We start from the raw sequence: 93,899 nt of genomic DNA on the forward strand, positions 1-93,899 counted from the left end.
ACCAGCGCCGATGGTACTGCGAAAGCGGGAGAGTAGGCCGCCGCCAGTTTTTATTTAAAAGTCTCATACAGTTTTGTATGAGACTTTTTTTTTGTGATATACTTCCAAGGAGATGGCAGATAGCAGATTGCAGATAGCAGATAGCAGATAGCAGATAGCAGATTAAGAGACAAGAGACAAGAGGGACGTGCACACAGCCACAAATCATTCTTCATTTATCAATCATCAATTATCATTTATCTTTTATCTTTGATAAGCAATAAGCAATAAGCAATAAGCAATAAGCAATAAGCAATAAGCAATAAGCAATAAGCATTAGTTACCTGTCCATCATCTATCTATCTATCTATCTATCTATCTACGATCTCATACAGACATGTGTGGGAATTTTTTGTTTCATGTCTATTAACTGATTCATGAGTGAAAAAGGTGACTGATCATTTTTATATAGTATAAAATATTCACCAAAACATAACATTTCGTTCACTATTTTTTGGCTGAAGCTTCCTGTTTTTTTACCTTTATACACGGGTTTTATGCCCTGTTGAATTATGGAAAATATTATTGAAATACTCAAATCCGGCGGAACCATTCTTTATCCTACAGATACCATCTGGGGAATAGGATGTGATGCTACCAACATAGAAGCGGTCAATAAGATCTTTGACATCAAAAAAAGGGAAAAGAATAAATCTATGATCATTCTTGTGGAATCTGAAAAGAGACTTCAGGATCTGGTGGACGTTCCGGAAATGGCATGGGAAATTATGGATCTTAGCGAAAAACCTGTAACAATTGTTTATGAAAATCCGCGTGGACTTCCCAAGGAGCTGCTTGCTGAAGATGGAAGCATTGGTATCAGAATGATAAAAACAGATTTCTGCAGAAAACTGATTACAAAATTGAACAGACCCCTAGTTTCTACCTCTGCTAATTTCAGTGGTGATAAAAGTCCTCTGAAGTTTTCGGATATTTCTCCGGAAATCGTTAAACTGGTAGATTTTGCGGTAGAAGAAGACAGGGAGAAAGTTTCAAAATATTCCGGTTCTTCAGTGATAAAAATATGGAATGATAATAGGATTAAGGTTCTTCGTGAATAAAATCCTAGATAATTCTTTCATTTTAAAATCTTGTCAACATATATTGGCAGGATTTCTTTTTTTAAATTTCTATCTTTGCATCATTCAATTCATAAAAGACATATTATGAACCACGAAAAGTTTGCTGAAGAGTGGATTAATGCCTGGAATTCTCATGACCTTGATGAAATAATGTCTCATTACGCTAGTGATATCGAGGTGACTACACCCATGATTACTTTGGCTACAGGTGGGAAAGAAAATACTTTGAAGGGAAAAGAAGTTGTACGGCAATATTGGAAAAAAGCATTGGAAAAATTCCCTGATTTGAATTTTGAACTTATCCAATCAACAGCAGGAGTACATTCAGTGGCTTTGTATTATAAATCTATTATGAATAAATATGCTGTAGAAGTCATGTTTTTTGATGATGAAGGAAAAATTAATAAAATGTATGCCCATTATGATTAATGGAAAAAGACATTGCTAGAAAAAGACGATCTATTTATTAACGATGAAAATTAATCTTACCCAAAATAAAAATTTAAAACTATTCAAGATCATTGCGGATGCTGCGGAAAAAAATAATCAGTCCGTCTATATTGTCGGTGGATACGTCCGTGACCTTCTGATGAAGAGAACAGCATCTACCGATATTGATTTTGTGACTGAGCAAAGTGGCATTGAGCTTGCTGAAACGGTAGCGAAAGATCTGGACCCTAAATTGAAAGTTTCGGTCTTTAAAACGTACGGAACGGCGATGATCAAATATAAGGATCTTGAGCTGGAGTTTGTTGGCGCCAGAAAAGAAAGCTATACCGAGAACAGCAGAAAACCGGAGGTAGAAGGTGGAACGTTGGAAGACGACCAGAAAAGAAGAGATTTCACCATCAACGCGATGGCAATTTCTTTAAATAAGGCTAATTTCGGAGAATTGATCGATCCCTTTAATGGAGTTGAAGATCTTGAAAAAGGAATTTTAAGAACACCTTTAGAACCTGCACAGACGTATTCTGATGATCCGTTGAGGATGATGAGAGCGGTTCGTTTTGCTTCTACATTGAATTTTGTGATTGAAGAGAAATCTTTAAACGCCATAAAGCAGGAAGCGGAAAGAATCAAGATTGTTTCTATGGAAAGGATTATGGTAGAATTCAACAAGATTATGATGTCCCAAAAACCTTCCGTAGGGCTTGGATTGATGGAAGAAACAGGTCTTTTAAAACTGATTATTCCTGAGCTTATAGAACTCAAAGGAGTAGAAGAAGTAGAAGGGCAGACTCACAAAGATAATTTTTACCACACTTTGGAGGTAGTAGACAATATTTCTTTAAATACCGATAATCTTTGGTTGCGCTGGTCAGCATTATTGCATGATGTAGGTAAAGCTCCAACCAAAAAATTTGTGGAAGGTACGGGATGGACTTTCCATGGACATGAGTTTTTAGGTTCAAAAATGGTAAAGACTCTTTTCCACAGACTGAAGCAGCCGTTGGGAAGTGATATGAAATATGTTCAGAAAATGGTGAAACTTTCATCACGACCGATTGCTCTTATCACCGATGATGCCTCAGATTCTGCATTGAGACGGCTTTTATTTGATGCCGGAGAAAACCTGGAGGATCTTTTTACTCTTTGTAAAGCAGATATTACGACCAAAAACTCTAAAAAACAGGATCGATTCAAAAAGAATTTCGAATATGTAGCGGTGAAGATCAGAGAGGTGGAGGAGAAAGATCAGGTAAGAAACTTCCAGCCGCCCATTACAGGAGAAGAAATTATGAAGATGTTTAACCTTAAGCCGGGAAAAGAAATTGGAATTCTTAAGGAGAAAGTGAAAGAAGCTATTCTGGAAGGTGAGATCCTGAATGATAAGGAAGAAGCTGAAAAGTTTGTGATCGCTGAAGCTGAAAAATTAGGATTAAAGTATAATTAAATTAAAACTTAATAAAAAAAGCTTCGGCGGGATAAATCCCGCCGAAGCTTTTTTTATCCGTGAAAACAAAATCAGGCCGCTTCGAAGAAGCGGCCTGAAAAAAAACACAAATGATGAAAAAAAATAAAATTTATAAATACTACCAAAGTAGTAAGGTCTTAGTTTGGATACACTGAATTAGAGCCTATCCCTGTAGTAAATGCTCTGATGATAGCTCCTGAAGTATTGTACACTACAATTTTGCTAGCCTGGGTAAATCCATTAGAATCAGAAGTGAAAATTTTGTCGTTGATCACACTGAATCCATATAGAGCAGAATACGCATCAACACTGTTCGCTACTGTAAATAAAGGCGAAGTAGGAGCTGTGGTAGCACTCATATCCATGGTGTATACATTTTTCCCTGAGGTGAAGTAGAATTTACCATTCGAAATTTCAAGATTGGTAGCATTGGCAATACCTGTTAAAGTCGTTGTTTTTGTAACGCTTCCTGTGCTTGAGATCTGATAGATATAAGAATCGGCAGTTCCTGTAGCAATAGCATACACATTTTGGTTGTTTGAAATAATCTTGTTGATATTGACGTTGGGTAAAGTAATGGTGGACTGAACCTCATTTGTAGAAGTATTGATATAAGAAATCTTATTTCCAAAACCGAATGATGCATTCTGTACAAAGATATTGTTTCCAGCTTCCACAATTCTCTCAGCAGCATCTGTAAAAGAGATTTTTTTGATGAAAGAACCGTCAGAGACCTTATAAATACTCACAAACTTATCACCTCCATATTTATCATTCGTTACATAAATATTGTTGTTGGCAAAAGCCATATAACGTGGATTGTTAAGTTCAGCTGTGATTTGGCCACCGGCTTTAAAATTATAACGATTGGCCACCTGGATCTTATTCGAGTTATTCAACAGCAGATACGCGTTGTCACCATTGAAAGCAATCATTTGCAAAACATCCCCTAATTTCGCTCCTCCGTTATTAAGGGAGAAAACATTGTCCTGTTTAAGGTTCAGGTCTGCACTTACAAACGTTACGTCACCTTCAGGTTTTCCATAGGTACCTTCATTAGCAATTAGAAAACCATTGCCGTAGAATATTTCCGGCTCATCATTGCTATCATTGTTACACGATACAATGCCTAAAAGAAGGGTAAAAGCAAAAAGAAAATGTAGAAATTTGTTCAGTTTCATAATATTTTTAAGTTTAAAAATTAATCGTTGCGTATACACTGTAGTTCCTCTTCGGCATCGGATACAGAGATACGGTCTGATACACCGTATTGGTAATATTGTTCACTTTGAACCCTAACGTGTATTTCTTGAAAATAGTCCCGGAAATTCCGGTATTTAAGATAAAATAAGGATCAATGGACGTAGATCTTTGCTGATCGGTAGTGGTATAGGTAAGACCGTTGAAAAGCCCTTGAGCATATATTCTCAGGAAAGAATATCCGTACTCTATATTTCCCACCGCTTTGTGGAGGGGAACATACATCCGCTGCAGTTGAGTATCTTTATTCACTGATTTTGAATAAGTATACCCTGCATCAAGTTTCAAGTGATGCTTTCCCATTTTTTTATTCCAGATAGCCTGAGATTCTAAACCGTAAGATTCCACTCTGCTGGTATTAAAAGGCGCCCAGTATCCTAAAGGAGTAGGAAGCCAGTTGATAAGATTTTTGATGTCCATATAATAAGGACTTAAGGTAATTTTAAAATCTCCAAAGCTGAATTCATGGTCCATGTCAATATTGGTGGAAGTTTCTGGAAGCAAATCCAGATTTCCTCCCGGCTGCCAGTAGAGGTCATTAAACGAAGGGAACCTGAAATTTCGTGAAAAGCTGGCCCCAACATGATACCAGCGAAGCGCATTCCACTTTCCTGAAAAAGAATAAAGTAGGGGAGAAGAAATGTTTTCCACAAAATCTTTCTTGATTCCTGCTTCAAAACGAAGGTCTTTTGTAGCAAAATACCGGATTAAACCAGCCAGGGAACCTACATTTCTGCTGATACTTCCAATCCCGGATTCATAACCTTCTCCTTTATTCACCTGAAATTCTCCAATCGCATTAATATTGATTTTTGGAGTGATGAAATAGTTGAAGTCATTTTTGAATATGTAATTTTTTCCCTCTGCACCACTGGCTTTAGGAAGATTAAGATTCGAAAAATATTGAAAGTTATCTTCGGTATACGCTGCTTTTAAGCTGTTCGAAAGATTATTTTTTTGAATATCCCATGCGATCAGACTCCTTAAAGTCTGCGCTTTATATTTTGTTCTATTGCCGTTGTCCTCAAAAATAGGATAGTGCTGTGAGGCATCAAAGATTTGATTCTGCCACGAAATCGTCTGGTGATCAGCAATTTTATAAGAAACGCCCATGTTCACAGAAGTATTGTAATACCTTCCGTTAATGTTGTTGAATCCTGTACTTCCTACAACAAACTCAGGAACTTTATAGTCATTCTGACTTGTGACATAGCTTCCTGAAACCTTAACACTTAGCTTATCATTACTGAAAGAAGCCTGTGCAAAATTATTATACGTATCAAAAGAAGCAGCTTCCGAAAAAACAGAAGCTTTAAATCCTCTGTTGAAATCTAAAATATTGTTTAAATGAATGCTTCCTCCAACAGCACCACTGCCGTAAACCACACTTCCGCCACCCGCTTTTACCTCAATCTGATCATATCCGAACAATGGAATATTATTAACATCGCCCTGTCCTAGAAAACTCGAGTTAATGTTGATTCCATTCCATACAAAAGCCGTCTGCTGGGCAGTTGTTCCACGGAATGAAGGTGAAGAAACAGCACCACGGCCATTTTCTTTGATGTAAATAGAAGATTGATATCGTAAAAGTTCAGAAAGGTTCGTTGAGTTTTTCTCAACATCTTTTGGAGTAATGGTACGGACCGGATGGAAAAGCTTTACTTTATTCATCTGGTTGTCAAAAATATAAATGGTGTCTACCGCCTTCTCCTGTCCCAAAAGAAAGCTGCCATAAGACGAACAAAGCAGTACTAAAGATCTTTTTATATCCATACTATGTTACTTTTCCTCCGAAAGCAATGTGTTTTTTAGTTACAATTTTGGCAGGTCTCCTGACTTTCGCTTTCTGCACCTTCCCGTATGAACAGTGGTTTTTGCAGAAACTTTTATAGCGATTTACAGTTGCGGGGACAGTTTGGGCATTTCACCCAATTCCCTATTATTTCCAATACGCTGGAAACCAAAATTTTTGCAAAGATAACTTTTTAAATCTATTGCACAAAAAGACAAAAAGATCAATCCCGAATCGTCAATTTTGCTCCGCACAACAAGGTAGAAAAGTATTGATGTTTTTATCTAAACCTAACCATTTACCTGCAAAGCAAATTCACCATTGACACAAATCTTGAAAGTAAATACCTCAACGTAAAAGTCAATGCTGATTGGTAAGAAAAATTCACTCTTCACCTGCAAAGCAGAATTCACCATTGACCACTTTCAACTCACCTTTCTCCTCTACAAAAATGTAGAATCAAAATAAAAAGGCAGCAGATCTTTAATGGATGATACCTTCACCACCTCATCATTCATGCTTGAAAAATAAAGATCTATATTCTCGTTCTGCTTCGTTTCATATTCTATTAAACTCTGTCGGCAAGCTCCGCAGGGGGGAATCGGAGGATTTTTCTCATGGAATTCCTTAGGACCTCCCACTACAAAAATCTTCTTTACTTTTACATCCGGAAAGTTGGCTGCTACCCAGAACAAAGTGGTTCTTTCTGCACACAATCCTGACGGATAGGCCGCATTTTCCTGGTTGTTTCCGGAATAAATATCGCCGTTTTCAAGCAAAACGGAACACCCTACCAGGAAATTAGAGTACGGTGCATAAGCATTTTCACGGGCTTGTATCGCTCTCTCAAATAGAGCTTTTTCTATATCGTTCAGTTCACTACTATTTTTAAAGTGCTCGTAACTGATCTGTATGTCTTTTTTCATATATTAGTCAGGCTAAAAAGGGGGGCTAAATTTACTTCTTTTTCATCAGCTGGACAATGTTTTTTTTTGCTCAGCATTAAATTGAAATTCAAAAAAATAAAATGATATATACCTCAATACAATTCAGAAATATAGAGCTAAAAAACAGATGGGTCATGTCTCCCATGTGTATGTATTCATGCGAAAACGGTATTGCAAATGATTTCCATTTTGTACACTACGGAAGCCGTGCACAGGGTGGGACAGGTCTCATTATGGTTGAAGCTACAGGCGTAGAACCCAGAGGGAGAATTACCAATCACTGCATGGGAATCTGGAATGATGAGCAGGCAGAAGCGTTAACGAAAATTGTCGGTTTTGTGCATTCCCATTCAGAAAGTAAGATAGGAATCCAGCTTGCCCATGCCGGCAGAAAAGGGTCCACCTGGAATAATTTGCAGATTCCGCTTGAAGAAGGCTGGGAAACCGTGGCTCCGAGTGCTATTCCCTATCATCCGTCTGAAAGAATTCCGCATGTTCTCACGGTGGAAGAAATCAGGGAGCAGGTGCAGAATTTTAAAGAAGCTGCAAAAAGAGCCGTTAAGGCAGGTTTTGATATCATAGAAATTCATGGAGCCCATGGCTATTTGGTTCATCAGTTTTTATCCCCACTATCCAATATCCGGACCGATGAATATGGTGGAAGTTTTGAAAACAGGATCAGATTTCTGTTGGAGATTGTAGAGGCGGTAAACGAAGTACTGGATGAAAATACAGCCCTTTTTGTAAGGATTTCAGGAACAGAATACGCTGACAACGGATGGGACATCAATGACAGTGTAGAACTGGCCAAAGTTTTAAAAGAACATTCCGTAGATCTGGTAGACGTTTCAAGTGGAGGAAATATTCACGGAGCAAAAATATCAGTATTTAATGGCTATCAGGTTCCTTTTTCATCTCAGGTACGAAATGAAGCAGGCGTAAAAACAGGAGCTGTAGGATTGATCACCACAACAGATCAGGCTGAAGAAATTCTGCAGAAAGGAGATGCAGACCTTATATTTGTAGCAAGAGCGATTTTGAGAAACCCGTATATGGCCGTTCAGGGATCATTTGAAATGAAGAAAGACTGCTTTTTCCCTCATCAGTACACAAGGGCGAAAATTTCATCATAAAAATCAAACATGAAGATTGAAGATTTTATGTTAACCTGTCCCAGCAAGAAATTTCTTGGAATTGAATGTTTGGGATGTGGAGCTCAGAGAGCCATTGTGCTTGTTTTTGAAGGGAAATTTTCAGAAGCTTTTAACCTGTATCCTGCTGTTTATACCGTGTTGATCTTTCTTTTTACCTTAGGTCTGAGTTTTGCAGATAAAAAAAGAAAATACAGCAGGATTCTATTGATCATGATTGCTGTCAATCTTGTCATGATGGTCGTATCTTATTATTATAAACACTTTTACATTCATGCTCATTAAGAATGATGTTGATTTGAATAAGTGTTTTTTTAATCTTTAATTCATATTACGAGAAAAAAAGTCGTAGAATTACTACAAAATATGAATCTGTTGCAGAAAAACTTTTTAGATTAGAGCATGAAGTCTATCTTTGTTAGACAAAATTTATGAAAAGAATAATCATTAATGATTAAAATGTAAGAATATGGCAGGAAATTCAAGAGGAATCTTAAAATTCAATGGAGGTGAAGGACAAAAGCTATTAAAACTTAATTACAGTGTATCAAGATCTACAGATGTTTCAGGACGTGTAGCATCTGATCCATCAAACGCTTTGATAAAAATAACCATCGAAGCTACCGAAAAATCTGATATTCTGGAAAGTTTACTCAATGGCAGATATAAACCTACCAATGGTGAAGTTACTTTTAATAAATCTCATGAAGAAGGAACACTGATTACCCTGAAATGGGAAAACGGATATGTGATCCAGCATGAAATGGATTTTGATGCCATCGACAGCAATAATATGCTGGTAAGCTTTGTGATAAGCGCAGAAAGCATCACGTACGGAAATTCACTATATGACGGATTCTGGCCATTGAGCTAAATCCGCAGTAGTACAAAATACAAAGAGACTGTCCCTCAAGACGGTCTTTTTTTACCTGTTGTGAATGCTATTTTCTAACAAGGAATCTTTGTTTATTTTCAAAAATTCCCGATTGGATGAATAATGTGAACAATTTTTTTTTAAACACACACAAATCACTTTATAAAATATGTCTAGTATACCTGAAAAATCAAAGGGAGCGACTTTTCGTCCTGCACAGAATGCAGACGGAGTGTCCGAAAATCATCATATCGGAATCAACCGTCTGGTAAAGCTTTCCCTAGTCATAGAAGGAAAGATTATCAAATTTTATAAGCATTTTAAACTTAAACAGAGCACCCAGCGCCATCATGAATTCACCCTTACGCTCGCTCACGACACGTTGGGAGACCGCCAGACCCATTCGCTGGAAGATGCCAATAAATTCCTAGGGAAACGCCTTACAGCGGTCATTGCCTATAAAGATATAGAGAACAGTCCTGAAAGAACCTTTGTAGGAATTATTACCGGAGTGGCCTTCAGTCAGGAAAAAATGAGTCTTGGAAATATCGTCCTTACCGGATGCAGTCCTACCATTCTGCTGGATGGTGCAGCTCATATCCAGAGTTTTGGAGGAGCCCAGCCGGTGAACATGGGAATCATTGCCGAAGAAGTGATCAAACAGGGAATTGATAAAGGCCGTTTTGATATCCGGGTTGATGCCAATAATTTTTCACAGATTATTTACAGCAGCCAGTACGACGAAACACACTACAATTATTTGGCGAGAATGGCTGAAGCTTATGGTGAACAGTTCTATTATGACGGAGAAGTTCTGCATTTTGGAAAATTACCGCCTCAGAACAAACCGATTACCCTTACCTACGGAAGCAGCGCTAACGATATTAAAGTGGAGCTGAAAGCAGTACATACCAAACCGCAGTTCTACGGTTACAACAGCAACAAGAATGAAAAACTGACCGCAGGATCTACGCCTATTCAGCATGTAAGTGACATTGCTAAAACAGCCTATGATCACAATAATAATATTTACAAAACACCGGCACTTCAGATAGCGCCTATCAAAGCATCCACCCATCTTGACGTTGAATATTCACAAAAAAGTGCTTCAGGAAGCGAGGCTGTGAATGTTTTTTCTATTTCAGGAAATACCACGGTTCCTTTCCTTCATCCCGGATGTGTAGCCGATGTTCAGATGCGGAAGCCAGATTCCAATGAAACTTCCTATTTCACAAGAATAATGATTACAGAAGCCGAACATGAGATCGATACGATAGGGCATTACAAAGGTAGTTTTGTAGGAATAGCAGCAGATACGGGATTTCTTCCAAGACCGGAATACAAAATTCCAAAAGCTGAACCTCAGACCGCAGTGGTGATATCCAATACAGATCCGGAAGGACAGGGAAGAATCCAGGTGCAGTTTGACTGGCAAACCAGCGATACCACCCATTTTATCAGAATGATGAGCCCTGATGCAGGAGGGACAGACCAGATCACGCAGAACAGAGGATATGTAGCCGTTCCGGAAGTAGGAGACCAGGTGATGGTGAATTTTGTTCACAGTCATCCGGACAGACCTTTCGTCATGGGAGGAATGTTTCACGGAGGAATCGGTTTGGGCGGTGGAATCAACAACCATATGAAGTCTATTCAGACCAGAAGCGGAATCCGGATTTTGATGAATGACGAAGAAGGAAGTGTGAAAATCATGGATCCAAGTGGAAATATATACTTTATGGATGGCGCCGGAAATATCAGTATGAAAGCTCCCAAGAATTTCACTCTGAATGCCGGAGACAATATCAACATCACGGCAGGAAAAGAAATTTCAATCAGTGCCGGAGAAGGAATCAACAGTTCTGCCAATGACAGTATTATTTCCACAGCAGGAAAAGATATTGTTCAGACGGCTTCCGGGGATATCCGGGAATCTTCGGATACCAGAACAGAAATGGTAGAAAAGGAATTCAAAAGACAATCTGAAACCTCCAATGAAATAGCCGGAGAGATCTCCATGTTCAGCGAGCTGGAAAACATGACCATGCAGAGCGGGAAGATTGTAGAATTCAACAGTGCTGAAAAATCAAAACTTTTCTGATATGGCAATCATCAAAACAGCGAAAAATATACAGATAAAAGTCACCGACTCTTATCACTTGAGTGTAGGCAAAAAGGTTGAGAAAATTGCACAGAAAATTAATGTGGAAGCCCAGAAAAATAACCTTGTTTTGGCAAGCAATAAGAAAATAATGTCCCATGGAAACAAATAAATTAAGAATTCTGATTCTTTTTATTGTTAGTAGTTTCTCATTAATCAATTGTCAAAATAAAAAAATGGAAGAAAAATACAGCTGGCTAGGAACCCTATCTGCACCTCAGGAATATCCTATGGAAATTTACGAAGGCGCCATTATTGCCGATGACTTTACCTACGGCTTCGATGCAATCTGGGGAACACAGAATACAGGCTGGGGAAATGAAGGAGGAACCATGAGTGTAGAAACCCGACAAATGGGTATTCCAAAAAAACTGGAATTTACCTGGTACTCTCTGGTTGAAAATAAATTTTATACCGGAAAATGGGATCTTGATCAGGAAAAAATAAAAGATCTTTTTGCAAAAGGATTTATAGATCAGGACAATGGAAAGAAAACGACATACACCAATTTTATTGTAGGACTTGCTCCAAAAGGACGTGTGGTTTTATGGATCAACGGACCGGGCAACCAAAAAGAAGTAGGCGTTTTTCAGGCTCATGATACCCTTATTACCAAAGAAAAAGCATACGATAATGCAAAATATATGCTGAAAGAAGGTTTTGCAGAAAGGATGCTTAAAGATCCGTCTTACGAAACATTTAAACCGGAAATCAGAGCTAAAATAGAGAAAGAAGGCTATCCTGATCCGGGAATCTATGATGTATACAGAGAAAGATATAGCTGGAAACCTTCAGTGATTCTTCCGGAAGGCAGCGAATGGATCGATTTCGGTCTTACGAACTATAACGGAGAGCAGGAAAATCTTTTCGGGGAAAGTTTAACCTCAGATACCTATAAAAAACGGGCTGTTCCGAAATTCTGCGGTTTTTACTGGAGAGATCAAAATAAGAACAGATATGGCGTATGGATAGATTCTTTTGATGAGAAAGAAATTTTTGAATTGTTTCAAAAACTGGGGAAAGAAAAGAACATCGATTTTACCATCAAAGTCAATGCAGAGAATACAAACGCCTTATTATCATTAAAGAGCGAAAACGAAGAATTGCCTGTGACAAAAGCTAAGATCAGATTATCACGTAAAATTGACTAAAAATATCCAGATATATGAATTATAAAACCCTTACCTATAACCTATTGTTTTTGTTCATTCCCGTAGCAGCAATTGTTGCGTGGTTTTTATATGATACAGCAGGAGGATCGGTAGGAGGAGGGGGATACAATTTGGGAGATCTGTACAGCCCGGTATTCTGTATCGGATACATCATTTTGTATGAAGCTGTTTTGGCCGCAATCATTTTTTATCTGTACAGGAAAAACAGAAAATGGGCTGTTGAAAATATAGTGGCATGGGCTGTGAGTTTAGCCTTATTACTCTATTTTATTGTTATTCTGTCATTAAAACTAAAATAAAAACGATGCACAATAATAAATTTGGAGATTATACACCGGAAATAACCAAAGAGGAAGTCTTAGACATTACTCTTGGGATGTTTTTCGATGGAACTTTGAATAATAAAACCAATACCATCGAAAGAAGACGTGAAACTCCCGAATACAAAAAAAACGGAGGTTCACCCACAGATAATAACAGTTATAATAACGACTGGAGCAACGTAGCGCGTTTGTGGGACAATTACGATAAAAATTTTGGTATTTACATCGAAGGGATAGGAACTGAAGATAAAGAAAAAGATTCTATGCTGGGGTATGCCTTCGGAACAGGAGCCACCGGAATTCGGGGTAAAGTGAGGAAAGGATGCGAAGAGATCGTGAAAAAAGTTAAAAATATCAAGAACGCTAAAAAAGCGGATAAAATTGCCGTGCTGACTTTTGACGTTTTCGGTTTCAGCCGTGGTGCGGCGGCAGCCCGTAATTTCGTTCATGAAATAGGAAAATCAAAATACAAAGCAACCACCACTACAGTTTCACATCAAGGGATGACTGTCACTTCAAAGTACGACAGCGACGGTACCGGAGTGGAAGGTGACGAACTGCCGAAATGGGGACATCTGGGACTGAAGCTCCAGGAAGCCGGAATTACAGTCGATGTAATCAAAGTGAGATTTCTTGGGATTTACGATACCGTGTCCTCTTATTCAAAAAACTTTTCTGCCATGCCGAACTTTCACAATGATGTGGAAGAGCTTAGTCTGAATGATATCGGCAGAGCACAGACCGTAATTCACTTTGTGGCAGAAAATGAGCATAGAGAAAATTTTGACCTTACCAATGTGCATGTAGGCATAGAAAAAACATTCCCCGGGGTCCACTGTGACGTAGGAGGAGCCTATGAAGACGGAACAGAGACCTGGGAGGAAATTGAAACATCATGGACTACCAGCGCGAAATTAAAAGCCTTGAGAAGCCAGCTTATAGCAGATGCCTGGTACAAAGAAGATCAGCTTACCATTACCCCTGGATTTTATCTGGCATTAAAAGGGAGTCGTAAACTGGTGAAAAGGTACAGCTTTGTGCCTTTACATTTTATGGCGGAGTATGGCGTTCAGAAAACAGTTCCCCTGACCATAAAAAAGCTTACCGATGAAACCTATTCCATTGCAGAAGATCCTTTACTGATAAGAGTAAAAGACAGGTTGAGATCATACGCCATGGCAGATGGGAAACAATATACCTTTAAAAGATATAAAGACGTGGAAACCGCCTATGGAGGGACATCAATACCGGAACAGAAATATGCAGACTATCAGAAAGAAATGAAAGAGCAGGATGACCTGAGAAGACTTAGAAATGAATATCTGCACTGGTCTGCCAGAAGAGAGGGAATAGGAATGGATCCTACATCAGACAGAGTGAGAGTCCTCCATTAATTCCGGATCTATCAATAGATTCTGACAGTAAACAGAATGGGCAGTCCCCATTTTTCAAGAAAAATAAAAAGAACAGAATTGCCAATTGAATAGTAATACTGTCAGCGATTGTCTAAAGAACATGAAATAAAATACCACGAAAGAGAACAGGAATGCCTGATCATTTTATGCAGAAATTTAACATACATACCGTTCAGAAAGGAGAAAGCCTGAAAAGTATCGCATCGCTGTACCACTTAGATACCGATGCTTTAAAACTATTTCATAATAACCAGTGCGACGTAAAGGACATGATCCTGATTGATCTTACCGGTCAGAAGGAGCTGTTTATTCCCAGAACCTCCGTGACGGATAAAAAAAAGCTGGTCAGATTCGGTAGGGGAAACAGTCTGGTTTTTCAGCCGCAAAACTGTTTCAGCAGATACGGAGTCAGTGTAAATATTGAAAACAATGATCATACAAATGAACTGAAATATGAAATGTCTGTACGCTGGCTGAAAACAGAAAATCAACTGCATTTTTTTGAAATAGACAGAACTTCCGGTCTTTATCTGAATGAAGAAGAAGTTAACGAAATAGCCGATCTGCTCGCCTTTAAAACGTCAAAAGTTTTGTATCCCCTGCACATCAGTGCAGATGAACAGGGAAAATTCAATGCTGTAGAAAATCTTTCAGTGTTTAAAGAAAGATGGCCCGGAGTAAAGCAGGAGGTTTATCAAGAGTTTGAAGGAGAAACGGTCGACCGCTACTGTGAAAAAATAGAAAAAGTCATCAACGAACCTGAAGCCATGAGTCTTTATCTAAAAAATGACTATTTCATCCGAACGTTGTTTTTCGGGATCTATCATCAGTTCGGACCTCATTATGAAACCAGTATAGCAGAAAGTTTCCCTATTGTCAATAATTCTGTGGAGCCCAGGTATCAAGTAAAACTGGAGATTGATCCGTTGAAAGATGAATATGACCTGGTTAATATCCAAGGAGAAGGAATCTTAAACGATGAGAGAACCGTCTATGATTTTATGAATGGAGCTCCTTTTTCCCTGATTATTGAAGAACATCCGGTAATGAACCATGAGGGAAATTTCAAATTGGCATATTATCTGAACGGAGAAACGTTACTGTCGGAATCATTGTATTTGGAATGCAGTATAGACCTTGAAAAAGAAAAGAAAATAGCAGTAGTCATTGCGACTCTGACAGAGCAATAGAAAAAACGTAACAAAATGAAAATGAAAACCAATCACAAATTATCCATACTGATCTTTCTATTAAGCTTTAGCCTGTATTTCGGGCAAAAAGTGGAGTTTAATATACCGAAAGACATCCAGACCTTACAGAATTCCATTTTTGATTTTAAAAATGATTTTACAAAAGATGAAGCTAAAGCCGCTGCGGCATCAGACACCGACTTCTCAACGACTGTCGAGCTCTATGATCTCAAATATGAAGGAACCCAAAAAAATCCTTATCTGGATTTAGCCCTGAAAACCGGAGCCAAATCTAAACAGTTTATCCAGCAGGCAGTTTGGAACGTCAATATGAAAAAGGTCTCTTCAAAAAGCACGAAAGTCACCGTTTTTCTTGAAAAAGTAGTGCCGGACAGCTGGTCTAAAAAAGAAGTGGATACAAAGCTGACCAAATCCACAGGGAAACTTGAGAAAGAGATCAAAGAATTTCTATTAAACCACAAGCCCGCAGAATATTCAAATGATCTGACAGCTGTTGACGCTTCGTCCACAGACGAGGAAACCGAAGCACAGGCAACGGCTCAGGTTGCCGCCTTTGAAGCAAAAACCTCTCAAAAAAAGACCGTATCTAAAAAATTACAAAGTCTATTTAGTAAAAAACAATTGATCCCATTACCTGCTACCTCAGGAACTTTCACAAAACTTTTGCAGACCAGTTCAAGTGAATTGGAATGCAAAGACTGTAAAGGCGGGAAATATTCCAACTGGGATTTTGATGATTTTAATATGATTTATGCCAATATGAATGGAGGAGAAGAGTATTATGCCATTCAGTATTACGGAGAGGACAGCGTTTCAGGATTGCCATTTGGTTTAGTATTCAACGACAGCTCACCCTCTGAGTGTAAGCAGAAGTTTGCACGGTACAATGCACAGCTTTATCAGACAACGGTAGACACCGATGAAAATTCAGCCAGAGCATTAACCGTTGTTACCTTTAAAATGAATTCCTCTTTTGTCCGTCTGGAATTTGGGAATCAATATTTAACCAGACTCGTTGTTTCAAATAAAGAATTGTAGCCATGGCAGAAAAACATATTGTAGTACAGGGAGCGATGTGCAAATGCCAGTTCGGACAACTTCCGGACAAGCTTAAAGTGCTCTCACACCAGAAAGAATACGCGAACGATAAAAATGCTTCCCAAAAATTAATTGTGACCACAAAGGAAATTGGAGCGGCTACCTTTGAAAAGAATACATTCGGAAACTGTACGAAAATGGGAGGACCACCACCACCCTGCAAAATCATGGTGACCGAGTGGAAAGATTTTTATGAAAAAGTTCAGCTTAATAACGGAGGATATATCATTCTTGAAACCAGCAAGGCCATCTGTGCCATTGCCGGAACACCGTGTATTGAAATCATAGACCACGGGCAAAGGGCGGAAGCCAGTGCACAGAATTTTAAAAATGCTGATCAGGATGTGCAGCAGCAGATCAATCCGCTGGTAAGTTCTGAGGACCTGTACAAAGAGCAGCCCACCCATGAAGGCTTAGAAGCCGGAGAATCCCCAAAATTGTAAGTTATGCCAAAAGGAATAAAAAAAATAAAATTTGTCTCCATAGCCAATGAAGCTAATAATTCAAATTCCAAATTTAGTCCGGATCGATGGGCATGCGTTCCAGCCAATAAAAAAGCACATTTTCATATCAAGGATTGGCATAATGAAACAACGGATGCCCAGAAGAAAGGAAAAATTTACTGGATTGTTTTAGACAAGGATAGAAAAAATATTGTTAACCGTCTTGAGTGCATGACGGATAAGCTCTTCTCTTATAAGATCCCTAAAAATCTTTGTGGTTACCCTTACTACATCGAAGCAAGTATGACAGGAAAACCCGACTCCGCTTTTACAGGGCTGTACTTAATCGGATATTGCGATCCACTTATTGTTTCCAGTGCGTGGAGCAGAACCAGGGGAGGAAAAACCATTAAAAATAAAGATAGCCAAAACTTCGGTTTAGCCTATGGAGAGGTTGTACATTTTCATGCCAGAACAGAAGGTATTAACGGAGATATTGTAGTGATAGAAGTTCACAATGAGATGTGGAACGGAGACTACAAGATGCGTACGATATACAATGTAGAAGTCAAGGACGGGCAGATCAACCTTGAAATTCCCAATACTTCCCAGTGGAAAGCCCACATAAAGCAGATTCAGGATAATGAAGAATTTTATGTGAAAATTAAAACAAAAAACGGTCCCTATCTCAAAGATAAAACAGGAAGTGACAGACACGGCCAGTATCTTAATATTAAGAACCAGCTGAAAGCGGTCAATAAAACTAAACCTTCCAACCAGACTCCTCTCATTATAGGTCAGCCGAATTCCAATATTGCAAGAGTGGGATCCTGTACATTTAGGCAGATTAAGATCAATGAAATTGATGAATTCTCCGTTTTTGTTGATGGGAAAACAAAGGTTAAACCTATTTCTACCACACCTCTGGAGGAAAAACATTTTATATTTTTTGATTTTGGTAAAACAGGCGTGAGAGGAGATGCACAAAGTGTATTGAATCCTTTGATTTCATTGCTGAGAGCCAACCAGCATTCCAGAATTATAATAGATGCACATGCGGATGAGAGAGGGCCTGGAAACTACAACCTTAAACTGTCCCAGGATAGAGCAGAAGCCATTATGAACTTTTTCAAAAGTAATGGACTGGAGAGCTCAAAATTTGAATGTCATGGGCATGGAGAAAGCCAGTTAAAACATAAAGGCGCAAATCTTACTGAAGCACAGCATCAGGAGAACAGACGTGCTTCTATTCGGTTTAACTATTATGAAAATACTTTCTCACCTATTGTTTTTGAAACCATTGCACCCTTTGCAGGGAAAACCAAGAAATTGACCGTAAGTGCGGTAGGTAAGGAAAGAAAAGGTTGCCGAGGCAAGCATAAAGATGAAATAAAAGTATTGGATGGAACGATTTCCAAAACAGAGCCGAAAAATACAATCACTTATCCTGTAAATGCTAATATTGGAGATGATTTTATCAAAAATTATATACTTTATTTTGGAAAATACATCAACTACTTTTCCTCCATACACAAAAGCTACTATTTCTACATCAACAGCTGTACCTATTATCCTCAAGATAATAAACCGACAATACATGTAAAAACATATCCCGACATTGTCTGGCTGGCTCACGGAAAATATGATTATGAAGAAGATTATTTTTTCCACAATCATAGTCTGAGTCTCCAAAAGGGGCTTGCACCGGAATTCGAATCCTTAATAGACAGTATCTATAAATGGACTTCTCTGAGTATGGTGGATTATATGGCGAAAAGAGTCCTGCTCGATTATATAAAAGCGGAAGCTCAAAAAATTGAAATAGGCCTGCATGCTATTCACAATCGTACCCAGGAGAAGAAAGGTGCCGCTTTAAGTCTTACAGGAACTACCGTAGATTTTATTGCTCAAACAAAATATACCAAGTATGCAACAAGTGCGGCAATGTACGGTTTTGTCTGCCTTCAGATTGTCATAGAAATCCTTATTCTGCTTCTTACCAGAGGACGAAGTGGAATAAGCAAGCTGAAGAAAATCAAAAAGCTGGCTAAAGGATTGAAAAAGTTAAAAAAGGTAATGGACAGCTTACCTGAGGATGTTGAAATATTAGGCCCCTCTATGGCCTACAGGAGCGGTCTCTACTATTATAAACAGGCAGATGGAAGAATTGCCCTGGTATGGGAAGCTGACCTAAAAATAGAGCCAGTGGTGGCAGTAGAGTATAAAAAGGAATTTGACCTTTTAGATTATATTACCGATAAGACTGTAAAAGATAAGATTACCGGTAAACAAAAGCAAAAAGACTTTGAAGATATAAGGGATAAAGCAAAGGGAACCTACGAGGATAAAATTAATAATATTGCGGCTTCCATATCGATTGTGGGAGGGATAAGTATAGAGCAAAACATAAAATATAATTTCCTCACGAAGTCTTATGCTTTTTCAAAACAAGCCGGAAATTTTTATGATGAAGCCAAGGGAGTGGTCGCCTATGGTCAGTATGTAAAGTTAGCAGCGGAAGTAAAACTTAAAATGGCCTATGAAGATTTCATTTTTGGTCTAATTTATCATAAATTTGAAGGGAATCTTGAGTTTAAAGGCAGTGCTTTAATTGGATTATACCAATCCTACGGAAAAGATACAGAGGGCTTTTACATAGAGAATTATATCTCTTTCTCAGGACTTAAGGTGACTTTGAGTGCTAAAGCGAAATTGATGATTATTAAATACACAATTTTTGACGTTAGTACAGATGATGAAAAAGGGAAACCCAAAGAATATGAACTGCTTCCTCCGGATAGAGTTAGATTATTTAAAATTTATTTACTGAAAATATAATGTTATGAAAAGATATATTTTATTATTAACCATCTTATTAACAACTTTAAGCTGCTCTCAAACTTCTAACAATCAATTAAATATGAAACAGAATTCAGACATTAATTCTAAAAATATAATAGAGAAAACCCTTCAGAATATAAAGCATTATCCAAAGGAACCCAAATATGTTATTTACCATACGAACGGGATGTGCAATTTTGAAATTTTTATCAATGATATTAAAGTGACGAAAAGCTTTAATAATGAATCATTTAGTACAGGAAATGAGATCAATCCATACCTTACTGGAAATACCAACACCTTAAAGGTTGTCCTTTATCCACGGGAAGATTTGGGAAAATTAGACACTCAGACAGAATTTGATGTAAAAGTGGAGTCTTATGAAAATACGGATAAGCTTTCAGCTGAAAAACAGCAGGATAACTTATTTGTTTACAATGCACCAAAGGATAAGGATAAATTATTTAAAGAGGCAGGGAAAGATCGTTTTGAAGAAACAAAAACATTTAAGCTGTCCAATGTACCTTTTACTATAGAAGGCTGGAAAGACAGCCAGGATTTGAGAAATCTTGACAAAAAAATATTGGAAGCCAAGGTACTTGAAGCCTATAAAATGATTGAGGCTGCGTTTAAAGCAAAAGATCTGGATAAAATTGCCCAGTTTTCTTACAATAAAATAAAAGACCAGGCAGTCGCTCAGTATTTTGATAAAGAAGAAGTACAGGAAGGGTGGGATGAACTGATCTCCATTGCAAAAGCCGAAAATTTAGAATTTATGCCGTTGAGTAACTACGAATTGGTATTCTACGGAGATGGAAAACTGGTAGGATTAAAAAGCATCAAAAAAGAGAAAGGCTTCAGAGGAGCTTCTGCGTTACTTTGTAAATTTAAGAAAGATGGTAGTTTAACCGGAGCTGAGCTAGATTATTTATTACATATCCCAAAAGGGAAAACAGAATTTGAAATCTATTAATGTTTAAATATTTTTTAATCTACAAAGAAAACTGTGAGACCCATCTTTCTGAAGATGAGTTTTATCAGCGTTTTACATACATGAGCTACCGATACATCAATATCAGAAGAGAAGGGGGGATCAGGTATGTATCATTTCATTTTAAAAATAATGGGTTTTCCAAGTCTCTTTTTTACCTGTCCACCCAAATATCCTTTATTCCATCAGGAAACAGGTCAAAAGTAACTATTCGTTATGAGCCTAACTACTTTTCAATAGCTTTATGCTTCGCGGTTGCACTGGGGATGAGCCTATTGCCCGCACTATTGGTTGAAACGATAAAAATTGATCATAAGCCCCATATCGTTGGTTTTACAGATCGACTTCTGATCGCTTCCATTTCAGTAATACCATTAGGTTTTTTAATAGCTGATATATTCAACTATCATAAAGCTAAGAATTGGCTGAGAAAAGAACTCTCTTTGAACTGTAATTGAAGATAATTATTGAGGTTTAAAATAATAATAAGAAATATGATGAAATCTATTTTAATTATTTTAGGATGCATTTTGGCATTCAACTGTCATTCGCAAAAAAAGAAAGATCCTCAGCTTATAGGGAAATGGGGAGGCGTTCTGGAATTCACCAAAGATGGTCAATTTCGTCAACACCTGGGAGAAGGTAAAATGCAGAATACCATAGAATCAACCTTTGACGTTCAGAATAATAAGATAATCAGTGTAGATCGGGACACCAAAGAAACCTCTGAAAGTCAATACAGTATTAAAAATGATACATTGACCATTCTCTATGAAGGAATGGAAAATAAATACATAAGACTTAAATAGAGAACGGATTTAAGCACCTTTCCCTCTAAAAAAAATACGGAAATATTTGTAAATTGACTTTTGTCTTCCTTAAAGGCAAACTCTAAATAAACTTTGCGTCAAAAAAATAAAAAGCCGGTTCAAAATTTTTTGAACCGGCTTAAATTATAATTAAAAATCATTTATTTCACAATAAACTTCAACGTAGATTGATCAAGCTTTAAAATATAAATTCCCTGCGCAAGATTTTTGATCTTAATAGAATTTCCATTTTTAAAAGGACTGTTAATCGTTTCAAGTGTTTTTCCCTGAAGATTATAAATTTCTGCTTTTTTAATATGCTGTGTGTCCCCTTTGACGAAAATTTCCTGCCCGGAGATCGGGTTAGGGTAGACCTGAAGTTCCTGAACAGTACTTTGATCTGCTGCTGCTTTTTGAGCCTGTTTGGCACTTGCGGAATAACACGTCCATTGAAGATCATCGATAGCCACTCTGTTGCTTGAAGAGCTGTTAACAAGACTTACCGTAACATTCCCTGAAATATTGATGTTATTAATCGTTGTCGTTGTAGCCGTCGTGCTGTAAGGAATAGTTCCTACTGTTGTTCCGTTGACTTTTACATCAAAAGTTCCATTACTTCCTGAAAATTTAAGCTGTGTAGTGACCGTCAGTGATCCGATTCCATTCGCTGAAGCACCGGATGTTAAAGAACCGTCTCTCACCGTAATCGCCTTATTGTTGATAGTCTGGTCTGTTCTTGCATCGGTAGCCGTCCATGAAATACCGCTTCCCGTCCATGTCCTTGTTGTATAAGAAGCATTGGCAGCAGGAATACTTTCAAAAGTTTCATTCACGCAGCCTGTACCCGGATTAGGAATCGGTGTTCCCGGATCAGTCGTTCCCGGATTGGAAGAACCCCAGATTTGATTCACATAGTTAGGGTTATCAATGAACGGATTTCTATTTCCCTGATAACTGTAAGAAGCATTATTTCTGTTGATTTCTGCCGGTGAAACAGGATCCTGATTATGCCATGCCAGAAGAACATTCAGCTCCCATGTTTGTAATCCCGGAAATGTGGAACTGCCCAGCATATTACCGGAAGAAAAAGAAGAAAGTTTACTTTGGTAGCGGGTAACAAAATAAAAAATCATCCTTGCTACATCACCCTTAAATTCATCAATCGGCTCAAAAACTGTTCCCGCATACCCTGAAGAAGAAGAATTTCCCAGCTTTGATCCGTTTTTGGAGGTAAATGTTGCTGAACCTACCTTTCCGAAAGGATAATTACTTCTCATTCCATTCACTTTTCCGTCTGTAGCTCTGATGAAATGAATATCTGAGACCATAGGTGAAGATTCATTGAATAAACTTTGAGGAACAATATGCTCTCTGTTGTAGCAGTTTCCTTCTACAGAATACGTTCCGCACTGGTTGGTACCGGGGGTATATTTATAAGGATCTGCTCCCGAAGGTTTTTCTGAATAAATATCCATGATCGACCCGTCGTTTTCATAATTCTTATCAATATCCGTTGTTTTATAGCCCGTCCAGAGTCCGTTGTATCCTTTATCCTGATGTCCGTTGGTGATAATAGAACTTAATGCTGTTTTAAGTGAAGCACCACTCAATCCGTTGGCCGAATTGTAATAGCCTGCAGGAGCCTGGGCATTGGCAAACCCCGCGATTACAGTACATAATATCAATTTTTTCATACTCATAAAATTTCTGTAAGAATACTCTATTTTAATGAATAAGAAATTACATTACTGTTAATTTTATCATGTAAAGCATGCTATTTTTATGCATACCATTACAATGGCGAAGATGCGTTGGGAAATCAATAATTCTCATCATACTGGTAAAAGCAATATTTTTATAAGATAGAAATCGACAACCAGGAATAAAGTGAGTTATGGGAAGTATTTATACAGGAATTATTTTCGTTTTTTTTATTTTAACGATATTGCTTCCTGTCGTGGTGAAGCAGAAAAAAATAAATTTTTATATTCCATTCACAATCTATGTAGTGCTGCTTACCGGATACTTTGTAAAAGTGGGGCATGATTTTAAAGAATACAATTCTTATAACCATGAAATATTTTCAAATGTGACAGGAGTCGTTATTGATAATCAGGTTGTTATTGGTGAAAAGTGTCATGAGCTTTTTGAGGAATTAAAATTTGATGAATTTACCTGGGTCAACCATCCTGTCAAAAGAAAAGAATACTTCGTTACTGTATACACAAAACAAAGACCATATAAATTTAAAATCTGGGATACTTATAATCAGGGAGTTTTAGTCTTCAGGATCAATAAAAAAGGAAAAGAATTTGTCACCAACAGGAATGATCAACTGATCTATTACTTAGACAAATCAAAATAGAAAGTAAGGTTCTGAAGGTTCTGATAAAATAGAAAACACCGATACGGTTTTCCTGTATCGGTGTCTTATATAATCGTTGATTTAAATAAAAATTATTTTCTCTGAGGAGGATAGTTTTTCATGATCTCGGCCATGATCTCAGGAATTTGTCTCTGCTTAGCTTTTGGAGAATCCACGGAAATTCCGCTTCCGATACCCTGCCAAACCAGTTTGTTGGTTTTAGAATCGATGAGGTCCACGATAAGGGCACCTTCGTTATAATTGCTGGTCCATGTTCTGCTCATTCCTACACCCCATCCAAAAGGACCGCCCCATCCCCACATTCCGTAAGGAGACGTACTGTTGATATCGGTTACCTTTTTATGATTCGCTTTTACATTGACAATCAGATCGGGATTTTCGCCGGACTGAAGTCCCTTGCTCTGAAGCTGTCTCGACAGTTCGTTTAAAACTCTGTCTTTATCAATATCATTCAGTTTCAGATCGTCTATTCTGATCTTATACGTTTTATAAGTCGTAAAATTCGCAGATTGCGCATAATCTGAACGCACCTGGAAAGGACTGCACGATGTAAGGCCTAATGCAGCCGATGCTAACAAAATAAAAATATATTTTTTCATTTTATTTATTTTTTTTATCGTTTTTAATGAATGTATCAGTCTTTTTATCGTACCCGTAAGGACAGTGTCTGCAACCACTTTTACAGCAATGTCCCCTTTTCAGATGGAATTTTTCTGTAAAAACCTTGTACCCCTGTTCATTATAGTAGAAGTCTTCACCTTCTTTGATGTCATATTGGGCCATAAGTTAAATCTCTAAGTCAAAAAACTTTATATTTGTTAGTATGATAATTATATGCCAAAAGCCATTAAAGAAATTAAAAATTAACGGCATTGCTCTCTTTCCCTTTATCTTCATTAGGAAACCCGAAGATAAGGAAAATAAAGTACTTATCAATCACGAAAAAATCCATTTGAGACAACAGCTCGAAATGCTCGTTATTTTCTTTTATATTTTTTATGTCATCGAATATTATTACTGGTTTTTTAAACTGAAAGACGGTTTTCTGGCCTATCAAAGAATCTCGTTTGAAAGAGAAGCGTATGCCAATGAACGGGATCTGAGTTATCTGAAGAAAAGGAAATTCTGGAGCTTCAGGAAGTATTTTTAGATAAAAGATAAAAGATAAAAGATAAAAGATAAAAGATGAAAGATGAAAGATGAAAGATGAAAGATGAAAGATGAAAGATGAAAGATATTTTCAGTAAACACCTATGGGGGAAGAGGTAATCCGATTTGAAAAAATAAATTTCCATTTTACATTCAAAAAATGATGACCATCCCTATGTTATCTCCTTACAAAATCAGCATTCAACCGCTGCTGAGTGCTAACGCCTTAGCGATCTTAAACCGTCACCTTATCAAAATCTTTGCCTCCTTGCGTTAAAAACAAACCCCTTTAAAATACATTAGATCAAAATTCATAGCCCATCCAATCTAAATCTTTTACTAATTTTGTAGCTAATAGTTAAATCATAAAAATGCTGTTAAAAGCCCCGGCAGAACCCATTCCGATTCAGGAAATATCGATTCAGCATAAGAATATAAAACTCTTCATCAAAAGAGAAGACCTTATCCATCCCCAGATCTCAGGAAACAAATACTGGAAACTGTTTTTCAATATCAATAATTATCTGGAGAAAAGACCGGAGAATCCTTATATCATTACATTTGGAGGCGCTTTTTCAAACCATATCGCCGCGGTTTCTGCAGCCGGTAATTTGTCGGGTATTCCAACGCTGGGAATCATAAGAGGGCAGGAACTGGAGCATAAATGGCGGGAAAATCCGACTCTTCTTTTTGCCAAAAGAAACGGAATGAATCTGAAATTTGTCACCAGAGAAGAATACAGACATAAAGAAAAACTCACCGAATTTCTTCAGAATGAATTTCCCGATGCGCTGATTGTTCCGGAAGGGGGAACCAATGAAGAGGCTGTACACGGCGTTAAAATGATGCTCAATGACCAAACAAAAGATTTTGATTATCTTTGCACCGCAGTCGGTACCGGAGGAACGGTTGCCGGAATCGCAAAATTTTGTGAAGAAGATCAGAAAGTAATAGGATTTAAGGTCGTTGACGATGATTCACTGGAGAATAAAATCTTAGAATTAACTTCCAGACAAAATTTTAATCTAATAGATTCATGTTTTGGAGGTTATGGTAAAATAAAAGATGAAAACATCCGTTTTATCAATGATTTTAAAGAGAAGTACGGTATCCCTTTGGAACCGGTGTATACAGGAAAGATGATGCAGAAAGTTTTCGAACTGATGGATGAAGGGTATTTTCCTGAGAACAGTAGAGTTTTGTGCTTTCATACCGGCGGTTTGCAAGGAATTGAAGGAGCCAATCTGCTTTTGGAAAAACAGAATAGAAATTTAATTATATAAGTAAAAATTGAAAAACATGAAAAGACTTTTCTTACTCGTAAGCCTTTTAGTTTTATCAAAATTCTCAGCTCAGACTTGGGCTACTGAAGACCAGTACATTCAAAAATTCGCTAAATATGCGGTAGAAGAAATGGAAAAATACAAAATTCCTGCTTCTATTACATTGGCCCAGGGACTCCTGGAGACTGGAGGAGGGCAGAGCAGACTGGCTCAGGAAGGCAAAAATCACTTCGGAATAAAATGTAAAGAAGACTGGACTGGAAAAACCATGAAGCATACAGATGATGCTCCCAATGAGTGTTTCCGCGTCTATGAAGACCCAAGACAGTCGTACGAAGACCATTCCATATTTTTATCAACAAGAAAATATTACACGAATCTCTTTAATCTGAATATGAAGGATTACAAAGCGTGGGCGCATGGTCTTAAAAAAGCAGGATATGCAACCAACCCTCGTTATGCTTCAATCCTGATCAGTAAAATTGAAAAATACAGACTGTATGAGTACGATGATACCAGCTCCAGGGAAGTTTTGTATGCCGTTCTTAAAATGTATCCGGATCTGAAAGATGACCGTGCATTTATGGCTCAGCTGGAACCTTCAAAGACCATCACTAAGAAAGCGAAAGATGCCGTGACTGTTGAGGTCCCTTACAAGCAGACTTCATATGCACAGCAACAGAAGAGAGTAGAAAGGATTAAAACAAAAGCTGAAATCCTTAATTCAATTCTTATTAAAACCCATCCCAACGATGGTTTACGATATATTGTCATTCCTGAGGACACAAATGTTAAATTCATTGCAGATAAATTCCGGGTAAGCGAAAGCAGACTGATGAAATGGAATGAACTCGAAAGTGATCTTCTGAAGAAAAATGATATTGTCTTCCTCGAATCTAAAAATTCTTCAGGAAATACAGCCATTTACAAAGCCGAATCCGGCGAAGATATGCACGATATCGCACAGAAATTCGGAATCAAATTAAATAAATTGTACGCAAAAAACAGAATGGATGAAGGACAAAAACCGTCTGCAGGCCAACTGATTTATTTGATTGATAAAAAACCTAGAAACTAATTTTTTGTTGTGATTTTATCGGATGCTGTTACTCTTTAACAGCCAAATAATAAGCTCGCAATACTCAACTAAAATATGAAGTATCAAAGAAGTTCGGCTTTATTCGATGAAGCCTACAAATACATTCCGGGAGGAGTTAATTCTCCGGTTAGAGCATTCAAATCAGTAGGAGGAGTTCCTGTATTCATGAAATCTGCAAAAGGCGCTTATCTTACCGATGCGGATGACAATACCTATATCGACTACATCAATTCATGGGGACCTGCTATCCTAGGACATACCCATCCGGAAGTACTGGAAGAACTGAAAATACAGGCTGAAAAAGGCTTTTCTTTTGGAGCGCCTACAGAACTGGAAACAGAAATTGCTAAATTCATTGTAGAAAATGTTCCTAATATTGACCAGATCAGAATGGTTTCTTCAGGTACAGAAGCTTGCATGAGTGCAGTAAGACTGGCTAGAGGATTTACAAAAAGAGATAAGATCATTAAATTTGAAGGCTGCTACCATGGCCACTCAGATTCATTTCTGATCAAGGCAGGGAGTGGTGCTGCCACTTTCGGAAACCCAAATTCTCCGGGTGTAACAGAAGGAACGGCCAAAGATACTCTTCTGGCCCGCTACAATGATTTTGAGCAGGTAGAAGATTTGTTCCGTCACAACCATGGACAGATTGCAGCTGTAATTATCGAGCCTGTTGCCGGAAATATGGGTTGCGTACTTCCTGAAAATAATTTTCTTCAGAATCTGAGAAAAATCTGTGATGAAAACGGAGCTTTATTAATTTTTGATGAAGTGATGACTGGTTTCAGGTTAGCTTTTGGAGGAGCTCAGGAACTATACAATGTAAAAGCTGATTTAGTGACCTACGGAAAAGTGATTGGTGGAGGTCTTCCGGTAGGGGCTTTTGCAGGAAGAAACGAAATTATGGACCATCTTGCGCCAAAAGGAGGCGTTTATCAGGCGGGAACCTTAAGCGGTAATCCATTAGCAATGAGAGCTGGACTGAAAACATTACAGCTGATTAAAAACGATCCCGAATTTTTTAACAGAATCAATAAAACAGCAGAGACCCTGGACTTCGGAATCGGAAAAATTCTGAATGAAAAAGGAATTGCCCATAAAATCAACAGAAAAGGATCCATGATGTCGGTGTTTTTCCACATCAACAGCGTTTCCAATTTTGATGAAGCAGCCGATTCTAATCATTCTTTGTTTAATAACTTTTTCCATCAGATGCTTCAAAATGGAATTTATCTTCCGCCAAGTGGCTATGAAACCTATTTCATCAGCGATGCAATCAAGGATAGAGAAATCGACATGACGCTTGAAGCCGTAAGAAAATTTGAATATTCTTAAGATTTAAACAGATCAATTATACTAGAACCGGATTTTAAAATCCGGTTCTTTTTTTGCCCTGTAAGTAGAATTTTTTAAACTCATTCGTTCCTTTAAAGTTAAATTGTTGACAAGAGAATCCTTATGAAAATCGAAATTCCCATCCTTTGGGGGGTGGCGAAAATTCAAAGAATTTTTGACGGGGTGGCCCAAGAAAATCATCTGTAAATTATGCCGTCCAATAAATCATACAGATATTGTGATAAACCATACACCTTCATCCTTTCCGTTCTTTCTATTTTTGTATGAAATAGATTGGAAATGAAGACCTCTGACAATACAATATCCCGTAAAGATTTTATTAGAAATTCAGCACTGGCGGCTGCCGGACTTAGTTTGATACCCAATATCATGGCTGCATCTCCTTTTTTTGAAAAACAAAATGTTTCGGCAAAAGGAAAATTAAGCCTTAAAAATGTGCGCCTGGAAACCGGTTTTGAGTATGAAGAAGGGGAGGTAATAGCTACTAAAACCAATCTCTTTTATGTAGAAATCGAAAACGGGAAAATCAAAAATATAGCTCCCAATCAACCCAATGCAAAAGCCATTGATGCAAAAGGAATGCTGATGCTTCCCGCATTTAAAGACATGCATATTCATTTGGATAAAACATTTTACGGCGATCAATGGCAGGCGGTCAGAAAAAGAACGGGCGGTGTAAAAGGAATGATCGCACTTGAGCAGAAAATGCTTCCGGAAATGCTCAAAAACTCAACCTTCAAAGCGGAAAAGATGATTGAGCTCTTACAATCTAAAGGAACTTCTTTTGCGAGAAGCCATGTCAATATTGAACCTACTTCAAAATTAGATTCATTGAAAAACCTTCAGAAGGCTTTAGACAATAAAAAGAAAAGTTTCGGCGCTGAGTTGGTGGCTTTTCCACAACACGGTGTGTTTTATACCGATTCAGCACCTTATTTGAAAGAAGCTGCTCAAATGGATATTGATTTTATTGGCGGCGTAGATCCGTTTACCATTGACGGTGCCATTGAGAAAACCATTGATTTTACGGTTCAACTGGCTTTAGACCACAAAAAAGGAATTGATATCCACCTTCATGAAACAGGTGAATCCGGATTGAATACAGTGGAATATCTTATTAAAAAAGTAAATGAAAATCCTTCTCTAAAGGGTAAAACCTATCTGAGTCACTGTTTTATTTTAGCAAAATTAGACAAAGTAAAGCAGGAAGACATCGCAGAAAAACTGGCTGAAGCACAGATCGGAATTGTTTCTACGATCCCTTTTGGAAATCTCGTGATGCCAATTCCTACTTTATATAAGCATAATGTAACGGTTCTTACAGGGAACGACAGTATCGTAGACCACTGGAATACTTTTGGAACAGGAAGTGTTCTCCAGAAAGCCAATCTCATGGCGCAACTGTATGGATATTCCACAGAATTTTTATTATCAAGAAGTCTCAAACTGGCAACAGCGAATAAGCTTCCTCTTGACGATAAAGGAAATCAGCAGTGGCCAAAAGCGGGTGATCAGGCTGATTTTGTTTTGATCAATGCAAGTTGTTCCGCAGAAGCGGTATCCAGAATTTCAAATGTGGAATCATTGGTTTACCAGGGAAATGCGGTGTATTAAATGACTGTACTATGAACATTTGATTAAGGATATTACGGTAAATGCTTTTTCGTAAACCACCCCGTCAAAAATTCTTTGAATTTTCGCCACCCCTCCACGGGAGGGGAATTTTGTACGGATAATTGATTGTCACCAAGAAAATCTTTGATTGTCACAAAACTTAGTGAACTTCCTATTCGCAAACTATTGAGCTTAAAAATAACTTAAGTGATCTTTTTTAGCTTACAATTACTAATGCGTCAACAAGAATACTTTTGATTATTTGTCTTTAAAAACTTCAAGGTTGTATAAAAAATGAAAATAGCTGCCTCTGTTCAAATTTCTAGAATAAATTTCACTAATTTTAGGAGAAAATCAGGATACGTGGGTTTTCAGACAGATCATTTTCCCGTTTTAGGAATTCAGCAGTTCAATGAGAATCAGCTTCAGGGCTGTCATTTGCTGTTTAATGAACTCCATGGCGAACGTTCCATTGATGAACCCCACAAACATGATTTTTTTATCATCAATCTTTTTGAACACGGAAAAGGCAGCCATACCATCGATTTTACGGAATATGAAGTGGGAAACAGCCAGATCCATCTTGTTTTCCCGGATCAGGTACATCAGTGGGTAATCGAAAAGGAAACCGTGGGATATCAGCTGATGATCAGCAGGCATTGGTTTGAAAGCTTTCTGCCTTCGCTCAGATTTTCAGCTTCCTATTATCAGAATCATCCTGTCATTCATCTTTCCAAAGAGACTTTTCAGACTTTTCTGTATGAATTTCAGGCCATCCGGAGAGAGGTGAGCGAAGAAAGTGTATTTTGGGAAGTCATCCAGAAACGGAGCGAGCTGATTGGTCTGTTGGTCAGTAAATCGGTGGAAGGAACTTTCAAAGATTTTGAAATGTACCATTCTAATCCGATCATCTCTAAATTTTTACAACATATTGATGAGCACTTCCGGACAGAAAGATCGGTCTCCTTCTATGCAGAGAAGCTTAATATTTCTGCTAATTATTTGAATATCGTCTGTAAAAAAAATCTGAATTCTTCGGCATCATCGCTCATCCAGGACCGTATTCTGCTGGAGGCAAAACGCCTTTTAAAAGTATCGGAAATGTCTGTGAAAGATATTGTCTACGATCTTGGATTTTATGATCATGCCAGTTTTTCTAAATTTTTCAAAGCACAGACGGGAATGACTCCCTCCCAATTTAAAGAATAATAATCTGTACAAAACAAAGCATAATTGATACACCAGCTCCGATATAGAGCTGGCGTACCTTTGTCCTGTTAAAAGATAAGTCATGCAGTTTCCCTATCAATTGGCCGCAAAAGGAAAATATTCACTCAAAAATGTCCGTCTCGAAACGGGATTTGAATATGATGAAGAAGAAGTGATCAGGACAAAAACTGATCTTTTCAGTATTGAAATAGAGAATGGAAAGATCAAATCGGTAAATGCCAATGATCCAGCCTCTGATGCAGTGGATGCCAAAGGTTTTCTGATGCTTCCCGCTTTCAGGGATATGCATATTCATCTGGATAAAACATTATATGGACTTCCATGGCAGGCGCTTTCACCGAAACGCAGAACGGTGAAGGATATGATTGCCTATGAACAGGAAATCATCCCTGAACTTTTAAAAACATCTGTAGAAAGGGCAGAGCAGCTGATCAGTCTGTTACAGCATTATGGGACGCATTATGCAAGGACGCATTTTAATATTGATCCTACTTCAGGTTTACAATCATTGGAGAACCTTGAAAAAGCATTGGAACATAAAAAAGATTCTTTTAAAGCAGAGCTTGTAGCTTTTCCACAGCACGGTTTATATTATACAGACACTGCACCTTTAATGAAAGAAGCAGCACAATCGAAAAGTGTAGGCTTTATAGGAAGTCTGGATCCTCTAAGTATAGATGGTAACCTTGAAAAAGTACTTGACTTTACGGTACAATTAGCGCTTGATCATCAAAAGGGAATTGATATTCACTTGCATGAAGCAGGAGAGTCTGGCATGAAAACGATCAATTATCTGATCGATAAAACGATTGAAAACCCGGAATTGCAAGGGAAAACATTTATAAGCCATGCTTTTGCTTTAGCTCATCTTTCTCCAAAAGAAACAGAAAGGATTGCAGAAAGACTGGCAGAAGGAAAAGTTGGAATTGCGTCTTCTGTACCATTCAGGGGAAAGGTAATGCCAATTCCTGTTTTGAAAAAGTATGGAGTGAATGTCCTGATCGGAAATGATAATGTGCAGGATTACTGGAGTACTTTCGGATCGGGAAATATGCTTCAGAAAGCCAATCTCATCGCTGAACTGTACGGATATGAAACTGAATGGAAGTTGTCAAGAACACTACAGTTTGCAACTCAGAGTATTCTTCCTCTGGATGATCAGGGAAAACAACAGTGGCCAAAAGCCGGAGACGATGCTTCCATTGTACTGGCTGATGCCTCATGCTCAGCAGAAGCGGTTTCCAGAATATCCCCGATAGAAGCCTTTATGAATAACGGGAATCTTTTCTGGAGATATTAATTGAAATATATATTTTTTATATACTTGTTTTTTGTGAATAAAGCCATTGGATCTTCTGATGGCTTTTTCTGTATGGCCATATGCATAATTAAAAGCCATCAGGAAATAATTCCTGATGGCTTTTAAAATTAGATATGAAGAAACTAGTTACTTATTGTAATCCTGCTAAAAGATTTACTCCGTCTACTGTAGCCCAAGCCCCAGGAGTTAGAGATACTTTTGTAACAGTCGCAGTATTGGTGAAAGTTTTAGCACCGTTAGGAGTGTAAGCATATCCCCAAACTCCAGCGTTGTCAGAGTTTAGATAAGTAAGAGGAGCAACCACTACTTTTCCTGTATTTACCTGGCTTGTCTCTGTAGCTGCATCCTGAATTAGTACGCTGTAAGCTTTTTGAGTTCCGATATTTTTATAACCGCTGATGTACACATTAGAGAAAATTCCTGTTCCCTGTTTTTTGAACTGAATAGCAGTAATTTCAGGTGAGTTAGCTGTTTCAGGAAGCGTATTGGCGTCTCTGATAAGGGTAATATTTGATATTTTGGGTGCAACATTATCAGCATTACCAGAAGCTTCAATTTCCATTCCGAAGTTACCCGTCCCTGTCTGGAAAGCGTACCAGTTTGTATTATTTTGTCCGCTCCATGCATCCTGCCAGTCGAAAGAGTCATCATAGTTACCGTAAGAAACGATGTTCTTGGCACTTACTGTACCTCCGAAGAATTCATACCCATCATCAGTTCCTTTATAGGTTACAAGATTCTCCAAAACAGTTCCTGCTCCTACAGCGTAGAAAGTCATTGAGTTGGTTTCAGAAGTACCGTCACCGATCTTTTTCCCGGCATATTCAACTCTTACGAACTTCATCGTACCTGAATTTGAGTTGGCATCACTTCCTCCGTAATATACGTTGTTTCCGTCCTCAGAAAGAGCTTGAGTATTTCCATTGACCGCTTTGATTGGAGCTGTCCCATAGATTGTAATACCACCCCAGTCTCCAGGAACTTTACTAGCTGTTGTAAATACAATAGGTTCAGCAGCTGTACCTACAGCATTGATCTTTCCGTCCTGAAGAATTACTAAACCACTTGTTTTAGAAGTCACTACATTGAAAGTAGCCCCTGCCTCAATGGTAATGGTAGCGTTATTCGTAATTTTTACGATTCCGTCTAATGTATAGTTTCCTTTTTTGATAAGGATATCTTTTGAAATAGTTCCTGATAATGTTCCGCTTCCGCTTAAAACACTTTCAGTAGTTCCCGGAGTAGTAACTGTAGTACCGTCTCCTAGGCCATCATTTACCTCGATAGTACATGAATTTAAGGCTAATGTTAACACGGCTGTTAACGATAATAATGATAAAACTCTTCTTTTCATTTTTATACTTATTTTTATTTTTTATTAAATTATTTTTAGAATGTATAGCCTACAGTAAGATTAAATGTAGTACCTCTGTAATAGTTGGTAAGGGTATTGTTACCTTGTTCAAAATTAGTTGGGAGGTAGTTTTTATCACCAATTAAGATTTTATACTTACGGTCTAAAATATTCTGTACAGCAAATTTTACATTCCAGTTTTTAGTCAATTGCCCTTGGTATACAAAATCTATCTGATTGAATGGTTTTTCATAGTAGTTATCCGTACCTGCACCTCCTGTTGCATAGATTTTACTTCCGGATACGTTATAAACAAGAGAGAATGTATGGGCTAAATTATTGCGGTTTTTAAGTTCGTATTTTAAATCAGCATTGATGGTATAAGGAGAAGCTCCCTGTAAACCTCTTTTGCGTAATGTTTCTCCTGTAAGTGCGAACCAGTCAGGTCTTTCCATATTTAACTGATCCTGGCTTCTCTCTACATCTGAATGCATAATAGTTGCGTTGGCTCCTAAAGTAAAGCTTCTTAAAGCTTCAGATATTCTCCCCAAACTGAAAATTCCCTCTAATTCTATTCCGAATAAATCTGCTTTTTTTGCATTAAAGAACGTGATCGTAGAACCTGTTGCATTTCCTGAAGCGACTAATGAGCGTTCAATGGCGTTGTCAATTCTTTTGGCAAATAAGTTAACAGCAAACATCTCTTTATTGGTAGGAAAGTATTCCCACTTCAAATCGAAGTTATAGTTTTCACTATTTTTAATGGCAGGATTACCTACAATATTGACGTTATCAGGATTGATATAAGTAATTGGCATCGTCTCGATAAGGATCGGACGTGTAACAGTCTTACTGAAAGAGAACCTTAAATTATTCTTAGTATTAAGTGCTTTTTTTACGGATAATGAGGGTAAGAAGAAATCTTTATTCTTATCCAGATTAATTTTATTTTCAGCACTCTGCTCAGAATAACGGATTAGAGTCATATCATTCTCATATCTTGCTCCCAATAAGATATCCCAGGAATCACTTGGTTTAAGGTTAACGTTAGCATAACCCCCATTAATAATTTGATAGAAACTTGAGTAAAATTGGGAAACATCTGAACCTTCCTGATAATATAAATCTCCATTTCTAAGGGAAGCGTTGAAAACATCCTGAGGAGTATCAATATTAATAACAAAAGGAGCCGATGAAGTTGATGTACGCCCGAAAATAAATCGGTAAGACGTTTTTCTGAAATCTGAGAAGCCATTATAACCTACAGCAATCTGAATAGGAAAGTCTTTTCTATCTCCCTTTTCTCCTAAAGATAATTGATATTCCGCAAAAGCTGAACCGTAGAATCTGGAGTCTACATCCAGATATTGACGGATAATGTTATTTCCCCCGTATCGCATTGCGATGTTTTCATCCGAAAGTCTTGTTCCGGTAGTAGGATCAATACGGTTACCTTCTATAATTTTTCTGTCTGGTTGCTGATAATTATTAATAACATAGCTGGCTCCTGCTTTTACTTGATGTCTTTCATTTATTTTTTGAGAAGCTGTTAACTGCAAGTCTAAAAATCTTGAAATATCCAACTGATTTGTTCTAAAGAAGGTAGTCTTATTAAGAACCTGTCCGTCTTTGTAGCCGTAGTTATCCTCTATAATATTATTGACGTTCTGTAAATAGATGGCGTTTAGATTAACATTCGTTCCTTTGTTTTTATACCCTAAACCTAATAAAACTGAAGATTCTATTTCGTAATTATATTGCTTACGGTTAAGAAAATTCATGTTTTCTATAAATGAGCCTTGTCCTTGTCCTTTGAACTGATTATTATCACCGTCTTTATATTCAAATTTGCTTCCCTGGTTTAAAGAGAATAAAATTCCTAAATTTCCAGTGTCTCCCATCTTCACTTTTTGGGCAGTCGTAAATCCGATGCTTGTATTCGGCATTGATTTTACGTTGTCTACGTTCCAGGAATCTTTAAAAGAATGTAATGATTGATCCGGTGTGAATTTATAGTTGTCCGGTCTTGAGTTTCTGATCTCATCCGGCAGTCTTCTGTCTTTCGAGTTCAAACCTAAATATCCGTTCATTCCGTCTGCCCCCTCAGCTATTTTGAAATTGTTTCTGAATGTACTCAAAGTATTCACTCCTACACTGAATTCCACTTTTGTAAAAGGCTTATCAATAGTAAGTGTTTCAATATCAAAAGTAGCTCCCGCAAAATCTCCGTAAAGGTTGGAGTTGAAGGTTTTATAGATATTCAGTTTTCCCACTACATCGGTTGGGAACTGCTTTAAGGCAATGATCTTTTGAAACGGGTTGTTGGATGGGGATCCAAGACCGTTGATTAATAAATAATTGTATCGTTCTTCAAGACCTCTTACGAAAAGACCTCTTCCTTCTACCGTAGTAATTCCTGTTACTTTCGTAAGTCCTTGCTCTACGTTGGAAATTCCTTTTCTGGAAATCTCTTCAGCACTTACAGCCTGCTTTTGAATAATCGCTTTTCTTTGTTCTCCTAATACGGCAGTTTCAGTTTTCTTGTTGCTGCTTCCCTGGATTACTACGCCATCAATTTTTTTCTCCTTAATGATCGTGTCCTGCTTCGTTTCCTGAGCGTAAAACATCGATCCGGATAAAAATAAGACCGCAATGCTAAGTTTATTAATTTTCATTATCTTACTTACTTTATTTACTAGATTCTTTCGGTGCAAAGGAATAAAAGATAAGTGGGGTAAGTGGTTTAGTGAATTTTAATTTTTCCTTAACTAAACATTAAGAAAAGACCATTATTGTTAACTTTATGTGAACGATAATAGATTTGTTCATCTGTGCTTTAAAATTTATTAACTTTGACTCAGTAAAAATTTAAAATGAACCAAAAGAAAATACTCTTAATAGACGACGAACTGGATATTTTAGAGATTCTGTCTTACAACCTGGAAAAAGAAGGCTACGACATCTATACTGCTACCAACGGTAACGAAGGGATAGAAAAAGCCAAAGAGATCATTCCAGACCTTATCCTTTTAGATGTGATGATGCCGGAAAAAGATGGGATCGAAACCTGTCAGGAACTTCGTAAAGTAAAAGAACTGCAGAAAACATTGATTGTTTTTCTTTCCGCCAGAAGCGAAGAGTTTTCACAATTAGCAGGATTTCAGGCTGGCGCCAACGATTATATCGTGAAGCTGATCAAACCGAAAATCCTTACTTCTAAAGTAAATGCTTTATTACAGCTGACTTCTCAGGTGTCAGACAACGCTAAATTAATTGAGATCGGAGATTTGGTCATTGATAAAGACAATTTCAGAGTTTCCAAAAGCGGACAGCAGTTCCTTCTTCCTAAAAAAGAATTCGACCTGCTTTATCTTCTGGCTTCAAATACAGAAAAAGTATTTAAAAGAGAAGAAATTCTGGAAAAAGTTTGGGGTAATGATGTGATCGTGGGAGAAAGAACCATTGACGTACACATCAGAAGATTAAGAGAGAAACTGGGAATCAATACCATTCAGACATTAAAGGGAATCGGCTATAAACTTATCGTTTTATAATTTAAATTTCCCACTTTATATAACCAATAAAAACTTGTAAAATTGAAATTTTACAGACTTACACTCGTCGCCTCGTGTCTTCTGACACTGGTGATGTTTCTTTTAGTCATCATTTTTGATTCACTGAAGGACATCTATTACCGGACCCCATTTTTTAAAGTAGGCCTTTTTATCTGTCTGGTCCTCATTTTTATGATCAACTATGTGGTGCTGGAACTTCTGTTCAATTACTACGGAAAAAAGCAGGTTCGCGGACTTTCGCAAATGCTTCCGCAGGAAATTGTTAATGATAATAATGAGAATATTACCATTAGAGAACTGGGAGAAAGATTTTCGGATCTTAACCAGCAGCAGGTAACGGAGATCGACATGATGAAGGAAATGGAGAGTTACCGTAAAGAATACATCGGAAATGTTTCCCATGAACTTAAAACCCCCTTGTTTTCCATTCAAGGGTATGTAGAAACACTCAGAGACGGTGGCGTTGATAATCTTACCATCCGCGACAAATACCTTGAGAGGATCGACAAATCCGTTGAAAGATTGATTGCGATTGTTACAGACCTCGATATGATCAATCGTCTTGAAGCAGGAGAAATCAGCATTAATACTTCAAAATTTGACGTTAATCTTCTGATCAAGGAAATTTTTGACCTTCTTGAATTTGAAGCAGAAAAACATAATACAACACTTCAGATCCAGACCCTTCACCCTCAGATTTTTGTAGATGCCGATAAACAGAAAATTTCGCAGGTTTTTATTAATTTAATTTCCAATGCGATCCATTATGCCAACAGACAGGAAGCAAAAGTTGTGGTAAAAACCAGTGTCCTCAAAAATAAAGTACTGATTGAAGTTATTGATAACGGAATGGGAATTAAAGCAGAAATTCTTCCCAGAATTTTTGAAAGATTCTACCGTGTGGAAACCAGCAGAAGCAGAAGGGAAGGGGGTTCAGGACTTGGACTTGCTATCGTAAAACATATCCTCGAAGCCCATAACGAAAATATCACGGTAGAAAGTGTTTATCTTGAAGGAACTAAATTTAGCTTTATGCTGGAAAAAAGTAAATAATTCCGGTAAAATGTATGAAAAAAAAATATTTTAAAAAATCGTGAAATATTTTTTTGTCACCTCTCATTTATTATATATTTGCAACAGAGATTTATCATAATAATTAAGGCAAAAAAGTAATTTAAGAAACTGATATGGTTTACAAGATCCGCGTAATATTAGATGCGAAAGAGGATATTTTCCGTGATATTGAAGTAAAAGGAAAGCAATCACTATGGAACTTACATTTGGGAATTAAAAGTGCGTTCAATCTGCAGGGAGATGAGCTATCTACTTTTAATATGTTGGAAGATGACGGGACAATACTTAAAAGTGTTCCCCTGGAAGATATGAGCGATGATGGTGATGGCGAAATTATGTCGGATGTGTACATTGATGAAGCTTTTGGAAATGAAGGCGACAAAGCTCAGTTCCAGTACGGGCTTCTTGATCTTTGGGAATTTTTCTGCGAGCTTGTAGAAATTATCGAAGAAACAAAAGGGGTTAATTATCCTATTACCGTATACAGATTCGGAAACGTTCCGTTAAAAGCGCCAAGCAAAAGCGGAAATGGAGGAGGATCAAAGAAAAGATCAGCAATGCCTCTTTTGGATGATGATTTTAGCTTTGATGATGACTTTGGCGTAAGCACCAGTTTTGAAGATGAGGATGATGACAGCTTCGATGATGATGAAGAGGACAGCTTCGATGATGATGTTTTCGAGGATGAAGAAGACAACGACGATGAAAGATAACTTCTGAATACAACATACAGCCCTGGATTTTTTGTCCGGGGCTTTTTTATGTCAATGGTGAATTTTGCTTCGCAAGTTAATAGTCAATTATGACCGTTGTTAAAATTCACTATGGACGATTTGCCATTCACAAAAAATTTGATGTGAAATGTCAATTTAGCTACGCAAGTCAAAAGTGAATTTTAAGAAAGTATATTGATTAATTGATCCTTGACGGTTCACTTGGGAAGCAATATTCACGTTTCATAACTCACAATCCATCTTCACACACTTCATTTTTCCTTACTTTTGTTAAAAAATAGAGAGATGAAGAAATTAATTCTATTAGCAATAATTGGTCTGGGAATTGTTTCCTGTACCACTCAAAATACAAAAAACACTATGGATCTGCCTAAAGAATGGAAGCACACGACGAATATCTACGAAGTCAATATAAGACAATATACCCCTGAAGGAACCTTCAAAGCATTTGAAAAAGAAATGCCCCGCCTGAAAAAAATGGGGGTCCGGACTCTTTGGTTAATGCCCATAACCCCTATTGCCCAACAGAATAAAAAAGGAAGTCTCGGAAGTCCTTACGCAGCCTCAGATTATACTTCCATTAATCCTGAATTTGGAACAATGAATGATTTCAAGCATATGATCAATGAAGCTCACAGATTAGGCTTCAAAGTCATCATAGACTGGGTGGCCAATCATACCGGATGGGATCATGTCTGGACAAAGACCCATCCCGAATTCTATCTGAAAGATCCGGATGGAAAATTTCATATCGCTTCCGGAATGGATGATATCATTGAACTGGATTACAAAAACAAGGAGATGAGATTGGCTATGATTGATGCCATGAAATTCTGGGTGAAAGAAACGGGTATTGACGGTTTCAGATGCGACCTTGCTTCCTGGGTGGAAGTTGATTTCTGGCAACAGGCACGTCCGGAAGTGGAAAAAATAAAACCACTTTTCTGGTTGGGAGAATTTGACGAGCTGGAAAGCCCTGAATACGGAAAAGTATTTGATGCCAGCTATTCGTGGAAATGGATGCATACCTCTGCAGACTATTACAAAAAAAATGAACCTCTTCAGGAACTTAAAGAGTTGCTGAAGCAATACTCTAAAATTGGAGACAACTCAATGAGAGCTTGGTTTACGGCCAATCACGATGAAAATTCATGGAACGGAACAGAATATGAAAAATACGGAGTCATTGCAAAACCAATGGCCGTATTCTCCGCAACCTGGAACGGTGTACCGCTGCTGTATTCAGGTCAGGAACTTCCCAATATGAAGAGACTTGAGTTTTTTGAAAAAGACGCGATCAAATGGACCAATACCTACCAGATGGCAGAATTTTATAAAACTTTGCTGGACCTAAAAACTTCCAATCCTGCATTAAGAGGCGGAGATGCCAATGTCTCGACTTATTTGCTGAATACAACAGCCAATGATAAAATCTTAGCTTATGTAAGAAAGAACGGAAATAATGAAGTGCTCGTAGTTCTCAATATGTCAAAAGAACCGGTCACCTTTACCATCGAAGACGAAAATCTTGCAGGAACTTTCAGAAATATTTTTGACCGCACAAAAAGAGATTTTAATAGTGGAAAAGATTTCAATTTTAAAGTTTCAGATTATGACGTTTTTGAAAAATAAAAATTCATAAAGTAAAGGTTGAAATATTATACCTATTCAATAAGGGCGGGCTTTGGCCCGCTTATTTTTTGCATATTTGCAGTCAGTATAATCTTATATTTATATTTTTAATTTACGAAAAGAGATCCTTTGGGAGAGTGAAGATGGAAAAATCGCTGAATAAGAAAAACAAGAAGGCATGAATAAACAGGAATTATTAAACATCATAAAAACAAAGATCACAGACAAAATCCGGAATTTTGAAAACCTGATCGCAGAAACCCGTGCTTCCAGTAATGATACTAAAAGTTCAATGGGGGATAAATATGAAACCGGACGCGAAATGCTTCAGCAGGAGATCAATAATCTTCAGAGGCAGCTCAACGAATCTTTGAACCAACTTTCTGTTATTCATAAAATATCTATTGAACCTACGGATAAAGTACAGAATGGCGCTCTCGTTAAAACCGATAAGGGCTTCTTTTATATTGCAGCATCTGCAGGCGAAATTGTGTATGAAAATCAAAAGCTTATGGCTATCTCTGCAGAATCTCCACTGGTAAAAGCAATGTCAGGCAAGAAAGCAGGCGAGGTATTTTCAGTCAATATGATATCTCAAACGATTCTGAGTATAGAATAACAGAATCATTTGATCTCACTACTTATAATTAGGTTTATATTTTCTATATTAAATATTTAACAAAATCAGTCAGGATATAATGTTTTATTGTTATTGAATCGTTATTTATTTTAATTTTTTAAATTGATTTTACAATAATTTAGTATTATTTTTGTAAAATTAAGAAAAATTTATTGTTAAAATTTCAAATAATATCGGTTTTTGTGGTAACTTGAAGATAGTTATTTAAGTAAAAAACATATTAAATTTTATCAATATGGGAATTTTAGAAAGCAAAGTAGCACTCGTAACAGGGGCAGGTTCAGGAATCGGATTAGCCGTAGCTCAGCTTTACGCTAGGGAAGGTGCAAAAGTTATTGTATCAGATATTAATAAAGAACATGGTAAAGAAGCGGTAGAAAAGATTAAGTCAGAAGGAGGTGAAGCTTCATTTGTAAAAGCGGATACTTCCAGCGCAGAAGACGTGGAAAGTCTTGTCAGAAAAACTGCCGAGATTTATGGAAGACTGGACATTGCTTGCAATAATGCAGGAATTGGCGGAGAAGCAGCTTTAACAGGGGATTACAGTCTTGACAGCTGGAGGAAAGTTTTAAGTGTTAATCTTGATGGCGTATTTTATGGCTGCAAGTATGAAATCCTGGAAATGGAGAAAAACGGTGGAGGAGTAATCATTAATATGGCGTCTATTCATGGTACGGTAGCGGCACCGCTTTCTTCAGCATACACAACAGCAAAACATGCAGTAGTAGGGCTCACCAAAAATATAGGAGCAGAATATGGACAAAAGGGGATCCGGTGCAATGCAGTAGGGCCCGGATATATTGATACCCCTCTTTTACAGGAAATGGAGGAAGACAAAAAGGAGGTTTTGGTAGCGAAACATCCCATAGGACGTCTTGGGACCGCTCAGGAAGTGGCAGAATTGGTTTTATTTCTAAGCTCAGATAAATCTTCATTTATTACAGGAGCTTATTATCTTATAGACGGCGGATATACAGCTGTTTAATAAAAAATCAGCATCAGCGATATACAAAGCATTCATGAAAGTGAGTGCTTTTTTATGACCTATGATAACTCAAAATCGGTTAGTTTTTTCTAAATTTGAACCATAAAAAAGCGCTTTCAAAATGCAAAACTACCTGAACCTTTTACAGCATATTTTAGATAACGGAACAGATAAGACCGATAGAACAGGAACCGGAACCAGAAGTGTTTTCGGGTATCAGCTGAGGTATGATCTGTCAAAAGGTTTTCCTATGGTGACCACCAAAAAAGTACATTTGAAATCCATTATCTATGAACTGCTTTGGTTTTTGAAAGGCGATACCAATGTCAAATATCTGAATGACAATGGAGTAAGTATCTGGGACGAATGGGCAAATGAAAACGGTGATCTAGGTCCCGTTTACGGGGCACAGTGGAGAAGCTGGCAGGGGGCCGATGGAAAAGTTGTGGATCAGATCACAGAAGTAATTGATCAGATCAAGAAAAACCCTGACTCCAGAAGACTGATCGTTTCTGCATGGAATGCTGCTGAAATTCCCAATATGGCACTGGCACCATGCCACGCACTATTCCAGTTTTATGTAGCAGACGGAAAACTTTCACTGCAATTGTATCAAAGAAGCGCTGATGTATTTTTGGGCGTGCCTTTCAATATTGCAAGTTATGCGTTATTACTCATGATGGTAGCACAGGTGTGTGATCTTGAAGTTGGAGACTATGTCCACAGCTTCGGAGATGTTCATATTTACAACAACCATTTTGAGCAGGTGAACAGACAGCTTTCCAGAGATCCGAGACCACTTCCGGTAATGAAACTGAATCCGGAGATCAAAGATATCTTCAGCTTTACTTTTGAAGATTTTACCCTTGAAAATTATGATCCGCATCCGGGAATCAAGGCTCCGGTAGCGATCTGATGAAACTGTCAGGGATTTTTGGCGCCGTTTTTATTGTTTTTCTTTTTAGTTGTCATAAAAAGGAAGAAAAAGAACCAGTCCTGTCAGATCTGTTGATTGAAGATTTTGATTGTACAAAAGATGCTGTTTTTGACACCCTGAATGTGCCTCATCATCTCCTAAAAATAGTAAAGGATATTTCCTCTTTGAACGTCTATGAGACGGACCAAGGAGGAAAAGGATCAATAGGAACGCCTGCAAATTTTAAAAACTTTCAAAAATTATATAACAATGCTTCAGAGCAGGAGCTTCTTTCACTTACCAATAACAAGAATAGCGTTGTGGCAGTCTACGCAGCTATTGGACTCTCAGAAAAGAATAATAAGTATATAGTTCCGGTTTTTCAAAAAATCCTTAACAGGAAAGAAACAATACCTATTCAAAATGGATGCCTTCTGAGTGATGATCACCCTGCAGAACCTCTTTACTGGAAGTATTATAATCAATTAAAACCTGAAGAGCTTAAATCAGATCAATATTTGAAACAACTCGACAGCATGCTTCTATTTATTCCTGATTCTTCAGAACTTATCCTTACTACGGCATTGAGAAACAGAACCTATTCCGATGGACTGAATAAACAGATCGCAAAACTGGCCTTTGAAAATCACAGAACACCTGCATTACTTTATCTTAATTCATGGCACAAAAAGGACTATGCTGATCCATTACAGAAGGAATTTATAAGGCTTATAGAAAACAATTCTATTGATAATGAGCATAGAAGGTACTATTTATCGATTCTTCTTTCCTTTAATAATAAAGAAAATAAAAAAATAATTCTGAATTACATCAGCAAAGACAGCCAGTGGAAAGAGGAAGATCTAATCATTTCCCAGTTGGAAAATAGCGGGATTACTTCCGAAGATTACAACTAATATTCTCATAATACTTTATGTAACAGAATCGCTTATTTTACTACTGATTGTAAAATAGAAAATATGATTCTGAAAAAACTGTTTTTTGTAGCAGCAGCAAGTATTTCGTGTATGGCATTATCTCAAAATGCAAACAAACAGAAATTAATGGATTATCTCGATTCACTTTCTGTTCACCACAGGGTAATGGGAAGTTTTGCTATTGCAGAGAACGATCGGCCTACTTTTCTGAAGACAACCGGATTTTCCGATGTTGCAAAACTGCAAAAAACCAATATAAATACCCAATACCGGATAGGTTCCATTTCCAAAACATTTACTGCAGTACTTGTGATGAAAGCCGTTGAAGAGAAAAAACTTTCCCTTGATGCTAAGCTTTCCACCTGGTATCCGGAAATCGAAAATGCAGATAAAATAACCCTCGAACACCTGTTGCAGCATAGAAGTGGAATTCATAACCTGACCGATGAACAGGAATACTGGACCTACAATACAAAACCGCAAACAGAGCAAGCTCTGGTGTCAATGATTAAAAAATATAAAAGCGACTTTTCTCCGGGAACCCAATATGAATACAGCAATTCAAACTACATTCTGCTGGCCTTTATACTGGAAAAGGCATATAAAAAGACTTATGCACAGCTACTGAAGACTAAAATCACCAGCCCTTTGAAGTTAACCCTGACTGAAGTGGGCGCAAAAATTGATCCTTCCAAAAACCAGGCGCTTTCCTACACGTATTCCGACGGAAGTTACCAGCCATGGCAGGAAACGGATATGAGCATTCCGGTGGGTGCGGGAGATATCATTTCTACGCCTACTGAGCTTCTGAAATTTATCATTGCTCTGGAAAACGGAAAACTGGTCAGTACAAACAGCCTTTCCAGAATGAAAAACTTTATCGACAGTTATGGCTACGGAGTGGCAAAGGTCCCTTTTGAAAAATATTCAGGCTATGGACATAATGGAGGAATTGATCAGTTCCGCTCGGTATTGTATTATTTTCCTGAGCTCAAAACGGCAGTTAGCTTTATTACCAATCAGTCCGATTATAATAATAATGAAATTTCCATTAAAATGCTGGAAACATCTATTGGTAAAGATTTTAAAATGCCTAATTTTAGAGGAGTTTCTATAGCGGCCGAAACTTTAAAAAAATATGAAGGACTTTACAAGGCCGAAGGCTTTCCGTTGGATATAAAAATTTTTCAGGAAGAGGGGAAGCTCAAGGGACAGGCTACAGGACAAGGCGAATTTCCATTGGAAGCAGTTTCTGAAACCGAATTTAAGTTTGAAATGGCAGGCATTAAAATGAAATTCAATGCGGAAAAAGCAACCATGGATTTCTCACAGGGTGCCAATAATTTTACCTTTAAGAAACAATAAAATGAAATATTTAAAAATCAATACGGAAGACAATGCAGATCTTGTGGCACTTCAAAATGCAGTTCTGCAATTGAAAGGAGTCACCTCGGTAGAGATCATTGATGACCAAAATCCGGAAAGTGAACTGAAAAAAGCTTTTGCTAAAACCAAAGAACAGCTTAAAACAGGCGACTACGAAACCTTGGTAAATGATATTTTTGATATCATAACAAAAAATAATTCTAAAAAATAATAAAGTAACAGATGAAAAAGGCGATTTTATCGATTGCTATACTGGGAATCTTCTTTTCCGCAAACGTATCAGCACAAACCGAAACTTCAGGAAGAGAAAAGGTGTACAGAGCTACCCACACCAAAGTGACAGAGCTTAAACACACCAAACTTAAAGTCAATTTTGATTATCAGAAAGAACAGATGGGTGGAGAAGAATGGCTGACAGCCTCTCCCTATTTCTATCCTACCAATGAGTTGACGCTGGATGCAAAGGGAATGCTGATTCACGAAGTAGCTCTTGATAACAATGGAAAAAGATCACCTCTGAAATATGAATATAAAGATGAAATTTTAAAGATAAGTCTGGATAAAACCTATCAGAAAAATCAGGAATATACGGTCTATATCAAATATACAGCACGTCCTAATGAGGTAAAACAGAAAGGAAGTATGGCCATTAATGACGCCAAAGGACTTTATTTCATCAATGCACAGGGTAAAAATCCGGAGATGCCAACACAGATCTGGACACAAGGCGAGACTGAATCCTCTTCCGCATGGTTTCCGACCATCGATAAACCAAATCAGAAGACGACCCAGGAAATTTATATGACGGTTCCGGACAAGTATGTCACCCTTTCCAATGGAATTTTAAAAGACTCTCAGAAAGAAGGAAACAACTTAAGAACAGACCATTGGGTAATGGATAAAAGACATGCTACCTATCTTTTCTTTATGGGGGTTGGTGAGTATGCCATCGTTAAAGACAAATGGAAAAATATTCCGGTAGATTATTATATCGAAAAAGAATACGAACCTTATGCAAAACAGATCTACGGAAATACACCGGAAATGATCGAGTTTTTCTCAAAAAAAATGGGCTATGATTACCCGTGGGCAAAATATGCACAGATCTCAGGAAGAGATTATGTAAGCGGTGCTATGGAAAACACGACGGCAACCCTTCATGGAAGTGATATCCTTCAAAAACCGGGACAGCTTATCGATGAGAACAAATGGGAAGATACCATTGCCCACGAATTATTCCACCATTGGTTTGGAGATCTTGTAACAGCAGAAAGCTGGAGCAATCTTACCGTAAACGAATCTTTTGCCAATTACTCCGAATATCTCTGGAACGAATATAAATACGGAAAAGATCAGGCAGATTACCACCAGATGTCTGATGTGAATATGTACATCCACAATCCTTCTGACTTCAAGAAAAATCTGGTAAGATTCAATTACGATTCCCGTGAAGATGTTTTTGATCTGGTAACCTATCAGAAAGGAGGAGGTATCCTTCATATGCTGAGAAACTATCTTGGAGATGATGCTTTTTTTGCAGGAATGAATGATTACCTGAAAACCAATGAGTATCAGAATGCGGAAGCTCATCAGCTCAGATTATCTTTTGAAAAAGTTTCCGGAAAAGATCTGAACTGGTTCTTCAACCAATGGTATTTCGGAAGCGGAAATCCAAAACTGAATTATTCATTTACTTTTGAGCCTGTAAAAAAGCAGGTGACATTAACCATCAATCAAACTCAGGAGCAAATGTTTGAATTTCCTCTTGCAATTGATGTATACGACAATGGAAAGCCCAAAAGATATAATGTTTGGGTCAACGCAGATGCTAAAAACACATTCAATTTTGATGTTTCTAAAAACCCGGACCTGATCAATATCAATGCAGACGGAATTTTGCTGGCAGATATTACCGATACAAAAACTCCGGAGCAAAATCTGATGCAGTTTACCAATTCTAAAGAATTTAAAAGCAGATATAACGCTTTAACAGCGATAAAAGATCAGATAGGAAAAAATCCTGCTGCAACAAAATTATTAGCCGCAGCCCTTAAAGATCCGTACTTCAGAACACGAATCAAAGCTCTTCAGCTCATGGATCTTTCAAATCCTGAACAAATGAAAGCATTAGGCGCAGAGGTAGAAAAACTGGCATCCAGCGATCCGAAAACGCTGGTTCAGGCTGCTGCCATTACTGCATTAACTAAAACTAAGGATAAGAAATACCTGCCGATATTTGAAAAAGGCGTTAATGCTGTTTCTAATGCCGTAAAAGCGACTTCATTGAGTGCTGTTTTAACTATAGATCCGTCGAAGGCCAGTGCACTGGCTGATAAAATCGATCTTGAGGGGGCCTCCGATGAATTACTGACTCAGCTTCTTCCGGTGATTGTAAAGAATAAAGTGACTTCACAGATGTCTAATATCACGCCGCTTGTCGCATTTTATCCCTTCATTAAATTCCAGAACCCGGAATTAGGAAAGTCTGCGGAAGAAGGCTATAACTGGATCATGAGCTCTGATAATCTGAAAGCTACGGAAAACATTACAAAAATAATCAGTAGTGCAAAAGGACAGATGGGAGATAATCCTCAGGTAAAAATGATGATTTCCCAGATGCTTAAAGACGGTTTAAATAAGAAAATGGAGCTCCTGAGACAAAATCCTCAGAATGCGGCCAGTATCAATAAACAGATTGATGTCATGAACAAAGCTATTGAAGATTTTAAGTAAAAATATTATTAAAATTATTGACTATATAAAACCGCTGTACAAATCAGCGGTTTTTTTATGATTTTTAGTTTAAAAAGCAAAATTAAGCTTAGCAATTGAATGTGTTTTCAAACATCATTTTATAAATTCGTATAAAAATTTAGAATAAAATGACTTTTGGAATTGAGGCTGCGGGCTATTATGTGCCGTCTTTGTACTTGGAAATCAAAGACCTGGCGGAGAAAAGGGGAATTGAATCTGCAAAACTGGAAAAAGGCTTAGGATTGCATAAAATGGGATTGCCCGATGTTCATGAAGATGCTGCTACATTGGCAGCAGAAGCTTTATTGAAGCTGATCAGAGATTATGAACTCCACCCGAAAGATATAGCTAGGATTTATTTGGGAACAGAAAGCGCTCTTGATGCGGCAAAACCTACCGCGTCCTATGCCATGCAGATGGTAGAAAAAGTGCTGGAAAAAGAGTTTGGCGAAAGATGTTTCAGAAACTGTGATGTGGTGGATATGACCTTTGCCTGCATTGGAGCAGTGGACGCTTTACATAATTCTCTTGATTTTGTAAGGGTAAATCCAGACAAAAAAGCAGTCGTTATTGCCAGTGATTACGCTAAATACGAACTCGCTTCTTCAGGGGAATATACTCAAGGCGGAGGTGCTGTGGCACTTTTGATCTCATCAAAACCGGACCTTCTTGAAATCGAAAATAACTGGGGTGTAGCTACAGAAAGTGTTTTTGACTTTTTCAAACCGAGAAGAACATATGACAAAGAAGATTTAACTACAGCACCGGAGAATTTCCCTGATACCATAGAAGTCTTTACAGATGAGCCGGTTTTTGATGGGCAATATTCAAACCAATGTTATCAGGACAGAATCAGGGAAGCTTATCAACATTATAAAGACATTACAGGACAGGATAAACCTTATGAAACCTGGCGATACCTTATTTTTCATCTTCCTTATGCCTTTCATGGTAAAAGAGTTTTTACCGAGATCTACAGTCTTGAAAACGACCTTTCTTACGAAACTTCCGATGAGCAGAAAGCGGTTGCAAAATCTGAAGGCTATCTGAATTTTATCAGTGAAAAGATTGAAAGATCACAGAGAGCATCTTCCGAAATCGGGAATATGTATACTGCTTCTATCTTTATGGCATTATTGTCTGCCATTCAGGTGTCTTTTAATGAAGGAGAAGACTTGGAAGGGGCTGAAATAGGCTTTTTAGGATATGGAAGTGGTTCTAAATCTAAAGTATTTGCCGGCAAAATATCCAAAAATTGGAAAACAGCCGCTTCAAAATGGAATTTGTTTGAAAATTTAAAAAACAGAATAGCCATTGATTTTGAAACCTATGAAAAGTTGCATCGGAAACAACTTGAGAGTTCTGTCAATACAAGCTATAAAGGCTTTGGATTGAAATCTATAGAATTAGAAAACCCTGTATTGAAAGGAGCAAGATATTATCATTATCAGGATTAAAGAAATAAACAGGATAAAGATCTCAAAAAAAGGTAGTTATCCTGTTTTTTATTTCCAAAAACCGCTATTTTTCATCCAGGTTTTAAAAAGTTCAGGCCAGGCAGCTGTAGGATTCCCTTTCTTTCCCATTCCCCATCCATGTCCGCCGGTTGGGAAAAGATGCATTTCCACAGGAACATTCACTTTTTTTAAAGCCGAATAGAGGAGTTCACTATTTTCAACAGAAGAAACAGGATCATCCATTGCCTGTGCTAAAAAAGTGGTAGGCATCTCGGAGTCTATCTGTTTTTCCACTGAAAATGCAGATTCGTCCGCAAGAGAATGATGCTCTCCAACAATACTTTTTCTCGAATGGGTATTATCATTGGGAGGAAGCATAGAAATAACGGGATAGATTAATCCGGCAAAATCCGGTCTTGCTGATAAAGAATCGATTTCATCAATCGGTTGATAGAATTTTTTATTGGGTTGTGCGGCCGTAAAACCTGCCAGATGCCCACCGGCAGAAAATCCGAGTATGCCTATTTTGTTGACATTAGTATCATATTTCTTTGCAAGGCTACGGATGATGCGCATGGCTCTCTGAGCATCTTCAAAAGGAACATGGGTCGTTTTCCAGTTTTCCGAAGGAAGTCTGTAAATAAGTTCAAAAGCAGTAACACCTTCTGATTGAAGCCAATTGGCAGCAGGTGTACTTTCTTTACCCATTTCAATGTGAGCATATCCGCCGCCGCTGATCACTAAAATGGCAGTTCCGTTTGGGTGGGATGGTTGATGAACGATCAGCCTTGGTTGTGAAACATTAGTGACTGATCCTTTAGTGGTTATTACTTCAGCTGCTTGTGGCCCGGGTCCATCAGGCATTTTATGAGTCCACAACGGAATTTGTTCTGAGGCCATTGAAATCTGAAACTTTTTTTTCTGAATTTGAGCTTGATATTGGCCGGCAGCTAAAAGTAAAACGATCACCGTAATAAGCAATCTCATAGTTGTGTTTTTAAAAAAAAGTAAGGAGATTAGAGAATTATACCAAATCATTATAGGAATTGAAGGCTAGTCTAAAAACAGCGATTTAGTCTGGTAGGTTTTAGGCGTAACACCCACTAGCTGCTTAAATACTCTCGTAAAATAATTTGTATCTGAAAATCCTGTTTGAAAGGCGGTTTCCTTAATACTGTTTTGTCCTGCCAGTAATTCTTTCGCTCTGTTGATTCTTTCCTGCAGGATAAAATCATTAGGAGAAGTTCCCAACTCGTCTTTAAACATTTTAAAAAAATTGGATTTACTTACATAAGCCAGTTTGGCAATACTATCAATCGAGAGTTTTTGGTGAAGATTTTTTCTGATGTAGTCTACCGCGAATCCTATTCTTGATTTATTTTTAGCGATATTTTTTTCCACCATACTTCTTGCCTGGGTTTGCATAAGTCTGATCAACAGTTCTTTCAGTGCAAAATCTGCCATGATATCCTTTTGGGAATTATCATCCATTGCAATTCTCATAATGTTGTTGGTTGCTGAGGCCAGAGACTTGTTATTAAAAAGAAAAAACTCATCCAGCTGGATATTCCATTGTGAGGACTCATCCACTTTAGGAAGGGTGTAGTTTAAGTAATTAAGAGAATCCTCTATAAAATCAGGATTAAGGCTTAAAGAAATACATTGGGTCGGCGCCTCGTTCGCTTCAGGAAAGTCGATCACCATTGTTTCTCCCGGGGCTACCAAAATACTTTCCCCTGGGAAATAATCAAAATAATTGGTTTTATTATCCAATTTCATATGCTTTTTTCCTCTCAGCATAGACGTAAAAGCAATATTTTCAAAGTGAAGTTTTACGCCGAAAGCAGCTTGGTGGGTTTCATAAATATTAAATTCACAGTTGTTTAGACTGAATTTTGTTTGGTTCTCAACAAGGTTCAATAACTGGCTCTCCTTCTTTAATTCAGGAGTATTTAATAAAAATTTATTACTGTTAATCATTTCTAAACATTTTGTAAAACCCAATAACTCAAATATATAAATTTTAGACCTACACTGTTGTTAATAAAATTATAAATTTGAACATCTATACTATTTTAATGTTTTTTTGTACGATTGTGCTATTGCTTTTTCATTTCTAAATGTAACTTGGCATTACGAAAAAAATAAAATTATATTAATATGAGCACGATTACAGAACCAAAATCAGACACTGCATTTCAGTGGCCTGAATTCAAAAACAAATATGATAATTACATTGACGGTAAATTTACGCCTCCTGTTAACGGACAGTATTTCAATGTAGTTTCACCAGTTAACGGTAAAAACTTCACTCAGGTGGCTCATTCGTCCAAAGAGGATTTGGAGCTCGCAGTAAATGCTGCAGAAAAAGCTTTTCAAACCTGGAAAAATACTTCATCCACCGAAAGAAGCATTATCCTGAATAAAATTGCAGACAGAATTGAGCAGAATCTTGAGTACCTTGCTATTGTCGAAACCATCGACAACGGAAAAGCCGTAAGAGAAACTTTGGCGGCCGATTTACCGCTTGCCATAGATCATTTCAGATACTTTGCTTCCGTGATCCGGGCAGACGAAGGTTCTCACAATGAACTGGATAAAGATACCGTATCTCTGATCGTTCATGAGCCACTGGGAGTCATTGCCCAGATTATTCCATGGAACTTCCCGATATTGATGGCGGTATGGAAGCTGGCTCCTGCGCTTGCAGCCGGAAACTGTGTTGTATTGAAACCTGCAGAAAGTACTCCGGTTTCTATCCTCGTTTTAATGGAAATTATCGGTGACCTGTTGCCTTCAGGAGTTATTAATATTGTGAACGGTTTCGGAGCGGAACTGGGAAGAGCCCTGGTAACCAATCCAAAAGTAGCAAAAGCAGCTTTCACAGGTTCTACCGCTACAGGACGTCTTGTGATGCAGTACGCCACAGAAAATATTATTCCGGTAACGCTTGAGCTAGGAGGGAAATCTCCAAATGTTTTCTTCAGTTCAGTCATGGACGCAGATGATGAGTTCCTTGATAAAGCTATCGAAGGAGCTGTTCTTTTTGCCCTTAATCAGGGAGAAATCTGTACATGTCCTTCAAGGCTGCTGGTTCAGGAAGATATTGCCGATGCATTCATTGCAAAAGTGATCGAAAGAGTGAAAGCCATCAAAGTAGGAAATCCACTGGATAAAACCGTTATGATGGGAGCTCAGGCTTCACAGATCCAGAAAGACAAAATCCTTTCTTACATTCAGTTAGGAAAAGAAGAAGGCGCTGAAGTTCTGGTAGGTGGAGAGGTAAACAATGTGGGAGAAAACTTAGAGGACGGATTCTATATTCAGCCGACTATTTTCAAAGGAAACAACAGAATGAGAATCTTCCAGGAAGAGATCTTCGGACCTGTATTGGCATTTACCACGTTCAAAGACGAAGAAGAAGGAATAAAAATTGCCAACGACACGATCTATGGACTTGGTGCAGGCGTTTGGACAAGAGATGCACACCAGCTTTACAATGTTCCACGTCAGATTCAGGCAGGAAGAGTTTGGGTGAACCAATATCACTCTTATCCGGCAGGAGCACCTTTCGGAGGATATAAGCAGTCTGGAATCGGTAGAGAAAATCATAAAATGATGCTTGACCACTACCGTCAGACTAAAAATATGCTGATCTCCTACAACAAAAACAAATTAGGTTTCTTTTAATTTTTAAATATTAGGGCGTGCCCGTTTGCCCCGGCAGAGCCGGGGCAAAACGGTCGGGCTTTTCCAGGGCTTCACTTCGTTTCGGTGCTTCATTTCATTCCGCACCGGCTCGTTCCTCGCCGCCCTTCCCATCCCTCACGCGAAAAATAGGCGTCCTTATCTGAAATATTTCGGGTAAGAAGGAACTCTGTTGCTGTTTTTCATATGAAAAGTCAATTTTGCTTCGCAAGTCAATAGTTGATGATCGACGAATGGTAGAATTCACTATTCACAATTGACCCTTCACTCTTAACAACCCATATCATCCAAAAACTAAACTCAAATAATATGATTCCAAAAACAATGAAAGCCGCAGTAGTTCAGGGCTACGGGCAACCCCTAAAAATAGAAGAAGTTCCGGTAAGAGAGCCCGGAAGATATGAAGTGCTGGTAAAAGTAATCGCCTGTGGAATTTGCCACACCGATTTACATGCCATCGATGGCGATTGGCCGGCAAAACCAAAAATGCCTTTAATTCCCGGACATGAAGGAGTAGGAATCGTAGTAGCCTGCGGACCTGAAGCATATGTGAAAGAAGGAGATGCGGTAGGAGTTCCGTGGTTGTACAGTGCCTGTGGGTGCTGTGATTATTGCATCACAGGATGGGAAACCCTGTGTGAGGCTCAGAAAAATGGAGGTTACAGTGTAGATGGGGCTTTCGCAGAATATGTGATTGCAGATTCAAGATATGTAGGACATTTAAAATCTGATGTCAACTTTTTAGAAATTGCCCCTATTTTGTGTGCAGGAGTGACGGTGTATAAAGGATTGAAAGAAACAGAAACAAAACCCGGAGAATGGGTCGCTATTTCAGGAATAGGAGGATTGGGACACGTAGCGGTACAATATGCAAAAGCAATGGGAATGCACGTAGCGGCCATTGATGTATCAGATGACAAACTGGAATTAGCGAAAAAATTAGGGGCTGATCTGGTTGTGAATGCAAAAACTACAGATCCCGGACAATATCTCCATAAAGAAGTTGGTGGTATGCATGGAGCGCTTATTACAGCAGTTTCCCCGATTGCCTTTAAGCAGGGAATTGATGTATTGAGAAGAAAAGGAACGATCGCATTGAACGGACTTCCACCAGGCTCTTTTGAACTCCCGATTTTCGAAACTGTATTAAAGAGAATAACTGTGAGAGGGTCTATTGTCGGAACAAGGAAAGATCTTCAGGAAGCGCTGGATTTCGCCAATGAAGGTCTTGTGAAAGCAACCGTAACCTCTGCAAAACTGGAAGATATCAATGATGTTTTTGATAAAATGAAGAAAGGAGAGATCGACGGCAGAATCGTACTCGATATTGCCGGCTCTATGTAAGTATGATGAATTAAAAATCCCGGCAGAATTATTTTGCCGGGATTTTTATTCAAAGAAGCCAATCAAATATTTCTGCTGATGTACTTGAGTATCCCGGTCATATTGATCCAATATTTTATACGTAGAGGCAAAAGAAAAGCAGAGATTTTCAGCAATGAAAAGGTATTTTAGCGTTATTTTGTTGTGAATAATCTTTGAATGGGATGGCTTCATTACTTGTAATGACGACGGTATACAATTTTATCAGAGATAAGATCTTTGCGCCTTCGCGTTTGAAAAATCTTAGAATAATAACAATTTAAGATGGTATTCAATTAGTCATCAATTAAATCTTCGTACCTTAATAGAAACAAACTTGGCATGTCTGAGTTTTAAATACAAAAGAAAAAATGGAAACCACGATATCAAGATTATCCGCTACAGAAAAAGCACTGGACGTTATTTATCAACTGGAAGATCAATATGGTGCCCTGATGTTCTACCAGGCAGGAGGATGCTGTGAAGGTACCCAGCCGCAATGTTTTGAAAAAGGAGGATTCTTTCCCAGAATGAATGACGCCATGATAGGAACGATTAATGGGCATGAATTCTGGATAGACCGCGATTTATTCGAATACTGGAAATATTCCCATTTTACTTTGGATGTTACGGATGGTTTCGGTCCGGGAGGTTTTTCTTTGGAAACTCCCTTAGGTAAAACATTCAAGGTTCATTACAGACTTTTCACCAAAGAAGAATATGAAAACCTGGAACCCGTAAAACGAAGCGAGTAAATAACAATTATCAACTGATCTTTGAAAAAATAGTCAGAGAAAATGGGTCTAATCGATTTAATCAGTGAGAAAAATAGTTTTACCTTAAGCTCTCACAGATTGGGCAGGCCAGGCATATGGATCAATAAGATTTAAATCTTATTGTAAAAATTGACGTACGGTATCCTGTTCTTTGTTCTCCCTGTCTTTCAGACCTTCACGAAGCGGTTGACAAACATCGCCGCCACAATATCTCCCACAGCATTCAGAACTGTTGCCAAAGGATCCACCAATGTTCCAATAATCATCACTGCCGGAATAGCTTCCTGAGGCAATTTATAGACCGAAATCATCAGCATTTCACCAATATATCCACCATTTGGAATTCCGCCAGCAACAATACTTACAAAAACTGTGATTCCTAAAGCCAGTAGTAAATTGGCAGGATCAAAGAAATCTTTTCCAATGATCAGAAAAGCTACATATATTTTGATGATGGAAGACATGGAAGATCCATTCTTATGCAATGTCGTTCCAATAGGAATAACCAGGTTGGCAATGGAATTGGGAATACCGATCTTTGAGGCTGCCTGAAGATTGGCTGGCATCGTAGCAAAACTGCTGCATGTACTGAGAGCTGTTAGGGTAGGATACACTGCATTTTTCCAGAAACTTTTGATCCCATTTTGTCCGTCTGCCATAAAAGCATACAGCGAAAAGAAGACAAAGAAATAGACAATTCCGGCAACATAATATAGTCCTAATGGTTTGGCATAGAAACCAAAAAGCTGAGGTCCCAGAGTAGCAACCTGATAGGCAAAATAAGCCCCAAGTCCAATAGGTGCCAGTTTCATGATTAATAAAAGAAGTTCCTTCATCACCTCATATCCTGAAGCAATGAAAACCCTGAATGGCTGTCCTTTTTCCCCAGCTTTACGAGCTGCAAATCCAGTCATAAAAGCGAAAATAAGAAGCGCAAGCATATTCTGTCTTGAAAAAAGTTGAGTAAATTCTCCTACCGTAAAAAAACTCACAATTCTGTTGCCCCAACTATCTTCACTGGCCGCTTCAGCTATCATTTCAGAACTGCCGGATACCCCAGAAACAGGAAATACATACACCGCACAGATCGTAAAAACGGCTGCCGTTAAAATGAAAAACAGAAAAGTAAAGGACATTACTAAAATGATTTTTCCAAACTTAGACCCTTGTTCCAGGGAAGCAATAGAATTGGATACGGCAAAGAATACCAATGGTACTACACTCACAAAAAGAAGATTCAGGAAGATGTCTCCTAACGGTTTAATATAGTCTACAATACCGGGAGCAGTTACTCCTATAATGCTTCCTACAGCAATTCCTAAGAGTAAAAGTATAATTCCTGAGTAGTTTTTCAGTACCTCTTTCATTCAACGCTTTTTATCAAAGATAGGCTTATTTTTAACATTCTCTTATATAAATTTCAGGCGCAAATTTCATAAATTTGAGTAAATATCGATTCTATGGCTTATATAGATTACTATAAAATTTTAGGCGTAGATAAAAGCGCAAAACAGGATGACATTAAAAAAGCCTACCGAAAACAGGCCAGAAAACTGCATCCTGATCTTAATCCCGACGACAAAGAAGCAGAGAAAAAATTCAAAGAGCTGAATGAAGCCAATGAAGTGCTCAGCAATCCAGAAAACCGCGCGAAGTATGACAAGTACGGGGAAAACTGGAAACATGGTGAAGAATATGAAAAAGCCCAGCAGCAGCAAAGGCAATACCAGCAGCAAAACCAGGGCGGCGGATTTTCCGGTGCTGACTTTGGAGAAGGAGAAGATTTTTCCGATTTTTTCCAGAGTATGTTTGGAGGTGGAGGCGCAGCCGGAGGTTTCAGCAAAAATTCAAGAGGAAGTTCTTCAGGAAAGTTCAAAGGTCAGGACGTCCATGCAGAGTTGAATTTAAATTTAAAAGATGCTGCGCAAACTCATCCTCAAACCTTTGAAATCAATGGAAAGAAAGTAAGAATCACAATTCCTGCCGGGGTATATGACGGGCAGCAGATCAAACTGAAAGGGCATGGAAGTCCCGGATTTAATGGCGGACCGAATGGTGACCTGTACATCACATTCAATATTCCGGTGGATCCCGATTTTGAGAGAATTGGAGATGATCTTAAAACCAAAGTTTCAATTGACCTCTATACGGCTCTTTTGGGCGGAGATGTAAAAGTAAATACACTCGATGGAAGTGTCAACCTTAAAGTAAAACCCGAAACCCAGAACGGAACAACAGTAAGGTTGAAAGGCAAAGGCTTTCCAGTGTATAAAAAAGAAGGACAGTCCGGAGATCTTTTTGTGACGTATGAGGTAAAATTGCCTACAGATCTTACAGACAAGCAGAAAGAACTTTTTGAACAACTTAAAAATTCCTAAGCCATGAGTGAAAGAATATCGCGAGAAGAACTCGTAAAAATTTACAATATAGAGATTACTTTTTTTGATGAATTGGTAGATGGCGGTTTGCTGAATGTAGAAACTGAGAATGAAATTCATTATTTATTGTATGAAGATTTGCCTGTTTTTGAAAGATTCACCAATTGGCATTACGATCTGGAAATTAATCTTCCCGGTTTGGAAGTCATCAATGATATGCTTCGGAAAATGGAAGACTTAAAACGGAGAAATCGTGATCTGATGAATAAACTTTCTTCAATAAGTGATCAATATGAAGATATTTGATTTAGTTTTGTAACCTTTAAAAACAAACTAAATAATTCTAAAAAATGAATGGAGATAAAGTCATCAAGTTAAATGTGAGCAGAAAAGATTTTGAAGAAATTTATTTCAGTAGTAATCAGGGAAGTCTGTTTTTTTCGCAGACCACCAAAGGCAAAACCGTTACTACTGCGGTTGTAGGATTAATTCTGTTGATTTTATTCTTTTTCAAAGATGATTTAAGCAAAGAAAAGTTTGGAATTCTATATTTCGTTAGCTTTCTGTTTTTGCTGTGTACCGTATATCTTTCCTTAAGCATCAAGAAGGTTTCGCGATGGAAAAAAGAAGTGAACAGATATTTAAAGTCACTGGAAGACGCTGAAATTTATGAGATCAGGTTTAACAGTGAAATTTTTAATGTTAATCTTAATCATCAGGAAGAGTTGAGTAAATGGGAAGATTTTAAGGACTTTGAGGTCAATGATGAATTTATTTCTTTGGAAGGGAAATTCAATTATATGTTCCCCAAAAAATCAATGAGTAAAGCAGATTATGAAATTCTGAAGCAAGCAGTAAAGAAAAATATCAAGCAATAAAAAAAATCAGAGCAAAACGCTCTGATTTTTTATTTATGTAAAAAGGCTTTTGACCTTCTTGTTTTTTGATTAATCTAACCAACCCATTTCCTTCATCCACTCGTCATTGTAGATCTTTCCTACATATCTTGAACCATGGTCATGAAGAAGGACAACAATCACATCATCTTTTGTGAACTGGTCTTTCATCTGGATCAGAGAAGCGATAGCACTTCCAGCAGAATATCCACAGAAAATCCCTTCTTCTTTAGCCAGTTTTCTTGCGTAAACAGCACCATCTTTATCAGTCACCTTTTCAAAATGATCAATTACTGACATATCATAGTTCTCAGGAATAATATCTTCCCCGATTCCCTCTGTAATGTAAGTATAAGCATGGTCATAATGAAGCTCACCCGTCTCATGGAATTCTTTTAAAATAGAACCGTAGGTATCCACACCGATTACTTTGATAGCTGGATTTTTCTCCTTGAAGAATGTTCCACAACCTGTAACCGTACCTCCTGTTCCTGCACCAGCCACAAAATGCGTCAGCTTTCCGTCTGTCTGTTCCCAGATTTCCGGAGCCGTAGACTCATAATGAGCAGTTCTGTTGGATAGGTTGTCATATTGGTTTACATACCATCCGTTTTCTGTTTCTTTAGCCAGTCTCTTGGAAACTGAATAATAAGAACGCGGATCTGTAGGCTTCACGTCAGTAGGGCATACAATAACTTCTGCTCCTACAGCACGAAGAATGTCACATTTCTCCTTAGATTGTTTGGAATTGGTCACAAAAATACATTTGTATCCTTTGATGATGGCAGCAAGCGCTAACCCCATTCCTGTATTTCCTGAAGTTCCTTCAATGATGGTTCCTCCAGGTTTTAATCTGCCGTCTTTTTCGGCATCTTCTATCATTTTAAGAGCCATTCTGTCCTTTACGGAATTTCCAGGATTGAATGTCTCAACTTTTGCTAAAACTAAGGCAGGAAAGTCTTCTCCTAATACTTTATTAAGTTTTACAAGAGGCGTATTCCCTATCGTTTCAAGAATATTTTTTGCGTATTTCATAAATGGTTTATAAGCGGTGCAAAGATAATGCTTTAAAAATTAGCGGCGTAATTTAAAGATTATGATTTATAAATGGGAAAGTGATTGTTCAATAATAAATATTTCAGTGACAGCCGTTGAATTGAATTTAGAGCCCTTCAATCATTATGATTTAAGAAAATAAATTGTGAATTTTTTTAAACAAAAGTAAAGTTAGTCATGATCTTTACCAGTGACTATTCACATTTCAACATCCGTTCCTAGTTGTACTTAATCGCCTTTACCGGAGATATCTTGCTGATGAGGTAACTCGGAATGATAAGGGCCAATCCGGAGATAATCAGAATTCCTACCGAAATAGAGATAATGGCAATCGGATTTAGATCTACCGGAACCGTGCTAACGTAGTAGTTTTCTGGATTAAGCTTGATAATACCAAAGAATTTCTGAAGCAAAATCATACCCAGACCAATTGCATTTCCATACAGAAGTCCCGGAATCATGATGATCAGGGTATAATTGATGAAAGTAGCTCTTATCTGTGAATTGCTTGCTCCCAGCGTTTTTAAAAGGCCGATAGAATTGGTTCTTTCGATGATCAGGATGAGAAGAACCATAATAATATTAATGACTACAACAATCAGCATGATGATGATGATCAACGCAATATTTGTATCGAAAATACTGATCCAGTCGTTGATTTGCGGGAATTTTTCCGTTGCCTTTTCCGCATAATTCTTGTAGCCGATCAGTTTCTCAATTTCCGGAAAATCTTTGTCGATGTCATTGACGTTTTTCAGAAAAATATCGATGCCGCCTATTTCATCAGGTTTCATTTCCTGAATTTTTCTTACATGATTGATGCCGCCGATAACGAATTGTTCATCAATCATTTTAATATCCGTTTTATAAATTCCTATAATTCTGAATTTTCGGTATATTGGTTTCTGGTCTGCTTTTGAGAATACGGTAACAATGCTGTCATTAACTTTAAGATGGAGGTCATTGGCAATCTTCTGTGAAATAGTCACATCATTGTTAAAGCCTTTCTCTGTAACTTTTGGAGTCGTTCCGGCAACAAGAAATTTTTTGAACCTCAAACTGTCAAAATCCTTTCCGATTCCTTTAAATATAATCCCTGAAAAATTGTGTTCATTACGCATAATTCCGGTTACCGTAGCGTATTTTTGAACACTTTCCACATCAGGAAGTTCTTTAATTTTCTGAATATTCAATCCCTGATTGTCAAGGACAGAAGTATTGTAAGAGGAATTGGATCTTGTAGACCGTATGGTAATGTGTCCGCTGAAATCTGCCAGTCTCTCTTTGATGGCTTTCTTTGAACCGAAGCCCGTAGATACAGTAATCAAAGAAACAATGATCCCCAAAGCAACAGAAAGCCTGCCGATGAAGATGATAACTCTTGAAAGGTTATTTTTGTTATCTTTGGAAAACGCTATTTTTCTAGAGAAATATAAAGGAAATTTCAAGCTTATGAATTTAGATTTCAAAATTAAAAATTTACTTCTTATTTGCCTAATTTTTTTAGGTGTATTCAATCAATATTATTCTCAGGGACTTATTCAACCGGATTTCAGGACCGGTGCGGACCAGTCTGAACTTTATCTGCCCCTGTTAAAAAATAAAACGATTGGAGTGGTGACGAACCAGACCGGGCTGATGAGTGATAAAACGTATGTAGTCGATTTTTTAGTTAAAAATAATATTAAGATTAAAACGATTTTTGCACCGGAACACGGTTTCAGAGGAGATGCAGATGCCGGAGAAAAAGTGAAAAACGGAGTAGATACCAAAACTGGAATCCCAATTATTTCTTTATACGGAAACAATAAAAAACCCAAACCGGAACAGTTAAAAGGGATTGATATTGTTGTTTTTGATATTCAGGATGTTGGCGTGAGGTTCTATACTTATATTTCAACTCTAGCGTATTTAATGGAAGCCGGAGCGGAAAATAATGTAGAGATCATGGTGCTGGACCGTCCAAATCCTCATGACGGGTATACAGATGGACCGGTTTTAAACAAAAAATGGTCCAGCTTTGTAGGAATGCACGAAGTTCCTGTGGTGTACGGATTAACGATAGGAGAGTATGGGAAAATGGTCAATGGCGAAAAATGGCTCAAAAATGGAGTTCAGGCAAAATATACGCTAATTCCCATGAAGAATTACCACAAAAAACAGCGCTATCCAATTTTGGACAAACCTTCCCCAAATCTTCCCAATGATCAATCCATCAATTTATATCCAAGCTTATGCTTTTTTGAAGGAACTCAGGTTTCTGTAGGGAGAGGGACCAATCTGCCGTTTCAGATCTATGGATCTCCATGGACGCAGGAATTACCTTATCAATTTACGCCTAAACCTAATTTTGGAGCTAAAGATCCTTTCTTAAACGGAAAATTGTGTTACGGTGAAAACCTTTCAGCGTATTCAAAAAATTTAAGAGAACTTAATCTTGAATGGCTGATCAAGTCATATAAAAGCTACAAAAACCCACAACAGAGTTTCTTCCTTGATAATTTGTTTTTTGATAAGCTAGCGGGAACTGATGAATTAAGGAAACAAATCATCGCCGGAAAATCAGTTCAGGAAATTAAAGCTTCGTGGAAAGGGGATCTGGAGAAATTTGAGAAGATCCGGATTAAGTATATAATGTACGAAAATTAATTTTTTTAAGTCAATGGTCAATTCGGCTTCGCCAGTAATGATGAGTGCATCTATCTGCGATAAAATTCACTGCCGAAGCCATACTCACCATTGACTATTCACTTTTTATCAATCAAAATTCTGTGGAGGATTTTTGTCGTTTTTTCCTTTATTAAGGATGAAAAGTCCCAGAGATAATCCGATTACTCCGGCAAAAGCAGTCATTAGGGCTCTCTCCGTTTTGTCGGGAAGATCATTTCCTATGTAATTCATTAAAAAAAGGATCACAAAAGTAATCACTGAGATGATTATATGATTTTTTCCGAACAGTTTCATGCTGTTATTTTAGTTTATAAGAGATCATCACCCCTCCTCTGTAAGGAAGAATTTCTCCGCTTTTGTTATATTTTTGGGCTGATTCGTAACGCTGTCCGGTAGTCCTGTCATATCCTTTATAGAAATCTGACGATGAACCAATCGTTGCATATACATCGATATTCAACCGGTCAGATACTTTGAACTGATATCCACCTGTAACCCCTAATATAAATGATACGCCTTTCTGATATAGATTTGATGAAGTGAACACCTCATTTCTATCATTTATATAAGGATTGTCGTTCCAATAATTCCACTTTTGAAGTACGAATGCTGATGCAGCAACATTCGCCCCTACATACCAATGAGTGAATGCTTGATTAAAATAGTATCTTCCTTCCAGGGAAAGAGAATAATATTGAAATTCGTGTCCGGCAAAAGATTTCCATGGGGATACCAGTACGTCACCTTGTATGGTGATTTTTGAGGTGATTTGTTTTTCGAGACCAATATTGATGACTCCAATGGGGGCAAGAAGTGCATTCCCTTTAATGTATAGACCTTTCTCCTGTTCCTGTTCTTGTGCGGTCAACATTCCTAAAGAAAGGAGTGTGATAGATGTCGTAAGAAATTTGTGCTTTAGCATTTATTTTATTTGTTTCAGTAATTCTTCTGCGAGTTGGGAATCTTTTCCTGTCTGTACTGCCATGTTTTTAGACATTTCAGCATAGTTTTGTGCCATTTCCTTGTTCCCGGTCATGAAATAAAGCTTTGCAAGAATATAAGTGTTTTCCGGTGTTTCACCACGCATCACAGATTTTTCAGCCCATTCTGCGGCTTTCTTCAATGAAGAGGGGGTCTTGATGTGGTCACTGAATACCCACGCCGCTCTAAGTAGCTCATTGGGTTCAAATGCATCGGAATTCTTGTAATACTCTAGTGCTGCTTTTTCAAATTCAGGAAAATTGGCATTTTGCTCGTAGTAACTGAGTTTCGTTTGGTTTAGTTTAGATTGGGCGAGTTGTTTTCCGACTAACGGTTCTGCTGTTGTCATGAAATACTCCTCGTTGATTCTTTTATTTTTATCATCAATAGATTGTTCTACTATTTTTGATAATTTGAGCTGGTTATCAAATTCAGTATAAGTGGTTTCCGGTAAGTATTTGATAATTTCAGCCTTTCGTGAGGTGAATGTTTTGTAATTGATGTCTTCTGTAGACTTTACAAAGAATAAAAGAAGGCCGATCTCTTCTTTCGAAATTTCTTCTGTCTTCTTTTTGTTTTCAAAATACCTTTCAGAGGCTTTTTTAGCAAAATCGTAATCTGAAGAAGAGTTTAGTTTCATAATATTGATCAGGAATTCCGGATCTTTATCTCCCTTTGCAAAACGTTCTTTCAGAGAGCCCTTTTTATTACCTGGAGAATTGATATCCTGAGCCATGGTGACAAACATGCTTTCTTCCATATATCCGGTGTTTTGAGAAACCAGTTCACCTTCACCGTTCAGAAAAAGATAAGTAGGATAGGAGCGTACACCGTATTTGGCTGCAATTTCCCGTCCTTCCCCTTTTTCCATATCAAATCTGGCATTCACGAAATTGGCATTGAAATAATCTCCGACAGATTTCTTCGTAAATACATTTTTTTCCATCATCTTGCACGGTCCACACCACGTAGTGTATGCATCGACGAAAACAAGTTTTTTTTCTTTTTTTGCCTTTGCGATAACGTCTTTGAATGGCAGTTCCTGAAATTGTATCGCTTCCTGAGCCAGTATCGCTACAGAACAGAAAACAAATACCCCGGAGATGATCTTCTTCATTTTCAAATTAGATTTGTAGGCGAAGATAGTTATTTTCCAAAAAACACACGACGAATTTGTGGGGTTACGCTCTATATTAACGAATTTTAAGATGCAGTATTGTAAAACTCTGCAATATGAAATAAAAAAACCGCCTTTACTAAGGCGGTTTGTGGTTTCTCCAGAAGCAACCTTCGTGTATTTGTGTGGAGCTACATGGATTAGTGTGGAGTATGTATAAGTTAATTAAAAAATTTTTGTAATTGTATGGAGTAGAATAGATGTAGATGGGATTGAGCATCGTTTGAAATAAAGTTGATTTTTTTAATATTCTCCAATTGATTTTTATTAGTGGAAGTCTGATATTGATTTCAATTTTAAAATTAGAGAACATAGTTTTTTGAATGTTGTACTTTGTGTTTTGCTTCAAAGAAGATTAAAGTTATAGACTATCTGTTACTCAATAAAAACTACAAACTTCTGTTGTTTTTATAAAGAATTAGCACGGACTTTACTTTATTAAATATCGATATGACAGAGGTAAGCAATGGTTAAGATAATTTCAAAATCTACGTAGGGACATACAAAAAATTCAACACAGGATTATTATTCGGGAAATGGTTCAAACTATCAGATTATTTGTATTATCCGGAACTATTAACAGCAATGAAACAGCTTCATCAGGATGAAATAGAACCGAAATTTATGTTTCTTAATTGGGAATCTCCCGATCTGCTTATAAAGCTTAATCTTATTAGTAAACATTATCTTTCAGAGGATATTATGACATAAATGATGCTGGGCTGGATGTGAAAATACTGGAAGCTTTTTCTGAATGTTCTGAAGAAAATGATATTTGGGAAATTATTAGAAAAACGGATGACTGCTACTATGGAAAGTTTGATAGTGCCAAAGAATTTACACAATATCTTTCGTTGGTACTGGAAGGCAGTACCGGAAATTTGCTCATTAGGTATAAGATAAGCAACGGAATTATTTCAGGAAAGATTAAGGTTTTTGTTGAATTACATCCAATTATAAAAAAAATCTTCACTTGATTTTTCTTCTTTGGGTGTTTGATATTGACTTTTGTTTGAAAATCGGAAATATTGGTTTTTAGATGGAGAATCTCTCAGTTTTCTAATTTGATGTTTGTATTTTGAATGTATAAATGAAAAGAGTAGCCACAAGAACTACTCTTTTTTCTTAATTTAGGACTATAAGGAGCATGAAAATAAACTTTTTGTATTAAAAAAGTATCAATTCCACGCTTCTTATCAAGGTTTTAATGGAACTCTTACTCTTATCTGATCTTCAAAAACTTTATAACCTTGTTTTTCTAAATTTTTAAGATAATCCGTACAACCTAATAATGTAGCAGTATACTCATTATGCTTAGATTCAATATCTAAATAGTAACTTTTGTTAGGTTTGATATGGTAAAAAAATTCAATATTTAAAATATCTAATTCTACAATTAAAGAATCTTTCTTTTTTAATAGTAAAAAATCTTCTTTACAATCTTCTAAATCTCTCGAATAATAACCTTTAGGAATCATCTTTTCTGGACGACTGTATAATTCACTACATTCATATACATAAGTTTTACCCCGAAAACCTTGTGGATCTATAATATAATTATTATCTGTATGATTTACAATTTTGTATTTGTATACTTTATTTGCATCAAGATACCTTTCCATCGATACAGTTGAATCCATTAAGAAAATCTCAACATCTTTTCTTTTATTTACTTTTATTTGGGAAAAGTAAAATCCGAATATAAACATTCCAAAGAAGCAATAAAATCTTTTCATTTTTTTATTATTTTATGAGTAAAAAAGAGGGTACATATCCCATTTTAACTTTATTATTATAACCTTCCGCTTCCATAGTTCCAGTCCATTTGTATTGTTCAAAATACGCCCTATATTCCATAATGTGGGTAATATTTGGCAACTGCCAAAACGTATTATAAAATCCTGAAACATAATCGATAGAATGTCTCATTTCATGTATAAATGTAGAGGCAAGTCTATAATTGTTTTTTGAAAGAAGGCCCGGTGCTAAAATTACTTCTCCTTTAGAATTTGTAATTCCCCAAGCACTACCTCCTGTGCTAAGTTTTAAAGTTCCTCTTGTAGTGACTGACAACTTAGAGACGTCTCCTTTTTCCCATTGGGCAATACTTTTTCCATCTGCAAATTCTACCCATTGGGCACTTTGATCCCAATATTCTTTAAAGATAGTTTTATATGTATCTAAAACTGCCTGTGTAGGTTTTGCAGATGGATCGACTCCATTATCCTTTAGAAATTTGGTGAGTTTTTCTTTATATTCAATAGAGGTAGAAACTTTATGCATTGCATGATTAAACAAAGCTATAATTCCCCCAATTTTCACACCATCCCAGAAATTACCTCCTGTAAGGGCAGAACCTACACCACCGGAAAGCATTCCCAATGCAACTTGTTCTGCACCGCTGTATGCATTTCCAACGGATTGTACATATCCAAACGATACAGCACTTGCTAAAAATGCGCTGGCAGCAGCAGTAAAAAAGTTACCTCCCTGCATAAAGCTGAGTGTTCCCTGTACTCCTGCATGGACGAGACTTTTTAAAGCCTCATTTCCTATACTTGCAGCAGCATTAGTAAAAACATCCCCTATAACAGTTGTTATTCCCGCACTTATCAGACTCATTACAATGGTAGAGTATAAGTTTAGGATATTAAACTTAGATCCCGTAATCAAAATAGTAGCTGTGTAAGATACAACAGCAAAAACAAGTGCTTTCACAATAGGGATCGCTAAAAACTGCCAAAATTCTCCACTCGGATCATTAAACATCAATGGATTATTCAATACATACCCATACTTATTGTAGTTTTGGGTATTGTAAGGATCCTGAATATTTTCATCGGCATTTAATAATCTTCTTAATAACGGATCGTATAACCTTCCGTTCATGTGGATGATCCCAACTTCTGCAAAATACTCATGGCTTGTATATCCTCGATCTACTAATAACGAAGCGTTATCAATACTACTTTTATCAGTTATAATTGCTCCGTTTCCTATCTGCAAGTGTGTAAAATTACCCCATGCATCAAAATGTCTTTGTTCTAGTTTGTTTCCTGCTTCATCGCTGATGGCTAAGATACTTCCTATATAATCTTTATGTAAAAATTTGTAAGAACCGTTAGTCTCCGTAAAGTTCTTTAAATATACAATATTTGCTTCATAAGGATTTCCACCAATATAGATAATATGCTTTTCCTTTCCTGTGGCGTTGTCTTTGATGACTTCATAGCTCCCATCTTCACTATAAAACTTGGTGAATTTCCCTTCGCCATCAATACTGAAGTTACCTCCGTAAGTTACTCGCTGTCTCATGCTTGTCAAGCCGTATTGGAAGGCTACATCACCTTTTTCACCGTCAATAAATACAGGATCGTTGTTTTCATTATAGGCAACGCTTTGGATCAGGTCATTGTTATAATTTTGTGTTCCAGCGGCATTCAGGGTCATTCCTGTTGGTTGGTAGATCTTGGCAGAATTCTCATACTTCATGGTTCCCACCTGATCGTTTTCTATGATCCTTCCTTTTATGTCATAAACGTTTCTGTTTACAGATGGTTTAATGCCTGTTATCGGATTTGTCCAGTTTACTAAACGGTTATTATCGTCGTAATCAAAAGATTCTACAATATTGAAATCTCCTCCCGTTGTTCTACTATTCAATTCATTTTTTATGGCGTTAAATGAATAGGAAAGTTGTAGAATAGATGGTTTTACGTCAGAAGAATGGTTTAGAGTGGTTAAAAAGCCATTGGTATCATAAACATTATTAACATTTGCAGCTCCCATTTTTGCTTTTAACACCTGACCTTTAGCATTGATTTCTTTCAGCTCCCACAGGCTCTTGTCTGTTACTTTATCTTTTATCTGATAAAGCTCTCCATTCCATCCACTGTAGATATTTTCTATTTGAACTTTAGTTAAAACACCGGAAGAATAGAGTTGCTTTTCGTAAGAAATTACCCTTGCTTTATCATCATAAGTAATACCTTTCTGAATAAAGTATTTCCCGTTGCTGCTTTCTGAGGATGACAATACCCTTCCCTGTGAATCATACGATACATTTGAACTGTACGCTTTTCCTTTGGATGTTCCACTTTTTGAAATTACCCTTCCTTTATTATCATAAGTAAAAGAAATTGTTTTGTTGGTAGCCTGTCCTCCGTCTGTGGTTGAAATCTCATTTTGAGTTATCAGCTGCCCCAGGTTATTATAAGTATATTCTTTGGTTCCTTTTGGACTGATGATCTTTTTTGGTTGCCCGAATCCGTCATATTCATATTTGTACAATCCGTTGGAAGGATCATTAAATTCTGATTTCCTTCCCCAAGAATCGTATTTTGTGGTAATAATATTCTCAGTATATTGTGCTTTAATTTGTTCTCCGGCTGCATTATATGAGAACGTAATGGTTCCTCCTTTATCTGTTGAAGAAATTACATTGCCTAAGGCATCAGTAGTCTTGGAAGTGGTTCTTCCATAGCCGTTAAGCTCTTTGGCTGTTGTTATCAAGCCTGAAACGGTAGTCTCCATCTGCTTACCATTGAACCCAGTAGCAGTTGCCTTGGTGATAGGAAATACGGTATCGTCATATGCAATGGTATTCCATTGACTTGCACTTTGACCATCAAAATAAGGTTCAGATTCTTTGATTTTTCTTCCTAAAACATCATACTGAACTTCTTTAGAGATAAATTGCCCCTGTCCGAATGCTTTGGTAGAGGTTTTATAATCTTGACCTAATCTGTCGGTGTATTTTTTTGAAATATCTCCATCCGGATCGTATTGGGTTACGATAATATTTGATTGAGTATCTCTCTCGTACTGATATGTGACTGTTCCTCCCAAATTGGTTTTGGAAGTAAGAAGTTTACCCCATGCATCATAGGTATTTGTAAGGATGTTTCCTAACGGGTCGGTTTGCTTTTTGATCTGTCCCCAGTCATTATATTCAATATTAGTTTCTAATCCTAAATTATCTGTCTTTTTCTCTACAAACCTCCCTTTAGACTCGTATATACTTGTTTCTGTCTGAGTTTTAGAATCTACGCTATTGCTGATTGCTTTTCCTGTGATATTACCGAAACCATCGTAATTGTACGTTTCTAGTAAATAGCCGGTATTATCCCTGTTCCATGTTTTTAAGGTTTTAAGGAGATTGTTTTCATAGGTAAACTCTTCTTTTGCCGATTTGGTATTTCCATAAGCCTGTACTGCATCCGTTTTAGATTGAGGACGACCTACAAAGTAATTTGCTCCAATCCCTGAGAAATTATGAATATACTCAAAATTAGAAATTGTTATTGCATAGCCATTATTAACATTTGATACACTTTGCTTTGGAAGATAATAATCCCCATAAGTGATAGAAGTGTTTGTTAATGTACCATTAAGAAAATCCTTTGTTTTAGTACTTGTGGGAATAGTAGCTGTTACAACTTTTGATTTATCAGTATCGGCAATTATTCCTGTTACGATTTGTCCATTTAAAAACTTATCGGTTTGGTAGGTTGTAGCTTTAGAGCTTAGCAGCTGAGTATTATTCTCAGAAATATCAGAAGGAAATATTTTAGATTCGTCGTTGGTCGAGATATTCCATTCTTTTACCGGAACCCCGCTAAAAAGGGGATCTATCTCTGCTCCTGACCAAATTTTGGTATTTTCAAACCCATCAGCATACCATGAGGAGCGGGCAGACTGATGATAACCCATCATTCCCTTTCCCTGCATATGTCCTGTCATTCCCCTGTATCGGAAATCCTGCTTTCTTCCTTCCTGTCTCAGCTGAGATACCGCATAGGACTGGTCTACTCTGTTTAAAGAAAAGTAAGGGTAATATTCTTTTTTAACTTTCTTATAAAAATTAGGATTAACAGGATTATTCGGAATTACCTCTAAATAATCTGCTGATGTGGTTATACCTCCCTGAATAATAGATTGTACTTGTGATAACTTTCCAACCGAAGAGGGTGATTTAAGCTTGTGCATTCTTTCTTTCCAGAATAAAAATACATCATAATAATTATTATTTACTTTAACCTGTGAAGTGATCGGGGAAAATAACTTAAAATTGCCAACATCAAAGGTTACATAATTATATCCTCCATAAGTATAACTGGTAAAGAAATCAGGACTGCCATTTGTTGTAACTCCGTTAGCAGTATAAGCATCAATAGTATAACCAAAGTATCGATTAAGTATAAGTCCGCTTCCATTTACTTGCCCCGCTTTGTTAAAAGGGAGAATGTGTACAATATCCGATTTCCCGTCTTTATTGATGTCTGACACCGAATACACATGCTGGTATATATTAAAAGTAGGGTAACTACTGTTTTGATAGTCATTAGGTTTTCTATACTTCAAAAAGTTTGTTTTTAAGAAATTAGAAAAACCTTTTTCAGTTCCTATATAAAATCTCCAATTATCTTTTTCCTGTGTATCTGTAGTTGGGACGGTAAAGTCAAGGTTTCCATCACCGTTAAAGTCTCCGAATAATACTGGAGATTCCGGTGCTTTTGTTTCAGCTAAATTACTTGTGAATCTGATTTTTTTAAGATACTGATTAGTAGTCGTTTTTACAAATTCAAATACAGTATAAGCTGTATTGGAAACATCAATAATATCTACTTTTCCATCACCATCAATATCTAAATATTGCTGTTTATAGTAGGAACTTTCATTGATTCCCGAATCAACAATATAAGTAGATAAAGGATTCTTTGCATTTTTTAAGTCTACAATAAAATTCCCAATAATATCGGTACTGCAATCAAGTACAGTACATGGGGCGGGGCGGTTGACAGTACCATTTGAACTGATATTATTGCAGTTAGGATCCGGAACCCATTGGCACAGTTGCTGTTTCAAAGTCAAAAATACATCTGAAATACCATCTCCATTGATGTCACCCTCATTTAAAGATGGCTGTAGCATATGACAGCCTGCAGGTGGAGGATCATTACCCGTCAAACAGGTAGATTCATCATATACCAATTTCTCAAATACTTTTACAAATGTATTATTCCTAAAAATATAACCTACTACTTTACCTCCTTCATATTGAACAATCCCGTTTCCATTATGGATTTGCCCTTCTTCATCTAGCAGAGTGTTGATAACTTTAGCCTCAGCATTAAAGGTTTTGCCTGTGGAAATATCGGTATAGGTGTCATTTAATCCTCCAAGCTTAACAGTACCATTGTTCATTACGAAATCCAAATAGGAATCACCATTAAAGTCTCCTGACAATTTTACATTTTCAAAACTCTCAACATTATTATTTGAAAACTCTAAATTTGGCTGTGTTGGAACAGGATAGGTAAAAGCTACCGGATTAGCAGCGTTATTATCAGCATTGTATTCCGTTATTTTATCAACTACCTGATAATTCGTCCCGTTTTGCAGATAATCAATTGAATATCTTTTAAATTGGCTTCCGTTGGAGCCTACTTTAATTTCAGACAAAAGTTGAGTTTGTAAAAAACGAGCTCCTCCTACATAAGAATCTTCGGCTAAGCTTCTGTTAATATAAGTAAAATCTATTTTGTTAAAATGAGGTTTACCCTGCGTTTCATTCCCTCCCCATTGAATGCTTGAAATCGTAGCGATATTTGAGAGACCTATCTGTAAATAATTATAAGTGATATAATTCCCTTTACTATCTTTCCATTTTACAATATTGTATTCGATAGGAGTTCTGGCATTACTAAGCCCTGAAGTAGTTGCCCCATACCAAGCCTGTGAACCATCCTCAAAAGTTACTTCCCAGTATTCAGGACCTTTCCATATTTGTCCGGTGATTGATCCAATAGACTTTATCTTGATATTAGAGTATTTCTCTGTTACATATTCTGCTCCGTCCTTACCATATTCTCCTGATTTTAGAATCAGCCTTTGCCCGTTAAAGCTATAATAATCCGATTCATCTAAATGTGCACCTGTAGCTTCTCCATCTTTTTCTACGGTTCTTCCCGCTCTTGATACAGCTGTTAGCCCGGATAAATTCCAGCCATAGCCGGAAATTCCATTGGACGAACCACTGGTATACACCAAATTAATCTGAGGAGCTACAGATTTAATTCCCGGTGGCAAAGCAACAGGTAAGATAAATTGTAACTGACCTGCTCCATTCACTTCTATATTTCCTTTGGTATCATGGAAGCTTTTTCCTACTGGAGCTGTTGTTCCTGATGGATTACTTGTTCCTGCACCTGAATCTATTGGTCCTCCTCCCGGATTTTCCGTAGCAGGACCAATCTTAGCCACAAAAGGATTTGAAGAGCTTGAAGAAGCATGAAATCCTTGTGCAAGAACCACAGATTGAGGGTCTTGCACTGTTCGTGTCGTACTTTCTGCTTGGTATAGGATGGTCTGTGAAAAGCCCAGTACCGAACACAAGGACAATATAAATGATGAAAATAATTTTATTTTCTTATCGTAAAACTTCATGATTGTGTTTTTATCTTTTGGTAATGTTTTTACTGAAAATTCTGCCGTCTTTTAAAGTAAATCTCAACACATATACACCCCAATCATAGCCTGTCATATTAATTTTCAGCTGTTTATTCAGATTAGGCATATTTTGTTGCTGGAATTTCCAGTGAACCGTGCTGTGCTGGTAAAGCCCAATGGACTCTATAAGTCCGTCTACTTCCTCAGTCCAGTCTATCGTAAGAAAATCATTGACAGGAACAGGGTATAATCTTATCTGCTTCCAAAAGGCTGCTTCATCAATCATTGTTTGAGGCTGAGATTGAGCTAAAGGTGCCACTTTAGATTCTGTTTTTGCAGGTTCCTCCGAGGTTTTTCCATTAACATTGGTTCCTCTGTATCTTTGATTCCCGGCTTCATCATATTTAAAATAAACTTCTGTTTGGGAAAAACCTAAAAAGCCTATAAACAATGAGAATATAGAAAGTAATTTTGTTTTCATTAGTTGGTGTTATTTTTTAACATCTAAAAGCTGTTGAACCTGTTGCTTCAATTCCTGTATCTGTCTATTTTGTTCAATGGAATACAGTGTTAACTCTTCTATTTTTTCAAGAAGTTTAACATCCATTTCTCCAAGATTAATACCGTTTTTAGCGACTTCGTCAGCTGATGGGATATTGGGTAAATGTCCTTTTTCAGAAATGTGTTTCTCTACTTCTTCTAAAGTAGTAAGCTTATAATCTTTTTTGAAAACATAATCAGCCCAGCCATTAGCCGCAGGATTTTCTACCTTAACCTGTTCTGCCTTAATTCCCTTTTTTACATAAAAAATAAAATTAGAATCATTGTCATATTGATCTGTTCCTACTGTTACTTTTCCGGTATTAAATACTACAAGGTTACTTTTATGAACACCATCAGTAAATTTTATTTTTGTAATACCTGAAAAGTTTGGAGTGCTTACATCAGCATTAGAATCCGCTACATTATTATTCGGCATAAAAAATTCCATATTTCTGCTTCCCAGATTTCTTATGACAACATCTGACGGGACTGCCCAGGGAGAACCACAGCCATTGCAAAGTAAACTGAACAGCTCTAATCTTCCTCTGGAGGTACCGGTTGCGGTGACATTTCATATCACCATACCATTAGCATAAGGACCGGCAAAGATTCTCAATTTTTCTCTATTATTGGTTTTGAAAACAAGTTCCTTATCATCAATTGTCCCAATAAAGTTATCCGTTGGAGTTGTTCAAGAATTTCCGGTAAGATTCCATGTCTTCGAAAATGTAAGAGTAGACAGCAGGATACCTGCAATCAGTAATATTTTTTTCATAAAAGTATTTTTATTAATGTTTTTTGCAAATCTAATACATTTTTAACATGTATTAAAATATTATTAAAAGAATGTAATGTAATGATTATCATTGTTTAATTGTTTTAGAACAAAGGTATAGTCGCATAACGACAAAACTCGACGTGTTATAATTGTTCTCATACTAGCTTTTTCCATGCAGATAGTAATTGGAATAGCTTGTATAAAGCTGTATCATCTTTTTCTTAAATTCTGTTTTCTTTTTAATAGTGAGATACAATAACATTATTGGATATGGATTGGTTGAATAGGCAAAAGAATTATCAAAGAATAATTGAATATCCTCTTCCTGTAAAATATCTCCAAGAATTGTATATACCTCTTGTTTGAAATCTCATTTTGTTTTTAATTTGTTTCCCAACTTTTTTTCAAAATCTCGAGCATCTTCAACAGCAAAATACAGCGGTAGTCTAAAATCAATCGGTTTCTCTATGAATCCATCAGGAAGTTTGAAAGTGGTAAAATCGCCATATTTCCGTTTATGATTCTTTGCTAATTTTTTTAAGGATCCTCTCATCCCTTCAACCTCTTTAATAAAGTTATCAGCATTTTCTTCTATGAACCTTATCTGAAAGTCTTCATAACCATTAAAAGATCGAGATTTTAAAAGAGAGTTAATTTTCTGTTTTGAATAATAGACTGAACCGTATTCACAGATAAAATACTGTTCTAACAGTGAATATTTCTGTAATTCTCTTTCAAAAGTATCTATTTCTAAAAGATAATCTTTCAGAACATTTTCTAAAAAATTAAAAACTTTGGCTACTGATTCCAAAGATAATTCTGTTAATTCTATCATTTCTACTCATAAAAAAGACTTTCGAAAGAACTAAGATAAAAATATTTGGTGGAATTGGAGGGAATATTGGAGATTGACGAAAATGGAAATTTTCTCAATCTCTTTAGGCAAAGGCAACACAGATATAAAATAGGAGAATAACTTCTGTAATTTTGAAATCACAAAGTCATTTTATTTTTTATTTTCAGAAGTAAACAGATTCAAACAAAGTCAATACAGAAGGGAGTTTCCGAGAAAGCTTGAGCATATATTTGAGTAGTCGTGATTTGTAAAATAAAAAAACCCCTTAAAAAAGGGGCTTGGGAGATTTTACTCTCATTTGAAGTGGTTTCTCCAGGAATCGAACCAGGGACACATGGATTTTCAATCCATTGCTCTACCAACTGAGCTAAGAAACCAATTGTTTCGTTTGTTTAACGTGGGGCAAAAGTATAATATTTTCTGATACCTCGCAAGTTTTTTTGTTACTTATTTTAATAATCTACCTTCGTTAGGGTGGTTTTGTCTTTCAATAGTTTGGTCATCAGTTGTTTGGATTTGGTTAAAATTTTCTTGACATTTTTATTTTCTGGATTCTGCTTGAGTGATTTTTTATAATTGTCTAGTGCTTCCTTCTTTTGATCCGCTGTTAAGCGTTTCGCCATAGCTGTCATAAGTGTTCCATGCGCTGGGGTAGAGCTGAGTATTTAACTTAACTATTTTCAAAGCATCATTGATCACCAGCCTGTAGCCAAAACTATGGATCTCATTTTCACTTGTACTGTAAGAAGAGAGTGTAAGCTTGGATCTATTGTTAGGGTCTTTTCAAAGCTTTTTACGGCCGTTCCTGAAAAAATAGTGTTACACCCGTGCTGAAAAACAATTATAGAGTTAAAATGATCCTTTATTGTTTTTTGAATTAGTGGGTATTTAAATTTATAAAAATAGTTTAAAGAACAAAGAACAAAGAACAAAGAACAAAGAATAAAGAATAAAGAATAAAGAATGAAAAATTTCAAGAAGGAGATACAGATGAAACTGTTTTGAAGGCAAAAATTTTATGGGCGGCTCTGTAATTCATAGAATTTAATTTCAATCGGTCATTTTTCCCAAAAGCTTTTGTGGTAAAGGCAAAAATAGTTTTCACTCAGAAAAAAGGTGAGTTTCATAAGCACAAAAAAACCTCTAAATAAATTAGAGGTTTTAAAGTGGTTTCTCCAGGAATCGAACCAGGGACACATGGATTTTCAATCCATTGCTCTACCAACTGAGCTAAGAAACCATTATATTTTTGTTTGACTTACTTCGTTGTTTTAAAGTGATGCAAAAGTAGTAAGTTTTCTTATATGAAGCAAGTATTAACCGTACTTTTTTTCAATAAAAATAAAACTTACTGATTTTCAGCTGAATTATTTTCCTGTTCTTTTCTTATATGATCGCTCATCTCTTCTAATACAGGCTTTATCGTACTTTCGGGAAGATCGCTGATTCGGATATACATCAATCCATCGATGGCATCATTGAAGTTCGGGTCTACATTGAAAGCAATCACTTTGGCATTTTGCTTAATATATTTTTTAATCAGAACAGGCAGTCTTAATTCCGGCTCAAGATCATCAATAATCTTATCCAGTTTATTCAGATCGGACTCCATTTCTTCAAAAAAGATATTCTTATCTCTGTCACGCAGTTTTACTTTATATTCATTTTTAGGAGTGATATATTGTGCTACAGCTGAATCAAAATAATTAGAACGCATGAATTCAATCATCAGAGATTTGGAAAATTCCGAAAATTTATTGGAAATACTTACGCCGCCCATCAGAAACTTATGATCAGAATTCCTTAAGCATACATGCACGATCCCTCTCCATAAAAGAAAAAGCGGAAGTGGTTTCTGCTGATATTCCTCACTGATGTAAGCACGGCCCATTTCAATCACTTTCTTAAAGAATGGGTGAATGTCCTGTTCGAATTCAAATAAGGAGCTGGTATAAAATCCTTTAATGCCGTATTTCTTCATGACGTCCTTTCCTAAAGCCATTCTGTAGGCCCCTGCAAGTTTCTCTGCACTATTGTCCCAAAGGAAAAGATGATGATAATGCTTATCATATTCGTCAAGATCGAACGGAAGATTACTTCCTTCACCTACGGCACGAAATGTGAGTTCTCTCTGGCGTCCGATTTCTCTCATTACAGAAGGGATTTCCTCATAAGTAGTGAAGTAGATCTCGTAATTTCCGTTACTGAACAGCATTTTGTCCGTACCTCTCAGCCTGTTGATGTCTTTAAGGATATCCTCCTTTGGAGTCTCATCAATGATATTCTGAACGATATTTTCTTCTCTTAATAAAGGAAATTTTACCGTTAAATTTTTAAGATTAATGCTTTGTGCAAGTGATTTTCTCTTCTCATAATACGATTTCATCATATACACCTTACGCTTCAGGAATTCACCAAGTTCTTCAATGGTTTCCATCTCGTCCATAGCCTTTAACGTAATAGGCTTTCCTATTCTGATTCTGATCGGTTTTTCCCTGTCGTTCATCATTTCGGCAGGAAGCATGAGCGTTTGTAAACTTGGGTGAAGTTTAGCAACCTGGTAAAAAATACGGCTGTTTTTAGCGTGGAAATATAAAGGGACTACCGGTACTTTAGCCATTCTGATCAGCTTAAGCGCTGGTTTTTCCCATTCTTTATCCAGAATTTCACCGTAAGGATTATTTTTATTCGATACCTCACCAGCAGGAAAAATACCTACACAACCTCCGTTTTGAAGGTGTTTCAATGTTTCACGCATTCCGGAAGTACTGCTGTGGGCTTCTTTTCTGTTTTCGAAAGGATTGACAGAAATCACATACGGTTCCATAGGTTTGATCTTTTCCAAAAGGAAATTACCCATTACTTTAAAATCCGGACGTACTTCTGAAAGAATCTTACACATTAAAATTCCGTCAATAGCACCCAGTGGATGATTTGAAACCAAAATAAAAGGTCCTGTTTTGGGAATTTTTGCAAGATCTTCTTCAAAAGCGATATAACTTAAGTTTCTTTCTCTTACAAATGAGTCGAAAAAGTCTTTGCCTTCCTTGTCTTTTAGTTTATCGTATAATCTATTAACTTCATTTATTTTGGCAATGCTCATCACGGCAGATGCTACCGGGTTCTTGAGGAACCCGATTTTGCTTAAGCCGGAAGCTGTGATAAGATCGTTTTTCGAAATTAAACTCATATGTGTTTAGTCGCAGTTAAAATTATTGTGTTACCATTTGAACCGTATTTTTGGAAATCTGTTCCAATAATACATTTTTTTCCTGGTAAAATTTATCAATATGATCCATCTTCGCATTTCTTACTGTGAATAAAGATACATTTTTAACCGCTTTGGTTTTAAATATTTTTTGAAGTTCATCATTAAGCTCATCCACCTGATTGAATTTATCTTCCAGACATAAAGCCAGTGAGATGGCAGAATTCTGCATCAGAGATACTTTGATCTTGTATTTAGAAAGATATCCGAATATAAGACTCATATGATCTTCTGCAATGAAAGAGAAATCTCTGGTAGAGATCTGTAAAAGAACCTGGTTTTCTTTTAAAATATAAGATTCCTCATGTTGGTTTTTATCTGAAGCTCCCACCTTAGTTCCTTCTTTGGTAGGATCCACAAAAGATTTTACATAAAATGGAATCGCCTTCTGCTGAAGCGGCTGTAGTGTTTTCGGGTGAATGACACTTGCTCCATAATAAGCCAGTTCGATTGCCTCTTCGTAAGAAATATTCGAAAGAAGAGTGACATCGCTGAACTTTCTCGGGTCTCCGGTCATTACTCCCGGAACATCTTTCCAGATGGTCATGGCATCAGCATTCAGACAATAGGCAAAAATAGCAGCAGAGTAGTCGGAACCTTCTCTTCCTAATGTTACTGTGAAATTATTGTCATCAGAACCTATGAAACCTTGGGTGACATAGCAGATTTCTGTATTTAAAGAAGAAATAAACTCCTCTGTTTTGGTCCAGTCTACGTTACCTTCTCGGTAAGAATTATCAGTTTTAATATAATCTCTGGCATCTAACCATTGATTTGGAAACTGAATTTCGTTCAGGTATTCGCTTAAGATTTTCGTAGAAATCATTTCTCCACAACTTACTACCTGATCATACACAAAACTGTAATTCGGCGATTTGTTTCTTCTTAAAAAAGAATCGATATCATCGAAAAATACATTAATCTCTGCAAAAACCGCATGGTTTTCAGGAAAAAGACCTTCCGCAATCTCAATGTGTTTTCGTTTTATCTTTTCAATCTCAGTTTGATAGTTATCCTTCTTGAAATAAAGTTCTACAACCTTTTCCAATTCATTCGTCGTCTTACCCATTGCTGAAATAACCAGCAAACACTTGGTAAATCCCTGGCTTTGCAAAACCATAGACACATTTTTTACACTCTCGGCATCTTTTACAGATGCTCCACCAAACTTGAAAATTTTCATTAATTTGTTTAAAATAAAATTGTTAGATTAAAAATTACATGAGTTTTTTACGGAGGTCAAAATTATAAATTTACAACGAGATATGAAAGAGTCTGGCGGCAGGAAGGAATTAAGATTTCATTAAAATTGAGACTTGACGAATATTATCAGAATTTCATTGATTTATTGTCATCAAATGGGGATTAATAATGGCGTGGTATTTTTAAGTGTACAGCTTGGGTATCGTTGTATTGTTTTGGAATACAGGGATTAAGGTCTTTTATAATAAAAGCTTTCTTTCTCCGATAAATTTTCCGAAATTTGGGGAAAACGTAAAAAGAAAAATATGTCAAATCAACCATTACAGACTTTAGGAGAATTTCTTATAGATAAGCAGGACGATTTTCAGTATTCTACGGGTGAATTTTCTCGTCTTCTAAGTGCAATAAGATTGGCTTCGAAAGTGGTAAACAGAGAAGTAAATAAAGCCGGAATTGTAGATATAACGGGAGCTGCCGGCAACCAGAATATTCAAGGGGAAGAACAGCAGAAACTGGATGTGATTGCCAATGATATTTTTATTACGGCTTTGTCTCAGAGAGAGGTTGTTTGTGGTATTGCTTCTGAGGAAAATGATGATTTTATTGATATTAAATGCGGTGAAAATGGACATCTCAGCAAATATGTCGTACTCATTGACCCGTTAGACGGTTCTTCCAATATTGATGTGAACGTGTCTGTAGGAACTATTTTCTCTATTTACAGAAGAGTTACAGAGCCAGGAACTCCGGTTCAGTTAGAGGATTTCCTTCAAAAGGGGATCAATCAGATTGCAGCAGGGTATGTGATCTACGGTTCTTCTACTATGATTGTCTATACAACCGGAAATGGGGTGAACGGATTTACTTTGGATCCTTCTTTGGGAACCTATTATCTTTCTCATCCTAATATGACGTTTCCTGCAATGGGAAAAATTTATTCCATCAACGAAGGAAACTATATCAAATTTCCTCAAGGAGTAAAAAACTATCTTAAATATTGCCAGATGGAAGAGGGAGACCGTCCTTATACTTCAAGATACATTGGTTCTTTAGTAGCCGATTTCCACCGAAATATGCTGAAAGGAGGAATTTATATTTATCCGTCCTATTCACAAGCTCCTAATGGAAAATTGAGACTGTTGTATGAATGTAATCCTATGGCATTTCTTGCTGAGCAGGCTGGAGGAAAAGCTACAGACGGATTCAGAAGAATTCTTGAAGTAGAACCTACTGAGCTTCATCAAAGAATTCCGTTTTTCTGCGGAAGTATCCAGATGGTAGAAAAAGCAGAGGAATTTATGCGGATCGACAGTGTAAAATAATGAAAGCAAAATATTCTAGATATTTATTAGAATTCAAACGCCCGAGCGGAACGTCTCGCGGCGTTTTGCATGAAAAGGAGACCTTTATTCTCGAAATTGAAAATGACGGAAAAAAAGGAATAGGAGAGTGTGCCCTGTTCAGAGGATTAAGTTTTGATGACAGACCGGATTATGAAGAAAAGATGCAATGGCTGTGTGAAAATATTGACCGGGATCCGCTTTATTTAAAAGAAGAACTGAAAGAATTTCCATCTATATGGTTTGGATATGAACAGGCCGTTTTGAATTTGAAGCATGGGGACCATCTGTATTTTCCAAGTGAATTTACAGAAGGAAAATCAGCTATCAGGATCAATGGTCTGATCTGGATGGGAGAGATTAGCTATATGGAAGAGCAGATCCGGGAGAAACTTGAAAAAGGGTTTCACTGTATCAAACTGAAAATCGGAGTTGATTGGAAATCTGAGCATGCCATCCTTCAAAAATTAAGAGAAAAATTTTCAAAAGATCAATTGGAACTTCGGGTTGATGCTAATGGTGGTTTTAGCAGAGGAGAAGCGGAAATTGTTTTACAGCAGCTTGCTGATCTTCATATCCACTCTATTGAACAGCCCATAAAAGCCGGTCATTGGGAAGATATGGCCTCATTGTGTGCTAAAACTCCTACTCCGATTGCTTTAGATGAAGAACTCATTGGGATTACGGATCGTGTTGAGAAGCGAAAACTTTTAGAAACAATTAAGCCTCAGTATATTATTCTAAAACCGGCATTGGTTGGTGGGTTTGCAGGTTCAGACGAATGGATTGCTTTTGCAGAAGAATTGAATATGGATTGGTGGATTACTTCAGCTCTTGAAAGTAATATCGGTCTGAATGCCATTGCGCAATATACCTTCACAAAAAAAAATCCGATGCCACAAGGATTGGGCACCGGATCTCTATTTGTAAATAATTTTGAATCAGATCTGGAACTCAAAAATGAGTTGTTATGGTTCAAAATATAACAGAAGAATAGCTGTTTAAGCAAATGGAGGAGGAGCATCTTCGCAGGTTGGATTGCTTGAGTGCTCAGAATCCCATGATCTACAGCATCTTTTTCTAGGATCCCAACTATTACAGCCAATTGGGACTATTCCCCCTTTGATGGTTTTTAATTCTCCTTTTTGGAGTTTTCTCATGTTGTCAGTTAGATTTTTCATAATAAAGATTTTAATGTATTTGATAGGTAAATATCAATCTCTTTTTTTTATTATGCAAAAATTTAACTTAAATTAACTAAATTCACTCACTTGTGATTTGAAGTCCATGTGATAATATTGGTGTTGGAGACGGAATAGATGAATAATAAATAATGTAGTCTTCCATAGAAATTACAATGGAAGATAGAGGGTGTTCTAAGGTAGAGTAATGTAGTATTAGGGTCGGATAAGCTTTTAGTTTTAAAAGGTTGTTTTATCAATTTAAATCACATCTTTTACAAAAATGGCTTTCTTAATATAATTTAATAAGTAAGAAAATCTGTTTTTAATTCTTTTCATAATAAAAAAAATGTATTTCTCTGTTTAATGAAAATTTGCAATCTCCATGCCAACTTAAACATTGGTTTAAAGTTTAACATATGATTCATCTCATGACGGTATTTTACTATAGTGTTAAGAAATAATTGTGAAAATATTTTCGTTATCCTTTGATCTGCCTGTTATTAAGTTTCTGTCTACTCCATATAAATTTTGGTAGATATCATTTTGTACCATGGAACTGGACAGGTATCCCCAGTGATTTCCCACTTCATATTTAAAACTGTTGAGGACATCATCTTTTACGAAAGTACAGTCGATCACAGAAACAATATCTTTAAATTGATCAAGGTCACTGGGACCATTTTTACCTAACCGCGGGGTAAGGATATTTTTGGTAAATTGAGAAATTCCTAAAATAGTGTCTTTTCTGTTTAGATAGATAGAAACACGGTTCGCCAGCAGGGGAAGCTTATTGAAAGAGTCCTCCGAATCCTCGAAAACCTTATAGGTCACATCCGCATTTAAGAGAAGTACCTGATCGATCACGCGCAATATATTCTCCTTTTTAAGGCTGTACAACATACTTTGCAGTACTCTGTTTCCCATAGAGTGGGCCATGAGGTGTATTCTCTGATTACAGGGAGCCAGATCACGGTTTGAAAAAATATCTTTCAAAAACTGGGTGTAAAAATAAAAAAGCCTCATCAGTGATGATCCTGAATTGATGCTCGATGCCTTATCATCGAAATACGTAAGCGGAACAATGCTGCTGGAAGCGGGCCAGCTGACAAATAAAATATGTTCTACAGGTGAAGCCGGATTGTCGATAAACAGTTTTTTAAGATCAATGATGGCTTTTAGTTCATCATCAAAGTCGTAAGCATAGCCATGAATAAAGATCAGAACGTCGCTCCGGTCTTTGGTGGAAGCCATATTCTTGTAGAGTTCATAGAACATTCTCTGGGTTCCACCCAGATTGTTGGCGGTGAGCGTAGATTTTTTAATTCCTTTTTCGTTCTGAAGAACTTCCAGAACTTCCTGATACCCTTGTTTTTCAGGTTCGGAGAATAATTTGTAGCTTAAAATGTTTCGGTTGGTATACTCTTTCTTCTTTTTGGCTGCTGCTGTGGGCTCTTTGTAGGTATCAAAATCGCATTTTGCAATCCTGAAATTGGGAATAGAGTATTCATCATTAGAAAATGAATCTTCTTTTTCGCCCTTATGGCGGACGATTTTACGATTGCTTAGGATATAAACAGCCATACTCAGTAATTTTTGTAAACGGTTTTTAGTTTTCTCTAAATTAATAAAAAATATTGAATTATCATCAGTTTAGCTTTTAAATTATCATTTCCGTAAGCCCCAAATTTTCCGTAACTTTGTCAAACTTTTTTTGCATACAATAAAAGCTAATTTAATAATGGAAGAAGAAAAAAAATCACTCAATTTTATTGAGCAAATTATTGAAGATGATATCGCAAACGGCCTGAAAAAAGAACAGATCCGTTTCCGTTTTCCGCCTGAACCCAATGGATATCTGCATATCGGCCATACAAAAGCGATCTGCATCAACTTTGGTCTGGGCGAAAAATACAATGCTCCCGTGAACCTTCGTTTTGACGATACGAACCCTGAAAAAGAAGAACAGGAATTTGTAGATTCTATCAAGAAAGATGTTGAATGGTTAGGTTTCAAATGGGATAAAGAGCTGTATGCATCTGACTACTTCCAGCAACTTTACGAATGGGCTGTACAGATGATCAAAGATGGAAAAGCTTATGTAGATGAGCAGCCGTCTGAAGTGATCACCGAGCAGAGAAAGAATCCTGCAGAACCGGGAGTTGAATCGCCGTACAGAAACCGTCCGGTAGAAGAATCTTTAGATCTGTTCGAAAGAATGAAAAACGGAGAATTCGAAGAAGGCGCAATGTCTCTTCGTGCTCAGATCGATATGGTGTCTCCCAATATGAATTTGCGTGACCCTGTGATGTACAGAATCCTGAAAAGACCTCACCACAGGACAGGTACCGCATGGAAAATATATCCTATGTACGACTGGGCTCATGGGGAATCGGATTATCTGGAGCAGGTGTCTCATTCATTATGTTCACTGGAATTTGAAAACCACAGACCACTTTATAACTGGTATCTGGAGCAGGTGTATGATGAATCTAAAATAGCGCCTAAACAAAGAGAGTTCGCAAGAATGAACGTATCTTATATGATCACCTCCAAAAGAAAGCTGCAAAGGCTGGTTGCCGAAAATGCAGTGACAGGTTGGGATGATCCGAGAATGCCGACTATTTCAGGAATGAGAAGAAAAGGTTTCACACCGGCTTCGATCAAAAATTTCATTGAAAAAGTAGGAGTAGCCAAAAGAGAAAACCTGATTGAGATCCAATTGCTTGATTTCTGCGTTCGTGAAGATCTGAACAAGGTTGCAAAACGTGTCATGGCAGTGGTAGATCCGGTAAAACTGATTATTGAAAATTACCCTGAAGGTAAGGAAGAGTGGCTTGAAACTGAAAATAATCCTGAACAGGAAAATGCAGGGACAAGAGAAGTTCCTTTCTCAAGAGAATTATATATCGAAAGAGAAGACTTTAAAGAAGAGGCTAATAATAAATTCTTCAGACTGAAATTAGGCGGAGAAGTTCGTTTAAAATCTGCGTATATCATCAAAGCTGAAAGAGTAGAGAAGGATGAAAACGGTGAGATCACTACGATCTATGCCAGCTATGATGAAAAGAGCAAGTCCGGAAGCGGAACGGAAGAAAGCTTAAGAAAAGTAAAAGGCACCCTTCACTGGGTATCTGCTACGCATGCTATTCCGGTAGATGTAAGAATTTATGACAAACTCTTCACTGTTGAGCAACCGGATGCAGAGAAAGATGTGGATTTCCTTAACTTTATCAATCCTGAATCAGTAACAACAATTAAAGGATTTGCTGAGCCGAGCTTAAAAGATGTAGCTGTTGGTGAGCCGTTACAGTTCCAGAGAATCGGGTACTTTACGAAAGATCAGGATTCTACGGACTCTCAATTGGTATTTAACCGTACAGTAACATTGAAGGATTCTTTTAAACCGGAGTAATCTTACAATGATCAATATAAAAGCAGGACCTGAAAAAGTCCTGCTTTTTTGTTTTAAATGTTTAAGACTGTTTGATCAAATTTTGGAGTGACCGGAATCAATTACAAAACTTGTGGACTCAACAAAAATAATTACTCTCGCAGATTTAGCTGATGGAACAGATTTTAATTCATGCTTTTTAAAACATTAAGATCAATGAAGAATGTAAGGTTAGTTAAGAAAAAATCAAATGATTTTTTAAGTTGTACTTCTTAAAGCGAATCTAAAACTTGATATTCTTAAAAACTTAACAGAAATCTTAATGGTTTAATTTTTTGCTCCCGCATCTGGTACGCATAAAAATAGATTAGAAAAGGTGAAAATCTGCATCATCTCCATCATCTGCGTGAAATTTTAAAACTATTTGCTTTCCTTTATTTTGGAATTGATCGGCAACTATCGAAAATTAATGTGAGATAGTAGAACCTCCCTCTTCCAACTTTTAGCCTTTTATCCTTTCACTCCTTTGATCCAGTCCTGAAACCGGCCAACCTGTTCCATAAAGAAAGATTCGTGTTCTTCTTTCTCTTCGGGGCGGTCTACCAATATATGTTCAAAGTAGCTTCCTTTCAGTACCTTTCTTAAAAGTCCTTCTCCAAGAAACGGTTTATAGTCGTTCAGAGCCTGGGTAGCTTTTAATAAATGTCGGACGTCATATTGCAGAGGATTGATGTCCGGAACCTGTTTGTTGAGGTTAAGCAGACTGTACACCGCAATTCTGGCTGTTCTCACAGAACTTTCCATGGTAAATACCACATCATTATTCGTTTCTACAAACTGGCCTACCAATCCCAGATTCTTACAGCCTTCAGGCACTACTCTTGGACGGTCACCCTGAGCTCTCGGCATAAACATAGAAGTGATATAGGGCATAAATGAAATTCGGATAATCGTGTTTTCAATGACATTATCCAATTGGTCAATGATCCCCAAATGATAGCAAAGTTCTGCCAGTATTTCATTTCCGGTACACTCAGGCATTGTTTTTTTGATGTAGTTTCCTTCTTTATCCATCAGGAGAGAATAGACCCATACAACGAGAATATCATCCGGCTGAGTGGGGAAGTGTGGCTGTCTGTTGCAGGTGAAACTCATGACCCAGTTAGAGTCCGTGATCGTGATGATCCCTCCGGTAGCCGTTCTTCCTGAGTAGGGATCATTAACACAGAGTTCTTTCAATTTCTCAGTAAAAGCAGAAGGTCGGCAGGTAAGCGTAGCAGATTCCCATGAAGATTTTTCGATGTTGCTACAGAATTTTTCCGGTTTTCCGAAGACCTCTGATTTGGCTGCCAGGTTTTTCCAGAGCATCCATCCCGGGCCTTGTCCTGCACTGCTGTTATCCAGTTTGATTTCGGGAGCGGTATTATTGTCGGCATAGAATGTACTCTCTGTCATAGATCCTGTGGTGACAATCACATAATCCTCTTTTCCAACAGGAATTTTAACTTCCTTACCATCCTGTTCGGTGATAATGCCTTCTACGGTTTTTCCTTCCGTATTGATATGGATATCCAGGTCTTTTACCAGCGTATTGAACTGTATTTGAACTCCTTTTTCAACAAGGAAATTTTTTAAAGGGGTGACGTAGGTATCGTACTGGTTGTATTTTGGGAAGACCAGACAAGAGAAGTCTTTCATTCCGTCGATAGCATGCAGGAATCTGTGCATATACAGTTTCAGTTCAAGTAAGCTGTGCCAGTTTTCAAAAGCAAACATAGAACGCCAGAAGAACCAGAAGTTACTGTTAAGGAAAGATTCTGCGAAATAATCTTCAATCGTAAGATCATCAAGTTCCTCTTTTTTCTTTAATAACAATTTCACGATTGCCAGCTGATCCTTTTTCTCAAGTCCGAATTTACTGAAATCCTGGATCTCTCCCTGATTGTGAATCAGTCTTGCTTTGGAATAGTTAGGGTCGTTGTCATTGATCAGACGGTATTCATCCAGTACACTGTATGGAGCAGGAAGTTCAAGGGCCGGAATGTCCTGGAACATGTCCCAGAGATTTTCGTAGGTCATATCCATTTCTCTTCCTCCACGGATGATGTAACCATCTTTTGCATTTCCGGCACCGTCAAGAGAGCCTCCTTCTACATTAAGCTGATCAAGGAAAATAATATTTTTTCCCGGAACATGGCCGTCGCGGATGAAATAGTAGGCCGCAGACATTCCGGCAATTCCGCTTCCCACAATATAGATTTTACTGTTTTCATAAGATTTTTGAGGAATTCCTTTATTACGCTGATAGTTTCCGATTTGATCTGAAAAAGGCATGGTCTTGTCAGGAGTGTTAATCTGAACTTCCTTACTGGAATCCGGTTCGTGGTTTACATTTCCGAATTGCTCAGAAGCATTTAAAACTTTGTCGAATTTTGAATTGATCGTACTCATTTTTTATTGTTTTAATTAACAATATAAAGGTACCTCTATTCAGAATGTAGGGTATATCCCTAATGTCAGAATTACTGTCCCCAAATTCTGATCATTGAATATTTTCTCTTTTTCGGTATTCTGAGGGCGAGATGGAAGTCTGTTTTTTGAAAAAACGCCCAAAAGCGGAAGCCGAATTAAACTGCAGTTCAAAAGCGATCTCCGAAATGGTAATATCAGGATTACCGAGCATCACATAAGCTTCCTTAAGAAGAGTTTCATCAATGACCTGATGCGGTGTTTTGCCACTTGCCTTTTTGATAACTTCAATGAGGTATTTGCTGGAAACGAAAAGCTGGTCAGCATAGAACTGGACGGTCCTGTGCTGTCTTACATTGTCACGGATCATTTTGCTGAATTTTAAGAAAATATCTTTTTTGCCTTCCTCTTTTTCAAAGACACTGTTATTCTCTGTTTCCATAATGTCAGCGGTTTCCAATAAAAGATTGAAAATAATGGTCCGGACAATTTCTTCTGTGAATTTCCCTTTTTTTCGGGATTTCTTCTTTAAATAGTCCAGCAGATTTTGCAGCAGTGCTGAGTTTTTTTTATCCGTTCGGACAATACTGTAAGATCCGCTGGAGAACAGGTTCATTTTTTCGATAATGAAAGGATTGGATATGTTTTTGATCAAAAAGTTCTTGTCAAAAAAAAGCAGTTTCATTTTGAAATCTTTGCTGGTTTCCAGAAACTTCACGATCGTAGACGGGGCGGCAACAAGGAAACAGTGAGCGTCAACATCATATTTTTGATTGTCAATTTCAATACTTATTTCTCCGGCGGTACAAATGCACAACGCATAATAATCCATCCTGAAGGGAGCCTCAGGAAAATCGAAAATAGGATTTCCGGAAGAGATATAGTAAGACTGCCGGCAGTCAATACTGTAAAACGATAGCGTATCATGTAAATTTTCGTAGGTTATCATTTTGCGTATTGACTTGATTAAAATTTCACTTTAAATTTTAGAATTTTAAGTTGAAAAATCCTGTTGTTACTGCAATTTACGAAAATTATAAAAGCTGATTGTAAGGTTGCAGCGGAATATTTGCTGATTTTATCCCAACCGGATCTATTCTTGCCTCTATTGAGGTCATTAATAAAAAAAGTACCTTTTAAAGGGCTTTCCGGACCAATTTACCTAAATTTGCACTTTACTAGGTTTTCTCCCCCAAAAAATAACAGTGTGAAATTAATTAGCGTATATACGAGTTCTTTTAAAGGACTCTCGGAAGAAAGTTGGATGTTGGCGCTGGTCATGCTCATCAATCGTGCAGGTTCTATGGTACTTCCTTTTTTGGGAGTGTACATGACGGGTCATCTCCATTTCAGCATAGAAAACTCAGGAATCATTCTGAGCTTTTTCGGAATAGGTTCTGTTTTAGGCTCATGGCTTGGAGGTTTGATTACGGATAAAATCGGAGAATACCGTGTGCAGAGTTTAAGTCTGCTGCTGAGTGTACCTCTGTTTTGTCTGATTCCGCTTTTTAAAACAGAAGTGGGGCTGGCTGCTATTATTCTGATTCAGAGCATTGTCAGCGAAACTTTCCGTCCCGCGAACTCTGTGGCGATCACTAAATATGCTAAACCAGAAAATATCACCAGAGCTTTCTCCCTCAACCGGATGGCTGTCAATCTTGGGTTTTCAATAGGCCCGGCGCTGGGAGGAATATTATCTGCCATTTCTTATGAATTTTTATTCTTCAGTAATGCCCTGGCCGCACTGCTGGCTGGTTTAATGTATATCCGATTCTTTGGAAAACGGAACAAAGAAGCTTCATTAAAACCGAAAAAAGCAAAAGAAGCCATTGCTATAAAAAAGGAAAACTCTCCATACCGAGACGGAAAATTCATGCTTTACAGTTTCTTTTGTATGCTGTTTGCCATTTGTTTTTTCCAGTTATTCAGCACGCTGACTATTTTTTATAAAGATACAGCGCATTTAAGCCAACAGAATATCGGGTATATCCTTGGTTATAGCGGTTTCCTCATTGTGCTGCTTGAGATGGGCTTTGTACAGATCGCTGAGAAATATTTCAGTATGGCCTTTACGCTGCTCATAGGAACTGTATTGTGCGGTATTTCCTATGCAATGCTCGCATTTGATTATTCCATCCTTACTCTTATTGTTTCCATGACGCTGCTGTGTATCGGTGAAATCTGGACTCTGCCGTTTATGTCTACCATAACCGCTTTACGTTCCGGTGAAAATAATAAAGGAGCTTACATGGGAATGAATGGAATATCTGTTGCCATTGCCTTTATTATTACGCCTTACGTGGGAACAATGACAGCAGATAAGTTAGGTTTCAATACACTATGGATAGCAACCGGTGTATTGGCGATAGGTATTGCACTTGGGTTCTATTTTGTAATCCCGTGGATGCTGAAGAAGAGAGTGGGAGAGTCTTAGGATTTGAGAGTTTTTGGATGGAAGATGGAAGTCTGAAGATGGAGGTTGTGAAGGGCTGTAGATAACTATACCTTATCTGATTGTTTTTTAGTCATATGATGTTTAACGAAGTATCGACCACCAATCAATTTTATCGGAGATAAAATCCTTGCGCCTTAACAACGTAATATATTCAAGTGTCTCGCGTCTTTGCGATTTCAATTTTTTTTTGGAACGCAAAGGTGCAAGGTTTTTAAGCTATGCGAATATGTAAGGCGCAAAAAAATCAAAGATTTTCAGCTAGGCTAACTGTAGATTTGAGCACTAGAGTCCTTTCGATTATCCAATTTTGTAAAGCTTAACAAGAATGTGTGAGGTCTGAAATCTTACATCTAAAACTTCACCTATCCATCCCCAATCAATTTTATCGGAGATAAAATCCTTGCGCCTTAACAACGTAATATATTTAAAGGTCTTTGCGTCTTTGCGATTTCAATTTTTTTTTGGAAACGCAAAGGCGCAAGGTTTTTAAGCTATGCGAATATATAAGGCGCAAGAAAATCAAAGATTTTCAGCTAGACTAACTAACTGTATAGATTTGAGTGGTACTATCCTTCGATTTACTAAATTGAGTAGTATAACTAAAATGTCTGAAATCTGACGTCTGAAATCTAAAACATAAAATCTTGGCTCTTGTCTCTAGGCTCTTTGTTCTTTCTTTACAACATTCCCCACAATCATCTCTGCATGAATCCTTGAGTTCTCAATAAACCAAAGATGGGTATCTTTTCCTCCGCAAACCACGCCTGCAAGATATAAATTCGGAACATTGGTTTCCATCGTTTCAGCATGGTACAGCGGATTCAGGCAGTCGCCCTGCAATTCTATTCCTGAGTTTCTCAGAAAATCAAAATCGGGAAGATAGCCGGTCAGTGCCAGTACAAAATCATTTTCAATTTCATTGATTTGTCCGTTTTCATCTTTAAAAATGACCGTATTTTCTGTGATCTCTACTATTTCAGAATTAAAATAAGCTTTGATGCTTCCTTCTGCGATCCTATTTTCGATATCAGGTTTTACCCAATATTTTACGTTTTTTGAGATTTCAGAGTGACGGACGATCATCGTTACATCAGCCCCTTTCCTGTAGGTTTCCAGTGCAGCATCCACTGCGGAATTACTTGACCCTACGACCACCATTTTCTGTTGGGCATAAGGGTAGGGTTCGGTGTAGTAATGTTTTACTTTCGGCAGATTTTCTCCCGGAATATCCATGAGATTGGGAATGTCATAAAAGCCTGTTGAAATAATGACATTCTTTGCTTTATAGACTGCCTTTGAGGTTTCGATATCAAAAATATTCCCGGTTTTGAAAACTTTCAGAACTCTTTCATAGAGACGAATATTTATTTCCTTTTGTCTTGCGATTCCCTGATAATACTCCAGGGCTTCTTGTCTACCGGGTTTGGGAGCCGGGGAAATAAAAGGAATACCCCCAATTTCCAGTTTTTCAGCGGTTGAGAAAAAACGCATATATAAAGGATAGTGGTATAAGGAATTGACGATAGTTCCCTTTTCTATGATCAGGTAAGTCAGATTGTTTTTCTGAGCTTCAAGCGCACAGTTAAGACCGATCGGTCCGCCTCCGATGATGAGGATGTCTAAAATTTCCATAGAACAAATTTACTTAAAACCGTAATATTAAGAGGGAAATTGGTGAAAGAACTTATCTATCAGGTGTATTGTATTGGCATTAGTTTTGGTATTTCTTATGCATTAAAAAATTGAAAAGATGAAAAACCTGATGATTCCGATAATTGCCTTAACCTTATTGACCGCTTGTAAGAAAAATCCTGAAAAACCTGTTCCTAATGTCATTGATTCTATGGCTCAGGCCAAGGAAAAAAATCTGGAGAATACTCAGCAGCAGAAAAAGACTGATGAAGCCGCTGTAAAGAAAGCAAATGATGAAATCCTGCAGGCTTTAAAGGGTAAAGATTATAAAACATTTGCCTCATTTATTCATCCGGAAAAAGGAATCAGCTTTTCAATGTATGGATTTGTGAACCCGAAAGAGGACATACATTTCTCGAAAGAAGACTTTGAGAAATTACAGCCTACAAAAACTTTATTTACCTGGGGTGCTCAAGATGGTTCCGGAGATCCTTACAAAGCGACCATCAATGATTATTTTACAAAATGGGTATTTTCGAAAGATTTTACAGTCTCACAATATTCATTAAACAAATTTCAGGGCGGTGGTAATTCACTTAATAATTTAAAGGAAATATACCCAGGTAAAGACTTTACCGAAAACTATATAAAAGGGACAGAAAAGAACGGAGAAATGGACTGGAAAACGATTCGTTTTGTCTTTGAAGAATTTCAGGGTAAACAATATCTGCTAGCTGTTGTTAATGACCAATGGACGATTTAATCTAATGCTAAAAGAATTAGAATTAAAGGCTGAAATTTATTGGCCTTTTATCCTTGTCAAGGTTCAAAACCTTGACATTCTATGTTAATTGCCAACTTTTAAAAGTTAAAATATTTATATTTTATTAATAATTGTGTTGATATTGTATT

The 93,899-nt window shown here is 37.3% G+C and carries 81 protein-coding genes, 2 tRNA genes and 1 riboswitch; of the genes, 52 read left to right on the top strand and 31 right to left on the bottom strand.

The genetic code is table 11. From position 1 onward, the window contains the following. The first annotated feature begins 551 nt into the window (after nt 1–551). From BW964_RS20905 to BW964_RS20915, 3 genes are all read left to right on the top strand, one after another. Nucleotides 552–1,100 (top strand): L-threonylcarbamoyladenylate synthase, encoded by a 549-nt coding sequence (locus BW964_RS20905; protein ID WP_076510320.1) that lies wholly within the window; start codon nt 552–554, stop codon nt 1,098–1,100. A 105-nt stretch (nt 1,101–1,205) separates the two neighbouring features. Next, a complete protein-coding gene (locus BW964_RS20910; protein ID WP_076510322.1) occupies nt 1,206–1,550 on the top strand; it encodes a nuclear transport factor 2 family protein in 345 nt (114 codons plus the stop codon). Between the two features lie 43 nt (nt 1,551–1,593). Beyond that, the gene (locus BW964_RS20915; RefSeq protein WP_076510324.1) at nt 1,594–3,015 is read left to right on the top strand and encodes a CCA tRNA nucleotidyltransferase; all 1,422 of its coding nucleotides are present in this window, start codon (nt 1,594–1,596) and stop codon (nt 3,013–3,015) included. 158 nt (nt 3,016–3,173) lie between these two features. On the opposite strand, the gene BW964_RS20920 is transcribed toward BW964_RS20915, so the two are convergent. The 3 genes from BW964_RS20920 to BW964_RS20930 all read right to left on the bottom strand — a co-directional run bounded on the left by BW964_RS20920 (nt 3,174) and on the right by BW964_RS20930 (nt 7,017). After that, nucleotides 3,174–4,217, bottom strand: a complete 1,044-nt coding sequence (locus BW964_RS20920) for a YncE family protein (protein ID WP_076510326.1) — start codon at nt 4,215–4,217, stop codon at nt 3,174–3,176. A 13-nt stretch (nt 4,218–4,230) separates the two neighbouring features. Next, nucleotides 4,231–6,072: a TonB-dependent receptor plug domain-containing protein gene (locus tag BW964_RS20925; RefSeq protein WP_076510328.1), complete on the bottom strand. Its 1,842-nt coding sequence runs from the start codon at nt 6,070–6,072 to the stop codon at nt 4,231–4,233. 32 nt (nt 6,073–6,104) lie between these two features. Beyond that, nucleotides 6,105–6,279, bottom strand: a riboswitch (cobalamin riboswitch). A gap of 255 nt (nt 6,280–6,534) precedes the next feature. Further along, entirely contained in the window at nt 6,535–7,017 is a 483-nt protein-coding gene (locus BW964_RS20930; protein ID WP_076510330.1) for a cytidine deaminase, read from the bottom strand. Nucleotides 7,018–7,118: 101 nt separating this feature from the next. On the opposite strand from BW964_RS20930, the gene namA reads away from it, so the two are divergent. The 15 genes from namA (at nt 7,119) to BW964_RS21000 (ending at nt 21,527) form a co-directional block, all read left to right on the top strand. Further along, nucleotides 7,119–8,171 (top strand): NADPH dehydrogenase NamA, encoded by a 1,053-nt coding sequence (gene namA / locus BW964_RS20935; protein ID WP_076510332.1) that lies wholly within the window; start codon nt 7,119–7,121, stop codon nt 8,169–8,171. A gap of 9 nt (nt 8,172–8,180) precedes the next feature. Beyond that, nucleotides 8,181–8,474 (top strand): DUF2752 domain-containing protein, encoded by a 294-nt coding sequence (locus tag BW964_RS20940; protein ID WP_076510334.1) that lies wholly within the window; start codon nt 8,181–8,183, stop codon nt 8,472–8,474. A 184-nt stretch (nt 8,475–8,658) separates the two neighbouring features. Continuing rightward, complete coding sequence (gene tssD / locus BW964_RS20945; RefSeq protein ID WP_076510336.1) at nt 8,659–9,063, top strand: type VI secretion system tube protein TssD; 405 nt, start codon at nt 8,659–8,661, stop codon at nt 9,061–9,063. Nucleotides 9,064–9,232: 169 nt separating this feature from the next. Then, nucleotides 9,233–11,164: a type VI secretion system Vgr family protein gene (locus BW964_RS20950; RefSeq protein WP_076510338.1), complete on the top strand. Its 1,932-nt coding sequence runs from the start codon at nt 9,233–9,235 to the stop codon at nt 11,162–11,164. Nucleotide 11,165: 1 nt separating this feature from the next. Next, nucleotides 11,166–11,336, top strand: coding sequence for a hypothetical protein (locus BW964_RS22630; protein ID WP_155859170.1), 171 nt, complete (start codon nt 11,166–11,168; stop codon nt 11,334–11,336). Between the two features lie 64 nt (nt 11,337–11,400). Beyond that, complete coding sequence (locus tag BW964_RS20955) at nt 11,401–12,375, top strand: DUF2931 family protein (RefSeq protein WP_228432130.1); 975 nt, start codon at nt 11,401–11,403, stop codon at nt 12,373–12,375. Between the two features lie 14 nt (nt 12,376–12,389). Next, nucleotides 12,390–12,695 carry a hypothetical protein gene (locus tag BW964_RS20960; RefSeq protein ID WP_076510342.1) on the top strand — a complete coding sequence of 102 codons (306 nt, stop codon included), beginning with the start codon at nt 12,390–12,392 and terminating at the stop codon, nt 12,693–12,695. A gap of 5 nt (nt 12,696–12,700) precedes the next feature. Beyond that, nucleotides 12,701–14,113 (top strand): T6SS phospholipase effector Tle1-like catalytic domain-containing protein, encoded by a 1,413-nt coding sequence (locus BW964_RS20965; RefSeq protein WP_076510344.1) that lies wholly within the window; start codon nt 12,701–12,703, stop codon nt 14,111–14,113. Between the two features lie 152 nt (nt 14,114–14,265). Beyond that, entirely contained in the window at nt 14,266–15,324 is a 1,059-nt protein-coding gene (locus BW964_RS20970; RefSeq protein ID WP_139325913.1) for a LysM peptidoglycan-binding domain-containing protein, read from the top strand. 21 nt (nt 15,325–15,345) lie between these two features. Continuing rightward, nucleotides 15,346–16,383, top strand: coding sequence for a hypothetical protein (locus tag BW964_RS20975; RefSeq protein ID WP_123912011.1), 1,038 nt, complete (start codon nt 15,346–15,348; stop codon nt 16,381–16,383). A gap of 2 nt (nt 16,384–16,385) precedes the next feature. After that, nucleotides 16,386–16,886, top strand: coding sequence for a DUF4280 domain-containing protein (locus tag BW964_RS20980; protein WP_076510350.1), 501 nt, complete (start codon nt 16,386–16,388; stop codon nt 16,884–16,886). A 3-nt stretch (nt 16,887–16,889) separates the two neighbouring features. Then, nucleotides 16,890–19,724, top strand: a complete 2,835-nt coding sequence (locus tag BW964_RS20985; protein WP_076510352.1) for an OmpA family protein — start codon at nt 16,890–16,892, stop codon at nt 19,722–19,724. 82 nt (nt 19,725–19,806) lie between these two features. Beyond that, complete coding sequence (locus tag BW964_RS20990; protein ID WP_076510354.1) at nt 19,807–20,700, top strand: hypothetical protein; 894 nt, start codon at nt 19,807–19,809, stop codon at nt 20,698–20,700. Further along, a complete protein-coding gene (locus BW964_RS20995) occupies nt 20,700–21,176 on the top strand; it encodes a hypothetical protein (RefSeq protein WP_076510356.1) in 477 nt (158 codons plus the stop codon). Before BW964_RS20990 ends, BW964_RS20995 begins: the two co-directional genes overlap by 1 nt. 36 nt (nt 21,177–21,212) lie before the next feature. Further along, nucleotides 21,213–21,527, top strand: a complete 315-nt coding sequence (locus BW964_RS21000) for a hypothetical protein (protein WP_076510358.1) — start codon at nt 21,213–21,215, stop codon at nt 21,525–21,527. Nucleotides 21,528–21,688: 161 nt separating this feature from the next. Here the strand turns inward: BW964_RS21000 and BW964_RS21005 are convergent, their stop codons facing one another. Next, nucleotides 21,689–23,221: an endonuclease gene (locus BW964_RS21005; RefSeq protein ID WP_104669479.1), complete on the bottom strand. Its 1,533-nt coding sequence runs from the start codon at nt 23,219–23,221 to the stop codon at nt 21,689–21,691. A gap of 200 nt (nt 23,222–23,421) precedes the next feature. Between BW964_RS21005 and BW964_RS21010 the strand changes: the two genes are divergently transcribed. After that, nucleotides 23,422–23,892: a hypothetical protein gene (locus BW964_RS21010; RefSeq protein ID WP_076510362.1), complete on the top strand. Its 471-nt coding sequence runs from the start codon at nt 23,422–23,424 to the stop codon at nt 23,890–23,892. A 92-nt stretch (nt 23,893–23,984) separates the two neighbouring features. Here BW964_RS21010 and BW964_RS21015 read toward each other — a convergent pair whose 3' ends face one another. Next, entirely contained in the window at nt 23,985–24,512 is a 528-nt protein-coding gene (locus BW964_RS21015; RefSeq protein ID WP_076510364.1) for a DUF4136 domain-containing protein, read from the bottom strand. A 1-nt stretch (nt 24,513) separates the two neighbouring features. Beyond that, nucleotides 24,514–24,696 (bottom strand): DUF5522 domain-containing protein, encoded by a 183-nt coding sequence (locus tag BW964_RS21020; protein WP_076510366.1) that lies wholly within the window; start codon nt 24,694–24,696, stop codon nt 24,514–24,516. A 40-nt stretch (nt 24,697–24,736) separates the two neighbouring features. Between BW964_RS21020 and BW964_RS21025 the strand changes: the two genes are divergently transcribed. The 7 genes from BW964_RS21025 to BW964_RS21055 all read left to right on the top strand — a co-directional run bounded on the left by BW964_RS21025 (nt 24,737) and on the right by BW964_RS21055 (nt 32,947). Continuing rightward, nucleotides 24,737–25,063, top strand: a complete 327-nt coding sequence (locus BW964_RS21025) for a hypothetical protein (RefSeq protein ID WP_076510368.1) — start codon at nt 24,737–24,739, stop codon at nt 25,061–25,063. Between the two features lie 370 nt (nt 25,064–25,433). After that, complete coding sequence (locus BW964_RS21030) at nt 25,434–26,345, top strand: 1-aminocyclopropane-1-carboxylate deaminase/D-cysteine desulfhydrase (RefSeq protein ID WP_076510370.1); 912 nt, start codon at nt 25,434–25,436, stop codon at nt 26,343–26,345. 16 nt (nt 26,346–26,361) lie between these two features. Next, nucleotides 26,362–27,423 carry a glucosaminidase domain-containing protein gene (locus BW964_RS21035; RefSeq protein WP_076510372.1) on the top strand — a complete coding sequence of 354 codons (1,062 nt, stop codon included), beginning with the start codon at nt 26,362–26,364 and terminating at the stop codon, nt 27,421–27,423. A gap of 75 nt (nt 27,424–27,498) precedes the next feature. Further along, complete coding sequence (gene hemL / locus BW964_RS21040; protein ID WP_076510374.1) at nt 27,499–28,782, top strand: glutamate-1-semialdehyde 2,1-aminomutase; 1,284 nt, start codon at nt 27,499–27,501, stop codon at nt 28,780–28,782. Between the two features lie 300 nt (nt 28,783–29,082). Beyond that, the gene (locus tag BW964_RS21045) at nt 29,083–30,417 is read left to right on the top strand and encodes an amidohydrolase (RefSeq protein ID WP_076510376.1); all 1,335 of its coding nucleotides are present in this window, start codon (nt 29,083–29,085) and stop codon (nt 30,415–30,417) included. A gap of 363 nt (nt 30,418–30,780) precedes the next feature. Beyond that, nucleotides 30,781–31,626: an AraC family transcriptional regulator gene (locus BW964_RS21050; protein ID WP_076510459.1), complete on the top strand. Its 846-nt coding sequence runs from the start codon at nt 30,781–30,783 to the stop codon at nt 31,624–31,626. An 82-nt stretch (nt 31,627–31,708) separates the two neighbouring features. After that, on the top strand, nt 31,709–32,947 hold the full coding sequence (locus BW964_RS21055; RefSeq protein WP_076510378.1) for an amidohydrolase: 1,239 nt from the start codon (nt 31,709–31,711) through the stop codon (nt 32,945–32,947). A gap of 151 nt (nt 32,948–33,098) precedes the next feature. Here BW964_RS21055 and BW964_RS21060 read toward each other — a convergent pair whose 3' ends face one another. After that, nucleotides 33,099–34,322 (bottom strand): hypothetical protein, encoded by a 1,224-nt coding sequence (locus tag BW964_RS21060; RefSeq protein ID WP_076510380.1) that lies wholly within the window; start codon nt 34,320–34,322, stop codon nt 33,099–33,101. Nucleotides 34,323–34,357: 35 nt separating this feature from the next. After that, nucleotides 34,358–36,997 (bottom strand): TonB-dependent receptor plug domain-containing protein, encoded by a 2,640-nt coding sequence (locus BW964_RS21065; RefSeq protein ID WP_076510382.1) that lies wholly within the window; start codon nt 36,995–36,997, stop codon nt 34,358–34,360. Nucleotides 36,998–37,195: 198 nt separating this feature from the next. Between BW964_RS21065 and BW964_RS21070 the strand changes: the two genes are divergently transcribed. From BW964_RS21070 to BW964_RS21125, 12 genes are all read left to right on the top strand, one after another. Next, a complete protein-coding gene (locus BW964_RS21070) occupies nt 37,196–37,876 on the top strand; it encodes a response regulator transcription factor (protein WP_073175137.1) in 681 nt (226 codons plus the stop codon). A gap of 42 nt (nt 37,877–37,918) precedes the next feature. After that, entirely contained in the window at nt 37,919–38,950 is a 1,032-nt protein-coding gene (locus tag BW964_RS21075) for a sensor histidine kinase (protein ID WP_076510384.1), read from the top strand. 134 nt (nt 38,951–39,084) lie between these two features. After that, nucleotides 39,085–39,684 carry an IS1096 element passenger TnpR family protein gene (locus tag BW964_RS21080; RefSeq protein WP_076510386.1) on the top strand — a complete coding sequence of 200 codons (600 nt, stop codon included), beginning with the start codon at nt 39,085–39,087 and terminating at the stop codon, nt 39,682–39,684. Between the two features lie 306 nt (nt 39,685–39,990). Continuing rightward, nucleotides 39,991–41,337: an alpha-amylase family glycosyl hydrolase gene (locus BW964_RS21085; RefSeq protein WP_076510388.1), complete on the top strand. Its 1,347-nt coding sequence runs from the start codon at nt 39,991–39,993 to the stop codon at nt 41,335–41,337. A gap of 178 nt (nt 41,338–41,515) precedes the next feature. Further along, on the top strand, nt 41,516–41,956 hold the full coding sequence (locus BW964_RS21090; protein ID WP_076510390.1) for a hypothetical protein: 441 nt from the start codon (nt 41,516–41,518) through the stop codon (nt 41,954–41,956). Between the two features lie 256 nt (nt 41,957–42,212). Beyond that, nucleotides 42,213–42,962 carry an SDR family NAD(P)-dependent oxidoreductase gene (locus tag BW964_RS21095; protein ID WP_076510392.1) on the top strand — a complete coding sequence of 250 codons (750 nt, stop codon included), beginning with the start codon at nt 42,213–42,215 and terminating at the stop codon, nt 42,960–42,962. Between the two features lie 121 nt (nt 42,963–43,083). Beyond that, nucleotides 43,084–43,878 (top strand): thymidylate synthase, encoded by a 795-nt coding sequence (locus BW964_RS21100; RefSeq protein WP_076510394.1) that lies wholly within the window; start codon nt 43,084–43,086, stop codon nt 43,876–43,878. Continuing rightward, on the top strand, nt 43,878–44,795 hold the full coding sequence (locus BW964_RS21105; RefSeq protein ID WP_076510396.1) for a hypothetical protein: 918 nt from the start codon (nt 43,878–43,880) through the stop codon (nt 44,793–44,795). Before BW964_RS21100 ends, BW964_RS21105 begins: the two co-directional genes overlap by 1 nt. A gap of 63 nt (nt 44,796–44,858) precedes the next feature. Beyond that, nucleotides 44,859–46,181: a serine hydrolase domain-containing protein gene (locus BW964_RS21110; protein ID WP_076510398.1), complete on the top strand. Its 1,323-nt coding sequence runs from the start codon at nt 44,859–44,861 to the stop codon at nt 46,179–46,181. Nucleotide 46,182: 1 nt separating this feature from the next. Continuing rightward, a complete protein-coding gene (locus BW964_RS21115; protein ID WP_076510400.1) occupies nt 46,183–46,413 on the top strand; it encodes a hypothetical protein in 231 nt (76 codons plus the stop codon). A gap of 11 nt (nt 46,414–46,424) precedes the next feature. After that, nucleotides 46,425–48,935 carry a M1 family metallopeptidase gene (locus BW964_RS21120; RefSeq protein WP_076510402.1) on the top strand — a complete coding sequence of 837 codons (2,511 nt, stop codon included), beginning with the start codon at nt 46,425–46,427 and terminating at the stop codon, nt 48,933–48,935. A gap of 149 nt (nt 48,936–49,084) precedes the next feature. After that, entirely contained in the window at nt 49,085–50,413 is a 1,329-nt protein-coding gene (locus BW964_RS21125) for a hydroxymethylglutaryl-CoA synthase family protein (protein ID WP_076510404.1), read from the top strand. Between the two features lie 48 nt (nt 50,414–50,461). Here the strand turns inward: BW964_RS21125 and BW964_RS21130 are convergent, their stop codons facing one another. Both BW964_RS21130 and BW964_RS21135 read right to left on the bottom strand, forming a co-directional pair. Then, nucleotides 50,462–51,400, bottom strand: coding sequence for an alpha/beta hydrolase (locus tag BW964_RS21130; RefSeq protein ID WP_084176084.1), 939 nt, complete (start codon nt 51,398–51,400; stop codon nt 50,462–50,464). A gap of 66 nt (nt 51,401–51,466) precedes the next feature. Then, the gene (locus tag BW964_RS21135) at nt 51,467–52,393 is read right to left on the bottom strand and encodes an AraC family transcriptional regulator (RefSeq protein ID WP_228432132.1); all 927 of its coding nucleotides are present in this window, start codon (nt 52,391–52,393) and stop codon (nt 51,467–51,469) included. A 180-nt stretch (nt 52,394–52,573) separates the two neighbouring features. Here BW964_RS21135 and BW964_RS21140 point away from each other — a divergent pair, with 180 nt between their 5' ends. The 3 genes from BW964_RS21140 (at nt 52,574) to BW964_RS21150 (ending at nt 56,238) form a co-directional block, all read left to right on the top strand. Further along, nucleotides 52,574–54,103, top strand: coding sequence for an aldehyde dehydrogenase family protein (locus tag BW964_RS21140; RefSeq protein ID WP_076510406.1), 1,530 nt, complete (start codon nt 52,574–52,576; stop codon nt 54,101–54,103). A 327-nt stretch (nt 54,104–54,430) separates the two neighbouring features. Continuing rightward, on the top strand, nt 54,431–55,465 hold the full coding sequence (gene adhP / locus BW964_RS21145) for an alcohol dehydrogenase AdhP (RefSeq protein ID WP_076510408.1): 1,035 nt from the start codon (nt 54,431–54,433) through the stop codon (nt 55,463–55,465). A 389-nt stretch (nt 55,466–55,854) separates the two neighbouring features. After that, nucleotides 55,855–56,238, top strand: a complete 384-nt coding sequence (locus BW964_RS21150; protein WP_076510410.1) for a DUF779 domain-containing protein — start codon at nt 55,855–55,857, stop codon at nt 56,236–56,238. 188 nt (nt 56,239–56,426) lie between these two features. Here BW964_RS21150 and BW964_RS21155 read toward each other — a convergent pair whose 3' ends face one another. Then, nucleotides 56,427–57,626, bottom strand: a complete 1,200-nt coding sequence (locus tag BW964_RS21155; RefSeq protein ID WP_076510412.1) for a dicarboxylate/amino acid:cation symporter — start codon at nt 57,624–57,626, stop codon at nt 56,427–56,429. A 93-nt stretch (nt 57,627–57,719) separates the two neighbouring features. On the opposite strand from BW964_RS21155, the gene BW964_RS21160 reads away from it, so the two are divergent. Genes BW964_RS21160 through BW964_RS21170 form a run of 3 tightly spaced genes read left to right on the top strand, consistent with a single transcriptional unit; the run spans nt 57,720 to nt 59,515 of the window. Continuing rightward, a complete protein-coding gene (locus BW964_RS21160) occupies nt 57,720–58,637 on the top strand; it encodes a DnaJ C-terminal domain-containing protein (protein WP_076510414.1) in 918 nt (305 codons plus the stop codon). Between the two features lie 3 nt (nt 58,638–58,640). Continuing rightward, a complete protein-coding gene (locus BW964_RS21165; RefSeq protein ID WP_076510416.1) occupies nt 58,641–58,943 on the top strand; it encodes a chaperone modulator CbpM in 303 nt (100 codons plus the stop codon). Nucleotides 58,944–58,987: 44 nt separating this feature from the next. Further along, nucleotides 58,988–59,515, top strand: coding sequence for a hypothetical protein (locus tag BW964_RS21170; protein ID WP_076510418.1), 528 nt, complete (start codon nt 58,988–58,990; stop codon nt 59,513–59,515). Nucleotides 59,516–59,584: 69 nt separating this feature from the next. Here BW964_RS21170 and BW964_RS21175 read toward each other — a convergent pair whose 3' ends face one another. Both BW964_RS21175 and BW964_RS21180 read right to left on the bottom strand, forming a co-directional pair. Next, the gene (locus BW964_RS21175; protein WP_073333161.1) at nt 59,585–60,568 is read right to left on the bottom strand and encodes a PLP-dependent cysteine synthase family protein; all 984 of its coding nucleotides are present in this window, start codon (nt 60,566–60,568) and stop codon (nt 59,585–59,587) included. Nucleotides 60,569–60,807: 239 nt separating this feature from the next. Beyond that, nucleotides 60,808–62,037 (bottom strand): ABC transporter permease, encoded by a 1,230-nt coding sequence (locus tag BW964_RS21180; RefSeq protein WP_076510420.1) that lies wholly within the window; start codon nt 62,035–62,037, stop codon nt 60,808–60,810. Nucleotides 62,038–62,041: 4 nt separating this feature from the next. Between BW964_RS21180 and BW964_RS21185 the strand changes: the two genes are divergently transcribed. Further along, nucleotides 62,042–63,238 carry an exo-beta-N-acetylmuramidase NamZ family protein gene (locus BW964_RS21185; RefSeq protein WP_076510464.1) on the top strand — a complete coding sequence of 399 codons (1,197 nt, stop codon included), beginning with the start codon at nt 62,042–62,044 and terminating at the stop codon, nt 63,236–63,238. A 108-nt stretch (nt 63,239–63,346) separates the two neighbouring features. Here the strand turns inward: BW964_RS21185 and BW964_RS21190 are convergent, their stop codons facing one another. From BW964_RS21190 to BW964_RS21200, 3 genes are read right to left on the bottom strand one after another with little or no spacing between them, the layout of a single operon-like run. Continuing rightward, nucleotides 63,347–63,553 carry a hypothetical protein gene (locus BW964_RS21190; RefSeq protein WP_073333156.1) on the bottom strand — a complete coding sequence of 69 codons (207 nt, stop codon included), beginning with the start codon at nt 63,551–63,553 and terminating at the stop codon, nt 63,347–63,349. Between the two features lie 4 nt (nt 63,554–63,557). Then, a complete protein-coding gene (locus BW964_RS21195; RefSeq protein ID WP_076510422.1) occupies nt 63,558–64,181 on the bottom strand; it encodes a DUF3575 domain-containing protein in 624 nt (207 codons plus the stop codon). Further along, entirely contained in the window at nt 64,182–65,357 is a 1,176-nt protein-coding gene (locus BW964_RS21200; RefSeq protein ID WP_076510424.1) for a thioredoxin family protein, read from the bottom strand. It abuts the gene before it with no gap. Between the two features lie 788 nt (nt 65,358–66,145). Here BW964_RS21200 and BW964_RS22635 point away from each other — a divergent pair. Next, complete coding sequence (locus BW964_RS22635) at nt 66,146–66,394, top strand: hypothetical protein (RefSeq protein ID WP_076510426.1); 249 nt, start codon at nt 66,146–66,148, stop codon at nt 66,392–66,394. Nucleotides 66,395–66,613: 219 nt separating this feature from the next. On the opposite strand, the gene BW964_RS21210 is transcribed toward BW964_RS22635, so the two are convergent. Genes BW964_RS21210 through BW964_RS21225 form a run of 4 tightly spaced genes read right to left on the bottom strand, consistent with a single transcriptional unit; the run spans nt 66,614 to nt 74,859 of the window. Further along, a complete protein-coding gene (locus tag BW964_RS21210; protein WP_076510428.1) occupies nt 66,614–67,153 on the bottom strand; it encodes a hypothetical protein in 540 nt (179 codons plus the stop codon). A gap of 7 nt (nt 67,154–67,160) precedes the next feature. After that, the gene (locus BW964_RS21215) at nt 67,161–73,865 is read right to left on the bottom strand and encodes an RHS repeat-associated core domain-containing protein (RefSeq protein WP_084176087.1); all 6,705 of its coding nucleotides are present in this window, start codon (nt 73,863–73,865) and stop codon (nt 67,161–67,163) included. Between the two features lie 10 nt (nt 73,866–73,875). After that, entirely contained in the window at nt 73,876–74,349 is a 474-nt protein-coding gene (locus BW964_RS21220) for a hypothetical protein (protein ID WP_076510432.1), read from the bottom strand. Nucleotides 74,350–74,358: 9 nt separating this feature from the next. After that, nucleotides 74,359–74,859, bottom strand: coding sequence for a hypothetical protein (locus tag BW964_RS21225; protein WP_123912013.1), 501 nt, complete (start codon nt 74,857–74,859; stop codon nt 74,359–74,361). Nucleotides 74,860–74,881: 22 nt separating this feature from the next. Here BW964_RS21225 and BW964_RS22860 point away from each other — a divergent pair, with 22 nt between their 5' ends. Continuing rightward, nucleotides 74,882–75,007 carry a hypothetical protein gene (locus tag BW964_RS22860; protein WP_262484554.1) on the top strand — a complete coding sequence of 42 codons (126 nt, stop codon included), beginning with the start codon at nt 74,882–74,884 and terminating at the stop codon, nt 75,005–75,007. Between the two features lie 552 nt (nt 75,008–75,559). On the opposite strand, the gene BW964_RS21230 is transcribed toward BW964_RS22860, so the two are convergent. From BW964_RS21230 to BW964_RS21255, 6 genes are all read right to left on the bottom strand, one after another. Continuing rightward, on the bottom strand, nt 75,560–76,024 hold the full coding sequence (locus tag BW964_RS21230; protein WP_076510436.1) for a hypothetical protein: 465 nt from the start codon (nt 76,022–76,024) through the stop codon (nt 75,560–75,562). Nucleotides 76,025–76,349: 325 nt separating this feature from the next. Beyond that, nucleotides 76,350–76,422, bottom strand: a tRNA-Phe gene (locus BW964_RS21235). A 75-nt stretch (nt 76,423–76,497) separates the two neighbouring features. After that, nucleotides 76,498–76,668: a hypothetical protein gene (locus BW964_RS22640; RefSeq protein WP_165789207.1), complete on the bottom strand. Its 171-nt coding sequence runs from the start codon at nt 76,666–76,668 to the stop codon at nt 76,498–76,500. Nucleotides 76,669–77,212: 544 nt separating this feature from the next. Next, nucleotides 77,213–77,285 (bottom strand) — tRNA-Phe (locus BW964_RS21245). 108 nt (nt 77,286–77,393) lie between these two features. Then, the gene (locus BW964_RS21250) at nt 77,394–79,235 is read right to left on the bottom strand and encodes a lysophospholipid acyltransferase family protein (RefSeq protein ID WP_073333145.1); all 1,842 of its coding nucleotides are present in this window, start codon (nt 79,233–79,235) and stop codon (nt 77,394–77,396) included. Between the two features lie 22 nt (nt 79,236–79,257). Continuing rightward, a complete protein-coding gene (locus BW964_RS21255) occupies nt 79,258–80,496 on the bottom strand; it encodes an aspartate kinase (RefSeq protein ID WP_076510440.1) in 1,239 nt (412 codons plus the stop codon). Between the two features lie 325 nt (nt 80,497–80,821). Between BW964_RS21255 and fbp the strand changes: the two genes are divergently transcribed. Further along, the gene (gene fbp, locus BW964_RS21260; RefSeq protein WP_076510442.1) at nt 80,822–81,838 is read left to right on the top strand and encodes a class 1 fructose-bisphosphatase; all 1,017 of its coding nucleotides are present in this window, start codon (nt 80,822–80,824) and stop codon (nt 81,836–81,838) included. Beyond that, on the top strand, nt 81,838–82,842 hold the full coding sequence (locus tag BW964_RS21265) for an o-succinylbenzoate synthase (RefSeq protein ID WP_076510444.1): 1,005 nt from the start codon (nt 81,838–81,840) through the stop codon (nt 82,840–82,842). Before fbp ends, BW964_RS21265 begins: the two co-directional genes overlap by 1 nt. 15 nt (nt 82,843–82,857) lie before the next feature. On the opposite strand, the gene BW964_RS22425 is transcribed toward BW964_RS21265, so the two are convergent. Continuing rightward, nucleotides 82,858–83,037, bottom strand: a complete 180-nt coding sequence (locus BW964_RS22425) for a hypothetical protein (protein ID WP_104669480.1) — start codon at nt 83,035–83,037, stop codon at nt 82,858–82,860. A 453-nt stretch (nt 83,038–83,490) separates the two neighbouring features. Continuing rightward, nucleotides 83,491–84,621, bottom strand: a complete 1,131-nt coding sequence (locus BW964_RS21270; RefSeq protein ID WP_076510446.1) for an alpha/beta hydrolase — start codon at nt 84,619–84,621, stop codon at nt 83,491–83,493. Between the two features lie 157 nt (nt 84,622–84,778). On the opposite strand from BW964_RS21270, the gene BW964_RS21275 reads away from it, so the two are divergent. Next, nucleotides 84,779–86,452 carry a glutamine--tRNA ligase/YqeY domain fusion protein gene (locus tag BW964_RS21275; protein ID WP_076510448.1) on the top strand — a complete coding sequence of 558 codons (1,674 nt, stop codon included), beginning with the start codon at nt 84,779–84,781 and terminating at the stop codon, nt 86,450–86,452. Between the two features lie 489 nt (nt 86,453–86,941). On the opposite strand, the gene BW964_RS21280 is transcribed toward BW964_RS21275, so the two are convergent. Together BW964_RS21280 and BW964_RS21285 are read right to left on the bottom strand one after the other, a co-directional pair. Next, on the bottom strand, nt 86,942–88,882 hold the full coding sequence (locus tag BW964_RS21280) for an oleate hydratase (RefSeq protein ID WP_076510450.1): 1,941 nt from the start codon (nt 88,880–88,882) through the stop codon (nt 86,942–86,944). Nucleotides 88,883–88,973: 91 nt separating this feature from the next. Beyond that, entirely contained in the window at nt 88,974–89,849 is an 876-nt protein-coding gene (locus BW964_RS21285; protein WP_076510452.1) for a helix-turn-helix domain-containing protein, read from the bottom strand. Nucleotides 89,850–90,164: 315 nt separating this feature from the next. On the opposite strand from BW964_RS21285, the gene BW964_RS21290 reads away from it, so the two are divergent. Further along, nucleotides 90,165–91,334, top strand: coding sequence for an MFS transporter (locus BW964_RS21290; protein WP_076510454.1), 1,170 nt, complete (start codon nt 90,165–90,167; stop codon nt 91,332–91,334). Between the two features lie 678 nt (nt 91,335–92,012). Here BW964_RS21290 and BW964_RS21295 read toward each other — a convergent pair. Further along, on the bottom strand, nt 92,013–92,987 hold the full coding sequence (locus BW964_RS21295) for a YpdA family putative bacillithiol disulfide reductase (protein ID WP_076510455.1): 975 nt from the start codon (nt 92,985–92,987) through the stop codon (nt 92,013–92,015). A gap of 118 nt (nt 92,988–93,105) precedes the next feature. Between BW964_RS21295 and BW964_RS21300 the strand changes: the two genes are divergently transcribed. Then, entirely contained in the window at nt 93,106–93,750 is a 645-nt protein-coding gene (locus tag BW964_RS21300) for a hypothetical protein (RefSeq protein ID WP_076510457.1), read from the top strand. The last annotated feature ends 149 nt before the right edge of the window (nt 93,751–93,899 follow it).

This window comes from Chryseobacterium shigense, from assembly GCF_900156575.1.
Taxonomy (GTDB): Bacteria; Bacteroidota; Bacteroidia; order Flavobacteriales; family Weeksellaceae; genus Chryseobacterium; species Chryseobacterium shigense.

Bases quoted from the DNA above. Each gene is read 5' to 3' on its own strand.
- BW964_RS21095 (WP_076510392.1), top strand. From the start codon at position 42,213: ATGGGAATTTTAGAAAGCAAAGTAGCACTCGTAACAGGGGCAGGTTCA.
- BW964_RS20970 (WP_139325913.1), top strand. From the start codon at position 14,266: ATGCCTGATCATTTTATGCAGAAATTTAACATACATACCGTTCAGAAA.
- BW964_RS21275 (WP_076510448.1), top strand. From the start codon at position 84,779: ATGGAAGAAGAAAAAAAATCACTCAATTTTATTGAGCAAATTATTGAA.
- BW964_RS21005 (WP_104669479.1), bottom strand. From the start codon at position 23,221: ATGAAAAAATTGATATTATGTACTGTAATCGCGGGGTTTGCCAATGCC.
- BW964_RS20980 (WP_076510350.1), top strand. From the start codon at position 16,386: ATGGCAGAAAAACATATTGTAGTACAGGGAGCGATGTGCAAATGCCAG.
- BW964_RS22640 (WP_165789207.1), bottom strand. From the start codon at position 76,668: ATGGCGAAACGCTTAACAGCGGATCAAAAGAAGGAAGCACTAGACAAT.
- BW964_RS21010 (WP_076510362.1), top strand. From the start codon at position 23,422: ATGGGAAGTATTTATACAGGAATTATTTTCGTTTTTTTTATTTTAACG.
- BW964_RS21015 (WP_076510364.1), bottom strand. From the start codon at position 24,512: ATGAAAAAATATATTTTTATTTTGTTAGCATCGGCTGCATTAGGCCTT.
- BW964_RS21170 (WP_076510418.1), top strand. From the start codon at position 58,988: ATGAATGGAGATAAAGTCATCAAGTTAAATGTGAGCAGAAAAGATTTT.
- BW964_RS21285 (WP_076510452.1), bottom strand. From the start codon at position 89,849: ATGATAACCTACGAAAATTTACATGATACGCTATCGTTTTACAGTATT.
- BW964_RS21295 (WP_076510455.1), bottom strand. From the start codon at position 92,987: ATGGAAATTTTAGACATCCTCATCATCGGAGGCGGACCGATCGGTCTT.
- BW964_RS22630 (WP_155859170.1), top strand. From the start codon at position 11,166: ATGGCAATCATCAAAACAGCGAAAAATATACAGATAAAAGTCACCGAC.
- BW964_RS20960 (WP_076510342.1), top strand. From the start codon at position 12,390: ATGAATTATAAAACCCTTACCTATAACCTATTGTTTTTGTTCATTCCC.
- BW964_RS21030 (WP_076510370.1), top strand. From the start codon at position 25,434: ATGCTGTTAAAAGCCCCGGCAGAACCCATTCCGATTCAGGAAATATCG.
- BW964_RS21105 (WP_076510396.1), top strand. From the start codon at position 43,878: ATGAAACTGTCAGGGATTTTTGGCGCCGTTTTTATTGTTTTTCTTTTT.
- BW964_RS21220 (WP_076510432.1), bottom strand. From the start codon at position 74,349: ATGAAAACAAAATTACTTTCTATATTCTCATTGTTTATAGGCTTTTTA.
- BW964_RS21070 (WP_073175137.1), top strand. From the start codon at position 37,196: ATGAACCAAAAGAAAATACTCTTAATAGACGACGAACTGGATATTTTA.
- BW964_RS20950 (WP_076510338.1), top strand. From the start codon at position 9,233: ATGTCTAGTATACCTGAAAAATCAAAGGGAGCGACTTTTCGTCCTGCA.
- BW964_RS20975 (WP_123912011.1), top strand. From the start codon at position 15,346: ATGAAAACCAATCACAAATTATCCATACTGATCTTTCTATTAAGCTTT.
- BW964_RS21080 (WP_076510386.1), top strand. From the start codon at position 39,085: ATGGTTTACAAGATCCGCGTAATATTAGATGCGAAAGAGGATATTTTC.
- BW964_RS21055 (WP_076510378.1), top strand. From the start codon at position 31,709: ATGCAGTTTCCCTATCAATTGGCCGCAAAAGGAAAATATTCACTCAAA.
- BW964_RS20910 (WP_076510322.1), top strand. From the start codon at position 1,206: ATGAACCACGAAAAGTTTGCTGAAGAGTGGATTAATGCCTGGAATTCT.
- BW964_RS21200 (WP_076510424.1), bottom strand. From the start codon at position 65,357: ATGAAGAAGATCATCTCCGGGGTATTTGTTTTCTGTTCTGTAGCGATA.
- BW964_RS21020 (WP_076510366.1), bottom strand. From the start codon at position 24,696: ATGGCCCAATATGACATCAAAGAAGGTGAAGACTTCTACTATAATGAA.
- namA (WP_076510332.1), top strand. From the start codon at position 7,119: ATGATATATACCTCAATACAATTCAGAAATATAGAGCTAAAAAACAGA.
- BW964_RS21280 (WP_076510450.1), bottom strand. From the start codon at position 88,882: ATGAGTACGATCAATTCAAAATTCGACAAAGTTTTAAATGCTTCTGAG.
- BW964_RS21165 (WP_076510416.1), top strand. From the start codon at position 58,641: ATGAGTGAAAGAATATCGCGAGAAGAACTCGTAAAAATTTACAATATA.
- BW964_RS21000 (WP_076510358.1), top strand. From the start codon at position 21,213: ATGATGAAATCTATTTTAATTATTTTAGGATGCATTTTGGCATTCAAC.
- adhP (WP_076510408.1), top strand. From the start codon at position 54,431: ATGATTCCAAAAACAATGAAAGCCGCAGTAGTTCAGGGCTACGGGCAA.
- BW964_RS20965 (WP_076510344.1), top strand. From the start codon at position 12,701: ATGCACAATAATAAATTTGGAGATTATACACCGGAAATAACCAAAGAG.
- BW964_RS21185 (WP_076510464.1), top strand. From the start codon at position 62,042: ATGAATTTAGATTTCAAAATTAAAAATTTACTTCTTATTTGCCTAATT.
- BW964_RS21150 (WP_076510410.1), top strand. From the start codon at position 55,855: ATGGAAACCACGATATCAAGATTATCCGCTACAGAAAAAGCACTGGAC.
- BW964_RS21140 (WP_076510406.1), top strand. From the start codon at position 52,574: ATGAGCACGATTACAGAACCAAAATCAGACACTGCATTTCAGTGGCCT.
- BW964_RS21190 (WP_073333156.1), bottom strand. From the start codon at position 63,553: ATGAAACTGTTCGGAAAAAATCATATAATCATCTCAGTGATTACTTTT.
- tssD (WP_076510336.1), top strand. From the start codon at position 8,659: ATGGCAGGAAATTCAAGAGGAATCTTAAAATTCAATGGAGGTGAAGGA.
- BW964_RS21250 (WP_073333145.1), bottom strand. From the start codon at position 79,235: ATGAGTTTAATTTCGAAAAACGATCTTATCACAGCTTCCGGCTTAAGC.
- BW964_RS21120 (WP_076510402.1), top strand. From the start codon at position 46,425: ATGAAAAAGGCGATTTTATCGATTGCTATACTGGGAATCTTCTTTTCC.
- BW964_RS21175 (WP_073333161.1), bottom strand. From the start codon at position 60,568: ATGAAATACGCAAAAAATATTCTTGAAACGATAGGGAATACGCCTCTT.
- BW964_RS21210 (WP_076510428.1), bottom strand. From the start codon at position 67,153: ATGAAAAGATTTTATTGCTTCTTTGGAATGTTTATATTCGGATTTTAC.
- BW964_RS20930 (WP_076510330.1), bottom strand. From the start codon at position 7,017: ATGAAAAAAGACATACAGATCAGTTACGAGCACTTTAAAAATAGTAGT.
- BW964_RS21155 (WP_076510412.1), bottom strand. From the start codon at position 57,626: ATGAAAGAGGTACTGAAAAACTACTCAGGAATTATACTTTTACTCTTA.
- BW964_RS21195 (WP_076510422.1), bottom strand. From the start codon at position 64,181: ATGCTAAAGCACAAATTTCTTACGACATCTATCACACTCCTTTCTTTA.
- BW964_RS22860 (WP_262484554.1), top strand. From the start codon at position 74,882: ATGACAACATCTGACGGGACTGCCCAGGGAGAACCACAGCCATTGCAA.
- BW964_RS21265 (WP_076510444.1), top strand. From the start codon at position 81,838: ATGAAAGCAAAATATTCTAGATATTTATTAGAATTCAAACGCCCGAGC.
- BW964_RS20955 (WP_228432130.1), top strand. From the start codon at position 11,401: ATGGAAGAAAAATACAGCTGGCTAGGAACCCTATCTGCACCTCAGGAA.
- BW964_RS20995 (WP_076510356.1), top strand. From the start codon at position 20,700: ATGTTTAAATATTTTTTAATCTACAAAGAAAACTGTGAGACCCATCTT.
- BW964_RS21085 (WP_076510388.1), top strand. From the start codon at position 39,991: ATGAAGAAATTAATTCTATTAGCAATAATTGGTCTGGGAATTGTTTCC.
- BW964_RS21125 (WP_076510404.1), top strand. From the start codon at position 49,085: ATGACTTTTGGAATTGAGGCTGCGGGCTATTATGTGCCGTCTTTGTAC.
- BW964_RS21110 (WP_076510398.1), top strand. From the start codon at position 44,859: ATGATTCTGAAAAAACTGTTTTTTGTAGCAGCAGCAAGTATTTCGTGT.
- BW964_RS21270 (WP_076510446.1), bottom strand. From the start codon at position 84,621: ATGGCTGTTTATATCCTAAGCAATCGTAAAATCGTCCGCCATAAGGGC.
- BW964_RS22425 (WP_104669480.1), bottom strand. From the start codon at position 83,037: ATGAAAAATCTAACTGACAACATGAGAAAACTCCAAAAAGGAGAATTA.
- BW964_RS21065 (WP_076510382.1), bottom strand. From the start codon at position 36,997: ATGAAAATTAATAAACTTAGCATTGCGGTCTTATTTTTATCCGGATCG.
- BW964_RS21135 (WP_228432132.1), bottom strand. From the start codon at position 52,393: ATGATTAACAGTAATAAATTTTTATTAAATACTCCTGAATTAAAGAAG.
- BW964_RS21300 (WP_076510457.1), top strand. From the start codon at position 93,106: ATGAAAAACCTGATGATTCCGATAATTGCCTTAACCTTATTGACCGCT.
- hemL (WP_076510374.1), top strand. From the start codon at position 27,499: ATGAAGTATCAAAGAAGTTCGGCTTTATTCGATGAAGCCTACAAATAC.
- BW964_RS20940 (WP_076510334.1), top strand. From the start codon at position 8,181: ATGAAGATTGAAGATTTTATGTTAACCTGTCCCAGCAAGAAATTTCTT.
- BW964_RS21160 (WP_076510414.1), top strand. From the start codon at position 57,720: ATGGCTTATATAGATTACTATAAAATTTTAGGCGTAGATAAAAGCGCA.
- BW964_RS21130 (WP_084176084.1), bottom strand. From the start codon at position 51,400: ATGAGATTGCTTATTACGGTGATCGTTTTACTTTTAGCTGCCGGCCAA.
- BW964_RS21255 (WP_076510440.1), bottom strand. From the start codon at position 80,496: ATGAAAATTTTCAAGTTTGGTGGAGCATCTGTAAAAGATGCCGAGAGT.
- BW964_RS21045 (WP_076510376.1), top strand. From the start codon at position 29,083: ATGAAGACCTCTGACAATACAATATCCCGTAAAGATTTTATTAGAAAT.
- BW964_RS20915 (WP_076510324.1), top strand. From the start codon at position 1,594: ATGAAAATTAATCTTACCCAAAATAAAAATTTAAAACTATTCAAGATC.
- BW964_RS21090 (WP_076510390.1), top strand. From the start codon at position 41,516: ATGAATAAACAGGAATTATTAAACATCATAAAAACAAAGATCACAGAC.
- BW964_RS21290 (WP_076510454.1), top strand. From the start codon at position 90,165: ATGTTGGCGCTGGTCATGCTCATCAATCGTGCAGGTTCTATGGTACTT.
- BW964_RS20905 (WP_076510320.1), top strand. From the start codon at position 552: ATGGAAAATATTATTGAAATACTCAAATCCGGCGGAACCATTCTTTAT.
- BW964_RS21225 (WP_123912013.1), bottom strand. From the start codon at position 74,859: ATGGAATTTTTTATGCCGAATAATAATGTAGCGGATTCTAATGCTGAT.
- BW964_RS21230 (WP_076510436.1), bottom strand. From the start codon at position 76,024: ATGATAGAATTAACAGAATTATCTTTGGAATCAGTAGCCAAAGTTTTT.
- BW964_RS21215 (WP_084176087.1), bottom strand. From the start codon at position 73,865: ATGAAGTTTTACGATAAGAAAATAAAATTATTTTCATCATTTATATTG.
- BW964_RS20925 (WP_076510328.1), bottom strand. From the start codon at position 6,072: ATGGATATAAAAAGATCTTTAGTACTGCTTTGTTCGTCTTATGGCAGC.
- BW964_RS21115 (WP_076510400.1), top strand. From the start codon at position 46,183: ATGAAATATTTAAAAATCAATACGGAAGACAATGCAGATCTTGTGGCA.
- BW964_RS21100 (WP_076510394.1), top strand. From the start codon at position 43,084: ATGCAAAACTACCTGAACCTTTTACAGCATATTTTAGATAACGGAACA.
- BW964_RS21060 (WP_076510380.1), bottom strand. From the start codon at position 34,322: ATGAAAAGAAGAGTTTTATCATTATTATCGTTAACAGCCGTGTTAACA.
- fbp (WP_076510442.1), top strand. From the start codon at position 80,822: ATGTCAAATCAACCATTACAGACTTTAGGAGAATTTCTTATAGATAAG.
- BW964_RS20985 (WP_076510352.1), top strand. From the start codon at position 16,890: ATGCCAAAAGGAATAAAAAAAATAAAATTTGTCTCCATAGCCAATGAA.
- BW964_RS21025 (WP_076510368.1), top strand. From the start codon at position 24,737: ATGATAATTATATGCCAAAAGCCATTAAAGAAATTAAAAATTAACGGC.
- BW964_RS20990 (WP_076510354.1), top strand. From the start codon at position 19,807: ATGAAACAGAATTCAGACATTAATTCTAAAAATATAATAGAGAAAACC.
- BW964_RS20920 (WP_076510326.1), bottom strand. From the start codon at position 4,217: ATGAAACTGAACAAATTTCTACATTTTCTTTTTGCTTTTACCCTTCTT.
- BW964_RS21035 (WP_076510372.1), top strand. From the start codon at position 26,362: ATGAAAAGACTTTTCTTACTCGTAAGCCTTTTAGTTTTATCAAAATTC.